This window comes from Bradyrhizobium quebecense (assembly GCF_013373795.3).
Classification (GTDB): Bacteria; Pseudomonadota; Alphaproteobacteria; order Rhizobiales; family Xanthobacteraceae; genus Bradyrhizobium; species Bradyrhizobium quebecense.
This window is the reverse complement of sequence record NZ_CP088022.1, coordinates 2,500,195-2,609,408: the sequence shown is the minus strand read 5'-3', so window position 1 is coordinate 2,609,408 and position 109,214 is coordinate 2,500,195. Positions and strand designations below refer to the sequence as shown.

The 109,214-nt window shown below is 63.7% G+C and carries 123 protein-coding genes, 3 tRNA genes and 1 pseudogene (2 of these 127 only partly in view); 40 read left to right on the top strand and 87 right to left on the bottom strand.

The window, feature by feature from the left end; genetic code table 11:
• The 6 genes in view from HU230_RS12420 to HU230_RS12395 are tightly spaced (at most 49 nt apart) and all read right to left on the bottom strand, a layout consistent with a single transcriptional unit that may run on beyond the window.
• Nucleotides 1-160, bottom strand: partial view of a hypothetical protein gene (locus tag HU230_RS12420; protein ID WP_176531422.1) — the start only. 1,220 nt of this gene lie to the left of the window's left edge; the window shows 160 of its 1,380 coding nt (coding positions 1-160); it begins with the start codon at nucleotides 158-160; its stop codon lies beyond the left edge, outside the window.
• The gene (locus HU230_RS12415) at nucleotides 160-1,149 is read right to left on the bottom strand and encodes a hypothetical protein (protein WP_176531423.1); all 990 of its coding nucleotides are present in this window, start codon (nucleotides 1,147-1,149) and stop codon (nucleotides 160-162) included. The genes HU230_RS12420 and HU230_RS12415 overlap by 1 nt, the downstream gene beginning before the upstream one ends.
• The gene (locus tag HU230_RS12410; RefSeq protein ID WP_176531424.1) at nucleotides 1,088-1,489 is read right to left on the bottom strand and encodes a hypothetical protein; all 402 of its coding nucleotides are present in this window, start codon (nucleotides 1,487-1,489) and stop codon (nucleotides 1,088-1,090) included. Before HU230_RS12410 ends, HU230_RS12415 begins: the two co-directional genes overlap by 62 nt.
• Nucleotides 1,479-1,649, bottom strand: a complete 171-nt coding sequence (locus HU230_RS12405) for a hypothetical protein (protein WP_176531425.1) — start codon at nucleotides 1,647-1,649, stop codon at nucleotides 1,479-1,481. Before HU230_RS12405 ends, HU230_RS12410 begins: the two co-directional genes overlap by 11 nt.
• Nucleotides 1,649-3,268: a hypothetical protein gene (locus tag HU230_RS12400; protein WP_176531426.1), complete on the bottom strand. Its 1,620-nt coding sequence runs from the start codon at nucleotides 3,266-3,268 to the stop codon at nucleotides 1,649-1,651. Before HU230_RS12400 ends, HU230_RS12405 begins: the two co-directional genes overlap by 1 nt.
• A gap of 49 nt (nucleotides 3,269-3,317) precedes the next feature.
• Nucleotides 3,318-4,190 (bottom strand): phage tail protein, encoded by an 873-nt coding sequence (locus HU230_RS12395; protein WP_176531427.1) that lies wholly within the window; start codon nucleotides 4,188-4,190, stop codon nucleotides 3,318-3,320.
• Between the two features lie 1,283 nt (nucleotides 4,191-5,473).
• Between HU230_RS12395 and HU230_RS12390 the strand changes: the two genes are divergently transcribed.
• From HU230_RS12390 to HU230_RS12370, 5 genes are all read left to right on the top strand, one after another.
• Nucleotides 5,474-5,695: a hypothetical protein gene (locus HU230_RS12390; protein ID WP_176531428.1), complete on the top strand. Its 222-nt coding sequence runs from the start codon at nucleotides 5,474-5,476 to the stop codon at nucleotides 5,693-5,695.
• A gap of 50 nt (nucleotides 5,696-5,745) precedes the next feature.
• Nucleotides 5,746-5,949, top strand: coding sequence for a hypothetical protein (locus HU230_RS12385; protein WP_176531429.1), 204 nt, complete (start codon nucleotides 5,746-5,748; stop codon nucleotides 5,947-5,949).
• A gap of 247 nt (nucleotides 5,950-6,196) precedes the next feature.
• The gene (locus HU230_RS12380) at nucleotides 6,197-6,574 is read left to right on the top strand and encodes a hypothetical protein (RefSeq protein WP_176531430.1); all 378 of its coding nucleotides are present in this window, start codon (nucleotides 6,197-6,199) and stop codon (nucleotides 6,572-6,574) included.
• Nucleotides 6,575-7,705: 1,131 nt separating this feature from the next.
• Nucleotides 7,706-8,080: a MarR family winged helix-turn-helix transcriptional regulator gene (locus HU230_RS12375; protein ID WP_176531431.1), complete on the top strand. Its 375-nt coding sequence runs from the start codon at nucleotides 7,706-7,708 to the stop codon at nucleotides 8,078-8,080.
• Between the two features lie 199 nt (nucleotides 8,081-8,279).
• Nucleotides 8,280-8,456, top strand: coding sequence for a hypothetical protein (locus HU230_RS12370; protein WP_176531432.1), 177 nt, complete (start codon nucleotides 8,280-8,282; stop codon nucleotides 8,454-8,456).
• A 319-nt stretch (nucleotides 8,457-8,775) separates the two neighbouring features.
• Here the strand turns inward: HU230_RS12370 and HU230_RS12365 are convergent, their stop codons facing one another.
• Nucleotides 8,776-9,192 carry a hypothetical protein gene (locus HU230_RS12365; RefSeq protein WP_234633867.1) on the bottom strand — a complete coding sequence of 139 codons (417 nt, stop codon included), beginning with the start codon at nucleotides 9,190-9,192 and terminating at the stop codon, nucleotides 8,776-8,778.
• On the opposite strand from HU230_RS12365, the pseudogene HU230_RS44065 reads away from it, so the two are divergent.
• A pseudogene (locus HU230_RS44065) lies at nucleotides 9,082-9,378 on the top strand (tyrosine-type recombinase/integrase); the annotation flags it as partial. The gene HU230_RS12365 and the pseudogene HU230_RS44065 overlap by 111 nt on opposite strands.
• 172 nt (nucleotides 9,379-9,550) lie before the next feature.
• Here HU230_RS44065 and HU230_RS12360 read toward each other — a convergent pair.
• The 6 genes from HU230_RS12360 to HU230_RS12335 form a co-directional block, all read right to left on the bottom strand.
• Nucleotides 9,551-9,624: transfer RNA gene (locus HU230_RS12360), tRNA-Cys, on the bottom strand.
• Nucleotides 9,625-9,679: 55 nt separating this feature from the next.
• Nucleotides 9,680-10,405, bottom strand: coding sequence for a tRNA-uridine aminocarboxypropyltransferase (locus tag HU230_RS12355; protein WP_176531433.1), 726 nt, complete (start codon nucleotides 10,403-10,405; stop codon nucleotides 9,680-9,682).
• 37 nt (nucleotides 10,406-10,442) lie between these two features.
• Nucleotides 10,443-13,547, bottom strand: a complete 3,105-nt coding sequence (locus HU230_RS12350) for an efflux RND transporter permease subunit (RefSeq protein ID WP_176531434.1) — start codon at nucleotides 13,545-13,547, stop codon at nucleotides 10,443-10,445.
• Nucleotides 13,544-16,672 (bottom strand): efflux RND transporter permease subunit, encoded by a 3,129-nt coding sequence (locus HU230_RS12345; protein WP_176531435.1) that lies wholly within the window; start codon nucleotides 16,670-16,672, stop codon nucleotides 13,544-13,546. Before HU230_RS12345 ends, HU230_RS12350 begins: the two co-directional genes overlap by 4 nt.
• Nucleotides 16,673-16,720: 48 nt before the next feature.
• The gene (locus tag HU230_RS12340) at nucleotides 16,721-18,178 is read right to left on the bottom strand and encodes an efflux RND transporter periplasmic adaptor subunit (protein ID WP_176531436.1); all 1,458 of its coding nucleotides are present in this window, start codon (nucleotides 18,176-18,178) and stop codon (nucleotides 16,721-16,723) included.
• A complete protein-coding gene (locus tag HU230_RS12335; RefSeq protein WP_176531437.1) occupies nucleotides 18,168-19,664 on the bottom strand; it encodes an efflux transporter outer membrane subunit in 1,497 nt (498 codons plus the stop codon). The genes HU230_RS12340 and HU230_RS12335 overlap by 11 nt, the downstream gene beginning before the upstream one ends.
• Nucleotides 19,665-20,071: 407 nt before the next feature.
• On the opposite strand from HU230_RS12335, the gene HU230_RS12330 reads away from it, so the two are divergent.
• Complete coding sequence (locus HU230_RS12330) at nucleotides 20,072-20,473, top strand: DUF2177 family protein (RefSeq protein WP_176531438.1); 402 nt, start codon at nucleotides 20,072-20,074, stop codon at nucleotides 20,471-20,473.
• Here HU230_RS12330 and HU230_RS12325 read toward each other — a convergent pair.
• Genes HU230_RS12325 through HU230_RS12315 form a run of 3 tightly spaced genes read right to left on the bottom strand, consistent with a single transcriptional unit; the run spans nucleotide 20,462 to nucleotide 22,643 of the window.
• Nucleotides 20,462-21,277 (bottom strand): DUF1295 domain-containing protein, encoded by an 816-nt coding sequence (locus HU230_RS12325; RefSeq protein WP_176531439.1) that lies wholly within the window; start codon nucleotides 21,275-21,277, stop codon nucleotides 20,462-20,464. The two genes, HU230_RS12330 and HU230_RS12325, sit on opposite strands and share 12 nt — an antisense overlap.
• 23 nt (nucleotides 21,278-21,300) lie before the next feature.
• Nucleotides 21,301-21,951 (bottom strand): ChrR family anti-sigma-E factor, encoded by a 651-nt coding sequence (locus HU230_RS12320; RefSeq protein WP_176531440.1) that lies wholly within the window; start codon nucleotides 21,949-21,951, stop codon nucleotides 21,301-21,303.
• On the bottom strand, nucleotides 21,948-22,643 hold the full coding sequence (locus tag HU230_RS12315; protein WP_224943232.1) for a sigma-70 family RNA polymerase sigma factor: 696 nt from the start codon (nucleotides 22,641-22,643) through the stop codon (nucleotides 21,948-21,950). The genes HU230_RS12320 and HU230_RS12315 overlap by 4 nt, the downstream gene beginning before the upstream one ends.
• 144 nt (nucleotides 22,644-22,787) lie before the next feature.
• On the opposite strand from HU230_RS12315, the gene HU230_RS12310 reads away from it, so the two are divergent.
• From HU230_RS12310 to HU230_RS12295, 4 genes are all read left to right on the top strand, one after another.
• On the top strand, nucleotides 22,788-24,122 hold the full coding sequence (locus HU230_RS12310; RefSeq protein ID WP_176531441.1) for an NAD(P)/FAD-dependent oxidoreductase: 1,335 nt from the start codon (nucleotides 22,788-22,790) through the stop codon (nucleotides 24,120-24,122).
• Complete coding sequence (locus HU230_RS12305; protein ID WP_176531442.1) at nucleotides 24,119-24,922, top strand: DUF1365 domain-containing protein; 804 nt, start codon at nucleotides 24,119-24,121, stop codon at nucleotides 24,920-24,922. Before HU230_RS12310 ends, HU230_RS12305 begins: the two co-directional genes overlap by 4 nt.
• Before the next feature lie 82 nt (nucleotides 24,923-25,004).
• Nucleotides 25,005-26,150 (top strand): SAM-dependent methyltransferase, encoded by a 1,146-nt coding sequence (locus HU230_RS12300; protein ID WP_224943228.1) that lies wholly within the window; start codon nucleotides 25,005-25,007, stop codon nucleotides 26,148-26,150.
• 231 nt (nucleotides 26,151-26,381) lie between these two features.
• Complete coding sequence (locus HU230_RS12295; protein ID WP_176531443.1) at nucleotides 26,382-27,416, top strand: cysteine synthase A; 1,035 nt, start codon at nucleotides 26,382-26,384, stop codon at nucleotides 27,414-27,416.
• Nucleotides 27,417-27,526: 110 nt separating this feature from the next.
• Here HU230_RS12295 and HU230_RS12290 read toward each other — a convergent pair whose 3' ends face one another.
• Genes HU230_RS12290 through HU230_RS12275 form a run of 4 tightly spaced genes read right to left on the bottom strand, consistent with a single transcriptional unit; the run spans nucleotide 27,527 to nucleotide 32,042 of the window.
• Nucleotides 27,527-28,267, bottom strand: a complete 741-nt coding sequence (locus HU230_RS12290) for an amino acid ABC transporter ATP-binding protein (RefSeq protein WP_029083902.1) — start codon at nucleotides 28,265-28,267, stop codon at nucleotides 27,527-27,529.
• A gap of 11 nt (nucleotides 28,268-28,278) precedes the next feature.
• Nucleotides 28,279-29,799, bottom strand: coding sequence for an amino acid ABC transporter permease (locus HU230_RS12285; RefSeq protein WP_176531444.1), 1,521 nt, complete (start codon nucleotides 29,797-29,799; stop codon nucleotides 28,279-28,281).
• Entirely contained in the window at nucleotides 29,796-31,001 is a 1,206-nt protein-coding gene (locus tag HU230_RS12280; RefSeq protein ID WP_176531445.1) for an amino acid ABC transporter permease, read from the bottom strand. The genes HU230_RS12285 and HU230_RS12280 overlap by 4 nt, the downstream gene beginning before the upstream one ends.
• A gap of 24 nt (nucleotides 31,002-31,025) precedes the next feature.
• Nucleotides 31,026-32,042, bottom strand: a complete 1,017-nt coding sequence (locus HU230_RS12275; RefSeq protein WP_176531446.1) for an amino acid ABC transporter substrate-binding protein — start codon at nucleotides 32,040-32,042, stop codon at nucleotides 31,026-31,028.
• A 329-nt stretch (nucleotides 32,043-32,371) separates the two neighbouring features.
• Here HU230_RS12275 and metC point away from each other — a divergent pair, with 329 nt between their 5' ends.
• The 5 genes from metC to HU230_RS12250 all read left to right on the top strand — a co-directional run bounded on the left by metC (nucleotide 32,372) and on the right by HU230_RS12250 (nucleotide 38,167).
• A complete protein-coding gene (metC, locus tag HU230_RS12270; RefSeq protein WP_176531447.1) occupies nucleotides 32,372-33,568 on the top strand; it encodes a cystathionine beta-lyase in 1,197 nt (398 codons plus the stop codon).
• Nucleotides 33,569-33,850: 282 nt separating this feature from the next.
• Nucleotides 33,851-34,654, top strand: coding sequence for a Flp pilus assembly protein CpaB (cpaB, locus tag HU230_RS12265; RefSeq protein ID WP_176531448.1), 804 nt, complete (start codon nucleotides 33,851-33,853; stop codon nucleotides 34,652-34,654).
• Between the two features lie 13 nt (nucleotides 34,655-34,667).
• On the top strand, nucleotides 34,668-36,134 hold the full coding sequence (locus tag HU230_RS12260; RefSeq protein WP_176531449.1) for a type II and III secretion system protein family protein: 1,467 nt from the start codon (nucleotides 34,668-34,670) through the stop codon (nucleotides 36,132-36,134).
• 24 nt (nucleotides 36,135-36,158) lie between these two features.
• Entirely contained in the window at nucleotides 36,159-36,902 is a 744-nt protein-coding gene (locus HU230_RS12255) for a CpaD family pilus assembly protein (RefSeq protein WP_420840857.1), read from the top strand.
• Entirely contained in the window at nucleotides 36,899-38,167 is a 1,269-nt protein-coding gene (locus HU230_RS12250) for a CpaE/TadZ family protein (protein WP_176531451.1), read from the top strand. Before HU230_RS12255 ends, HU230_RS12250 begins: the two co-directional genes overlap by 4 nt.
• Before the next feature lie 27 nt (nucleotides 38,168-38,194).
• Here HU230_RS12250 and HU230_RS12245 read toward each other — a convergent pair whose 3' ends face one another.
• Both HU230_RS12245 and HU230_RS12240 read right to left on the bottom strand, forming a co-directional pair.
• A complete protein-coding gene (locus HU230_RS12245) occupies nucleotides 38,195-39,019 on the bottom strand; it encodes a tetratricopeptide repeat protein (RefSeq protein WP_224924433.1) in 825 nt (274 codons plus the stop codon).
• A 139-nt stretch (nucleotides 39,020-39,158) separates the two neighbouring features.
• Nucleotides 39,159-39,404 carry a PilZ domain-containing protein gene (locus HU230_RS12240; RefSeq protein WP_021079298.1) on the bottom strand — a complete coding sequence of 82 codons (246 nt, stop codon included), beginning with the start codon at nucleotides 39,402-39,404 and terminating at the stop codon, nucleotides 39,159-39,161.
• Nucleotides 39,405-39,694: 290 nt separating this feature from the next.
• Between HU230_RS12240 and HU230_RS12235 the strand changes: the two genes are divergently transcribed.
• Nucleotides 39,695-41,380, top strand: a complete 1,686-nt coding sequence (locus HU230_RS12235) for a Na/Pi cotransporter family protein (RefSeq protein WP_176531452.1) — start codon at nucleotides 39,695-39,697, stop codon at nucleotides 41,378-41,380.
• Here HU230_RS12235 and HU230_RS12230 read toward each other — a convergent pair whose 3' ends face one another.
• The 6 genes from HU230_RS12230 to HU230_RS12205 form a co-directional block, all read right to left on the bottom strand.
• Complete coding sequence (locus HU230_RS12230; protein ID WP_092114520.1) at nucleotides 41,381-41,719, bottom strand: lipid-A-disaccharide synthase N-terminal domain-containing protein; 339 nt, start codon at nucleotides 41,717-41,719, stop codon at nucleotides 41,381-41,383.
• The gene (locus tag HU230_RS12225; RefSeq protein ID WP_420840856.1) at nucleotides 41,719-42,495 is read right to left on the bottom strand and encodes a glycosyltransferase family 2 protein; all 777 of its coding nucleotides are present in this window, start codon (nucleotides 42,493-42,495) and stop codon (nucleotides 41,719-41,721) included. The genes HU230_RS12230 and HU230_RS12225 overlap by 1 nt, the downstream gene beginning before the upstream one ends.
• Before the next feature lie 67 nt (nucleotides 42,496-42,562).
• Complete coding sequence (locus tag HU230_RS12220; protein ID WP_176531453.1) at nucleotides 42,563-43,408, bottom strand: phosphatase PAP2 family protein; 846 nt, start codon at nucleotides 43,406-43,408, stop codon at nucleotides 42,563-42,565.
• A gap of 1 nt (nucleotide 43,409) precedes the next feature.
• A complete protein-coding gene (locus HU230_RS12215; RefSeq protein WP_176531454.1) occupies nucleotides 43,410-45,155 on the bottom strand; it encodes an ArnT family glycosyltransferase in 1,746 nt (581 codons plus the stop codon).
• A 61-nt stretch (nucleotides 45,156-45,216) separates the two neighbouring features.
• A complete protein-coding gene (gene pbpC, locus HU230_RS12210; protein WP_420840884.1) occupies nucleotides 45,217-47,325 on the bottom strand; it encodes a penicillin-binding protein 1C in 2,109 nt (702 codons plus the stop codon).
• A gap of 98 nt (nucleotides 47,326-47,423) precedes the next feature.
• Entirely contained in the window at nucleotides 47,424-52,631 is a 5,208-nt protein-coding gene (locus HU230_RS12205) for an alpha-2-macroglobulin family protein (RefSeq protein ID WP_176531456.1), read from the bottom strand.
• 289 nt (nucleotides 52,632-52,920) lie between these two features.
• On the opposite strand from HU230_RS12205, the gene HU230_RS12200 reads away from it, so the two are divergent.
• The 3 genes from HU230_RS12200 (at nucleotide 52,921) to HU230_RS12190 (ending at nucleotide 54,061) form a co-directional block, all read left to right on the top strand.
• Nucleotides 52,921-52,997, top strand: a tRNA-Arg gene (locus HU230_RS12200).
• 276 nt (nucleotides 52,998-53,273) lie between these two features.
• Nucleotides 53,274-53,570 (top strand): hypothetical protein, encoded by a 297-nt coding sequence (locus HU230_RS12195; RefSeq protein WP_176531457.1) that lies wholly within the window; start codon nucleotides 53,274-53,276, stop codon nucleotides 53,568-53,570.
• Between the two features lie 65 nt (nucleotides 53,571-53,635).
• Entirely contained in the window at nucleotides 53,636-54,061 is a 426-nt protein-coding gene (locus HU230_RS12190; protein WP_176531458.1) for a helix-turn-helix domain-containing protein, read from the top strand.
• A 1-nt stretch (nucleotide 54,062) separates the two neighbouring features.
• Here the strand turns inward: HU230_RS12190 and HU230_RS12185 are convergent, their stop codons facing one another.
• Nucleotides 54,063-55,139 carry a Gfo/Idh/MocA family protein gene (locus HU230_RS12185; protein ID WP_176531459.1) on the bottom strand — a complete coding sequence of 359 codons (1,077 nt, stop codon included), beginning with the start codon at nucleotides 55,137-55,139 and terminating at the stop codon, nucleotides 54,063-54,065.
• A 575-nt stretch (nucleotides 55,140-55,714) separates the two neighbouring features.
• Here HU230_RS12185 and HU230_RS12180 point away from each other — a divergent pair.
• From HU230_RS12180 to HU230_RS12170, 3 genes are all read left to right on the top strand, one after another.
• Nucleotides 55,715-56,101: a hypothetical protein gene (locus tag HU230_RS12180; RefSeq protein WP_224943224.1), complete on the top strand. Its 387-nt coding sequence runs from the start codon at nucleotides 55,715-55,717 to the stop codon at nucleotides 56,099-56,101.
• A gap of 156 nt (nucleotides 56,102-56,257) precedes the next feature.
• On the top strand, nucleotides 56,258-56,419 hold the full coding sequence (locus HU230_RS12175; protein WP_176531460.1) for a hypothetical protein: 162 nt from the start codon (nucleotides 56,258-56,260) through the stop codon (nucleotides 56,417-56,419).
• A gap of 148 nt (nucleotides 56,420-56,567) precedes the next feature.
• Complete coding sequence (locus tag HU230_RS12170) at nucleotides 56,568-56,786, top strand: hypothetical protein (protein ID WP_176531461.1); 219 nt, start codon at nucleotides 56,568-56,570, stop codon at nucleotides 56,784-56,786.
• A gap of 11 nt (nucleotides 56,787-56,797) precedes the next feature.
• Here the strand turns inward: HU230_RS12170 and HU230_RS12165 are convergent, their stop codons facing one another.
• From HU230_RS12165 to HU230_RS12030, 28 genes are all read right to left on the bottom strand, one after another.
• Nucleotides 56,798-57,175, bottom strand: a complete 378-nt coding sequence (locus HU230_RS12165) for a DUF1515 family protein (protein ID WP_176531462.1) — start codon at nucleotides 57,173-57,175, stop codon at nucleotides 56,798-56,800.
• Nucleotides 57,172-57,498 (bottom strand): hypothetical protein, encoded by a 327-nt coding sequence (locus HU230_RS12160; protein WP_176531463.1) that lies wholly within the window; start codon nucleotides 57,496-57,498, stop codon nucleotides 57,172-57,174. Before HU230_RS12160 ends, HU230_RS12165 begins: the two co-directional genes overlap by 4 nt.
• A complete protein-coding gene (locus HU230_RS12155) occupies nucleotides 57,485-57,886 on the bottom strand; it encodes a hypothetical protein (RefSeq protein ID WP_176531464.1) in 402 nt (133 codons plus the stop codon). The genes HU230_RS12160 and HU230_RS12155 overlap by 14 nt, the downstream gene beginning before the upstream one ends.
• A complete protein-coding gene (locus HU230_RS12150; RefSeq protein WP_176531465.1) occupies nucleotides 57,883-59,133 on the bottom strand; it encodes a peptidoglycan-binding protein in 1,251 nt (416 codons plus the stop codon). Before HU230_RS12150 ends, HU230_RS12155 begins: the two co-directional genes overlap by 4 nt.
• Before the next feature lie 42 nt (nucleotides 59,134-59,175).
• The gene (locus HU230_RS12145; RefSeq protein ID WP_176531466.1) at nucleotides 59,176-59,535 is read right to left on the bottom strand and encodes a hypothetical protein; all 360 of its coding nucleotides are present in this window, start codon (nucleotides 59,533-59,535) and stop codon (nucleotides 59,176-59,178) included.
• Nucleotides 59,536-59,540: 5 nt separating this feature from the next.
• Entirely contained in the window at nucleotides 59,541-61,145 is a 1,605-nt protein-coding gene (locus tag HU230_RS12140; protein WP_176531467.1) for a hypothetical protein, read from the bottom strand.
• Between the two features lie 261 nt (nucleotides 61,146-61,406).
• Nucleotides 61,407-61,778 carry a hypothetical protein gene (locus HU230_RS12135; protein ID WP_176531468.1) on the bottom strand — a complete coding sequence of 124 codons (372 nt, stop codon included), beginning with the start codon at nucleotides 61,776-61,778 and terminating at the stop codon, nucleotides 61,407-61,409.
• The gene (locus HU230_RS12130; RefSeq protein WP_176531469.1) at nucleotides 61,775-62,329 is read right to left on the bottom strand and encodes a hypothetical protein; all 555 of its coding nucleotides are present in this window, start codon (nucleotides 62,327-62,329) and stop codon (nucleotides 61,775-61,777) included. The genes HU230_RS12135 and HU230_RS12130 overlap by 4 nt, the downstream gene beginning before the upstream one ends.
• Complete coding sequence (locus HU230_RS12125; RefSeq protein ID WP_176531470.1) at nucleotides 62,326-62,688, bottom strand: hypothetical protein; 363 nt, start codon at nucleotides 62,686-62,688, stop codon at nucleotides 62,326-62,328. Before HU230_RS12125 ends, HU230_RS12130 begins: the two co-directional genes overlap by 4 nt.
• Before the next feature lie 41 nt (nucleotides 62,689-62,729).
• Nucleotides 62,730-63,167 carry a hypothetical protein gene (locus tag HU230_RS12120; protein ID WP_176531471.1) on the bottom strand — a complete coding sequence of 146 codons (438 nt, stop codon included), beginning with the start codon at nucleotides 63,165-63,167 and terminating at the stop codon, nucleotides 62,730-62,732.
• 1 nt (nucleotide 63,168) lies between these two features.
• Nucleotides 63,169-63,600 carry a hypothetical protein gene (locus HU230_RS12115; protein WP_173642720.1) on the bottom strand — a complete coding sequence of 144 codons (432 nt, stop codon included), beginning with the start codon at nucleotides 63,598-63,600 and terminating at the stop codon, nucleotides 63,169-63,171.
• Complete coding sequence (locus HU230_RS12110; RefSeq protein WP_176531472.1) at nucleotides 63,597-67,106, bottom strand: host specificity factor TipJ family phage tail protein; 3,510 nt, start codon at nucleotides 67,104-67,106, stop codon at nucleotides 63,597-63,599. The genes HU230_RS12115 and HU230_RS12110 overlap by 4 nt, the downstream gene beginning before the upstream one ends.
• A complete protein-coding gene (locus HU230_RS12105) occupies nucleotides 67,091-67,516 on the bottom strand; it encodes a hypothetical protein (protein ID WP_176531473.1) in 426 nt (141 codons plus the stop codon). Before HU230_RS12105 ends, HU230_RS12110 begins: the two co-directional genes overlap by 16 nt.
• Nucleotides 67,513-68,037: a DUF1833 family protein gene (locus tag HU230_RS12100; protein WP_176531474.1), complete on the bottom strand. Its 525-nt coding sequence runs from the start codon at nucleotides 68,035-68,037 to the stop codon at nucleotides 67,513-67,515. Before HU230_RS12100 ends, HU230_RS12105 begins: the two co-directional genes overlap by 4 nt.
• Before the next feature lie 2 nt (nucleotides 68,038-68,039).
• On the bottom strand, nucleotides 68,040-68,411 hold the full coding sequence (locus HU230_RS12095; RefSeq protein WP_176531149.1) for a hypothetical protein: 372 nt from the start codon (nucleotides 68,409-68,411) through the stop codon (nucleotides 68,040-68,042).
• Between the two features lie 4 nt (nucleotides 68,412-68,415).
• Nucleotides 68,416-70,611: a hypothetical protein gene (locus HU230_RS12090; protein ID WP_176531475.1), complete on the bottom strand. Its 2,196-nt coding sequence runs from the start codon at nucleotides 70,609-70,611 to the stop codon at nucleotides 68,416-68,418.
• Complete coding sequence (locus HU230_RS12085; RefSeq protein ID WP_224943221.1) at nucleotides 70,611-70,976, bottom strand: phage tail assembly chaperone; 366 nt, start codon at nucleotides 70,974-70,976, stop codon at nucleotides 70,611-70,613. The genes HU230_RS12090 and HU230_RS12085 overlap by 1 nt, the downstream gene beginning before the upstream one ends.
• Entirely contained in the window at nucleotides 70,973-71,434 is a 462-nt protein-coding gene (locus tag HU230_RS12080) for a hypothetical protein (RefSeq protein ID WP_176531476.1), read from the bottom strand. The genes HU230_RS12085 and HU230_RS12080 overlap by 4 nt, the downstream gene beginning before the upstream one ends.
• Before the next feature lie 108 nt (nucleotides 71,435-71,542).
• On the bottom strand, nucleotides 71,543-72,766 hold the full coding sequence (locus HU230_RS12075; RefSeq protein WP_176531477.1) for a phage tail tube protein: 1,224 nt from the start codon (nucleotides 72,764-72,766) through the stop codon (nucleotides 71,543-71,545).
• Nucleotides 72,767-72,787: 21 nt separating this feature from the next.
• Nucleotides 72,788-73,243 (bottom strand): hypothetical protein, encoded by a 456-nt coding sequence (locus tag HU230_RS12070; RefSeq protein ID WP_176531478.1) that lies wholly within the window; start codon nucleotides 73,241-73,243, stop codon nucleotides 72,788-72,790.
• 11 nt (nucleotides 73,244-73,254) lie between these two features.
• Nucleotides 73,255-73,722 carry a hypothetical protein gene (locus tag HU230_RS12065; RefSeq protein WP_176531479.1) on the bottom strand — a complete coding sequence of 156 codons (468 nt, stop codon included), beginning with the start codon at nucleotides 73,720-73,722 and terminating at the stop codon, nucleotides 73,255-73,257.
• Entirely contained in the window at nucleotides 73,722-74,012 is a 291-nt protein-coding gene (locus tag HU230_RS12060; protein ID WP_176531480.1) for a hypothetical protein, read from the bottom strand. The genes HU230_RS12065 and HU230_RS12060 overlap by 1 nt, the downstream gene beginning before the upstream one ends.
• Nucleotides 74,012-74,389 carry a hypothetical protein gene (locus HU230_RS12055; RefSeq protein WP_176531481.1) on the bottom strand — a complete coding sequence of 126 codons (378 nt, stop codon included), beginning with the start codon at nucleotides 74,387-74,389 and terminating at the stop codon, nucleotides 74,012-74,014. The genes HU230_RS12060 and HU230_RS12055 overlap by 1 nt, the downstream gene beginning before the upstream one ends.
• Nucleotides 74,386-74,781, bottom strand: a complete 396-nt coding sequence (locus HU230_RS12050) for a hypothetical protein (RefSeq protein ID WP_173642952.1) — start codon at nucleotides 74,779-74,781, stop codon at nucleotides 74,386-74,388. The genes HU230_RS12055 and HU230_RS12050 overlap by 4 nt, the downstream gene beginning before the upstream one ends.
• A gap of 7 nt (nucleotides 74,782-74,788) precedes the next feature.
• Nucleotides 74,789-75,133 carry a phage fiber-tail adaptor protein gene (locus HU230_RS12045; protein ID WP_173642951.1) on the bottom strand — a complete coding sequence of 115 codons (345 nt, stop codon included), beginning with the start codon at nucleotides 75,131-75,133 and terminating at the stop codon, nucleotides 74,789-74,791.
• Nucleotides 75,133-75,753, bottom strand: a complete 621-nt coding sequence (locus HU230_RS12040; protein WP_176531482.1) for a head-tail connector protein — start codon at nucleotides 75,751-75,753, stop codon at nucleotides 75,133-75,135. The genes HU230_RS12045 and HU230_RS12040 overlap by 1 nt, the downstream gene beginning before the upstream one ends.
• A 66-nt stretch (nucleotides 75,754-75,819) precedes the next feature.
• Entirely contained in the window at nucleotides 75,820-76,269 is a 450-nt protein-coding gene (locus HU230_RS12035) for a hypothetical protein (protein ID WP_176531483.1), read from the bottom strand.
• A 99-nt stretch (nucleotides 76,270-76,368) separates the two neighbouring features.
• Entirely contained in the window at nucleotides 76,369-77,682 is a 1,314-nt protein-coding gene (locus HU230_RS12030) for a phage major capsid protein (RefSeq protein WP_176531484.1), read from the bottom strand.
• Between the two features lie 911 nt (nucleotides 77,683-78,593).
• Here HU230_RS12030 and HU230_RS12025 point away from each other — a divergent pair.
• A complete protein-coding gene (locus HU230_RS12025; protein ID WP_176531485.1) occupies nucleotides 78,594-79,319 on the top strand; it encodes a Crp/Fnr family transcriptional regulator in 726 nt (241 codons plus the stop codon).
• Between the two features lie 152 nt (nucleotides 79,320-79,471).
• Here the strand turns inward: HU230_RS12025 and HU230_RS12020 are convergent, their stop codons facing one another.
• The 20 genes from HU230_RS12020 to HU230_RS11925 all read right to left on the bottom strand — a co-directional run bounded on the left by HU230_RS12020 (nucleotide 79,472) and on the right by HU230_RS11925 (nucleotide 92,429).
• Nucleotides 79,472-80,341: a S49 family peptidase gene (locus HU230_RS12020; protein ID WP_210284236.1), complete on the bottom strand. Its 870-nt coding sequence runs from the start codon at nucleotides 80,339-80,341 to the stop codon at nucleotides 79,472-79,474.
• Nucleotides 80,334-81,680, bottom strand: a complete 1,347-nt coding sequence (locus tag HU230_RS12015; protein WP_176531486.1) for a phage portal protein — start codon at nucleotides 81,678-81,680, stop codon at nucleotides 80,334-80,336. The genes HU230_RS12020 and HU230_RS12015 overlap by 8 nt, the downstream gene beginning before the upstream one ends.
• Nucleotides 81,680-83,440, bottom strand: a complete 1,761-nt coding sequence (locus HU230_RS12010) for a terminase TerL endonuclease subunit (RefSeq protein ID WP_224943219.1) — start codon at nucleotides 83,438-83,440, stop codon at nucleotides 81,680-81,682. Before HU230_RS12010 ends, HU230_RS12015 begins: the two co-directional genes overlap by 1 nt.
• Nucleotides 83,440-83,937, bottom strand: a complete 498-nt coding sequence (locus HU230_RS12005; RefSeq protein ID WP_176531487.1) for a hypothetical protein — start codon at nucleotides 83,935-83,937, stop codon at nucleotides 83,440-83,442. The genes HU230_RS12010 and HU230_RS12005 overlap by 1 nt, the downstream gene beginning before the upstream one ends.
• A 79-nt stretch (nucleotides 83,938-84,016) precedes the next feature.
• Nucleotides 84,017-84,298 carry an HNH endonuclease gene (locus HU230_RS12000; protein WP_176531488.1) on the bottom strand — a complete coding sequence of 94 codons (282 nt, stop codon included), beginning with the start codon at nucleotides 84,296-84,298 and terminating at the stop codon, nucleotides 84,017-84,019.
• Nucleotides 84,299-84,425: 127 nt separating this feature from the next.
• Nucleotides 84,426-85,247 carry a hypothetical protein gene (locus HU230_RS11995; protein ID WP_176531489.1) on the bottom strand — a complete coding sequence of 274 codons (822 nt, stop codon included), beginning with the start codon at nucleotides 85,245-85,247 and terminating at the stop codon, nucleotides 84,426-84,428.
• 143 nt (nucleotides 85,248-85,390) lie between these two features.
• A complete protein-coding gene (nusG, locus tag HU230_RS11990) occupies nucleotides 85,391-86,050 on the bottom strand; it encodes a transcription termination/antitermination protein NusG (protein WP_176531490.1) in 660 nt (219 codons plus the stop codon).
• Between the two features lie 2 nt (nucleotides 86,051-86,052).
• Nucleotides 86,053-86,679: a hypothetical protein gene (locus tag HU230_RS11985; RefSeq protein ID WP_176531491.1), complete on the bottom strand. Its 627-nt coding sequence runs from the start codon at nucleotides 86,677-86,679 to the stop codon at nucleotides 86,053-86,055.
• A 124-nt stretch (nucleotides 86,680-86,803) separates the two neighbouring features.
• Nucleotides 86,804-87,295, bottom strand: coding sequence for a helix-turn-helix domain-containing protein (locus HU230_RS11980; RefSeq protein WP_176531492.1), 492 nt, complete (start codon nucleotides 87,293-87,295; stop codon nucleotides 86,804-86,806).
• Between the two features lie 58 nt (nucleotides 87,296-87,353).
• Nucleotides 87,354-87,596 (bottom strand): hypothetical protein, encoded by a 243-nt coding sequence (locus tag HU230_RS11975; RefSeq protein ID WP_176531493.1) that lies wholly within the window; start codon nucleotides 87,594-87,596, stop codon nucleotides 87,354-87,356.
• A 40-nt stretch (nucleotides 87,597-87,636) separates the two neighbouring features.
• On the bottom strand, nucleotides 87,637-87,852 hold the full coding sequence (locus HU230_RS11970; protein ID WP_176531494.1) for a hypothetical protein: 216 nt from the start codon (nucleotides 87,850-87,852) through the stop codon (nucleotides 87,637-87,639).
• Nucleotides 87,852-88,034, bottom strand: coding sequence for a hypothetical protein (locus tag HU230_RS11965; RefSeq protein WP_176531495.1), 183 nt, complete (start codon nucleotides 88,032-88,034; stop codon nucleotides 87,852-87,854). Before HU230_RS11965 ends, HU230_RS11970 begins: the two co-directional genes overlap by 1 nt.
• The gene (locus HU230_RS11960) at nucleotides 88,031-88,582 is read right to left on the bottom strand and encodes a DUF7220 family protein (protein WP_176531496.1); all 552 of its coding nucleotides are present in this window, start codon (nucleotides 88,580-88,582) and stop codon (nucleotides 88,031-88,033) included. Before HU230_RS11960 ends, HU230_RS11965 begins: the two co-directional genes overlap by 4 nt.
• Nucleotides 88,579-88,965, bottom strand: coding sequence for a hypothetical protein (locus tag HU230_RS11955; RefSeq protein ID WP_176531497.1), 387 nt, complete (start codon nucleotides 88,963-88,965; stop codon nucleotides 88,579-88,581). The genes HU230_RS11960 and HU230_RS11955 overlap by 4 nt, the downstream gene beginning before the upstream one ends.
• The gene (locus HU230_RS11950; protein ID WP_176531498.1) at nucleotides 88,962-90,869 is read right to left on the bottom strand and encodes a methyltransferase-A70 family protein; all 1,908 of its coding nucleotides are present in this window, start codon (nucleotides 90,867-90,869) and stop codon (nucleotides 88,962-88,964) included. The genes HU230_RS11955 and HU230_RS11950 overlap by 4 nt, the downstream gene beginning before the upstream one ends.
• Nucleotides 90,866-91,306, bottom strand: coding sequence for a LexA family transcriptional regulator (locus HU230_RS11945; RefSeq protein WP_224943216.1), 441 nt, complete (start codon nucleotides 91,304-91,306; stop codon nucleotides 90,866-90,868). The genes HU230_RS11950 and HU230_RS11945 overlap by 4 nt, the downstream gene beginning before the upstream one ends.
• Nucleotides 91,303-91,785 (bottom strand): HNH endonuclease, encoded by a 483-nt coding sequence (locus HU230_RS11940; protein ID WP_176531499.1) that lies wholly within the window; start codon nucleotides 91,783-91,785, stop codon nucleotides 91,303-91,305. Before HU230_RS11940 ends, HU230_RS11945 begins: the two co-directional genes overlap by 4 nt.
• Nucleotides 91,785-92,051 (bottom strand): DUF2312 domain-containing protein, encoded by a 267-nt coding sequence (locus tag HU230_RS11935; protein ID WP_176531500.1) that lies wholly within the window; start codon nucleotides 92,049-92,051, stop codon nucleotides 91,785-91,787. The genes HU230_RS11940 and HU230_RS11935 overlap by 1 nt, the downstream gene beginning before the upstream one ends.
• Nucleotides 92,048-92,203, bottom strand: a complete 156-nt coding sequence (locus tag HU230_RS11930) for a hypothetical protein (RefSeq protein WP_176531501.1) — start codon at nucleotides 92,201-92,203, stop codon at nucleotides 92,048-92,050. The genes HU230_RS11935 and HU230_RS11930 overlap by 4 nt, the downstream gene beginning before the upstream one ends.
• Before the next feature lie 19 nt (nucleotides 92,204-92,222).
• Entirely contained in the window at nucleotides 92,223-92,429 is a 207-nt protein-coding gene (locus tag HU230_RS11925) for a hypothetical protein (RefSeq protein ID WP_176531502.1), read from the bottom strand.
• 137 nt (nucleotides 92,430-92,566) lie between these two features.
• Between HU230_RS11925 and HU230_RS11920 the strand changes: the two genes are divergently transcribed.
• The 6 genes from HU230_RS11920 (at nucleotide 92,567) to HU230_RS11895 (ending at nucleotide 95,232) form a co-directional block, all read left to right on the top strand.
• The gene (locus tag HU230_RS11920) at nucleotides 92,567-93,142 is read left to right on the top strand and encodes a LexA family protein (RefSeq protein WP_176531503.1); all 576 of its coding nucleotides are present in this window, start codon (nucleotides 92,567-92,569) and stop codon (nucleotides 93,140-93,142) included.
• Nucleotides 93,143-93,349, top strand: a complete 207-nt coding sequence (locus tag HU230_RS11915; protein ID WP_176531504.1) for a hypothetical protein — start codon at nucleotides 93,143-93,145, stop codon at nucleotides 93,347-93,349. It abuts the gene before it with no gap.
• A gap of 64 nt (nucleotides 93,350-93,413) precedes the next feature.
• Nucleotides 93,414-93,563 carry a hypothetical protein gene (locus HU230_RS11910; protein WP_176531505.1) on the top strand — a complete coding sequence of 50 codons (150 nt, stop codon included), beginning with the start codon at nucleotides 93,414-93,416 and terminating at the stop codon, nucleotides 93,561-93,563.
• A 222-nt stretch (nucleotides 93,564-93,785) separates the two neighbouring features.
• Nucleotides 93,786-93,944, top strand: a complete 159-nt coding sequence (locus HU230_RS11905) for a hypothetical protein (protein ID WP_176531506.1) — start codon at nucleotides 93,786-93,788, stop codon at nucleotides 93,942-93,944.
• Nucleotides 93,941-94,156: a hypothetical protein gene (locus HU230_RS11900; protein WP_176531507.1), complete on the top strand. Its 216-nt coding sequence runs from the start codon at nucleotides 93,941-93,943 to the stop codon at nucleotides 94,154-94,156. The genes HU230_RS11905 and HU230_RS11900 overlap by 4 nt, the downstream gene beginning before the upstream one ends.
• A 314-nt stretch (nucleotides 94,157-94,470) precedes the next feature.
• Nucleotides 94,471-95,232, top strand: a complete 762-nt coding sequence (locus tag HU230_RS11895; RefSeq protein WP_176531508.1) for an outer membrane protein — start codon at nucleotides 94,471-94,473, stop codon at nucleotides 95,230-95,232.
• Nucleotides 95,233-95,626: 394 nt separating this feature from the next.
• Here the strand turns inward: HU230_RS11895 and HU230_RS11890 are convergent.
• The 4 genes from HU230_RS11890 to HU230_RS11875 form a co-directional block, all read right to left on the bottom strand.
• A tRNA-Glu gene (locus tag HU230_RS11890) sits at nucleotides 95,627-95,701 on the bottom strand.
• A gap of 157 nt (nucleotides 95,702-95,858) precedes the next feature.
• Nucleotides 95,859-96,008 carry a hypothetical protein gene (locus HU230_RS11885; RefSeq protein WP_234633866.1) on the bottom strand — a complete coding sequence of 50 codons (150 nt, stop codon included), beginning with the start codon at nucleotides 96,006-96,008 and terminating at the stop codon, nucleotides 95,859-95,861.
• A gap of 72 nt (nucleotides 96,009-96,080) precedes the next feature.
• A complete protein-coding gene (locus tag HU230_RS11880) occupies nucleotides 96,081-97,199 on the bottom strand; it encodes an IS630 family transposase (protein WP_176534927.1) in 1,119 nt (372 codons plus the stop codon).
• Nucleotides 97,200-97,290: 91 nt separating this feature from the next.
• On the bottom strand, nucleotides 97,291-97,641 hold the full coding sequence (locus HU230_RS11875; protein ID WP_176531509.1) for a hypothetical protein: 351 nt from the start codon (nucleotides 97,639-97,641) through the stop codon (nucleotides 97,291-97,293).
• 192 nt (nucleotides 97,642-97,833) lie between these two features.
• Here HU230_RS11875 and HU230_RS11870 point away from each other — a divergent pair, with 192 nt between their 5' ends.
• The 3 genes from HU230_RS11870 (at nucleotide 97,834) to HU230_RS11860 (ending at nucleotide 100,007) form a co-directional block, all read left to right on the top strand.
• Nucleotides 97,834-99,066 carry a Zn-dependent hydrolase gene (locus HU230_RS11870; RefSeq protein WP_176531510.1) on the top strand — a complete coding sequence of 411 codons (1,233 nt, stop codon included), beginning with the start codon at nucleotides 97,834-97,836 and terminating at the stop codon, nucleotides 99,064-99,066.
• Nucleotides 99,067-99,165: 99 nt separating this feature from the next.
• Nucleotides 99,166-99,654, top strand: coding sequence for a YciE/YciF ferroxidase family protein (locus HU230_RS11865; RefSeq protein WP_173643407.1), 489 nt, complete (start codon nucleotides 99,166-99,168; stop codon nucleotides 99,652-99,654).
• Between the two features lie 62 nt (nucleotides 99,655-99,716).
• Nucleotides 99,717-100,007: a hypothetical protein gene (locus tag HU230_RS11860; protein WP_338077405.1), complete on the top strand. Its 291-nt coding sequence runs from the start codon at nucleotides 99,717-99,719 to the stop codon at nucleotides 100,005-100,007.
• Nucleotides 100,008-100,245: 238 nt separating this feature from the next.
• Here the strand turns inward: HU230_RS11860 and HU230_RS11855 are convergent, their stop codons facing one another.
• Nucleotides 100,246-100,464, bottom strand: a complete 219-nt coding sequence (locus tag HU230_RS11855; RefSeq protein WP_176531511.1) for a DUF2061 domain-containing protein — start codon at nucleotides 100,462-100,464, stop codon at nucleotides 100,246-100,248.
• 209 nt (nucleotides 100,465-100,673) lie between these two features.
• On the opposite strand from HU230_RS11855, the gene HU230_RS11850 reads away from it, so the two are divergent.
• The 3 genes from HU230_RS11850 to HU230_RS11840 all read left to right on the top strand — a co-directional run bounded on the left by HU230_RS11850 (nucleotide 100,674) and on the right by HU230_RS11840 (nucleotide 103,686).
• The gene (locus tag HU230_RS11850; protein WP_176531512.1) at nucleotides 100,674-101,711 is read left to right on the top strand and encodes a PrsW family glutamic-type intramembrane protease; all 1,038 of its coding nucleotides are present in this window, start codon (nucleotides 100,674-100,676) and stop codon (nucleotides 101,709-101,711) included.
• Nucleotides 101,712-101,791: 80 nt separating this feature from the next.
• Nucleotides 101,792-102,364 carry an HdeD family acid-resistance protein gene (locus HU230_RS11845; RefSeq protein WP_173643404.1) on the top strand — a complete coding sequence of 191 codons (573 nt, stop codon included), beginning with the start codon at nucleotides 101,792-101,794 and terminating at the stop codon, nucleotides 102,362-102,364.
• 236 nt (nucleotides 102,365-102,600) lie between these two features.
• Complete coding sequence (locus HU230_RS11840) at nucleotides 102,601-103,686, top strand: 3-deoxy-7-phosphoheptulonate synthase (RefSeq protein ID WP_173643403.1); 1,086 nt, start codon at nucleotides 102,601-102,603, stop codon at nucleotides 103,684-103,686.
• Nucleotides 103,687-103,752: 66 nt separating this feature from the next.
• On the opposite strand, the gene HU230_RS11835 is transcribed toward HU230_RS11840, so the two are convergent.
• The 3 genes from HU230_RS11835 to epmA all read right to left on the bottom strand — a co-directional run bounded on the left by HU230_RS11835 (nucleotide 103,753) and on the right by epmA (nucleotide 106,397).
• Nucleotides 103,753-104,013, bottom strand: a complete 261-nt coding sequence (locus HU230_RS11835) for a hypothetical protein (RefSeq protein WP_176531513.1) — start codon at nucleotides 104,011-104,013, stop codon at nucleotides 103,753-103,755.
• 243 nt (nucleotides 104,014-104,256) lie between these two features.
• Entirely contained in the window at nucleotides 104,257-105,348 is a 1,092-nt protein-coding gene (locus tag HU230_RS11830) for a lysine-2,3-aminomutase-like protein (protein ID WP_176531514.1), read from the bottom strand.
• The gene (gene epmA, locus HU230_RS11825) at nucleotides 105,345-106,397 is read right to left on the bottom strand and encodes an EF-P lysine aminoacylase EpmA (protein WP_176531515.1); all 1,053 of its coding nucleotides are present in this window, start codon (nucleotides 106,395-106,397) and stop codon (nucleotides 105,345-105,347) included. Before epmA ends, HU230_RS11830 begins: the two co-directional genes overlap by 4 nt.
• A 93-nt stretch (nucleotides 106,398-106,490) precedes the next feature.
• On the opposite strand from epmA, the gene HU230_RS11820 reads away from it, so the two are divergent.
• Both HU230_RS11820 and HU230_RS11815 read left to right on the top strand, forming a co-directional pair.
• The gene (locus tag HU230_RS11820; protein ID WP_176531516.1) at nucleotides 106,491-106,865 is read left to right on the top strand and encodes a hypothetical protein; all 375 of its coding nucleotides are present in this window, start codon (nucleotides 106,491-106,493) and stop codon (nucleotides 106,863-106,865) included.
• Between the two features lie 418 nt (nucleotides 106,866-107,283).
• Entirely contained in the window at nucleotides 107,284-107,628 is a 345-nt protein-coding gene (locus HU230_RS11815) for a hypothetical protein (RefSeq protein WP_176531517.1), read from the top strand.
• Nucleotides 107,629-107,872: 244 nt separating this feature from the next.
• Here HU230_RS11815 and HU230_RS11810 read toward each other — a convergent pair whose 3' ends face one another.
• Nucleotides 107,873-108,484, bottom strand: a complete 612-nt coding sequence (locus HU230_RS11810) for a DUF6338 family protein (RefSeq protein ID WP_176531518.1) — start codon at nucleotides 108,482-108,484, stop codon at nucleotides 107,873-107,875.
• A 213-nt stretch (nucleotides 108,485-108,697) separates the two neighbouring features.
• Between HU230_RS11810 and HU230_RS11805 the strand changes: the two genes are divergently transcribed.
• Nucleotides 108,698-108,919, top strand: coding sequence for a hypothetical protein (locus tag HU230_RS11805; protein WP_234633865.1), 222 nt, complete (start codon nucleotides 108,698-108,700; stop codon nucleotides 108,917-108,919).
• On the top strand, nucleotides 108,916-109,065 hold the full coding sequence (locus HU230_RS11800) for a hypothetical protein (RefSeq protein ID WP_176531520.1): 150 nt from the start codon (nucleotides 108,916-108,918) through the stop codon (nucleotides 109,063-109,065). Before HU230_RS11805 ends, HU230_RS11800 begins: the two co-directional genes overlap by 4 nt.
• A 66-nt stretch (nucleotides 109,066-109,131) precedes the next feature.
• On the opposite strand, the gene HU230_RS11795 is transcribed toward HU230_RS11800, so the two are convergent.
• Nucleotides 109,132-109,214, bottom strand: partial view of a hypothetical protein gene (locus HU230_RS11795; RefSeq protein WP_224943211.1) — the end only. It continues 163 nt past the right edge of the window; only the last 83 of its 246 coding nucleotides appear in the window; the start codon falls outside the window, past its right edge — the gene reads right to left on this strand; it ends in the stop codon at nucleotides 109,132-109,134.

Here is a 109,214-nt window from a genome sequence, read left to right as displayed (position 1 = left end):
TCCACTCGGGAAGGTTCTCTTCCATCACCTGATACTTGCCGAGCGCGCGCCGTCCATTCGGATTGGGCGTTATTGCGCCGTACGGGCTGCTCTCGCCTCCACTCTCGATGGAAGCGATAGCGTTGCCCCAGCGCGGATCGTATTCGGGGAAGCCCTGCATTAGAAGAACGACGACAGTGCGCCGCCCACCTTGCCAATGTCATCCACAAGCGAAGGGTTGCTGGTCGTGGTGCTCTGGCCGGTCGTGGTGCCCGAGGTCTGTGAGCCCCAATTCTGGCCGCCGATAATCTGCATGAGCTGCTGCAGGCTCGCGTACGGCGAAGACACCTGAGACTGATACTGCTGGAGCTGGTTCGTCAGGTCCGCCTGATTGGCCGCCTGCTGTCCTGCGCCACCCGCGACTGCCGTGTTGTTCAGGGCCGTCTGGTTTGCGATGGACGAGTTGTTCGCGTTCACTCCCGAGTTCACCGAGCTGTTGCCGATGGTGCCCGCGCTGTTGAGTGCGCCGAGGGTTGATGCGTTGTTGTTCGCGGCCTGCGTCTGCGCGAGCGTGAGCCCGTTCTGGAAGGCCTGCGAGCGAAGCGATGCGCCGAGGTTCGCGGACTGCTCTGCGAGGCCACGCTGGACTAGACCGTCCGCAATGCCCGTGCGCGAGGAGTTGGTGTTGCCGCCCAGCGCTGCGTTCTGCTCGATGCCCGGCATGGTGACGTCACGCGCAGTCTGCGTTGCATTTAGCATCGCGTTGTTGACTTGCGAGTTGATGTCCTGCCCGTTCACGTAGGAGTTCGCGGCGTCTACGATCCCCGAGGCGCTGTTGAGCTTCGTGGGATCGAACGCGGCGAGGCCCGAGAGAGCGCCCGTTGCGCCAGCGGTGCCAGCGGTGTTGAGCGCTGCGCCTGCGGCGGCGTTGGAATTGGGGACCGCCATGTTGCCGCCCTGCTGCACCATCGAGTTGAAGGTCGCGAGCTGATCGGGCGTGTAACCGGCAGTGAAATTGGTGGGAGCCTGCGCTTGGCTCGACTGGTTGTAGGCGGTCTGCGCGTTACCGAATGCGTCCGTGAGCGCGCCGGCCTGAGGAGCCCACGGATTAACGGTGGAATTGTTCGTCCCGGACGAGCTGGTGTCCTTGGACGAGCTGAACATTGACATTGGAGGTTGGTGCTTCCGTTAGAACGTGAATGAAGAGACGGCGGGTTTCACCGTTTTCGCATTTGACTGTCTGGAGAAACCTGAAGCCAAAGCGTGTGACGAAGCGTTCCCACTTGTCGTCGTCCACTTCGCCGAGCGCGAATAGCGGAGCTGTCACGCACTGCCGCAGCAGCGTCCAATGCGCGATGAACCTCTTGAACACCGAAGGCGTCCAGCGGGTGAAGCGTAGATGCAGGAGCAGGAACGTGTCCTGCCCCCGCCGAAAGTCTTCGATGTGTATCGCGTACTCGTCGGTGCCCAACACTTCGTGCGCAGCGGCACGAGCGAAATCACCAGCCATGCGAGACTTGCTTGGCGTCCATCTGCTTGATCACAGCAATCGCCGCCGCGAGTGATGCGGAGACGCGCTGGAGTTCTGCAGTCATGTAGCGCTGCTCAGAGCCCGGTAGCTGCGGAAACTCTTGCGGCTTGTACGGGGTGAGTGTGTCACTGATTGCCATTAGCGTTCGCCTGTTGCGTCGAGTTCGTAGTCGATGCCTGTGAGGGTGAAGGCCGCGTAGTCGGCGTAGGAAATCTTCATGCCGAGCGCCCTGCCCGCGCTGCGATAGTCGAGCTTGTAGAGAGCCTGTCCATCGTAGGTCTGCGTGGTGTCGTAGATGATCGGGCCGCCGAAGTAGTCACAGGAGCCCATAGTGAAGACCAAGGGCTGCGCGGTGAGTTCGAGGCGCGCCTGAGGATAGAGCGCGATCACCGACTTGTAGCCACGGAGGTCAACTCCGATGCCGTCGAGGTCGATGCCGTCCTTCTCCAGCTGGAGCGGCCGAGTGGCGTTGGTGTCCACGGGAAACACGACGCTGGAGCCCGGGCCGTAGAGGTCGAACGCGTAGAGGCTTGCCGTGAGATTGTTGGGAGCCCAAGTGCTGCCCACGTAGCAGAGCGTGCGCTTGAAGCCGTCGTCCTGATCCGCGTAGGTGCTGCCGATAGAGGCGTACGTCTCGGTCACGGTCGCGTAAGTCAGCGTGGTGTCGAGGTTCGCGTTGTCGGCGGCGTACACCATCGGGAGGTCATCGAACGTCCACGTAGGCGATGCGTTGCCGTAGTTGTAGACGGCCTGCCTGTTGCAGCCCTGGTTCTGATCGGTGAACGATACGCCGCGATCAGCGGACACGTAACAGAAGTGCACTTCCTTCAGCTTCACATTGTGAGCAACGAAGCAGCGGTTCGCCTTCGACAGGTTGAGGTTCTGGAAGATAAAGTCGCGCACCGTGCCGTTGCACAGTGACGTCTCCGAATAGCCGTCGTGCGTCCAGATGTCGTCGGGGCCGAACACGAGATGCTTGCCGTCGATCTGGACGGAGCAGTTAGCGTTCAGCGCACCTTTCTTGAATGGCAGCTGTCGGTAGTTGTAGATTTGCGTCGAGCCGTCTGGCGTCATCAGCCACGTTTCGTTCAAGCCGTAGATGGCGAGAGCGTTGCCGAAGTTGTTGGCGTCGATGATCTGCCCCTGCATGTCAGCAAGGATGTTCTCGGTAGCGAGCGTGTTGGGGAGGGTTTGGTCCCACGACACCGGAACAGTGCCAGAGAGTGGGATGCTTGACGTCTTCACCATCGTGGGGAAAGTGACGCCAGCTTTCGTGACATTGAGCGCTACGAGAGCTCCGCCACACGTGCGCAGCAGTTGTGCGCGCCACGTTGAAGACCAGTTCGCCAGCGCTTGGAAGCGGCTGTCGGTGGGTCCGAAAGACCACGGCACACGATCAGCGCGATTGCTGTAGACCACGCCTCCGAGGGAGCAGGACGTGTGTGTGACTTCCGTCGCAGCGGGCGTGAAGCCTGTGATCGAGTAGTCGGTCTCAGCACCATTCTGCCAGCGCTTGAGTTCGCCGGTCAGGTAGTTGATGAAGATGAAGTCGAGGCCGCTCGCCGGGTTCGAGGAGAACACGTAGCGCGGCGAGCCGCTGAGGTTGCCCACGTTTCGGAAGACCGGAGCGCGGGAAACCTTGCCGTTGCGGAAGCGTACGTTGACGCCGAAGGACCACGCCTCTTTCGGGAGGTCGTAAGGGTCCATGTCCGTGATGATGCCGTACTTGGCAAGCTCACGGACGGGGATAATAGCCATGGGGTTCCTAGGACTACCTAGGTGACCCTAACGGTAGCGGTGTGAGTGATTAGGTCTTGATGCACGTTAGTACGGTCGCCGAGTACGGGCGGGCCTCAACGTCATCCACGCTGCCTACGCTCGTGGTGAAGCTGAAGGCGTGGGCGTGGAAGGCGCTCTCGGTACCTGTGGTGCCACTGACAGCGTGCGTGTGGTCCGTGTTTGTCGAGGTGAGTTCGACGGAGCCGTCCGTGCCGTTGTTCAGCTGAATGCCGCCGACCGCGCCACCAGACGTGTAGCTCTGGAAGTTGCCGTACAGCCGATGCGTCTGCGTCCACCCGTGCGTATGCGTGGCGTTCGCGGACATCGCGCCTGAGGTGGCCGAGAAGAAGTGCGAGTGCACGGCGTTCTCGGTGCCCGTGGTGCCTGAGCCCGTATGTGTGTGCGAGAGGTTCGCCGGGTTCTTCTTCGTGCCCACCGCGCCAGCGAGCGATGCGTTGTCGCGGTGACGCCTGAAGTAGGCAACCAGGTTTGGCACGTTGAATGTGGTGCTGCCGTCGCCAGCGCCCCACGTTGTGCCGATAGCGTTGAAGAGGTCCACGTAGGTAGTGCGCGAAATTGCCTGCCCGTCGCACGCCAGCCAGCCCGTGGGAGCCGCGGCACCACCGAAGTCCGCCATCATGCCCGCAGGCACGGTGCCGTTACCCCGGAGCGCCCCATTGCCTAGCGTTACACCTACGGAGAGCAGAGCTGCCACGTACGAGGACGCCACGTCGATTTGCGCTTGGGTGCTGTACAACACCGCAGATGTGAAGTTAGGCAGGGTGTTCTTGAGAGCGGCCTTAATGAGCCTCAGGTGATCATCGGACTGCCCGAGACCGTCAGATGGCACCGGGTTTGTGGGCACGAGGTCGTTGATGTACGTGCCCGTTTCGAGGGACATCTTAGGATTCCTAGGTTCTTAGGTCCTCTAAGGAGATGACCTTCATGATTATTGTTGAAGCGACCTAGGTTGCTCTTGAGAGGCTCTTAGGAACCCCCAAAGCCCCCTAGGTGCCCGAGATGAAGTGACGCTGAGCGTCCGTACGGCGCATCAAGGCGCGTCTTATCCATTAGTGAGTGGAAATAACGGTCATGTGCTTGAGAATACTTAGGAAAAGTACCATTTGCTCCGATTGGCCCGGGCCATCTTAGGATTCCTAGGTTCTTAGGTTCTTAGGTCCTCTAAGGAGATGACCTTCATGATTATTGTTGAAGCGACCTAGGTTGCTCTTGAGAGGCTCTTAGGAACCCCCAAAGCCCCCTAGGTGCCCGAGATGAAGTGACGCCGAGCGTCCGTACGGCGCATCAAGGCGCGTCTTATCCATTAGTGAGTGGAAATAACGGTCATGTGCTTGAGAATACTTAGGAAAAGTACCATTTGCTCCGATTGGCCCGGGTCAATAGAACACCTAGGGAACCTTGGTTGCCCATGGTCAACCTGTGGGACCCAAGTACCGGTACCGGAAGCGGCGAATGGGACCCGTATTCTCCGCAATGGGACCGAAACGGCCCTAATGGGACCCAAGAAATCCCGGGTGGTCCCAAGACGCGGCGTCAGCCGAGCAGCAAACGGCCTAAAGCCGTCGAAATTTGAAATCGCGTGGGAAATCGCGCCCAAATAGGGGTCCCGCGCCAAAGGGGACCCATTATTCCCCGCATCTGTCCCCGCACGTGCACCTAAGACCCTGAGACTGCTAGGCCTTCATCGGTTCAAATAACCGTGACACAAGGACCAGGTCCTATTTGTAAGAAATTTGATGCGTGTCTCTTACAGGACCGGCCTCAGTATATAGGGCCGATCCGGACCTATTCGCGTGTAAGACAATGGGAGGCCACGAGACCTTGAGGGCTGCTAGGCCCCTAGGACCTCTTGGGAACGCTCAGGACGCATTGGCTGTCCCTGCCCGCTACCACGGCAGCCCGCGCTCGCATGGGCACTCCTAGGGCTTCCTAGGCAATCCTCCAGCGGCACGCAGTGTCGCACCCAAACCTGGCCCCGCGCACCTGAATCGGCCCTATTCCCGGGTCGGCCTAGGCTGTCTTAGGCGCACGCTCGCGCCCCCTGCGACAATCTGTCGCACCTAAATATGTCCATTGTCATCAATTACCCATTGCCAAACGGTCACACTGGGCCTCATATGGGGACAGGCGCTGACGCCAACCAGGACACTCTTAGGAGCACCAATGACCTTCCGCCTTCATGCAACCGTCAAGTCCCTCGGCTCTTCCTTCATTCCCATGATCACCGTGCGCGGTGTGATGGGCCGCATGGTCGGCAGCTATTGCCCGAAGGGCGCGCGCCTCGAAACGTCAACGTTCACCAGCAAGCTCTGTGCGCAAATCTGCGCCGATCAAATGGCGCACAAGGTCGCGACGCTTCGCCCGGACATGTTCGCTGTTGCCTAAGCCCGTCACTCGTTTGTCTCAACCGATTACAATTGCAAGGGAATACCACAATGCAGGACATCACTACAGCGCTTGAAGAGATGATTGACCGCCACGGGCTCACTCACGTGGTCGCGGGCCTCTCGCTGATCTGCTCAGAGAAGGCCGATTACATCCGGGCGAACTTTCAGGACCGTGTCACGGCCAAGGCTTGGGACGCTGACGCGCGCGGCCTTCTCCAGTGTGCGCGCCTGATCTGCACGGATAGCAAGTAGCCCGAAACGCCTTCGGGCGTCACCGCGTGATGCGCGGTCTGATGATGGGCGATCATATCAGCACAATCCGACTAGGAGGCTTTGCAGTCATGAGCACCGATAAGACATTCACCAGCAAGCTCTGTGCGCAAATCTGCGCCGATCAAATGGCCTTCAAGGTCGCACGGCTTCGCCCGGACATGTTCGCGGTTGCCTAAGCCCGTCACTCGTTTGTCTCCACCGATTACAATTGCAAGGGAATACGACCATGACAAAGATTTACGATCAGCACCGCGCAGCCTTCGCCAACGTGTCCGCATACGTGATCCTGAACAAGCAAGGGGCGCGCGTTGCCTCGGTTGCCTTCAAGTATCCCCGCGACGGCGCAGGCAGGCTCTATGCCTACGTGCACATCTTTGGCTCTGAGATGGTGCGCGGCTTTGCCGCTGGCGGTGGTTACGACAAGCACACGGCCGCAGTGTCGTCCGCTGTGTCTCGCATCAAGGATGGTCTTGACGTCAACCGCTGGCTCGCAAGCGAGGTGGCGGAATACGACGCCCTGCGCGGGGCGCTGGCGAAGGACGGCGGTCACCGTTGGGACGGTGCTGCGCAGGCCGCTGGCTTCACTGTTCTGCAAGCCGTCTGAGCCCGAAACGCCTTCGGGCGTCGTCGCGTATCGCGCGGCCTGATGATGGGCATCAGTGACACTAGGAGCCTGTAATGATCTTCTGGAACAACTTCTGGACCACGATGTGGGACGAAATCATCACGGACGCGATGTATCACTACGCCGCGCTCGATGCACAATCCGTTCTAGACACCATCAAGCTTTGAGGAGCGTAAGATGCGAGATACACGATTGGCACACCTTGCGTGCGCGAGCTTCGGAAGCGGCCTAGCGTTCGCCCTGCTCTTCTACATCGTGCTGGTGCACTAATGGGCTTCCGAGACCCCAAGACCCCAGAGCAATCCCAATCCTGGTTTTACGAGCACGAGCTGTTGCGCTTGCGGGCCAGTGAACGCGCGGGCTTCAAGGTCGATAAGGAGCGCCTCGCTATTGAAGCGAAATTGAGGGAACTGAGGCCTTAGTGTCACAGTGTCCGTATTGCTCCGGGAAGACGCGTTTGTCTCTTGCCCAGGTATAGAAGCTTGCGGCATAGGTTAGTAGTTGTAATTGTTTAGACATGAAAGCAGTGGGCTAGATGACACGACGGGCTCTTCAGTTGACGTTGGTTGGTGGGCTGACCAGCGTTCTAATTCCCAGCCATGAGACATCTAACGTACGCGTGGGCGAACGCTTCCGCACCACCCGCGCGATTGACCTAATGCCTTTATCTATAGTGCCTGCGGGCCTCACGGCATCCGTGGTGCACGTGTGCAACATCAGTGGCGAGGTGGAGATACGACTAGACGTGGTCCTCCCGGGCTTGCGCCTTTGGGACAACGGGTTCTCGCTAGTACCATTCGAGACCGAGGAGGCTACGGCATCCTTGGAACATTTACCCAATGTGAAACTTATTTCAGGACACCAAGGCTCAGTTCCCGTTCCGTACTCTTCACAGGAGGTAAGACTATGCTCATAGTTGTCTCACTCGTGTTCCTGAGTGCGGGAATTACCGCAGTAGCTCTGGAATGCGGGTGTGCTGGGGCGGTGCTTATTACAGCTTCGCTGTTGATAGTGAGATTTGTCGCATAGGCCTTTAAAGGGAGTTTGAGTATGACACTACACACGCACACCCCGTCTATCAGCCGCCCTAACCTTGGAGTGTCATCTCGTATGGTCACGCGCTCGACACTCAACGAAGAGGTCCGCGAGGCTCAGCGAATTCTCCTCACGGCCCTAGAGCCCTTCAAGGCTGTCTACTCGATCATGCCGCTGCAGCAGGCCTCCACCTTCCTCATGGTCGCGGAAGAGGAAGGCCTCGGCGTGGGCGAGTACGCGCGCAAGGCAGGCGCTAACCCAGCTGTCATGACGCGCCACATGCTCGACCTCGGCGAGCTGAACAGACGTCACGAGCCCGGCCTCGGGCTTGTGTACACGAAGCCTAACCCCATGAACCGCAGGCAGCATCAGGTGTTCTTGACGCCTAAGGGCGTTGCGCTCGCCACTGCGGTCTATCGCGCCCTCGCGGGCAGGAAGTCCAAGTCATGATCCGCACGTGCCTGTTGCTGGCTGCACTGATGCTCAGTGGGTGCCAAACTGATGACCTAGGGGCTCGCATGTCGCGCGCGAGCCAGAGCTTGCGGGATGCGCCCAAGACACCCACGGTCATCATCGTTCACGAGTAGACGCTGGAGCCCTACGGGGCTCTTTCGCACGTCCAGACTGATTACAATCGGAGACTGATGACATGTCGGCCAAAACCCTACAGGAGCGCATCACAGAGGCGCACGAGCGCTGCAGCCGTCACCTCGCTGACGCCAACGAGGCTGAGGAGCGCGGTGACATGGACAAGGCTCAGAAGCTCTATGAAAAGAGCGGGTACTGGCGCGACCGCTACAACAAACTCGTCGGCGATGGAGCCTGAGAACATGGCGTATCCTGAGAAGCGCAAGGGCAAGCTGACCGGCCAGTGGTATGCAGACTTCGTCTTCAAGGGCCAGCGCTACAAGCAGCCCTTCCCGACCATGCAAGAGGCGGATGGTTACGAGGCCTACGTGCGCGCCACTGGCACCGAGCCGCCGCACCACGCCAAGGTGAAGGGCACGGGCACGACGTTCCGAGAGGTTGCCGAGCTGTGCTGGGACGCTGGCGGGCCGCGCAAGGGCAAGTGGAAGCGGGGCCGCGACAGCTCCAGACGCCAGCGCCTAGACCTCGTGATCGACCGCCTAGGAGACCTCGACATCTCAATGGTCGGCACCCAGGAATTGGACAAAGTGGTCGAGTACCTCCAGAAGCGCCCGGGCTATCAGGGCCGCGACACGCTCGCCAATGGCACCATCAATCGGTACCTCACGCTGGCCTCGGCGGTCCTGAGCTTCGCGAGTGCTCGTGGGTTCATCATGGGCAGGCCAGTGGTGCCGCTGCAGGACGAGGACGGTGAGCGCACTGAGATAGTCGCGCCCGAGCTGGAGGATGCGGTCCTCAGCGCCATGGCGAGCGCTGGGTGGTCCTCGGAGGCCCTGTGCGTGCGCGTCCTGATCGAGACAGGGATGCGCCTCGGTGAGCTGTACGTGCTCGCCCCTGAGCAGATCGGCGACGAGTGGATCAGGCTGCACGCGCGCCAGACCAAGACGGGCAAGGCTCGAGAGGTCTATCTGCACCCTGAGCTGGCCCGGGAGCTGCGCGTCCTGATCGCGGGAACAGGCCTGCCGAATGATTACCTATTGCGAAGGCATTTCAAGACGGCGGTGGAAAAGTGCGGGGGCTCAGCCGAGCTGGTGCTGCACTCGCTGCGCCATACACGCGCCACGCGACTTCTGCAGGAAGGCGTTTTGCCCGCTATCGTCATGCAAATGCTGGGCTGGACGAGCCCCACGACCATGCTGCGCTACACCCACGTCAACAGCACCATGCACGCAGAGGCTGCTAAGAAAACCTCCCGCATGTGCGGGGACGAGGGGCCAAAGGGCACTGTGGTGCGCTTCCGAGTCCGCAGTGGTGTGAATGAAATCAATGCGTTGGAGGCCACGTCGGGGCTCGAACCCGAGTGCACGGTTTTGCAGACCGTTGCGTAACCACTCCGCCACGTGGCCCCTTGCGGCGCACTTCATATACGCCCTCACTGCGATAGGCAACCAAGCCGGACAGCTAACGTCGGCGCTTCCGGAAGTCCCGCTTCTTCGGTTTTGGCGCCAATTCCGGCATTTCGGCCTGCACTTCGCGGAATCTCGCCAGCATCCGCTCGAAACTATCAGTTAACGTTGCCGCGATATCCGGCCGCTTTTCCAGCCCGGCCAGCAGGATCGCGGCCGCCTCGATGGTGGACAGGCCGTCGCGCCGCGGTTCCCGGCGCAGCTTGCCGTACAGCGAGGGCCGTTTCGGCCCGAGAATCACCCGCTGGCACTTCAGCATCCAGGCGTTGCGCCACCACAGCGCCTTTGCCTGGCTCCAGGTGCCGTCGAGCAGCACGATGCCCTCGATGTCGGAGAGGATCGCGCGCTGGTGCGGCTCCAACTGACCCTTGCGGTTGATCGCAACGATCTCGGCGTCGGTATCGAGATCCTCGACCTTGGCCGAGCCGAGATAGAGCACCGCCCAGCGCGACGGATCGGCTACCGGCCGGCCGAGCGCCTTGGCAAGGCTCGGCCAGGACAGTCCGATCCGCACCACCGCATTCTCAAAGTGCCGTGCGGTGAGCCGCGCCGTACCGAGCGCCCTGTCCTGCTCCTGCGGGTGCTGCAGGATCAGGAGCTGAATCCGGCTTTTGATCGGCGTGACGCTGTCGCAGATGCACAGCGGCATCGGCTTGCCGCAATGCGGACACGCCGGGATCTCGGTGGCAAGTTCGGTCTTTGCTTCGGTCGGTTCGGACATCGCTTCGCTATACGCGTGCGAAGCCGTTCAATCCAACCTATTCCGCAGGAGCGTGCACGCCTGACGGCGACGGGCGCCGGCGCAACCGGTCGATCAGGAGATAGATCACCGGCGTGGTGTAGAGCGTCAGGATCTGCGACACGAACAGGCCGCCGATGATGGTGATGCCGAGCGGCCGCCGCAGCTCGGTGCCCGGGCCGGTCGCGATCACCAGCGGAATGCCGGCGAACAGCGCGGCCATCGTCGTCATCAGGATCGGGCGGAAGCGCGCCCGGCAGGCCTCGAAGATCGCATCCCGGGACGACAGGCCCTGATGCCGCTCGGCCTCGAGCGCGAAGTCGACCATCATGATGCCGTTCTTCTTGACGATGCCGATCAACAGGATGATGCCGACGAAGGCGATCACGGTCAGCGGCGTGTTGGTGACCTGCAACGCCAGCAACGCGCCGAGCCCGGCCGACGGCAAGGTCGAGATGATCGTGATCGGATGCGCCAGGCTCTCGTAGAGCACGCCGAGCACGATATACATCGCGACCAGCGCGCCGAGGATCAGCAGCGGCTGCCGCCCGCTGGTCTTGTTGAAGTCGCCGGCATTGCCGTCGAAGCTGCCGCGAATGCCCTCGGGCATATGCAGTTCGTCGACCGCCTGCTGGATGTTCGTGGTCGCGACCTCCAGCGGCACGTCCGGCAGCAGGTTGAACGACACCGTGGTCGAGGGGAAGCCGCCGGAGTGATAGACCGCGAGCGCCGACAGTCCGCGCTGGTAGTGCACGAGCGCCGAGAGCGGCACCTGCACGTCATTGGCGCCGGCGACATAGATGCGCTCGAGGTTCGACGGGTCGCTCTGGAATTTCGGATCGATCTCCAGCACCACCACGTACTGGTTGCGCTGGGTGTAAATGTACGAAATTTGCCGCTGCGAGAACGCGTTGTTGAGCGCGTTGTCGATGTCCTGCACCCGGACGCCGAGGCTGGAGGCGATCTTGCGGTCGATCACGAGGTTGAGCTGCAAGCCGCCGGGATCGCGGTCGGCGGAGACATCGGTGATGCCCTCCACCGTCTCCATGCGCTTGGCGACGAGCGGCGCCCATTTCTGCAACAGATCGAGATCGGTCGAGGCGAGCGTGTACTGGTAGTCGGAATCGCTCTGCCGGCCGCCGGTGCGGATATCCTGGGCGGCGAACATGAACAGGCGGATGCCCGGCACCATGAACAGATTGCGGCGCAGCCGATCGATCACCTGCGCGGTCGACAGGCCTCCCCGCTCCTCCGGCGGCTTCAGGCTGATGAACATGGTGCCGCGGTTGGAGGTGGCGCCGCCCGGGCCGCCGCCGGAGCCGACCGACGAGCCGATGCCAGCGACCGCGGGGTCCGCCATCACGATGTCGGCGAGCCGCTGCTGCAGACCGAGCATCGATTGGAACGAGATGTCGGCGGAAGCGCGGGTCGCCCCGATCACGAAGCCGCTGTCGTCGGTCGGGAAATAGGCCTTGGGCGTCTTGACGTACAGCACCACCGTCAGCGCGACGGTGGCGAAGAACACCACCAAGGTCAGGAAGGGATAGCCGAGCACGATGCGCAGGGTCGACGCATAGAACGCCACGACGCGCGACAGCGTGCCCTCGATGACGCGATCGTACCAGGTGGCACGATCCGAGGTCGCCTCCTTGATGTAGTGCGCGCAGATCATCGGCGTGATCGTCACCGACACCAGGGTCGACACGATGATGGCAAACGTCAGGGTCAGCGAGAATTCGCGCAGCAGGCGGCCGACGATCCCGTCCATGAAGATCAGCGGCGTGAAGGCCGCGATCAGCGACAGCGAGATCGACAGCACCGTGAAGCCGATCTGCTTGGCGCCTTCGACCGCGGCAGGATATGGCGCCATGCCCTGCTCGAGATTGCGGTACATGTTCTCGATCATCACGATAGCGTCGTCGACCACGAAGCCGACGGAGATCGCGAGCGCCATCAGCGACAGATTGTCGATCGAGAAGCCGGCGAGCCACATCCCGGCGCAGGTGCCGGCCAGCGCCAGCGGCACCGAAACGCCGGCTGCGATCGTCGGTACGATCCTGCGCAGGAACACGAACACCACGACCATCACCAGCATGGCGGTCGCCAGCAGCGTGAACTGCATGTCCTGGACGCTGGCGCGGATCGTTCCGGTACGATCGACCAGGGTCGAGATCTCGACGCCGGCCGGGATCCACTGCTTCAGTTCCGGCAGCATCCTGCGAACGCCGTCGACGGTGTCGATGACGTTGGCGTCGCCCTGCTTGGTGATCTGGATCAGCACCGCGGGCTGCTTGTTGAACCAGGCGATCGAGCGCGAGTTGCGGACGGAATCCTCGACCTCGGCAACATCCGAGAGGCGGACGAAATTGCCGTTCGAGCTCTTGATGACGATGTCGCGGAACTCGGCCGCGGTGCGCATCTGCTTGTTGATCGAAAGCGTCTCGCTCAGCCGGTCGCCATTGAAGATGCCGACCGGGCCCAGCGGATTGGCATTGATGATCGCAAGCCGGACGTCGTCGGTCGCGATCCCGGCATTCGCCAGCGACACCGGATTGAGCGCAATGCGCACCGCCGGCTGGTCGGCGCCGCTGACCGTCACCTCGCCGACACCCGGCACCTGCGAGATGCGCTGCGCCAGCACGGTGTCGGCGACGTCGTACATCGCGCTGGTCGAGATCGTCTTCGAGGTCAGCGCCAGCACGAACACGGGTGCCGCGGCCGGATTGGCCTTGCGGAACTTGGGTAGCGACGGCAGGTCGCTCGGCAGATCGGCGAGCGAGGCATTGATCGCGGCCTGCACATCGCGCGCGGCGCGGTCGATATTGCGGCCGATCGAGAACTGCACCTGGATGCTGGTGGTGCCGAGCGAACTCGTCGAGGTGATCTGGTCGACGCCCGAAATGGTGCCAAGCTTGCGCTCCAGCGGCGCGGCGACGGTCGCGGCCATCACCGACGGATCGGCACCGGGCCGCGACGCCGACACCCTGATGGTCGGGAAGTCGACATTCGGGACCGACGACACCGGCAGGAATTCGTAGGCGACGATCCCGACCAGGAACAGCCCGATCGCCAGCAAGGTGGTGCCCACCGGCCGGCGAATGAAGGGCTCCGAGATCGAGATCACTGCATGCCCTCGGTGGCGCCTGCGATCGGCGGACCGCTGGGGCCGGGCTCAGGCACGGCCCGCTCGATCCGACGGTTGAGCCGGTCGAGCGCAAGATAGATCACCGGCGTGGTGTAGAGCGTCAGCAGCTGGCTCAGCAGCAGGCCGCCGATGATCGAAATACCGAGCGGGAAGCGCAGCTCGGCGCCGGTGCCGCTTTCGATCGCGAGCGGCAGCGCACCGAACAGCGCCGCCAGCGTCGTCATCATGATCGGCCGGAACCGCAACAGGCAGGCCTGCACGATCGCATCATAGGACGACATGCCCTGATGCCGCTCGGCCTCCAGCGCGAAGTCGATCATCATGATCGCGTTCTTCTTGACGATGCCCATCAGCAGGATGATGCCGATCAGGCCGATCACCGAGAGGTCCTGCCCGCACAGCATCAACGCCAGGATGGCGCCGACGCCGGCCGAGGGCAGCGTCGACAGGATCGTGATCGGGTGGATGTAGCTCTCGTAGAGCACGCCGAGCACGATGTAGATCGTGATGATCGCCGCCAGGATCAACCAGGGCTGTCCGGCCAGCGAGCGCGCGAATTCGGCGGCGTCGCCGGAATAGATCCCGACGATGCTGCTGGGCATCCCGATCCGGGTCTCGATCGCCTTCACCGCCTCGACCGCGTCGCCAAGCGCCTCGCCCGGCGCCAGGTTGAAGCTCAGCGAAACCGACGGGAATTGCGCCTGGTGCGAGATCGCGAGCGGTGCCGTGGTGCGGACCAGCGTCGCTACCGCCGACAGCGGCACCTGCGCGCCGCTTGCGCCCGGCAGGTAGAGCTTGTCGAGGATCGATGGGTCGCGCTGATACATCGGCAGCGCCTCGAGCACCACACGGTACTGGTTGGCCTGGCCGTAAATGGTCGAGATCTGCCGCTGCGCGAAGGCGTCGTTCAGCGTGTCGGTGACGCCCTGCAGACTGACGCCGAGCTGGCCGGCGCGCTGGCGGTTGACGTCGAGCGCCGCGCGCAGGCCGCCATCCTGCGCTTCCGAGGAGACATCGCGGAAGATCGGGTCGCGCCGCATCTCGGCGACCAGCTTCTGCGACCATTGCGAGACCTCGGCGGCATCGGTCGCGGTCAGCGTGTACTGGTATTGCGAGCGGCTCGACTGGGTCGAAATCTGCACGTCCTGCACCGGCTGGAAGTAGACGGTCATGCCGGGGACCGTTGCGATCTTCTGCTTGAGTCGCTCGATCACCTTGACGACGCCGTCACGCCGCTGGTCGAGCGGCTTCAGCGTCATCACCAGGCGGCCGACATTGGTGGTCGGATTGACCGAGCCGGCGCCGATCACCGAGACCACGCCGACCACGTCGCGGTCGGCCTTGATGAGGTCGGAGACCTCGCTCTGGCGTCGCTGCATCTCGGCGAACGAAACGTCGGGGCCGGCCTCGGTCACCGCCGTGATCGAGGACGTGTCCTGGAGCGGCAGGAAGCCCTTCGGTGCCAGCACATACATGATCAGCGTCAGCGCGATGGTCGCGAACGTCACCAGCAGCGTCGCGCGCTGGCGCTGCAGCACCCAGAGCAGCGTGCGATGATAGAATTCCACCATGCGGTCGATGAAGCGGCTGACCGCGGCAAGGCCCGGGACCGCCATCTCTTCGTGGATGTTCTTGAGCAGCCGCGAGCACATCATCGGCGTCAAGGTCAGCGAGACGATCGCCGAGGTCACGACCGCGATCGTCAGGGTCAGCGCGAATTCGCGGAACATGCGGCCGACCAGGCCGGACATGAACAACAGCGGGATGAACACCGCGATCAGCGACACCGTCAGCGAGATCACGGTGAAGCCGATTTCGCTGGCGCCCTTCAGCGAGGCCTCCATCACCGTCTCGCCACCTTCCATGTGGCGGACGATGTTCTCGATCATCACGATGGCGTCGTCGACCACGAAACCGGTTCCGATGGTCAGCGCCATCAGCGACAGATTGTCGAGGCTGAAGCCGGCGAAATACATGACGCCGAAGCTCGTGATCAGCGACAGCGGCAGCGCGACGCCGGCGATCAGGGTCGCGCGCAGCGACCGCAGGAACAACAGCACCACCAGCGTCACCAGCACGACGCTCAGGATCAGCGTGAACTGCACGTCGTGGACCGAAGCGCGGATCGTCACGGTGCGGTCGGAGACCACGGTCAGCTTGACGCCGGCCGGCACGGCCCGTTGCAGCCGCGGGATTTCGCCGCGGATCTGCTTGACGACGTCGATGACGTTGGCGCCGGGCTGGCGCTGGATATCGATGATGACGGCCGGCGTGCCCTGGTACCAGCCGCCGGTGCGATCGTTCTCGAGCCCGTCGACGATCTGCGCGACATCGCCGATCGTCACCGGCGAGCCGTTGCGATAGGCGATGATGATCGGCCGGTAGGCGTCGGCGGCGGCGATCTGGTCGTTGGCGGCGATGGTGTAGGACTGCTGGGCGCCGTCGAGCGAGCCCTTCGGTCCCGACACGTTGGCGCCGGCGATCGCGTTGCGCAGATCCTCCATTGCGATGCCATAGGCCGCAAGCCGCGCCAGGTCGGCCTGCACGCGCACCGCGGGCTTCAATCCGCCAAGGATCGAGACGCGGCCGACGCCGGAGATCTGGCTCAGCCGCTGGCCGAGAATGGTATCGGCAAGATCGCTCATCGCCCGCAGCGAGATCGTGTCCGAGGTCAGCGCCAAGGTCATGACCGGCGCGTCCGCTGGATTCACCTTGGCGTAGACCGGCGGGTACGGCAGCGTCTTCGGCAGAATGCCGGCGGCGGCATTGATCGCGGCCTGGACGTCCTGGGTGGCGCCGTCGATATCGCGGTTGAGGTCGAACTGCAGCGATATCTGGCTGACGCCGAACGAGCTGGTCGAGTTCATCGACGACAGCGACGGAATCTGCCCGAGCTGCCGCTCCAGCGGCGCCGTGATCAGCGAGGCCACCACGTCGGGGCTCGCGCCCGGCAGTTGCGTCGTCACCTGCACGGTCGGGAAGTCGACCTGCGGCAGCGCCGAGACCGGCAATGCCCAATAGCCCAGCGCGCCGCCGATCATCAGCGCGATGCCGAGCAGCGAGGTGGCGATCGGTCGGCGGATGAACGGTTCGGAGACGCTCATGGTTGCGTGCTCGCTGTTAGGTCGGCCATTACGAGGTCAGGATGCCGGTCATGGCTGCGCCTTCGGCGCGCCGCCCGACTGTTCGCCCCCTGTCGCCGGCGCGGGTGCCGGTCCGGTCTGCTCCTTCGGATCGCCCTCGCTGTGGTCGCGTCGGCCGCGATGCTCGCCGTTCTTGCCCTGCCCGTCCTGCTTGGCGTCTTTGCTCTGGTCCTTGCTTGGGCCCTCGCCTTGCGCCCCGCGCTTGCCGTCGGGCGTGCGGCTGCGCTTGCGCGGCGCGAGATCGGCTGCCGGCGGCCCGTCGTCCTTGCCGACCACGACCTTGGAGCCATCGGCGAGATTGGCAAAGCCCGTCGTCACGACGCGGTCCGACGTGGTCAGGCCGCTGGCGATGACGGCTTCATGCTCGTTCTGCTGCGTGACCGTGACCGGCTTGGCGGTGACAGTGCTGTCCTCGCCGATGACGTAACTGAACGTGCCGGCGGGACCGCGCTGCACCGCCGAGGTCGGCACCACGATCGCCTGCGGCAAGGTCTCGACCTTGAGCCGCACATTGACGAACTGGCCGGGCCAGAGCTGGTAGCTGGCATTCGGCAGTTCGGCCTTCAGCTTCAGCGTGCCGGTGGTCGGATCGACCTGGTTATCGATACCGGTCAGCTTGCCGGTATCGATAACGGTGACGCCGTCATTACCGAACACATCGACCGCAAGCTGGCCCTTCGCCGCCGCGGCGTTGACTCGCATGATCTGCTGCTGCGGCAGGCTAAACCACACCGCGATCGGTTGCAGCTGGGTCAGGATCACAAGCCCGGTGGTGTCGGAGGCGTGGATGATGTTGCCCTGGTCGACCTGGCGCAGGCCGGCGCGGCCGGAGATCGGCGCGACGATCTTGGTGTAGCTCAGGGTCGCGCCCGTATTGTCGATCGCGGCCTGATCGGCCTTGATCAGCGCCTCCTGCTGCGCCACCAGCGCACGCTGCGTGTCGGCCTGCTGCTTAGAGCCGGCATTGCTGGCGGCCAGCTGCTCATAGCGGGTAAGGTCGAGCTTCTGGTTGGTGAGCAGCGCGACGTCCTGCGCCTTCTTGGCGACGGCCTGGTCGTACTGCGCCTGATAGATCGCAGGATCGATCTCGCCCAGCACGTCGTCCTTCTTGACGTCCTGGCCCTCGACAAAGTTCACCTTGAGCAACTTGCCGTCGACCTGCGAGCGCACCGTGACGGTGTTGAGCGCCTTTACCGAGCCGACGCCGTCGAGATAGACCGGCACGTCCCGCACCTGCGGCGTGGCCGCGAGCACCGGCACCGGCAGATCGGGCCGCGCGCCCGCGCCGCGCCCGCTGCCTCCATTTTGCTTGGGCTGGAAAGCAAGCCAGCCGAGATAGCCGAGCCCGCCGAGGATCACGAGCGTGATGAGCAGCGATACCATGCGCCCAAGCAGGCGCGAAACCAGGCTGCGCTTGCGTGGGGCTGAGCTTTTCTCGTCGTCCCTCGAGTCGGGCTTAAAGAGCATCGACCGGTCTTTCCATCTTCGGTTCCCAGCCGCCCCCCAAGGCCTGATACAGGCTCACGATCGCCAATAGCCGGGCCAGCTGGGCCTGGGAATAAGCGTCTTCCGCCTGGAACAGGGTCAGCTGCGTGTTTAGCACAGTTACGATGTCGGCGGTGCCGGCCTTGAGCTGCTGCTCGGCGAGATCGAAGGCGCGCCGCGACGACGACAGCACGTCGCGCTGCAGCTGCAGCCGCCGCGTCGTCTCGCGGATCGCGACCAGCGCGTTGTCGACATCGGTGAACGATTGCACGACCGTCTTGCGATAGGTCTGCAGTAGCTCATCCTGCCGCGCCTTTGCGTTCTCGAAATTGCCGAGGATCCGGCCGCCGTCGAAGATCGGCTGGGTCATGCCGCCGACCAGATTGAAGAAGGCCGCATGCGGCTGGAACAGCGAGACCAGCGCCTGGCTCTGGTAGCCACCTGTCCCGGTCAGCTGGATGCTCGGGAAGAACTGCGCCCGCGCACTGCCGACATTGGCGGTGGCGGATGCGAGCTGCGCCTCCTGCCTGCGGATATCGGGACGCTGGGTGAGCAATTCGGACGGCAGGCCCGGCGTGACGCGCGGAATCGCGACCGAATTGAGCGAGCCGCCAGCGACGCGTACGCTCTCCGGCGGCCGCGACACCAGGACCGCGAGCGCGTTGATGTTCTGGTCGAGCGTCTGCCGCAGCGGCGGCACCAGCGCGCGCTGGTTGGCGAGCACGCTTTCCTGCTGCGCGACATCGAGATCGGAGCCGGTGCCGGCCTTGAAGCGGTCCCTGATCGCGTTAAGGATACGCTCGGCGCTGGCGATGTTGCGCTGCGCGGTGCGTAGCCGGTCCTGGGTGGCAAGCACCGTGAAATAGCCGTTGGCGACGCTGGCGAGCGTGGTCAACGCCACCACCTCGCGGTCGAACCGATTGGCGACGGAGGTCTCCTCCGCCGCCTGCGCGGCATCGCGATTCTGGCCCCAGAAGTCGAGCTGGTAGCTCGCGCTCAGCGAGGCGCTGTAGTTCACCACTTCGCGCCCGCCATTGGTCAGGCCGCTGGCGCTGGAGCCGGAGGTGCGTGAGTAGGTTTCAGACCCGTTGAGATTGAGGGTCGGGAGCAGCGCCGCGCCGGCCTGCCGCGCCAGCGCGTCGGCCTGGCGGAAGCGCGCCACAGCCGCGGCGATGTCGAGGTTGACGGTCTGCGCCTCCTCCATCAACTGCGTCAGCTCCTTGGAGCGGAAGCCCCGCCACCAGTCGAGCGTCGGAAGCGCGTCGCCCGATCGGCCAAGCCGCGCGGCCTTGTAGCCCTGCGGCACGTCGAGCGCGGGATCGGGGATGTCCTGGGTCAGAATGCAGCCGGCTGAACCCGCGACCAGGCCGAGCGCGACAAGCGATCGTCCCGCGAGCCGTCGCATGCGGACGGCGAGGCCGAACCGGCCTCCAGGCGCCATCACGGACGCGGGCTGGGTCACACCCATTCTCCGCCAAAGCCAGACTTCGCGCGTGGCGCACGAATGACGCAGTCAGCAATGGTCTGGGTGACGTGCACGGGGTAATGCTTCCAATGGAACCTGGCTGTCCCATCCTACCCTTGGGACGATAGGGCGGACAGCCCTGTCACGATTGTGCGACGTCGCATCCACTGTGATTCGCCACCACCCGGACAGACGAGTTTTCCCCATTTTTGCAGCGTTTCCTCGCACCGGAAGCAGTATCCGGGCGTTCTAATTCTAACAAAGATTTCATGGGGATTTCTCGGCCCTGTTGCTTCGAATCCGCAGCTTGCCGTCCCCAACGCGCCGGAATGATCCAGCCGCCGCGATCTGTCGTTACCCCATTGAGAGCTGCGCCCCGCGACAGTGGCGTTCAACCTTCGGGCCCCGACATGACCTACCTCTATGCCTACCTGTCGACACTCATCGTCTTTTTGCTCTGCGACATGGCCTGGCTTGGAACGATGGCGAGCCGATTGTACCGCCCGACGCTCGGCGACATCTTGTCGACGGAGGTCAACCTGCCTCCGGCAATCGCCTTCTATCTGATCTACCCGATCGGGCTCGTGGTGTTCGCGGTGCTCCCGGCGATAAGGTCCGAAAGTCTGGCTCAGGCGGCGCTCAGCGGCGCGCTGTTCGGCTTTTTCAGTTACATGACGTACGATTTGACCAACCAGGCGACTGTGCGGAACTGGACCTTCCAGCTCACTCTGCTCGATCTGACCTGGGGAACACTACTCGGCACCATGTCCGCCACGGCTGCTTGCCTCATTACGGCAAGGCTAGCTGCCTGAAGTCAGCTTCGGAAATGGAAAGAACGGCCGGGTCCGCGCCTGCACGTCGCGAAATCGCTGGCCGCGCGAGCGCAGCATGTGCTGTTCGAGCGGTGGCACGCCGGACACATAGACCAGAACCCAATACATGCAGGCCGGTGCAAGCAACGTGATCCAGCCGACGGGATACGAGGCATCGATCGCGATCAGCGGATAGGCCAGCCAACACAGCCACTCGAAGAAATAGTTCGGATGGCGCGACCACTTCCATAATCCGGCCTCGCAAATCCGATGTCGATTGGCGGGATCGGAGCGGAATTTGCTGAGCTGCGCGTCGGATAATGCCTCCCCGATCAAGCCAGTCAGCAGCAGCACCGCGCCGAACAAATCCGCAAACCCAAGAACGGCTCGCGGGTTATGCGCCGCGATTGCAACGGAGATCGTGAGGATGAGCCCAACTGCCGCCTGGGCCTGGACCTGCAGGAACATCCGCCTGTCGGCCGAGTCGCCCCATTGATCGATCAGGTCGCGATAGCGCGGATCATCGCCGACTTTCCAGGTCCGCGACAGAAGATGACTTCCGAGCCGCAGCGACCAGATCGCGACCAGCAGCACGACCATGATCTGCCGCGCGGTCGGCACGCCACCTTCCGGGACCGGAACGAGGCTGGCTATGCAAGCAACCAAGCCGGTGCCGAACGTCCAGCAGACATCGATCCATCCGGTGGCTCCGGTCCGTCGCTGGATCTGCCAGGCGGCCGCCATGACCGCAGACAGCGCAAGCGCCATGATTGCGAGTCGAAATATCAGCTGGAGCAGGCTCACGGAGCATCTCCCACGAGCGACCGTCACATGCGGATCAACGGCTGCAACAAACGGCCGATCATTCCGTTGAGCTTCAAATCTCCCTGCATTGCGACGAGGCAGATGCAGTCTTCGGTCGAGTTGATCCTGACGTCATGATCCACCGACCCGTCGCCAAAGTCGAAGTCTCCGGGCCCGAAATGGCCGCCGGCGTGGACGAAGCTTCCTGACAGCACGCAGGTCATTTCAAACCCGGTGTGCGTATGTTCGATCATCCTCGTTCCCGGGCTGGATTTCAGGAGAAAGACGCGTGTCGCGCTCGGCTCGGGCAACCGGATCGGCCGCAAATGCACCTTCGGTGCGATCCATCTCCACGGACTATCGGGATAGCTGTCCAGAAAGTCCGGCAAACCCGGTACGTCGCGGAATGCCTGCCCCCGGCGCCGCTCCGGGATGGAGGTCAGCGAGGTCTCGTCCAGCCTGCGCTCCATCGCCTCGAGCGCTCCGTCCGACATCGCGGTCGGCGACAATCCAGCCAGCATCGCGCCGCCAACATGCTCCATCGTGCGCACCACTGCACGGCACTTCGCACAGCCGACCAGATGGGTCGCAATGCCAATTTGCTGGCCAAGGTCGGCCGTGCCGGCTGCGAACATCGCCAACAGCTGGTCCGGGGGATGATGATGGACGGTCATGAGAAGTCATCCAGCAAGCTGCGCAGCCGGGCCATCGCCAGCCGCAAGCGCGATTTGACGGTGCCGAGCGGGATATCGAGCGCCCTTGCGATCTCCGCATGGGCTGTTTCGTGAAAGAAAGATAACTCGATCACCCGCATCTGCTCTTCCGGCAGCACAGACAGCGCATCGCGCACCCGCGCCTCGATTTCAGATGCCGCCACCCCGGCGTCGGGCAGTGGTCCCTCATCTTGCTGAAACTCGAGTTCCGTCTGGGACGTATCGATCGTCGGGGTTCGTTTCTGACGACGGAGCGCGTCGATGCGGAGATTTCGCGCGATCGTAAATATCCAGGCTGCGGCACCAGCGCTGCCGGGATCGAACAGGCTGGCCTTCGACCACACTGCGAACAAGGCCTCCTGCGCCAGTTCGTCGGCAAGCTGCTCGCTCGCACCGGAGCGCTTCATGAACGTCTTGATGCGCGGCGCAAAATGCCGAAACAACGCCGCGAAGGCCTCGCGATCCCTGCGGACAGCAACGGCTTCGATCAGCCGGGCCCATCTGGCGGCATCCGACGTCTCATTGTCGGGAGTTTCACTCAGCATGCCGCGCGGGCACTCCCCATCACTGACGGCTCTGCGACCGCAGTACCGGATCGCGCCGGGCCTGACCAGACCGATGACCCCGGAAACATGTCGAGCGGCGGCTTGCATGCAACAGGAACGCCACCCGGCCACGGTTGGATCACTGCCGGTGATCCAACCCGCAACATCCGTCGTTTCCGTCCATGACGCCGACCGCGCAATCGGCCGGCGCATCGTGCCGCTGAGGGATTGTAATTGAGCAGCGACGGCAGATTGAACATAGCCGTAGTCGGAACCGGCATTTCCGGCCTCTCGGCCGCCTGGCTGCTCAGCCAGCGACACGACGTGACGGTCTACGAGAAGTCCGATCGGATCGGCGGGCATTCCAACACCGTGATAGCGTCCATCGGGCGCGAACGCGTTGCCGTGGATACCGGCTTCATCGTGTTCAACCGGAACACCTACCCTAATCTCGCTGCGCTGTTCCGGCATCTCGACGTCCCTACACAAGCATCGGAGATGTCGCTGTCGGTCTCGCTCGACCGCGGCAATCTCGAATATTCCGGGACCGGCCTCTCGGGTCTGCTGGCGCAGCCCGGCAACCTCCTGCGCCCGCGCTTCTGGTCGATGCTGCGCGACCTCGTCCGGTTCTATAATCGCGCGACATGCGACGCGGCACGGCTGAGCGACGAGACGATCAGCCTCGGCGACTATCTCGTGCAAGGTGGTTATGGCTCAGCGTTCCGCGACGACCACCTGCTACCGATGGCAAGCGCCATCTGGTCGGCGCCTCCGGATGAAATTCTCGCCTTTCCCGCGGCGACATTCATTCGCTTCCATCACAATCACGGGCTGCTCCAATTGACGAGGCGGCCTCCATGGGAAACCGTGATCGGCGGCAGCCAGGTCTATGCGCAGCGGCTGGTCCAGCCTTTCGCGGACCGGATCAGGCTCGACTGCGGCGTGGTCGGGATACGCCGATCGCCCGGCCGCGTCCTGGTCATGGATGTTCATGGCGAAACGCAGCCGTACGATCACGTCGTGCTGGCAACACACGCAAATCAGGCATTGTCGACGATCGATGACCCGACGCCCGATGAGGCCGAACTGCTCGGCGCGTTCCGCTATACCCGCAACCTAACCGTACTCCACTCCGATCCCAGATTCATGCCCCGACGCAGACCGGCCTGGTCGAGCTGGAATTATGTCGGATCGCGCGACAACGTCGCCGCGCCGGTCGGCGTCACCTATTGGATGAACCGGCTCCAGACTATTCCCCAGCATTTGCCGCTCTTCGTCACGCTCAATCCGGCGCATCCGCCACACAGCGACACGCTGCATCACACGGAGGTCTACGAGCACCCGATCTTCGATGCCGCCGCAATCGCCGCACAGCGCCGGCTCTGGTCGCTGCAAGGTCAGAAAAACACCTGGTTCTGCGGCGCGCATTTTGGTGCCGGCTTCCACGAAGACGGGCTGCAATCAGGGCTTGCGGTCGCCGAACAGCTAGGAGGCGTGCGGCGGCCGTGGACCGTATCCGACGAATCCGGACGCATAGCGCTCACCGCGGGCGCCAGGTCGTTGCCCGAACCGGAGCTGCAACCATGATGCTCCGCTCCTGCCTCTATCGCGGCAGCGTGATGCATCGGCGGCTGCGGCCTACCACGCATCGCTTCCGCTATCGTACGTTCTGGTTGCTGCTCGATCTCGACGAGATACCCCTGCTCGCCTCCCGTTTGCGGCTGTTCTCCCGCAACAGATTCAACCTGTTTGCACTTCACGATGCCGATCACGGCGACGGTAGCGCGACGCCACTGCGCCTGCAGGCCGAACGTTGCCTGATGCAGGCAGGGATCGATATCGCCGGAGGGCCGATCCGGCTCTTCTGCATGCCTCGAACCCTCGGCTACAGCTTCAATCCGCTCAGCATCTATTTCTGCCACCGACATGACGGCCAGCTCGCCGCGATCATCTATCAGGTTCACAACACGTTCGGCGAACGCCACGCCTATGTGGCGTCGGTCGCGGCCGGTGCCGGCACCATTCGGCATGACTGCGGCAAGGCCTTCTATGTGTCTCCCTTCATGGACATGGACGTGTCCTATCACTTCCGGCTGAATCAGCCGGGCGAGCATTTTGCGCTCGGTATCAGCGCAAGCGAGAGCGGAGAAACAGTGCTCGGCGCGTGCCTGACGGCGTCACGCCACGAACTCGGCGATCTAGCGCTGTTGCACAACTTCATTGCGGTTCCCCTGGTTACGGTCAAGGTGATCCTGGCGATTCATTGGGAAGCGTTGCGGCTTTGGTCGAAGGGCTTGCGGTTGCGCAGGCGCCCGCAACGCTCCCCGCACGGGATCACGTCCGTGCCCACTTCACCCCAGCAGCGGATTGACTCGCATGCACTCTGACCACCCGCAGACCGTCCCCGGCCCGCAGCCCGTCGAATGGCCGCCAATGCTGCGCGCGACTGTCGGGAGTTTGCTGCGGCGAATGTTGCGCCGTATCGATTGCGGCGAAATCCTGCTCCAGACGCCAAGTGGGCGCGGCATTGTGATCTCCGGCATGCGGTGCGAGCAGCAGGCACATGTCAGGATTCATGATTGGAAATGCCTGCTGCGGCTGCTCATCGGCGGTGATCTGGGTTTTGCCGAAGGCTTCCTTGCCGGTGAATGGTCGACGCCCGACGTCTACTCGTTCCTGAGCGCGGCTGCGCCGCGTTCGGCCCGCGCCCCCTCGTTCGAGCGTCTGAGGCCGCCGCAGCCTCTCAACTGGCTTCGTCATGCCCTGCTCAATCGCAATACCAGGCGTGGCAGCCGGCGCAACATTCGCGCCCATTACGATCTCGGCAATGATTTCTACCGCCTCTGGCTCGACCCGAGCATGACCTATTCATCGGCGATCTACACCTCGCCACACCAGACGCTCGCGCAGGCCCAACAGAGCAAGCTCGATCGGGTCACCGAACTGCTCGATCTCAACGGCGGTGAGAGGGTTCTCGAGATCGGTTGCGGCTGGGGCGCGTTGGCACGGCATCTTGTCGAACGGGGCGCCCATCACGTCACCGGCCTGACACTGTCGACTGAACAGCTTGGCTACGCTTGTGAGCAACTCGCCGAGCGGGGCCTCGCCGACAGGGCAAATCTGCGGTTGGAGGACTATCGCGATACCAAGGGTACGTATGATCGTGTCGTCTCGATCGAGATGCTGGAGGCGGTCGGCGAGGCGTACTGGCCGCTGTTTTTCGACAATCTGCGGCAACGGCTCGATATCGGCGGCATCGCGTTGTTGCAGGTGATCACGATCGACGAACGTCGCTTCGAGAGCTATCGCAGGCGGCCGGAATTCATCCAGCGATACGTTTTTCCGGGTGGAATGTTGCCGACCGTCGAGATCATCGAACGACTTGTCGACAATTCCGGACTTCGGCTGGTTTCGACTGAGTTCTTCGCTGCCAGCTATGCGCGCACCCTGGCCGATTGGCGCGATCGGTTCCGTGACGCCTGGCCATCGATCGAAGCCCTCGGCTTCGATGTCCGCTTCAAGCGGATGTGGGAGTATTATCTGGCCTATTGCAGGCTCGGCTTTGAAATCGGCGCACTCAATGTGGGGCTGTACAAGATCGAACGACGATCTTGAACTCACCGTGTCGTCCGAATCTGACGCGGTGCGCCGATTGGCAGCAAGATTTGGCCAAATCGCAGCGGATTCTCAAAACGATCTTTCCAGCGTGTCATCCCCCGAACGGCCGACTGGTTAACGCAGACCGCCGCGCGAAATTCGCCGCACTGCAAAAGCCTTCCCCTTTTGCCATCTGCGCACTAGTTTCCGGCCAGAGCAAAACACCGACCGGCAAAAGATTACCCCGACATGGCATTCAACAAAGACGTCATTGAAGCGATCGGCAACACCCCCCTCATCAAGCTGAAACGCTCATCCGAACTGACCGGCTGCACCATTCTCGGCAAGGCCGAATTCATGAATCCCGGCCAATCGGTGAAGGATCGCGCCGGCAAGGGGATGATCCTGGAGGCCGAAAAGCGCGGCGATCTGAAGCCCGGCGGGCTCGTGGTCGAATCGACCGCGGGCAATACCGGCATCGGACTTGCGGTCGTAGCCAGTGCGCGGGGCTACCGCACCCTGATCGTCATTCCGGAGACGCAGAGCCAGGAAAAGAAGGACATGCTCCGCCTGTGCGGGGCCGAGCTCGTCGAGGCGCCGGCGCTGCCCTACTCCAATCCGAACAACTATCAGCATCTCGGCAGGCGTCTCGCCGAGCAGCTGCGCAAGACCGAGCCGAACGGCGTGCTGTTCGCCGACCAGTGGAACAACCTCGACAATCCCAAGGCGCACTACGACTCGACCGGACCGGAGATCTGGCAGCAGACCAACGGCAAGGTCGATGGCTTCATCTGCTCGGTCGGCACCGGCGGCACGCTCGCCGGCATCAGCCGCTATTTGAAGGAAAAGAACAAGGACATCGTCACCGCCTGTGCCGATCCGCACGGCTTCGCGATGTACGAGCTGTTCAAGAACGGCCAGGTCAAATCGACGCCGGGTGACTCGATCACCGAAGGCATCGGCCTCGGACGCAAGACGCCGGTGATCGAGACAGCGAACGTCGACGATGCGTTCCTGGTCTCCGACGAGGAAGCCGTGACCATCATCTACGAGCTGCTGGAGCACGAAGGCCTGTGCCTCGGCGGGTCGACTGGCGTCAACATCGCGGGCGCGATCCAGCTCGCCAAGCAGCTCGGCCCCGGCAAGACCATCGTCACCATTCTCTGCGACTCCGGCAACCGCTATCAGTCCAAGCTGTTCAACCCGGCCTTCATGCGTTCGAAGAATCTGCCGGTCCCGGAATGGCTGGAAAAGCGCAGCAAGATCGAGCTGCCGTTCGTCTGACGAACGACGTCCCCGCAGACGTCATTGCGAGGAGCTATTGCGACGAAGCAATCCATGCTTCCGATGCGGATGATTGGATTGCTTCGCTTCGCTCGCAATGACAGCGGAAATCACCGCAATATCTGGCTCAGGAACAGCTTCGACCGCGCATGCTGCGGATTGGCGAAGAATTCCTGCGGCGTGTTCGACTCGATGATCTGACCGGCGTCCATGAACACGACGCGGTTGGCGACTTCGCGGGCAAAGCCCATTTCGTGGGTTACGACCAGCATGGTCATGCCCTCCCTGGCGAGATCGACCATGGTGTCGAGCACCTCCTTGACCATTTCCGGATCGAGCGCCGAAGTCGGCTCGTCGAACAGCATCACCTTCGGGTTCATGGTCAGCGCGCGGGCGATCGCGACGCGCTGCTGCTGACCGCCCGACATCTGGCCGGGAAACTTGTTGGCCTGATGCGGGATCTTGACCCGCTCGAGGAACTTCATCGCGGCCGCCTCGGCATCCTTCTTCGGGATATTGCGCACCCAGATCGGCGCCAGCGTGCAATTGTCGAGCACGGTGAGATGCGGGAACAGGTTGAAGCTCTGAAACACCATGCCGACCTCGCGCCGCACCTCGTCGACCCGGCGCAGGTTCGGGCCGAGCTCGATGCCGTCGACCACGATCTCGCCTTCCTGGAATTCCTCCAGCGCGTTGATGCAGCGGATCAGGGTCGACTTGCCCGAGCCGGACGGGCCGCAGATCACGATACGCTCGCCCTTGCCGACCTCAAGGTTGATGTCGCGCAACACGTGGAAGTCGCCGTACCATTTGTTGAGCGTGGAGATGTTGACGATCGGGGTTGTGGACATGGTGACCTTGTTCAGTGGCGGCGGTGAGCGTTGAGCCGATGTTCGACGAACAGCGAGTAGCGCGACATTCCAAAGCAGAACACGAAATAGATCATTCCCGCAAAGGCGAAGCCGGTAAAGGCCGTCGTCGGCGTCGACCAGTTCGGGTCGGAGAACGATGCCCGCAGGGAACCCAATAGATCGAACAGCGCCACGATCGACACCAGCGAGGTATCCTTGAACAGCGAGATGAAGCTGTTGACGATGCCGGGAATGACGTAGCGCAGCGCCTGCGGCAGCACAATCAGCGACGTCGTCTTCCACCAGGACAGGCCGAGCGCCGATGCGGCCTCCGCCTGCCCGCGCGCCACCGCGGCTAACCCGCCCCTGATCACCTCGGCCATATAGGCGCCGGTAAAGATCGCCACGCCGATCAGGGCACGCAACAGGCCGTCGACGGCGAAATTGCCCGGCACGAACAGCGGCAGCATGTAGGTCGCGAAGAACAGCACCGTGATCAGCGGCACGCCGCGCCAGAATTCGATGAAGGCGATCGAGAATATCCGGATCAGCGGGATGCTGGAGCGACGGCCGAGCGCAAGCGCAATCCCGATCGGCATCGAGGCAACGATGCCGGTGATCGCGATCACCAGCGTCACCAGGAGCCCGCCCCACAGTCGCGTGTCGACGATGGGAAAGCCGCCGCGATCGAGCCCCATCAGCTTGATGCCAACGGCTATCCCGGCAAACGTCAGCAGGCTGCCGATCAGCGCTCTGCGGCCGGTCCGCATGCCGCCTCCGAGCACAAACAGCACGGCGGAGACGATCACGGCAGTGACCAGGAAGTCGCCCCAGACCGGCAGCGACGAGAGCTGCAACTGGTCGCGCAGCCAGGTCAGCGGAAAGATCAGCCAATGGATCAGAAAGCCGACCAGGACAAGCACCTTGCCCAGTGCCCAAGGCAGCGGGGCGATCGCCGAGCTCTTGCTGAGATTGACCAGCAGATCGCCGGCGCCGCCAACGCTCTGCTCGAACAGCTGCAACACGCCGGCGGTCCAGCTCACGCCGAAGCCCGCGATGCCGCCGCCATGCAGCAGGAAGAACGCCACCACCGGAAATGCGAAGAAAAACAGGCCGGAGTTGATGCCCTTGGCCGGCAGGCGCGGCATTAGCAGCGGCAGCAACAACGCGGCGCCGAGCCCATAGGTCAGATTGACCCGCCAGCGCTGCGCTTCCGGATAGAAGCCATAGATCAGCTGCGTCAGCTTGGCCTCAATATAGGGCCAGCAGGCACCGACCTCGTGCCCCGCCTTTTCGGCGAGGCAAGCGGTGCGATCCTTGCCGGCCCAGACCGCGTCGACCAGCAGGAACTTGATCGTCGGGACAACGATGTACCAGGCCAGCAGGAGCCCGAGGATCGTGAGCAGGATGTTGCCCGGCGAATTCAGCAGCCGCGTTCGTACTAAGCCGATGAAGCCGGTGGTGTTGGCCGGCGCCGCACGCTCGGCGACCAGATCCTGCCGGACAAAGGACGGGGCGGACAGATCGGTCATGCCGCCATGCTCCGGTTGATGCGCCAGCCATAGACGCTCATCAGCGCGCTCGTCGCGAGCGAGAGCAGCAGGTAGACGCCCATCGTCATGGCGATGATCTCGATCGCCTGCCCGGTCTGGCTCACCGCGGTGCCGGCAAACACCGAGACAAGGTCCGGATAGCCGATCGCCACCGCCAGCGACGAATTCTTGGTGAGATTGAGGTACTGGCTGGTCAGCGGCGGCACGATGACCCGCATCGCCTGCGGCACCACGATCAGGCGCAGCGTCGCGGCGCGGCTGAGGCCGAGCGACGAGCCTGCCTCCATCTGTCCCTTGTGGACCGACATGACGCCGGCGCGGACGATCTCGGCGATGAAGGCCGCCGTGTAGGTCGACAACGCGACCGTCAGCGCGACGAATTCGGGGATGACCCGCGCGCCGCCGGCGAAGTTGAAGCCTTTCAGCTGCGGCAGCTCGAACTTCAACGGCCAGCCGAAGATCAGCATGGAGACCAGCGGCAGACCTATCAGGCAACCCAGCACATAGGGCCAGATCCGGATCATCTGCCCGCGCTGGAACAGGGCGCGCCGCGCGTGGTGCCGCAAGCCCAGCGCCACGACGATGCCGACCGCGAGCGCGGCCAGGAACGGATAGAGGCCGGGCTCACTGACCGGCAGCGGCACGATCAGGCCGCGATTGTTGAGGAAGAACGTACCGAGGATCGAGACGCTCTGCCGCGGGGCCGGCAGCGCCGCGAGCACAGCGAGGTACCAGAACAGGATCTGGAACAGGACCGGCAAGTTCCTGACGATCTCGACGTAGATGCCGCCGATCCGCGACAGCAGCCAGTTCGGCGACAACCGGCAGAGCGCCACGACGAAGCCGATCACGGTGGCAAAGACAATGCCGATCACCGAGACCAGGATCGTGTTCAACAAGCCGACGAAGAACACCCGCCAGTAGGTGTCAGAGTTGTTGTAGGCGATCAGGCTCTGATTGACGTCAAAGCCCGCATTGTAATTGAGGAAGCCGAAGCCCGACGCAATGTGCTGGGTCTCCAGGTTCGTCCGCGCATTCGCCACGATCTCATAGGCGATCCAGGCCAGGATCGCGGCGAAGGCAATCTGGGCGGCCAATCCGTTCCAGCCGGTCTTGCCGCCAAGCGCACGCTTCAGCCTGAGGGCAAATTGCAGCGGTGGTTTGCGGGGCGCGATGCTCATCGCGGCAGCCGTTGGCCGGACCGATCAGCGGATCGGCGGCGCGTACTGGATCCCGCCCTTGTTCCAGAGATTGTTGACGCCACGGGCGATGCCGAGCGGCGAGCCGGTGCCGACATTGCGCTCGAAGGTCTCGCCGTAATTGCCGACCGCCTTGACGATGCGCACGACCCAATCCTTGGTCAGGCCGAGCTGCTCACCCAGATTGCCGTCGGTGCCGAGCACCCGCTTCATCTCCGGCTTGTCCGATTTGAGCATCGTGTCGACATTCTTCTGGGTGATGCCAAGCTCCTCGGCATTGATCATCGCAAACAGCGTCCACTTCACGATGTCGAACCACTGGTCGTCGCCGTGGCGCACCATCGGTCCCAGCGGCTCCTTGGAAATGATTTCCGGGAGCACGATGTGATCGGCGGGGTTCGCGAGCTTCAGACGGCTGGCATAGAGCCCGGAGGCGTCGTCGGTGAAGACGTCGCAGCGTCCGGACTCATAGGCTTTGACGGCTTCGTCGATGCTGCCGAATGCGATCACCTCGTACTTCATGTTGTTGCCTTTGAAGAAGTCGGCGAGGTTCTGCTCCGTCGTGGTGCCGGTCTGCACGCAGACCGACGCGCTGTTCAGTTCGAGCGCCGAATTGACCTTGAGCGACTTCTTCACCATGAAGCCCTGCCCGTCATAATAGGTCACGCCGGTGAAATTGGCGCCGAGCGAGGTGTCGCGCGACACCGTCCAGGTGGTGTTGCGCGACAGCACGTCGATCTCGCCGGATTGCAGCGCGGTAAAGCGATCCTTGGCCGACAGCGGCACGAACTTGACCTTGGTCGGGTCGTCGAGCACCACGGCGGCAATGGCCCGGCACACGTCGACGTCGATCCCGGTCCAGTTCCCCTTGTCGTCCGGTGATGAAAAGCCAGGCAGGCCCTGGCTGACGCCGCAGGACAGCTGGCCCCGGTCCTTGACCGTCTTGAGGGTTTGCGCCGAGGCGGACTGGACCGACAAAGCAGCGGCAGCGGCAAGGAGGACAGCCAGGGATACGCGTTTCATGGGTAGGCCTTTCAGGGTCGTCCGTTGGACGTTTTGCTTTGTGATCGCCTCGCGTTCACGGGCCATCCCAATGATCCCCTGCAGCAAAAGATGCTGATCTGACAGTCAGTTTGACGTGCAAACCGGCCAGGCAACGGATCGTAGGTCGCGGCAGGCCCCTCAACGTGCGGCGACTGGTAGTTGCGGCGCATCACATAGCGACTGACGAGCCGGGTCAAGGGGTTGACGCACGTCTTCTACCTCTTGTTAGTAACACCTCCCGGCGTGGCCCTGTCTTCCCGACGCGGTCTGGCTGCGGCAAAAAGTCTAAAATCCAACGGCAGCACACCATGACCTCCTCCGACGGCTCCATGCCCTCCCGCCCGCACGACGCCGCGACCCGCCTGGTCACGGCCGGCCGCGACACCAAGGCCCAGAAGGGCTTCGTCAATCCGCCGGTGTTTCACGGCTCGACCGTGCTCTATCCGACCGCGGAGGACCTCCACGCCCATCGCGCCGAATTTACCTATGGCCGCCACGGCAGCCCGACCACGCGGGCGCTGCAGGACGTGCTGATGGCGCTGGAGGGCCCGCAATGCGCCGGCGTCGGCCTCGCCCCGTCGGGCCTCGCCGCGATCAGCACCACGCTGCTCGCCGTGCTGAAGGCCGGCGATCACCTGCTGGTGTGCGACAACGCCTATCGGCCGACCCGCAATTTCTGTGACAACATGCTGAAGCGCTACGGCATCGAGACCAGCTACTTCGATCCGCTGATCGGCGCCGGCATCGAGACGTTGTTCAAGCCGAACACCCGCGCGGTGCTGGTCGAGGCGCCCGGTTCGCAATCCTTCGAGATGCCCGACGTCCGCGCGATCTCGGCCGTGGCGCATGCCCGCGGCGCGATCATGATCGACGACAACACCTGGGCGACAGCGCTCTATCACCGCTCGCTCGAACAGGGCGTCGACATCAGCATGCAGGCCGGCACGAAGTATATCGGTGGCCACTCCGACATCATGTTCGGCACCATCTCGGCCAATGCAAAGGCCTGGCCGCTGGTGCAGGAGGCGATCCGCCTGCTCGGCGTCTGCGCCGGCCCGGACGACGTCTATCTCGCGCTGCGCGGGGTCCGAACGCTGTCGGTGCGGCTGGCGCAGCACCACCGCTCCGGGCTCGAGATCGCGCGGTGGCTTGGCGCGCGGCCCGAAGTCGCTCGTGTGCTGCACCCCGGCCTTGAGACCGATCCCGGGCATGCGATCTGGAAGCGCGACTTCACCGGCGCCTCCGGCCTGTTCAGCATCGTGCTGAAGCCTGTGCCGCAGACCGCGGTCGACGCGATGCTCAACGCGCTCACGCTGTTCGGCATGGGCTTTTCCTGGGGCGGCTTCGAAAGCCTCGCCATCCCGTTCGACTGCAGCGGCTATCGCAGCGCGACCGAATGGTCGCCGGGTGGCCCGACGCTGCGGCTGCATATCGGGCTCGAAAATCTCGACGACCTCAAGGCCGATCTCGATCGCGGTTTTGCCGCGTTGAAGGCCGCGCTCTGATCTTTCCACGCCGGCTAGCGCGTTAGGCGACATTAACCACGACCGGCCAAGACGCCGCGTTGCGACCAACGTCGCACGCGTTGCGCACGCACGATCTCCGGGATTCTGCGGAGATGCGACGGCGCCGATAACTCGCCGTTCACCATCCCCACCAATCCCTTAATTGTCCGGACCTTCCATCAAGTTCCCTTATACTTTTGCGGCCGTAATGATGCTCCCGGGAAGGGCTGTCAGTGCCGCAAGGACGTGACTGCCCTGCGTTAAGGGCATTCAGACAATCGCATGAAGACGGCACGCATCGTGGTCCTCGGCATCGCCGGCGTCGCAGGCCTCGCGGCCATGTATCTCGCGAGCGTTGGCGATCGCAAACCGGCGCCGGTCGCGCCGCCAGTGGTACAGCTGCCTACCGTCGAGGTGCTGGTGGCGAAGTCCGACATCGGGCTCGGTCAGTCGGTCAAGCCTGAAGACGTGCAATGGCAGCGCTGGCCGGCCGAAACCGCGAGCAGCGCGTTCATCCGCCACGACACCAATGCCGACGCCATGAACGACGTCATCGGCTCGATCGCACGCGCTCCCTTCATCGTCGGCGAGCCGATCCGCGAGCAGAAACTGGTCAAGGCCAATGGCAGCGGCTTCATGGCCGCGATCCTGCCCACCGGCATGCGCGCGATCTCCACGGAAATCTCGCCGGAGACCGGCGCCGGCGGCTTCATCCTGCCCAACGACCGCGTCGACGTGATCCTGTCGCGACGCGACAAGAATCCCGATCAGCAACAGGGCAGCCGCGACATCGTCACCACCGAAATCTTGCTGTCCAACGTCCGCGTGCTGGCGATCGACCAGGCGCCGAAAGAGAAGGACGGCAACAACTCCCTCATAGGCAAGACCGTGACCCTCGAGCTCAAGCCCGAACAGGCCGAGACGCTCGCGCGGGCACGGCAGAGCGGCACGCTGGCGCTGGCGCTGCGCAGCATCGCCGACGTCAACGAGAAGACCGACGAGACCACAGACCATGCCCCGAAGCGGGGCGAGAGCATCCGGGTGGTGCGTTTCGGCATCCCGAGCTCTCAGACGACACAGAAGTGATGGGGGCTTCGATATGACAATTGGTGCAAAACAACTGGCAACGCGGGCCACACTGGTCCGCTCGCTGTCATTCTCGGCGGTCACCGCCCTGATGCTGATCCCTGCCCTCGCCAGCGCGACCGATCCCGACAAGAACGCGGACGTCGCGGTGACGAGCAGCATCGCCGCCAAGACGCGCTTCGTCTCGCTCGGCGTCGGCAAGTCGGTGGTGGTCGACCTGCCGCGCGAAGCCAAGGACGTCCTGGTCGCCGATCCCAAGATCGCCAACGCCGTGATCCGCTCGGCGCAGCGCGCCTATATCATCGGCGCGGCGGTCGGCCAGACCAACGTGGTGTTCTTCGACGCCGACGGCAACCAGGTCGCCTCCTACGACATCGCGATCAAGCGTGATCTCAACGGCATGCGTGCCGCGCTGAAGCAGATGCTGCCGGGCGTCCAGATCGAGGGCGTCGGTGAGAGCGTGGTGCTGACCGGCACGGTGGCAAGCCCGGTCGAGGCCCAGCAGGCCGGCGACATCGCAGCCAAGCTGGTCGGCGGCGCCGACGAGGTCGTCAACTCCATCGTGGTGCGCGGCCGCGACCAGGTGATGCTGAAGGTCACCGTCGCCGAAGTGCGCCGGGACGTCGTCAAGCAGCTCGGCGTCGATCTCAGTGCCAACATGAACTATGGTACCGCTGCGGTCGTCTTCAACAACACCAACGCCTTCACCGCCAACAACGGACCGCTCGCCAACAACGTGCTGACCGGCGCGGCCCTGAACAAGCTCGGCGTGCCGACTGTCACCGCGACGCTGCGCGCGATGGAGAGCGCGGGCGTGGTGAAGACGCTGGCCGAGCCCAACCTTACGGCGATCTCCGGCGAGTCCGCGACCTTCGTGTCAGGCGGCGAGTTTCCCATTCCGACCGGCGTCACCTGTCAGACCTCGTCGACAGGCACGATCGGGAATTGCGTCCAGACCGTCAGCTTCAAGAAGTTCGGCATCTCGCTCAACTTCACCCCGGTGGTGCTGTCCGAGGGGCGCATCAGCCTGAAGGTGATGACCGAGGTTTCCGAAGTCTCGATGGACAACGCGTTGACCGGCGGCCAGGGCGGCACGACCATTCCCTCGATCAAGACCCGCCGCGCCGACACCACGCTGGAAGTGCCCTCCGGCGGCTCGATCGCGATGGCGGGATTGATCCAGGAACAGACCAAGCAGGCCATCAACGGAATGCCCGGTGTCGATCAGATCCCGGTGCTCGGACAGCTGTTCAGGAGCCAGGACTTCGTCAACAACGAGACCGAGCTCATGGTCATCGTGACGCCCTATGTTGTGCGCGCCGTTGCGCAGAAGGAATTGTCGCGTCCCGATGACGGGTTCGCCCCGGCCTCCGACGCGCAGTCGGCGCTGCTGGCGCGCGTCAATCGCATCTACGGCGTTGCCGCCCGTGCCGAGCCGATCGGCGCCACGCCGGTCAATTTCGGCTTCATCATCGACTGACGCGCTGAAGGGATGGGGGATGCCATGATGACACGCAAAACACGAGCCGGTCATGCGAGGATGCTGTCGCTGTCCGGCGCCCTTCTCGCCACCGCGATCGCGCTTGGCGGCTGCAATCTGACCGGCGATAATATTACGACCGGCACGGTGCCCGACGACTACCGGCAGCGGCATCCGATCGCCGTCACCGAGGGCGAGCAGTCAATCGTCGTGTTCGTGGGCCGCGCCCGCGGCAATCTCACCGAAACGCAACGCGACGACGTCATGGGACTGGCTCGCACCTGGCGCCGCGAAGGCACCGGCGCAATCGCAATCGACGTCCCGGCCGGTACCACGAATGCGCGCTCGGCGCAGGCGGTGTACCAGGAGATCCGCGGCATGCTGGCGTCGATGGGCGTGCCCGCCCACGCGATCACGCGGCGTTCCTATCGCGTCGACGATCCGCGCGCGCTACCGACCATTCGCATCAGCTATCCGAAGATGGCCGCGGTCGCCGGGCCCTGCGGCGTGTGGCCGGCCGACCTTGGTCCGTCGATCTACAATCCCAGTTACAACGAGAACAAGCAGTGGGACAATTTCGGCTGCGCCACGCAGAGCAATTTGGCTGCGATGGTCGCCAATCCGTCCGACCTCGTGCAGCCGCGGACCGAAACCGCAGCCTACACGCCGCGCCGGTCGGTCGCGTTCCAGAAGTACGGCAAGGGTGAGTCGACCGCGACCACCTACCCTGAAGCCGATAGAGCCAAGCTGAGCGACGCCGGGAAATGACCGAACAACAAGACGAGCCACAGCACGTCAACGACCACATCGCGCCGGCGCCACGGATTTCCGTGCAGGCGTTCTGCGCCAGCGTCGCGACCGCCACGACGGCGCGCGCCGCCGCCGAAGACCGCCGGCTCGCCAAGGCCCACCTCTCCGTCCATATGGGCGGCATCGCTGCCGCCATCGACGCCTATCACAAGGCGCCGACGCCCAACGTCATCATGCTGGAGACCGAGCCGGACATTGATTTGCTTGCCGGTCTCGACGAACTCGCCACGGTCTGCGATCCCGGCACCCGCGTCGTCGTGCTCGGCACGCCCGGCGAGACTGCACCATATCGCGAATTGGTCCGGCGCGGCGTCAACGACTACGTCATCGGGCCGGTCAAGGTGCTCGACGTCGTGCGCTCGATCTGCGGCCTGTTCTCCTCCTCGGAGGCAGTCTCTGTGGGCCGTCTGATCGCGGTCGCGGGCGCCAAGGGCGGGGTCGGCGCCTCGACCATTGCTCACAATATCGCCTGGACCATCGCGCGCGACCTCGGGCTGGATTCGGTCGTGGTCGATCTCGACCTCGCCTTCGGTACCGCGGGCCTCGATTACAACCAGGATCCGACACAGGGTATCGCCAACGCCGTGTTCTCGCCCGAGCGCCCGGATAGTGCTTTCATGGAGCGCCTGCTGGCAAAATGCGGCGATCACCTGAGCCTGCTGGCGGCACCGGCCACGCTCGACCAGGTCTACGATTTCGGCGCCGAAGCATTCGATGCCATCTTCGATACGATGCGCATGACCACGTCCTGCATCGTGCTCGACGTTCCCCATCAATGGACCGCCTGGACCAAACGCGTGCTGGTCGGCGCCGACGATATCCTGATCGTCGCCGAGCCAGACCTCGCCAACATGCGCAACACCAAGAACATGATGAACCTGTTGCGGACCGCACGTCCGAACGACCGCCCGCCGCTCTATTGCCTGAACCAGGTCGGCATGTCGAAGCGCCCCGAGATCGAGGTCAAGGACTTCGCCAAGACGATCGAGAGCCAGCCGATCGCGACCATCCCGTTCGATTGCAGGTTGTTCGGTGAAGCCGCCAACAACGGTCAGATGATCGCGGAAGTCTCCGCGCGTCACCGCACCACAAAAACCTTCCTGCAGATCGCGCAACGCCTGACCGGCCGCCCCGATCTCGCCGAGACGCGCGAGTCGTTCCTGTCGCCGATCCTCAGGAAGCTGCAATCGCGTCGAAGCGATGGACGCCGCGCCGCCGGCTAGCCTTCCGGACTTTCGCGTGAAAACGCTCTAGTCTCGGCGGCTGGCCGCGACCGGGATCTTGTCCGCATCGCTGCGGCTCGCATCCCTGCGCGTCAACAGCCGCTTCAGCGCGGTGACATTGGCTGATCCCTGATCGGGCGGCAGATCGGCCTTCATGATGGTCTCAGCCTCGGCCTGGCGGCCCTGCAGGCCGACCACGACGGCGAGATTGGTGCGCACCCGCATGTCGTCGGGCGCGCGATCCCGGGCCCGGCGCAGCGTTTCCTCGGCCTTCGGCAGATCTTTCGACAGCAGATAGGACAGGCCGAGATTGGAGAGCACCGATGGATCGTCAGGCACGATCTTCAGGGCGCTCGCGTAATATTGGCGGGCCTCGTCGTGGCGCTCGAGCTGATCGAGCACGGCACCCTGCGCCGACAGGATGCGCCAGTCCGGGTCTTCCGGGGTGTGGGCGCGCCCGAGCACGTCGAATGCCTGCTGGAAATTGCCGTTGTCGGCGAGCGCCCGTCCGTAGCCGGCGAGCAGCGCCTTGTTGCTGGGCTGCGCCAGCACCGCCTGCTCCATGACCGCGACCGCCTGCGCCCGCTGGCCGGTGGCACGCAGCGCCCGGGCGTATTTCAGCGCGGAGTCGGTGTCCTTGGGGTTCGCGCGGACGCGCTCGTGATAGGTCGCGATGTCGCGCCGCGGGTCGGCTGGGGCCGGCGTGGATTCCGCCGTATCGCCCAATGACCCAGTGATGTCGGACGGACCTGAGGTCTGACAGGCGGACAGCCCGATCAGCAGGAGCGCGGCAGATGCCGAGCCGGCGAGACGGTGCATGCGGCCTGAAGGTCGGGGCAGTTTGTCAGACATCAAGGAGACTCGGAACAGCGAAGGTTCCGGGATGCTCACAGCTTAACCCTAAGTTCCGGTTAAGGATGCCATCATCTCGCCGTCATCCGGCCCAGAAGCGGTGCCGGACACGACGCGAACCGCCAGCCTGGCGGCTGGATCAGTCGACGAACTGGGCGCCGAATTCGTGCCCGATCCGCCAGGCCAGGCGGCACTGACGCGGACTGCCGCTCGACAGGATGATGGTGAATTCCGGCGGAATCTCCAGATATTCAGCGATCACCTTGACGCCGCCGGCCGAGATATCGGTGATCATGCAGTCGCGTGGCAACGACCCTGTGCCCAACTGAATTTTGGCGACGCTCCGGCACTCACGGCGTTCGCTCTTGCGGCGATTGACAAACATCCTGATCCCCAAGCCCTTTTCTGGATAGCTTCTCGGCTGGACAGCTTCTCGTTCCCACCGTCATAACGGGGAAAGATTGGAAACTGCCTAGCGGAACCAATCGCAATTGAGCGGTCATGTTCGAGATTCGTTTACCGGCTCCAGTGGCCTCAGTGCCTCATTTGGCGGCCGCGCTCGTTACCGGCTCTTCCGACAAGCCGGTTCCAACGGGAACAAAAAGGGGGTGATCCCAGGTCATTTGGCGATAGCGTGACCCCTTCGACTCGAATTTGCCGGGATATCCAGGAAGTATGGGAAGTCTTGTTCTGCTTGATCTGATGGGGGGCGTCGCGCTCCTGCTGTGGGGCCTGCATATGGTCCACAGCGGGATTCTGCGGGCCTTCGGGCCCGATTTGCGGCTGTTGCTGGCCCGGGCGCTGAAAAACCGCTTCACCGCGCTTGGCGCCGGCCTTGGCCTGACTGCCCTGCTCCAGAGCTCGACCGCAACCGCCCTGATCACCAGTTCCTTCGCCGCCGAGGAGATCGTCAGCCTGGTGCCGGCGCTTGCGATCATGCTCGGCGCCAATATCGGCACCACGCTGATCGTGCAGGTGCTGTCGTTCAACGTCGCCGCCGTGGCGCCGGTGCTGTTCATTGTCGGCCTCGTCGCATTCCGCAGCGGGCCGCGCTCCCGGATCAAGGATCTCGGCCGCGTCTCGATCGGCCTCGGCTTGATGCTGCTCGCGCTGCATATCCTGCTCGATACGATGGCGCCGGCCGAGAATGCCCCGGGCGTGCGCGTATTCCTGAACGCGATCACCGGCGATCCCGTGCTCTGCATCCTGATCGGCGCGGTCGTGACCTGGCTGGTCCATTCCAGCGTCGCCAGCGTGCTGCTGGTGATGTCGCTGGCCTACTCCCAGTTCATCTCGCCCTATGCCGCGTTCGCGCTTGTGCTCGGCGCCAACCTCGGCAGCGCCGTCAATCCGTTGATGGAGGGGGCGCGGCGCGACAATCCGGCGAGCTACCGGCTGCCGGTCGGCAACCTCGTCAACCGTATCGTCGGCATCCTGCTGGTGGCGCCGTTCCTGCGCCCGATCACCGAGCATATTTACGCCTGGCAGCCCGATCTCGCCAAGGCGACCGCGCTGTTCCACATTGCCTTCAACATTGCAACCGCGCTGCTGTTCATCGGCGTGCTCGACCAGATGGCGCGTCTGCTCGAGCGCCTGTTGCCCAAGCGGGCGCAGGAGACCGATCCGTCACGGCCACGCTATCTCGACGAGAGCGCGCTGGAGACGCCGTCACTCGCGCTGGCCGATGCCGCGCGCGAGGTGCTGCATATGGGCGACCACACCGAGGCCATGTTGCGCAAGGTGATGACGGCGATGCTGACCAACGATCGCGCAATGGTCGACCAGGTGTCGAAGATGGACAACACCGTCGACCGGCTGAACGAGGCGATCAAGCTTTACGTCACGAAGCTTACCCGCGGCAGCCTGGACGAGCGCGAAGGTCAGCGCGCTATGGAGATCGTCGCATTCGCGATCAATCTCGAGCATATCGGCGACATCATCGACAAGAATCTGAGCGAGCTCGCGACCAAGAAGATCAAGCATCGCCTCCAATTCTCGGCCGAAGGCGCCGAGGAATTGTCGGCGTTCCACAAGCGCACGATCGACTCGCTGCGGCTCGCGTTCGGCGTGTTCATGTCGGGCGATGCCGCCGAGGCGCGCAAGCTGCTCACCGAGAAGGCGGCGCTGCGCGCGGCCGAGCTTGCCGCCGTCGAGCGCCATCTGGAGCGCCTGCGCGAAGGCCGGCCCGAGACCATCGAGACCACCTCGCTGCATCTCGACGTGTTGCGCGACCTTCGCCGCATCCATTCGCACATCTGCTCGGTCGCCTATCCCGTGCTCGACGCCGCCGGCGAGACCGCGGCCGATCGCGAGAGCACCGCGGAGACGACCGACGTTGCTGCGCCGGTGGCCGGCCGCTGATCAGCTGTCGAGCGTCTTCGACGCCTTGCCGCGGTTCTTCACGATCAGCATGATGTTACGGATGTAGATCAGCGTCGCGAGGCCCTGCCCGATGATGATGACAGGCTCGCGTTTGGCGAACCCGTAGATCAGCGTCATCAAACCGCCGCCCATCGAGAAGAACCAGAACGCCATCGGCACCACGCTCTGGCCAGCGCGCTCGCTGGAAATCCACTGCACCAGGAAGCGCGCAGTGAAGAACAATTGCGCGATCAGGCCGAACGCCAGCCAGAAGTCGAACTTGGCGATGAACACTTCGTAGAAATAGGCGCTGAGCGCCTGGCCGAACTGAATCAGCATCACTTCACCTCGGTCACATCAGGCACTTCAGTGCGTGTCACTTCAGTGACGACCGGCGTCGGCTTCTTGCGGCGGATCAGCCACCACACGCCACCGAGATCCATGATCCCGATCCAGAGCCGGTCGAAGAATCCATAATTCGACACGCCGGAATGGCGCGGGCGGTCGACGACGTCGACATAGGCGATCGCGAGCCCCTCGCGGCGGACCAGCGCCGGAAGGAAACGATGCAGCCCGTCGAAATAGGGCATCGCCAGAAACACCTCGCGCGGAAACGCCTTCAGGCCGCATCCGGTGTCGCGGGTGCCGTCGCGCAGGATGATGCCACGCACGGCGTTGGCGATCCGCGATTGCAGCTTCTTGAAGCCGGTGTCCTTGCGCCCGACGCGCTGGCCCGCAGCGAGGCCAACCCGGCCATTGCCGCTCTCGACCGCCGCGATCAGGTTGGGCAGGAAGGCCGGATCGTTCTGGCCGTCGCCGTCAAGCGTTGCCACGATCGCCCCGCGCGCGGCGCGCACGCCGCTGCGCACGGCTGCCGACTGGCCCGAGGAGACTGCGTGGCGAAGCTGCCGGAGATTGGGCCGCTGCGCCATGATCGCGCTCAGCCGTTCGCCGGTGGCGTCGGTCGAGCCGTCATTGACGTAGACGATCTCGTAGGCCCAGTGGCCGTCGAGCGCCGCCGCGATCTCGGCGATCAGCGGCGCGATATTGTCCGCCTCGTTGCGCACAGGCACTACGATGGAAACGGCGACCGGCGTCTGGTCGGAAGCAGGCAAATCGGCACTCGTGGTTGGTGTTGGCAGCGGCTGGAACCCGCCCGATCCGGCCATCGGGCGACCGCTTTTATGGGGCGAAGGCGTTCCTCGCAACCCTTTTAAGGCGCCCTTCCGACGGTCCTGACAGCGCCAACACGGTGCCATCGCGATCAATGGCGAAACCAAGGCGGCGGGCGGCGAACCAGTAGCGCACGGCCATTGCGCCGATCACGCCGACCAGCGCGCCGGCCACCACGTCGCTCGGATGATGGGCCAGCAGCACTAGCCGCGTCGCGACGATGATCAGCGCATAGACCAGCATCGCGACCCGTGCGCGTGGCCATACCGCCGACACGGCGAAAGCCAGCGCAAGCGCGGTGATCGAATGTCCCGACGGAAAGCTCGAATAGGCCTCGGTGCCGGCGAAATGCTGGAAGTTGAACGCGTTGGCCTTGCCGCCGACAAAAGGCCGCCCGCGGCCGACGATCCATTTGATCAGCTCACCGACCGCCACCGACAACATGACCGACAGGAACAGGTATTGCAGCCTCGTTCCGAGGCCGAGCAGTGTCGCGCGCGGCACACCGCGCAGCGCAGGTGCCGCCAAGGCGACCGCAATCAGCAGCAGGCCAAGCGCGCACAGCACATACTCGTCCTTGCCGAAATCGGTGAGTATCTTCACCCACCAGAGACCCGGCGTGCCGCGTGGCGGCATCAGGCTGATCTCGGCGACATCGACCGCATACATCAGCGTGATGATGACGGCGCCAACGACGACGACGAGCAGGAGTGCGTGGCGCGCGGAGCGTCGCGCCGCCTCGGCCCGGCGCGAATGCGACGGTGCACGCACGAGCTGGGCGAAGGATAGCCAGACCAGCGTCAGCAATCGTCCGAAATAGTTGGCGGATTCCGCGGTGGCTGGCGGCGCCGCCATGTCACTCCGTCCCTTCGGAACGGAAGATCGCGATCGAAACGGCCTTGCCCTGCGAGATGTTGTAGCCGTCGATCCGCACCCGCGCGTTGTAGCGCAGGCCGATCGCCTCGGCGCGTTGCACGAAGGCGCGCTCGGAGCGCTGTTCGACCAGCGCGAAGCGGCAGGAGCCCTGCCCCAGGAAATCCGCGGCGCCCGATCCGTCGGTGAGCAGCGTCGACGTATCGGTCATGAACACGAGGCTCGGCTCGTGGAAGCCGGCAGCCGCCGCCTTCGGGCCGACGCAGGTCACGTTGCGCAGCGCGCGCGCGACCTCCTGGCTCGGAAACACGGTGGTGAGCCGCGGCAGCACCACGCCATAGGTGGCGCCGGCCATCAGCGCCGCGGCGATCACCGCATTGAGCAGCGAGCGCTCGGCGCGGCTATCCTCGAACATCCACCAGGCGATCAGGCCGAACACCATCGCCACCGCGAACAATGGCCAGGCCGGAAACACCGGCTGATGGATCGCCTTGATGGCGCCGACGATCACGAGCACGGCGCCGAATGCAGGGATAGCGAACCACCACGCAGCGCCGCGCAACAACCAGGGGGAGCGCGACAGCACACGCCGCTCCAGCGCGCCGACGGTCAGGATTGCGATCGCCGGGTAGAGCGGGAGCACGTAGTGCGGCAGCTTGGTCAGCACAGCCTCGAACACGATCCAGGACGGGATCAACCAGGCCAGCAGAAACTGGGCACCCGGCTCGCGCCGCGCGCGCCAGACAGCCGGCGCCGCCAGGCCGGCGAGCGGCGCGCCGGGCCAGAACGTGATCCAGAACAGCAGCAGATAGAGCCCGGGCGGCGCGCCATGGGATTCTTGTGCGCCGAGCTTGCTCAGCATGTCGCCGCCGACGGAGTCGGCAAAGAAGGTTTCGCCGGCGCGCAGGAAGATCAGCACGAACCACGGCAGCACCAGCACCAGGGTCCACATCAGGCCCCAGACCGGGCGCATGCGCCAGAACCAGGCCGCCGATCGATCGAGGATCGCAAGCCCGGCCATGGCAAGGCCGACGAACATCAGGATCAGCGGGCCCTTGAGCAGGATGCCGACCGCCAGCGCCGTCCAGAAGATCGCAGGCGGCGCCCATGATGGATGCGCCGGATCCTCGCCGCGTTGCCAGGATAGATACACCCGCGCCATCGCGCCCATCGCCGCGGTGACCGTCAGCAGCAGCATGGCGTCGGTCTTGGCGAGCCGCGCTTCGACCCCGAGTAGCACGCAACTTGCCATCATCAAGGCAGCCAGCACCGCGCTCTGTCGCGTCACGAACGCAAGCGCTGTCCAATAGGTCAGCAAAACGGCGCCGATGGCGCCGATCAGGGACGGCAGGCGGTACACCCAGATGCGGACCTGGGCGCGCGGCACCCCGAGCGCGGAGATCGTCTTCAGCGCCGCCGCCTGCATCCAGTAGATGCCGACCGGTTTCTTGTAGCGTACGTCGTCCTGGAAGCGGATATCGACGAAGTCGCCGCTCTCGACCATCTGCTTGGTCGCCTGGGCAAAGCGAACCTCATCACGGTCGATCGGCGGGATGGTGAAGAAGCCCGGCAGGAACAGCACCAGGCAGGTCAGCGTCAGGAACAGGATCGAACGCCATTGGCTGGCCGTCGCGAACTCGAACGCCATGAACAGCCTGCGGCTCGAATGCGCAGGTTTTACAGACTGTTGCCCTGCTCCGAAGCGCCGGGGTTGGAGGCTATCCACCATGGGTTTCGCATACGATGAAACCGCAGCGCAAACAACCGTGCTGTTCCGCTTTCCCGCGCGATCATTGCACGCGGATCACAACGGTATCCGCTGCCCCCGTGGCGTCGATGACGGTGAGCCGCGCGAAGCCCGGTCCGGGCGGGTCGATCAGGCGCTGCCGCCGGCTGTCGATGTCCCCGGCTGAGACACCGTTCACGAGTACCGTCAGCGGCAGCACCCCGCCGGCGACCTTGACCGGCATCGCCGCATGACCGCCCTCGGATTGATCGACGTCGATGCGTGAGCCATTCAGCGGAAACTGGATGTGTGGCGCCTGGTCGTTGCCGCTGCGGACCAGTTCGCCGAGCGGCCGGAACCGGCGCAGCGGCGGCGGCAATTTTGCGTTGGAGGCGACCAGCACGCCGCGCGGCGGCTTCGGCAACGCCGCCGGGATCTTCCCGGTGCGTGCAAAGGCATCGAACAGGATTGGCGCCGCCGCCGTGCGCCCAACCAGCCCCGGCACCGGCGCGCCATCCGGGCGACCGACCCAGACGCCGATGGTGATGCGACCGTCGAAGCCGACCGACCAGGCGTCGCGATAGCCGTAGCTGGTGCCGGTCTTGAACGCGATCCGGTTATGCACGCCGTTCTCCGGCGGCGGTGTGCCGAGCAGGACATTGCCCACCTGCCACGCCGCGGCCTGATCCATCAGCCGCATCGTTTCACGGCCGTCATTCGGCTGCACGATCTCGCGCAGCGGCTTGGTCGCACCGAGCCGCGCCAAACCGGAATAGAGCTGGGCGAGATCCTGCAGCGTGATGCCGACGCCGCCGAGGCCCATCGCAAGCCCTGGTGCCTCGTCCTTCGGCAGCACTAGGTTGGTGCCGGCCTGCTTCAGCCGTGACGATAGCCGGCTGGCGCCAACCCGGTCGAGCAGCGCGATCGCCGGCACGTTCAACGACAATTGCAGCGCCTTGCGGATCGGCACCGTGCCCTGGAACGTCATGTCGAAATTTTCCGGAGCATAGGTGCCGAAGCGGATCGGCCGATCCTCGATCAGGCTGTCGGGATGAACAAAGCCGTCTTCGAAGGCGAGGCCATAGATGAACGGCTTCAGCGTCGAGCCCGGCGAGCGCACCGCGCGCGTCATGTCGACCTGCCCGGCACGCCGCTCGTCGAAATAATCCGCCGAGCCGACGCGCGCGAGCACGTCGCCCGTCTCGTTGTCGACCACGACGATCGCGACCGAAACGTCCGGCCCCTGCGCGATGGCGCGGTCGCGCGCCAGCGCCTCCAGGTTCCGTTGCAGGGTGGCATCCAGCGTGAGCTTGATGACCGGCGCATCCTTCATCGTCGCGATCGCCTGATCGGACGAATGCGGCGCCAGGATCGGGATCTGCTTGCGCAGCTTCGGCACTGGCGTTGCCCTGGCCTGCGCGGCTTCGTCCTTCGACACCACGCCGTCCTCGACCATGCGGTCGAGCACGCGGTCCCGCGCGGCGTGGGCAGCGTCCGGATAACGATCGAGCCGCCGCCGCTCCGGAGATTGCGGCAGCGCAACCAGCAATGCGGCCTCCGCGAGCGAGAGCCGCTTCGGCTCCTTGCCGAAATAGGCGATCGAGGCGGCGCGCACGCCCTCGAGGTTGCCGCCGAATGGCGCCAGCGCAAGGTAGAGGTCGAGGATCTGGTCTTTCGAAAGCTGCCGCTCCAATTCAACCGCGCGCACCATCTGCCGCAGCTTTGCATAGACCGAGCGCTGGTGCCGCGGCTCGATCAACCGCGCCAGCTGCATCGTGATCGTCGAACCGCCTGAGACGATATGGCCGCGTGTGAGCAACTGGAAGCCGGCGCGCGACAGCGCCAGCGGATCGACGCCGTGATGCGCATAGAAGCGCTTGTCCTCATAGGCGAACAACAGCTTCAGATAACCGGGATCGACCGATGCCTTGGCGTCGACCGGCAGCCGCCAGCGTCCGTCCGCCATTGCATAGGCGCGCAACAGTTTTCCATTGCGGTCGATGACTGTGGTCGAGACCTGCTGCGCCTGCGCAAGCGGCAGCGGCCCGAGCGAAACCACCCAAGCGGCGAAGGCCGCAGCAACCATGACGAGCACGATCGCAACAGCGCCGGCGATGCGAAGCACCAACCGCCCGCTACGCTTATCATGCCCGGGCTTGACCCGGGCATCCACGTCTTTCTTGCCAGCGGACGTGTCCCTGGAAGGCCGGGTCAAGCCCGGCCATGACGAGAAGAGTTTTGGACGCGCGTCCTTGCTCATTCCACGATCACTCATTTCGCCGGCTTCACCTCGACCGCACCGGTGCCGCTGCGGCCGTAGCGCGAGGGGTTGTACATGTCCTCGACATAGGCCTGCGGCAGCACGTATTTGCCCGGCGACACCGCGCGCACGACATAGGCGACCGTGAAGACCGACTTGTCATTGGCACCCCGGTCGATCGCCGCAGTGAAGCGGTCATCGCGGAACTCGGTGTTCTTCGGCTCGACACCGTCCTCGATCCACTCGAGCGTGCCGGAATCGCCTGACGACACCAGGTTCGGATTGTCGATCTCGAGCCCCGCCGGCAGATAGTCGGCCACCATGATGTGACCGAATTCCGGTTTGGCTTCCGTCACCTTCAGCACAACCGCGAAGCGGTCATTCTGTTTCGCCTTGCTGACGTCGGCCGGCTTGCCGTCGAGCGTGAAATAGCTGCGCTCGATCTTGAAACCGTTGGAGGCGGCGGGCTCCGGCGTCACCGGCGAGCCCGACACCGAGATCACCGCCTGTACCGGCGCGTCACCGGTGTTGGTGATCTTGAGCGGCTGGCCCGTCATCTCCTCGGCCTTGTAGCTGCGATAGACCGCGGTCTTGACCGGCTGGCCGTTGATGTCGAGCGCCATCGTCTCCTTGGCGAGGGCGCGTGCCGCCAGCACCATCCACGCATTCTCCTGCGTCGAGGTGTAGGGCGACAGCCCCCGCGCCGCTTCGACCCGCAGCACGGCCTGCGTCAGCGTGGTGCGCGGCGCATTGCCCTCGCCTGCGAGCGAAACCAGCGCCGCCGCATCGCGCAGCGCCGAACCGTAATCGACGCGGCCGAACTCGATCACCGGTTTGGGGTTCAGCGCATCGAGCGCGGCACCATAGACCCGCTCCGCCCTCGCCTTGTCGCCGACCAGCGCCAGCGCCGCGGCCAGCTGCGCCTTGGAGATCGGCGTCGCCAGATTGTTCAGCTTGGTGTCGGCGAGATAGCGCAGGTCGCCGATCGGCGCAGCGCCGTTACGGGCGAGCACGTAGAGGCCGTAGGCCAGATCGCGGCCGCCGTCCTTCTCCGGCTCGTTGGCATTGACCACCGAGTTTCTGACGCGGTCGAGTGCGTTCTTGAACAGCACGTCGGGCACCGCAAAGCCCTTTTCACGGGCTCGGGTCAGGAAGTCGGTGACGTAGGCGTCGAGCCAGGCGTCGTCGCCGCCTGCCGACCACAGGCCGAACGAGCCATTCGATCCTTGCCGCGCCAGGAGCCGCTCGATCGCATCGCGGATGCGTTGGTCGACCGCGGTGTCCATCGCAAGATGGGCGCCGGCGGCGAGATCGTTGACATAGAGCAGCGGCAACGCGCGGCTGGTGATCTGCTCGGAGCAGCCATAAGGGTAGCGGTCGAGCGCCTTCAGAATGCTCGCCGCATCGAGCGCGGTCGACAGGCTCGCCGAGACCGAGACGCTGCCGGTGCCCGGCACCAGATCGGAGAACATGTCGGAGGTCAGCGTCAGGCTCTCGCCCTTCGCCAGCGTGCGGATCGAGCGGCGCGCCAGCACCTGGGTCGCCGGCTTGACGTCGAGCGCATAGTGCCGCGCCAACGTCATCCCGTTCGGCCCGGAAATGTCGACGTCGAAATCGGCGCGCCCCGCGCCGCCGGCCTCGAGGCCGAGCGACAGCGAGGTGCGCTGCTTTGCGGCGAGCTTCACGGTCGTGGTCGGATTACCCGAAGCCTTGATCGGGCCGCTCGCCTTGACGCTGACGGCGTAATCGCCGGCAGCGCCCTCGACGTTGTCGATATCCATGCTGATGGTGCCCTTGTCACCGGTCAGCAGGAAACGCGGCAATGTCGCGGTCACCACCACGGGATCGCGCACGATGACATCAACATTGGCGCGGCCGAGCTTGGTGGCACTCCACGCCACCGCCATCACCCTCGCCGTGCCGGCGAATTCGGGGATGTCGAAGCTCACCTCGGCAGTGCCGTCGGGACCGACCGTGACGATGCCGGAATAGAGCGCGAGCGGCTTCTGCGTCGGCGGCGAGCCCTGCAGCTCGGCGCCGGCTGCGTCACCGCCGCTGCGGATCTGCCCCTGGGTGCCCTGCATGCCGTCGATCAGCTGGCCGTAGAGGTCACGGATCTCGGCGGTCAGGCGGCGCTGGCCGAGATAGTAGTCGTCCGGCGCCGGGGGCTTGTAGTTGGTCAGGTTGAGGATGCCGACATCGACCGCGGCGAGCACTACCTTGGCGTCCTCGCCGGGATTGAGCCCGCCGAGCTTGACCGGAATCTTCAGCGTCGTGCCCGGCCGCACCAATGCGGGCGGCGAAAGCTCGACGGCCAGCGTGCGTGTCTTCTTGTCGATGCCGAACCATTTCAGCCCGATCGCGCGGCCCGGCATGCGCCCGGCGGCGGCATCGAGCAGTCGGCGCAGCGTCGTCATGACATAGGCGCCGGTGCCCCAGTCCTTGCCGACCGGTAGCTTGACCTGCTGGGTGCCCTCCTTGACGTCGACACTTTGGGTCGTCAGCAGGCGGTCGCCCAGCACATAGACCGTGAGCTTGCCGGCCGTACGCGCGTTGACCGACACCGTCATGGTGTCGCCGGACTGGTATTCCGGCTTGTCGATCGAGGTTTCGAGCAGGTCGGGCGTGTCGGCACTGCCGTCGGAATACCAGCCGACATCGAACTGCACCGAGGTCACCGGACCATCGGCGTCGGTCGATTTCACATCAAGCCGGTAGCGGCCGGGCTGCGGCTGGAAGGTCAGGCGCATCGGCTTGTCGGCGGCGAGATTGACGTCGCCGTCGGCGACGCGGCGGGTCGACTTGACCGGCTCATACTGCCAGGACGAATTCTGCCGGTACCATTGGTAACGCGACTCCAGCTTCAACAGCTCGTAGCGCAGCCCGTTGCGCGACAGCTGCCTGCCGTCGGGCGCGACGAACGCGACGTCGAACTCGGCCTTGTCGCCCTCGGCCACACTCTTGTCGCCGAACAGCGGCTTGACGCCGATCAGCGAGGCCGCAGGCGCCACCGGCAGCACGATCTTGCGCTCGACCGAACGGCCGCCGGTCTCCGCCATGCGGATGAAGATCTGGGCCTCCTGCGGCCGGGTCGAGGCCGGGACCTTGTCGAGCTTGACCGGGAAGCTGGCCGCGCCGTTGGCATCGGCCTCCGGCAGGTCCTCGATCGGGGTCCGCTCGTTGCTCGCGGTCTGCTCGTCATCAACGCCGAACTGGTAGCCGGCATAGCCGGGCCGGCCGGTTGCGCTAGGTGCGACCAGCATGTCGCCTTCGAGCTGCAGCCCCGAGGCCGGCGCGCCATAGAGGAAGTGGCCGGAAACCTGAAGTTCCACTGGAACTTCAGCTTTGATCACCTTCTCCTTGCTGGTCAGGTCGAATTCGATCCGCTCGGGGATGTAATCCTCGACCATGAAGGTGGTCTCGCCGACCGACGAGCCCTTGGGATCGGTAAAGACACGCGCCCGCCAGGTCCCCGTCGGCACCGCGGAGTTCAGCGCCACCGCCAGCATGCGGCCGCCAGCGCCCTGGTCGGGCAGCACGGTGCGGCGGAATTCGACGCCGTCGGGCCGCTCGATCACCATGGTCAGCGGCGTCCCGGTCAAGGCATTGCCCTGTCCGTCGCGCAGCAGCGCGGTCAAATAGACGGTCTCGTTGGAGCGATAGACGCCGCGCTCGGCGTAGACGAAGGCGTCCGCACCGGCCGGGATCGCCCGCCCTGCGACGCCGCGGTCGGTGAGGTCGAAAGCGTTGGTCTTCAGGCTCAGGAAGGCGTAGTCGGCCTTCTCGCCCGTCACCGTCAGCAGTGCTGGCGACAATCCACCCTCGCCGCGTGCCAGCCCCTGCTCGAACAGCACATGGCCTGCTGCATCGGTCTTGCGGGTGGCCAGGATCTCGTTGTTGCGGGCGACCAGCTTCACGTCGGCATTGGCGACCGGTTCGGTCGAGGCCAGCGAATTGACGAAGACGTGGATACCGTCGTTGCCGGAGAAGGCCGACAGGCCCATGTCGGAGACGATGAACCATTGCGTCGCCAGCGTGCCGTCATCGTCGCTGCCCGGCCCCTTGGCCGCGGCGGTCATGACGTAGACGCCCGGCTGCAGGTCGCCGAGCGCCTGGTCGACCGGAAATGCGGTGACGACGTCCTGGTTCAACGTGGTGGCGGTGGCGAGCTCGCCGGACCACACCTTGACGCCACGCTGGTCGCCGAGATCGGAGAGCTGATAGCGGCTCAGCGTGCTCTGGAAGTCGCTGTCGATCACGGTGTTGATCAGGTTGCGGTCGCCGATCCGGAACACGTTGACCGTGACCGCCGGCGTGTTGACGCTGACCACCGGGATACCGCGCTGGCCGGTCCGCGGCAGCACGTAGGCCCGCCCGGTGAACCGCACGAACGGCTTGCGGTCGCGGACATAGATGTTGAACTCAGCGGATTTCGGCAGGGTCTCCTTGACGGTCGAAGGCAGGCCGGCGCGCAGATTGATGTTGTAGCGCTCGCCGTGCTTCAGCCCGTCGACGCAGAGCTGCTGGCCTTCCGCCGACAAAGCCGGCTTGTCGGTGCCGGCCAGTGCGAGATACGGCGCGAAGTCGACGCGCTTGGCGAGTTCCTCGGAGAACTGGAAGCAGGCCCGCGGCGAGGCCGCATCGGAATCGACGGTATAATCGAGCAGCCGGAAGCCATGCTCGTCGCGCATCTTCTCATACTGGCCCCGGACATCGGCGACCTCGCGCAGGTCGAGCGACAGCCGCAGCGCGTCGAGCGCCGGACGCCACAGCTTGCGCTCCGCGAGCGCCTTGCCGAGCACGGCCAACGCATCGGCCTCCTCGCCCGCATTGCCGGCGCGCTGATAGGCGAGGTAGGCGGCAGTGGAGGCGCGCTCCATCAGGAAGGTCTGTTCGCTGGAGCTGGCGGAGCGGATCTGGAACACGGTCCTGGCAAGCCGCAGCCAGTTGGCGCCGTCCTCGGGCGCGGTTGCCGCGATCTGGCCGAGGATCGTGAGCCCGCCGCGGAAATCATTGCGCTTGAAGGCTGCGTCCGCGTCGGTGCGCAAGGTCGCCGCCGACTTGTTGACCGCGCCCGCCTCGCTCTTGATCTGGGCTTCCAGCCTGATCGCGGAATCCGCGAGGTCGTCGCGCCTGAAGGCCTTGTCCGCGGCCTGGGCGCTCACCAAGCCGAGCGCCAGCGTGGCGCAAATTGCGGCCGCACGAACCAATCCGATCATGATGGAGCTCCTGAACGCCCCGCGGTCGACCGCCGCGTTGGGGCTAAAAAATGCGCGAAAAGGTGACGGAGTGAAGGCGCTGACATGAACGGACGAAAACGTCGCAGATTGCATTGCCGACATTCCTTCGACCTGCCCCGGCGGCAGCGTCATGCCGGCTCGGCGGGCGAGTCTGGCCAACACAGGACGGGACCCCTGCTCGCCTTTGTCGTCTGACCACAAAAATCGGTTCGGACGGACTTGGCGGAAAGGCGGATTTTTCATATTGCGGGTGCTACAAGGCGGCCACGGTCCCGTAGCTCAACTGGATAGAGTAGCGGATTTCTACTCCGCGGGTTGCAGGTTCGAATCCTGCCGGGATCGCCAAACAAAACGGGCGAAAATTCCTTTTAAATCAAAAGCATTTACCTCCTTTATCCACAGGCGACACATTCACGTTTTGTGTAGAACAGATGCGGATCAATGCAGCTGTTTGAGGCCGGATGTTGCATCGAATCCCCGGAAAAATCCCCGAACTGATTTCGCACAGCGGAACTAAATCGCATCTGGTGTGCCACAAACTACTTGCGCCTGTACACCATTCGTGTACAAACAATCCAGCGTTGGGATTGGCCCGACGCGAAAGGAAAATGGAGTCCTACAATGGGTTTGTTCAACCGCGATCCCCTCGCTCAGATGCAGTCCCTGCGCGATCAGGCCGAGCGCCTCGGCGTGCAGTTTCTTGAAGGTCACGCCGTCAAGGGCACGATCACCAAGCAGATGGTGCTGACCGTCGCCAAGACGCTGAACTTCCATCCCGACCAGCTGATCGAGATGATCCCGGATCGCCGTCGCGCTGGCCGTCACGCCAAGGCGATGGAAGGCCTGCGCAAGGCCAACCTGATCGGAGGTCGCGGACCGACCTTCTCCGATTTCGAGCAATACGATCGGGAACACTAAGACGACAGCGGCTCCGGGAAACCGGAGCCGCAATTCCTTTCCGCCCCGACAGGAGCATTTGCGCCATGAGCGTTTACGATCTGATGCGGCAGCGCTGCGGCCTCTCGCAGACCGAGGCTGCCGAATTCCAAGGCGTGCGCCTCGATACTGTGAAATCCTGGTGTAGCGGCCGGCGGCCGGCGCCGGCGCGCGCCGTCGACGAGCTGCGAGATCTCTATCGTCGTATCCTCGAGGCCGGCGCCAGCTACGCCGCGCAGCTCGAGCGCCGCGGCCCGCATGTCGGCGAGGACGGCTCGGCGCGTTACCTGGTCGGCGAGCCGCGCGACGACCAGGATGCGATCGCCCAGGGCTGGCCGAACAAGGCCGCATGCCTAGCCGCGCTCGGCGTTGCGATCGCCGCCCTGCCCGTCGACGCTGCGCCCGAGCTGGTCCCGCATGACAAAAACACGGGAATTCCCCGCGCCGGCAAGGCCAAGGTCCAATCGCGATAATTCAAAGATTGTGAGCGGACGATATGACACCCAGCCGGCTCCGGCGCGGCGTGAAGCGCAGGGCAACTTCCGCTCCGGTCTCGATCGACTCATAGAGGGCCGAGATCAGCTCCAGGCTCTTGCGGCCCTCGAGCCCGTCGACCAGGGCCGCGCGCTGGTTCTCCAGGCAATCGACCACATGATGATAGTAGGCCTGATGGCCGAAGCCGTAGACGTTGGGCGGGTTGACCGAGAACTTCTCCACGACGTCCTTGTCCGACGGCAGCTCGTTGACAAAGCGCCAGTGCCGGATCTGGTTGACCGCGAAACCGGAGATCTCGACCGTGCCCTTTTCGCCCAGGATCGACAGCGAACCTTCGAGATCGGTCGGGCGCGCCGCGGTGGTCGCCTCGATGATCCCGAGCGCGCCGTTGCGGAACTTCAGCGTCGCGACGGCGGTGTCCTCGGTTTCGATGTTGGCGAGCGCCGTCGTCGCCCGCGCATGCACGCTCACCACGTCGCCGAAGAACCACTCCAGCATATCGACGTGGTGGCTCGCCTGATTGGTCAGCACGCCGCCGTCAAAGGCCCAGGTGCCGCGCCAATCGTCCTGGTCGTAATAGGCCTGGTCGCGGCACCAGCGCACCCGGACCGTCCCCAGGATGAGCTTGCCGAAGCGGCCGGCATCGAGCGCCTCGCGCGCCTTGACCACCGGCACGTTGAAGCGGTTCTGCTTGACGATGAACATCTTGATGCCGGCCTCGTCGCAGGCCCGGATCATGTCGTCGGCGTCCTGCAACCGCAGCGCCATCGGTTTCTCGACCACGACGTGCTTGCCGGCCCTTGCGCAGGCGATCACATGCGCGGGATGCAAGCCGCTCGGTGTCAGCACGGCGACGGCGTCGATATCCTTGCGCGCCAGGAACTCGTCCATGTCGTAATGGGCGGGAACGGCGAACTTCCCGGCAATCGCATCGGCACGCGCACGAAGCGGATCGCAGACTGCAACCAGGCTCGCTCCCGCGATGTGATTGCCACCCAGGAGATCGGAATGGCGCTTGGCGATACGCCCGCACCCGAGCAGGCCAAATCTGATCATCGCAACTAAACCCTATTTATCGGTGGATGGGCGCGCAGATAAGCGGCCTCGCGAGCCGCACGGCAATGTCGCCGTCATTCGGCGGCGAACTCTTCTGTCAACCTGCTACCATTTGAAAACTAGCAGCACTCCCGCGGCTAACCAAAGCGGCGAAAGGCTGAGCAACATCGAGCCCCAAAACAAAAGCTCTTTTCGAGCAGTCGCACGCCCACTCATACGCTAACTCCCTATAAAAAATAAAATTGCACACTTAGGGCGTGCCGAACAACATTGAATTTGGCCCCCGTAAAAATACGGCAAAACTACCGTCTAAAACGCGTAGCCTCCCGCCTGCGCTCTATTCAACGACATTTTTCTGCTATATGAGTTGTTGGCCCCTATCGCTACAATTGGCCCTTGCATGATGACCTTGCTCATCGCTGTAGGCTCGATTTTGATCCCGCTGTCCATCTGGAGAGCGTATCGGATAGGCTTCCGCGACGGCCGAGAGCAAGGCTACTCCGAGTCGTTTCAGCTCTTCGGCGGTATGCGGGGCACACCCGAAAAATCGCGGTCTAATAAGCAAGAGCCGGAAGGTGCCATTCTTTAAGTTCTCTAGCATGTCATCCAGCATGCGAGTGACGATTGGCTCAACGCTGTTCGCGTTTGCTTCAAGTGGGTTTCTCTATCTGATCCCGCCCCAGCCTGCGACCCCATGGATCCGCAGCGCTTTTCGTCTCTGGCAAGGCCATGCATACGTCGTCGTCGTCAAATATCCGCTCGCAGAGATTGAGGCTGCCCGCCTTTACGAAGATGGCAAGCCACTCGGGCCGGCAAATAGTGACCCGCAGGAGATCACTCTTCAAGGCAAAGGTCTCTACAGGTTCTACCGCGAGACAGATGAAACAGTGCCAGTACTGATGTTCTCGTCGAGCGACAATACAGATCCAAATACGAACGGCAGGAAGTATACGATCAAATGAGGTTTCAATTTTGCGCAGCTCAGCAAAATTGTCGGGGGACTGATGACAATTTCAACGCGAACCATTTTGATAGCGGCTGTAATTCTCAATGTGATCTCGATCGGATTGTCCGAGGTACAGCGTAGGCAATTGGGCTATCATAGCATCGAGATCACAATGGAGTTGCGCAAGATTGAGCAGCAGCGGCTCGCCCAGCAAGAGGTTGAACTGGACCGTACCTACAAACTAATCAACGAGATCAACAACCGAGTGAGCAGTCTGGAAGGTCAAATGCAGGCCCTCAACGCGAAGGCGCAATTTTTGAATTTTTCCAAGTAACGGTATCCTCGGCCGTGATGATTGGCGATCTGCCCCCACGATTGGGCCATACGTGGCCGGCCTCAACGGTTGCCGTGGCCGCCCAGTTCGACTCAAAAGAACTGGCGATTGTCGCTGACGCAGCCTCCGGTACGGGCGAGAATCCCTGATGGCCTATGATTGGACGCAGGTGATTTCGGTTTTCATGATGGCCGCTGGCTTCGTGCTCGTGCTTGTTGGCTTGCTCGCCTGGAAGCGGCACAGGCGTCATGCCGAGAGCGAGGAAATGGAAAAAGTGGCCGAGCAACCCCGGCCCCGCATGCCGCCCCTACCACGGTTGCTATCTGCCGAACGCTCGGACCAGGCCGATCATGGTGGGAACATCTAGGTTATGGACCATCAGCGCTTGAGATGAATGTCGATGAAGTTCGTGATGATCCAGCCGACCCCGCCGCTTAAACCGACAGCGGCCCAATAGAGCCAACGGCTGGCATTGCGCACGCCGGTCGCCTGCACCTGAACATTCTGCACGGCCTGGACGGTCGGTTTCATGTCCGAGATGTCTTTAGTCGCCGTCGTCACCTGCGCGCCCATAGCCGTCATCTCGGCGCGAAGATCGTCGACCTTTCGGTGCAGATCCTTGCGGCCCTCAGAGGCTTTCTCTTCCATCCGCTGCCAGGTCTGCAGCAGCGTCGAGACGGTCGACTCCAGCCCGCCGATCTTGGCGGCCATCTGAAGCAAGGCAGCATTTACGCTGGCCGTTTCGTCGCCGCTCATTGCACCTTCTTTCGCTTGAACAGGCTGAAACCGTGCGCCGGCTTTTCCGCCGGCAGCGCGCTCTCGCAGGCAACGCCCTGGACGCGGCCGATGCCCTCGCGAACGTCCTGGTATTGGCAGACGGCGCGATGCAGGCAGGCGTTGACCTTCGCCAGCGCCGCGCGATCGGTTTTCCAGAGCCGCTCGATCTCGCCGGCGTCGAGCTCGCGGTCCGGCGTATCGACCGGCGCGCGCTCGCAGGCCGCAACGTCCGCCGGCAGCGCCGGAATGTTCGGCGCGTCCGGAGGCGGAGGCTGCAGTCTGTCGACGCTACCGGACCCCACGCACCCGGCGAGACATGTCGCGAGTAAAACACTTGTTAGGATTAGCCGGCGTTGCATCGATTGCCCCCTGGTTAGACTGGATCTGCGCCTCGGCCGCCGCGGCGCGCTTGGCGTCGCGTTGCTGCAGGGCGTTGGCGAAAATGAGCTGACGATCCTTCTCGGCGAGGCGCGCCTGCAATTGCGCATTCTGCGCGGCGACCTGTGCCGCCTCGCACTTGGCATCCGCCGAGCTAAAGCCGGCGTTGTAGAGATGCACACCGCCGGCGATCGCGGCGCCGCCCGCGACGACGGCCAGGCCGCCGGCGAACAGCGCGCCGGCGGCAAAGGGCGACAGGCTGACGCCCGCGAGGCCGGCCAGGCGCACGAGGATTGCGATGATCCAGCTCATGCGTGCTTCCCCGCGCGATAGTCAGCCAGGCGGCGCCGCTCGAGCTGGTCGGCCACGAACCAGACCAGGACGCCGACGCCGGCGACGACGACCAGGGCGGCGATGCTGATCGCGATCGCCTGGATCGCGCCAGGCGTCAGGCCGAGCGCGCCGACCGCGTCCTTTGCGGCCGAGACCTGTGTCGCGCGGTCCGTAAGCCAGGCGAGCACGCCGGCGCCCCCGAGGCCGGTCGAGCTGCCGAAGATCTTGCCGGCCCATCCCTTGGCGCGATCGGTCAGCGCGATGGTCTGCGAGCCCTCGTCGCGGAGATCCGCGACGGTCGCGCTCGCTCGCGTCTCGGCGACCGGCCGCGGCGCCTGCGGCTTGCCGAGCTCGGCGATCAGCTGGCCGTCGATCACCGGCGTCAGCGGCAGGCCGCGCGCGTTGCGGTAGGCCAGGATCATTCCCTCGGTCCGACCCTGCGGCGAGGGCTCGCCGTCGACCTGGCCGACGTCGTAATAGCCGAGCTCGCGCAGCCGTCCCTGCACATAGGCGACGGCGTCCGGATCGACCGGCGCCGGCGTCGTCGCGAGCTTCGCATGCTCATGCGGATGCCACGTTGCGAGGCCGCGCTCGAACAGCGCCGCCTCGTCGTCGCGGCGGATGCGCAAGCCCTTGCTGTCGGGCCAGAGCCGTTTCATCGAGCGGATGAGGCCAGGGATCTTGGCGAGCTCGCCGCTGCCGATCGCGGCCTTGATCTGCCGCATCTCCGACCAGCGCGGTCCCGGCTTGTTGAAGCCGCCGGCGTCGCGGTTGAAGGCGATCGAGAGGATGACGCCTTTGCAATCCGGCGAGAGCTCGTCGAAGCCAGGCAGCAGCCGCCGACAGATCGCCAGATAGCGCGGAATGTCGTGGCTCGAGAAAACCTCGAGCGCGACGTCCCAAGGGATATCGACGACGCCGCGCAGCCTGCGCGCCAGCTTCTCCGCCGCCGGCCCGGTGACGCCGCAGCACTTCGCCAGCGCCCTCAACATCGCGTCCGGAATCTTGCCCGACCAATCGGCCTGGAACTGCTGCCGCGTCGTCTGGCCGACGTCATAGCCGCAACCGATCGTCACGCCGGACTGTTCGCCGGGCCAGGTCGCGCCGCTCAGATGCCTTGAATACCAGGCCGGGCTGGTGACCTCGGCGCTGACGATCAGGTCAAAGGTCGCGTGGGAGATTCCATGCAAATCGATAGCGCTCGCAGAAATGACTGCGCTGGTCATCGTGTTAGTCCTTTTGTGATGGAGCGGAGGCGCGCGGCCCGGTCAGACCAGGGCGTTTGCGCGAATGAGAAGCTGGTCGACCTGCGCGTCAGACAGACCGAGGGCCGTAATCATGCGTTGCACCAAGGGATCTGTACGCCGGAGCTCCGTCGCGAGATCCCATTCCTCCTGGACAGAGGCATCCGCCGCGATCGCGGCTCGGACCACGGCCCAATTGCCGAGCTCGTCATAGGCTCGCTTCAAGCCGAGCTTGGTGCAGGCGCTCGGCGCCAGCGCCGGCGGTTGCAGAAATGCAACGACCGCCGGATCATCGTCGGCGACCTGCTCGAGGACGCGGTCAGGCTGCTCGCAGCCAAACCATCCGACGATTTCACCAGCGCTGTTTCGCTCTACAAATCCCATATCGATCAGACCTCCAATGGATCAAACCAGCCGCGCGTCGCGATGCGGAGTACCGTTGATGCAGCGCTCGCCCTGGCGGCGACATTCGCATTCGTGTCAGTCCACACTCGAATTTCAGAGAAGTTGCCCATTGCGGCGTTTGTCACTTCTGTCGCTGTCGCACCGTTTGAGAAGTTTGGCGCGGTGTCGACCATCGCGACGTCATGGACCCACCACTGCACGTTTTGCGTCGCGCTCCAGCCGATGACGGTCAGAATGGCTTGCACCTGGATTCCGGTCGGAATACTTGCGAGGGAGTAAGTCGTCAGCGCTGTTCCGAGGTTGGTCACGTTCACGTCGATCGAGACGCCCGGCCAGATGAACTCGTTTCCGCGTACCAACAGCTGAGAGAATACGGTGCCGTTCCAATAAACGACGCCGCGCCGGCGAAACAGCGCATAGCCGCCCGGCAGAGTTGGAGCGGTTGCGCTTCGAGATATGACAGCATCGACCGAGCCCGAGCCGGTCGGATTTCTAATCACGAAGACATGGTAAAAGCCGACCGTCATCGCGCCGGTATCCAGGCAGCCAAGGCCATTACCGGCAGCCCATGCGCCGCTCGTCTTATTTAGCGCAGCTGCAAGCGTAATCATGTCGGTCGCGTTGCGATCAGCTACAACGCCGGCGGTTAAAGTGAAGTTGGCGACCCCGCCTGGAGCGCTGATCTTCAAGCCCGACTGATAGCCCCTCAGTAGTCCGGGAATGCCGAGATTGACCACCGCAGCCGGCTTGTTCGTCAGCTCGGCAAGATTGAGGCTCGACGTCAGATCGCCCGCGCCGAGCTGACCGACGCGGTTGAAATTCCAGTCTCCGAACGTGCCGACACCATTCGCCTTGTCGACCGTCATCGTAATGATCTGCGCAACAGAATCGTAGAGACAAACGCCCTCCATCCAATTGGTCGGCGAGGCATTCGACGATGCGCGCAGCCGGACGCCGTTCTGATACGCAAACCCTGTGACCGCTGAGAACACTTTCGTTCCCGGGCTACCGATCGCCAGCGCGGTCGCGCTCGTCGCCTCGGTTGCGCTCTGAGCGAGTAGCAGCCATTTTCCGGCCGCCAGATCGGTTGCGAAATTCCCCGACAGATGCGGGACGATGCACTGATAAAGGTTTTTGTTGATCGGATGCACCACGATCGAGGCCGGCGGCGCGGCTACGTAATTCGTGCCCGTTGCCCAAGCCGTCGCGCTGCTCCACGGCACGGCGCCGGTATCGCCCTTGTCACCCTTGGAAGCCAGGACCTGCCAGTATGTCGCGTCCGGCGCCGGATGCCCCGATCCCGGCGCAGGGTTGATCCAGACATAGGACGTTCCTGCAGTCGTCTGCACATCGCCGACCGAATAGGTCGCGGCGTTGTCGTAAACCCCGCGAAAGCTGAAACCCCTGTAGATGCCGAGATAGGACCAGGCGCCCGCGCTATGAAACCACATTTTCCCGGTCGTCGGCTGCAGCGCATACTGACCGTCCGAGCCGAGCGAAGGATCGGGCGCGGCGAGTGACGCGTCGACGAACCAAAAGAAACCCGACGTGTTCAGCGCCGCGATCAGATTTGAAACGTCACCGATCACCTGCGCGCCGGCGATGCGCTGAGACGAGGCTTTCCAGATGACATAGGCGACGCCGGCCTGTGCGCCGCCGCCCCATGGCGGAATCACGAGATGCGTCGGGTCGGTGACGTCAGCGATGATCGTCTGAAAATTGCCGATCTGCAGGATGTCGCCAGGCCGAACATTGGTGCCGGACCAGATTGTCCCGACACCCGTGACGGCCGTCCCGTTTGCCGCGACAGAGATCGTACCGGTCGAATAGCTCGAGAGCGCGGTCATTGACTACGGTCCTTCCTGCAAAAAGATGCGAGACGTCGGCGCCGGCGCCGCCGCCGCGTCGGCCTCGGCCTGGATCGCCTGGAGCTCGGCGACCGTCTTGGCCGCGCGCGTCCGAACGACCATCGATCGCCGCTTGTTCTCTTTGGTCATCAGCTCGTCCGGCTTGGCGAGGATCGTCTGCGCCAGCGCCTGCGGCGTGACGCCCTCGACGGCCGCCGCCGCCGTGAACTCGGCCGATGGCTCGCCGCCGGCAGCAACAGCGGCAGCCAGCGCCCGCTTGCGATCGTGCGCGATATCGTGACCGTCGACCATGTAGCGCTCGTTGACGATTGCCTCGACGCGCTTCCGCTTGACCTCGATGACACTCACCCTCATGGCGCAACCGCCTCGACGTCTAGACGCTTGAGCCGATACGGATGCGCCGGCGCGATGAAAATCGCATAGATGCCCGGATGATCGACCGCGAACGAGAGCATTCCATCGGTCACATGCTCGAAATGCACCATGACGCCGTCGAGCGCGACGGTCGCATCGAACTCTGCCGGCGAAACCGTCAGCTGGAGCAGATCCTCGCCGTCCGCCTTGACCGTGCGGAGCTCGCCGGAGATCTCGACGTCGAGTTTCGGCACAACCTCGCCGTTCTTCACCCAGGCGTTGGCGATATCGACCTCGCCGTCATAGAGAATGTGCGGGATGCCCATCTCTGCATACTTCTCGGACAGCGTTTCCATCCCCATCTCGACCTGCAGCGTGACGGCCGTAATCACGCCGTTGCCGTCGTGCCGGACAATCACCTTGGGCCTGCTGGCGGCTGCCGGCTCCTCGAGCGCGGCCGTCTCCGCGCCTCCTGCGGCAGCCTGCGCGCTGCCACCAGGCGGCAGATAGCCGGCAACAGCCCATGCCCCGTCGAGCGTTACCCCCGTCATCCTGCGATCCTCCTGAAAAGTGCGAAGTAAAGGCGGCCGACCTGGTTGCCGAATTTGAACCGGAACTGCAGCGACGAGGTCGTGACCTGCGCGTAAACCCAATAGTCGGAGTTGTTGCCCCGAAAATTTGTAAAGCCCAGATACTGGCTCCCAGGCGCGAGCGTGATGTTCGTGTCCGTGTAGGCCGCCAGGAACGGAACGGCGTCGAGCGTCGATGGAAAGAAAAACGTCGCGACCGAGTCCTGCGAGCTGTCGAGTATGCCCGAGGCGTAGAACTGATGACCCGACCAGCGCGAATCGAAAACCATCTGGTCGATGTTCGCCGTGGTCACGTCGACGCCCGGCAGGCTCACGCTCATTGCGGCGCCGGCGCCGGACTGGATCAAAACCCGCTTGACCATCAGAGACCAAGGCTGCGGTGGAAGATCATGTAATCCACGTAGAAATTATAATCGGAGCTGCTGTTGTTCAGCGTGATCTTGTTGTTCCAGAACGTCAGGCCCATGCCGACCTCATAGGTCAGCACGCCGCTGACCGTGATGTCGCGCGCCGCCATGCCGAGATTGTAGGGATACGCGACCACGCCGCTGTCGATGTATGCCTCGAACCACACATAGGGCGTTCTCGTGAACGTCGCCGGATAAGGGATGTTCTGGTCGCCGCTGCCGATCGGCAGATAGATCGACCCCGACATGACGATCTGGTCATTCTTGGTTTCCGACCGCAGCAGAAAGTCGGAGTTGCTAGCGGTCGCCAGCACGTCGACGCCTGGCCGCGATAGCCACACGCCGTAGGCACCAAGGAACGAATTGTAGCCCGCGTGAAAGCGCCGGGGCATCTCACCAGACCTGCCAGGCGATATAGTAGAGGTTGACGCCCGTCCCCATGATGCGCGAGCGCCGATATCGCCAGTCGTCAGAAATCAGAAACCCGTCCGTGTATAGGATCGGCACCCAGCTCGAGCGCTGATAAGCAATGCTCGAATTCGCATCCCGGCAAACCATCGCCTTTGAGTACAACGCAACGCCAGCGGACGGGATGCTATAGGCGACGATGTCGACGGCCGGCGGATGCGGATAGGTCGTCGAGTAAAAGACCTTGCCGCTGCCAAACACATTGCTCGGAAACAGGCCGACCTCGAGCGGCCGCCCCTGGTTCAAACGCGAATCCAGCGACAAATATTTGTAGTCGACGGCCGGCGGGTTTTCGGCGTCATAGCCCGGCTTGGAAACCGTGACGCGATCCGCAGCGATATAGATGCGCTTGGTCACGAGTCGGAGATCGTGATGGTGCCGCCGGTCAGGTTTATGACCATCAGACCCGATGTGCTTTGGATGACGCCCGCCGTCAGCGTGCCGACGTTGGCCGTGATCGCGCTCAATACGCCGACATTCATCATACGGGCGGTCAGGACGCCGTCGAGATACATATTCGCCGTGATGCCGATCGAGGCGACGCCGCCGATGGTGCCAACCGTAAAGACCGCCTTCGGCAAATCGCCGTTGTAGCCCGGTAGCTGGATCTGGAATTTGTTAGCGAGGACGGTGAACGCGGAGATCCCGGACCCGCCATTCACCAGCTGGATGCCGGCAATGTAGCCGTTGACGTTGGTCGTCAGCGACCAGGCCGCGGCGGCATATCCGTCGAGCTGCGCGATCGCCGTCGACTGCTCGTTAATTGACGCATTGACGTCACCGAATTGCGCCGTAACCGACGTGCTGAGATCCGCGACGGCCTGCTGCGCATTGACCGCAACGGTCTGGACCGTGGCGATCTGCGCAAACGCCGCGCCGACGCGGGCTGACATTTCCGACTTGATGGACTTTTTGTCGAGCCAGTTGCGCGCGTCCTGGTTGGCTGCGCTCGCAGCGATCGCTGCCAGCGCGGTATTGATCTCGTCGTTGTTCTGGTCCTCGACTTCCGTGACCTGCTTTTTCAGCGCCGCGTTGAACGACTCGAGCGTGACCAATCCGGGCGACAGCTTGACGGTCGGCGCCTCGAGGTCGACGGTCGAATAGGCGCCGCGCATGGTCGCGTTGACCGCCTGGACGCGCAGACGCACCGCGGCCAGGCTGACGACCGTATCGAACTGGTTTTCGGCCGCCTCATAGACCTGCGTCCAATTCTTGCCCTCGTCATAGGAGACGCCGGCGACGTAGTAGATCGCGCCAGCGGTCGGGAACCAGCTCGCGAACAGCCGCGGCTCGGCCGTGCCCTGGCTGATGTAGGCATTGAGCCCAAAGACCAGCGGAACCTTGTCGTTTGACGGATACTGCGCGCTCGGCAGCACCGGCGGGTTGCCGAGATCCGTCGCATGAACCCGCTGGTCATCAACCACCATGTTGAGCGTGAACTGGTCGCCGTTCGGCGAGCCGTCCAGGACCACGCAAAGGCGCGATTGGCTTACGCCCGTGCCAAGGTCAAACGACGGGTATTCGGCGCCGTCCTCGCGGGCCAGGACGGCCGCCAGCGTCGTCGCCTGCGCCACCTCGGCCGCAGCCAGGCCGGCGGCATCAAGAACGGCGTGCCGATCGTCGACGCCGCGGCTGCACAGTACCGGGCCAAAGAATTTCCCGTTCGGCTTCCGCAGGCGCATATAGAACGGCCCGCTGTCCCAGACCGGCGCCGGGTTGAGCGTCAGCGTCGCGCCGGCGACGCCGACGACGGCGCCGCCGTAGCCATAGGTCTCCGGCAGATCGGATTGAACCCTGACGACAGATCCGCGCGTGATCGCCCTGCCCTCGTATTCAGAGCCGAGCGCGACGTTTTCCCGCCGATAGATCGATTGCAGGTAATAGAACGCGCATTCCCGAAACGCCTGGTCGCGGTTGACGATGCCGTCGACGCGTTTGGTCTCCGCATTGACCGACGTGAATGTGTCGCTGTCGGGCGGATATTGGACCTGCGCCGGCCGCCAGGTGCCCTCGTCGACATACTCGACCACGACGGCGTCAGGATCTTCCTCGCCGAGCATGGTGAAACTGACCTGCATCGAATCCCGAACGATCTCACGATCGGTCAGCAGCATGGTCGGAACGTCGCGCCATTCGTCGCGGACGATCGAGACGGTATCGCCAAGCCAGAAATGCTGCGCTCGAGACGGCGCCAGGATCTTGTTCAGCGCGTCCGGCACGGCGACAGCCGTCGTAAACCGATAATCGAACGTGTCGCCGCGCGCAGCGCAGCCAGCGGCGTGATTCACGACGGCGTTAAAGTCGACCTTGGCGATCGACAACCCAGATCCGTATTGCCCGCTCGTCACCGCATCGAGGAATGCCCATGCCGGGTTGCGCGTCGCCTGCGTGACGAAGGCCGCACCATTCCAGACCGGCAGCTTGCGGGTGCCCAGCACGCCGAACTTATAGGCGCCCTGCGTCGACTGCGACGCCTTCAACCGGATCGCGATCGTCGAGACGTCGGGAAATGAATTGTTTCCTTTCAGGAACGAGCGCAGGCCTGCCCAGAGCACGGAGTTACTGCCGCCGGTCCCGGACAGCTCGGCGTCCTCGCGGCGAAAGCGGACCAGATACCGGCCAGGCGCAACGTCGACCTTGACGCTGTCGCGGACCGGCGCCTGCGAGCCATACTGCCGCACGATCGAAAACAGCGGGTTGAACGGTCCGGTCTGCGCGCCGGCGTTGTCGCAGGTCGCATATTCCGCGGTCAGGCCGACGTTTGAATAGCCGATAGAGCCATCCTTGCCGTTGACCGTGTAGCAGCCAGCCGCAAAGACGAAATCGACGGCCAGCGATTGCGCCAGCGTGCCCGCAGGATTTGCCGCGAACGGCCCGATCCAGGCGCCGGGAGACCGCGCCGAGGCGCCGAACGGGTTGCCGTTCGCATCATACTGGCCGCCTGACGTCCCGGTCCCCGATGGCAGCTGCTGGCCGCTGACCTCGGCGGACTGATCGACGTTGGTCGGGAACAGCGTGACCGGGCTGCCGGGCTCATAAAAGGCGATCTGCGCGTCGGTGAACGCCGCAGCGATCCCATTAGTCGCGTCCCAGAACACGGTATCGTCAACATAGACCGCCTCGTATTGCATGCTGCCCATGGTCGGTGACAGCAGGACGTTGAGGTATTGATCGTTGGCCACGAACTCGCCCCAGGGCGTCGCGGCGAAATCCGGATAGTCCTTCACGCGGCCATACCAGACCGGCAAGGGCTGGCCGAGCTTGGCGACGTTGCCCTGCGCTGCGACCGAATAGATCTGATCCTGTGTTGCGGTCGGCGTATTGGTCGCGCCGGCCTTTGGCGCGACCAGGGCGTTAACCAGCAGCGAGCCGCCGATACCGATCCCAGCGGTCGTCGCGAGTGCGCCAAACGTGCCGGCCCCAAACAGCGCCGGACCTGCCCAGATTGCGAAGGCCGAGACAGCAACCAGCGCGACCAGCCCGATGACCTGCTTGACCGCGTTGCCGCCGCCCTGGCCGCCGCCGAGCGGATAGGACATGAAGCGAACCGCGTCGGCCGGTCCGATGCGGCGCGACCGCCAATCCCTGCGCAGCACGGCCTCGCCGTTGATCTCGAGGACGGTCGGCAGGCCTTTCTTGAACTGCCAGCCGAATTCCCGATCGCGCACGGCCCAGCCTGTACGCCGCAGGAAAGCCGTGACGGTCTCCCGCGGGCGCGGCTCGGCGCGGCCGACCTCGAGGCCGGGCATCACCAGATGCAGCACCGGCTGGCGCGCGGCGTCGCTCCGCCGCTCGCGACGAGCTCGCGGACGCGCCGGCGAGCTCGCCGGCGGCTTGGGCAATCGCTTCACAGATCCGTGCATGTCACCGGCTCGAAGAACATGAGGCTTTTCCAACCCACCTGGCGCAGCGCCAGGACGGTTTCGCAGGCCACGCCCGCCTTGCCGTCGCAATGGATCACCCGGCCCTCCTGGCGCAGCCAGACGCCGATATGCGCGGGAAATCGCGCATGGGCCATCAGCACCAGCGCGCCGTCAGCGGCCATCACCAGGCCGCCGGGACCGTCCGCCACCTGGCGCCAGCGAGCGCGCTCCGGATGGCCGGCGAACTCCTCGAGCACCCAACGCCTGCTGAAATCCGCCGGCACCGCGATTTGTGGCAGCTCGCGGCCGAACAGCTCGCGCTGCACATGGCAGGCGAAATCCCAGCAGTTGCGGGACTGCCAGGCCCACGGCTCGCCGATCAAGGGCGCGAGGAAATCGGCGCGTGTCACGGCAGCAGGCTCGGAAACTGGATATAGTCGTAATTCCTGGTCAGCCGCGGAAACCGCTTGTTCTGCAGGTTTTTGACCATGACCGTCCCGGTCAGCGACGCCCCGACCATCTGCACGCTGCGCAGCTCGAACTCGATCGGCCCATAGGCCGGCTCGGTCAGGTCGCTGCCGAGGTACTCGCGATAAAGCACCTGGATATATTCCCGCGTTCCCTGCGCCGCGCGGATCTTCGGCACCAGCTCGCGGTTGACGTTGTCGATCTTGATCGTGGTCGACGGCGGCTGGCCTTCCTTCTGCTCGGGATAGCCGGCCTGGAACGGACACGCGATGAATGTCACGGTCTCGCCGGCGTTGCGCGGCGCGCCCGCCTCGAGCCCAAAGGCCATATCGTCGCCGACATTGGCGACAACCCGCGCCGGCTGGTCAAACGACGACTGCCAGAGCTCGAGCGTGTAATAGATCCGCGCGCTTGGCGGACAGGAGGCATAGGCCTCGAGGAGCGCTTCATTGTGCGTCGGCATGGCTAGACGTCGTAAACCCGGAGCGTCATGCGGACGTCGACCTGCCCCGGATTCGGCCAGCTGGCGATCAGGGACGTGCCAGGCTTGATGAACTGGCAGACCTTGTTCGCCAGCGACGTTCCGAGCCAGACGTCGATGGTAAAGCGCGCCGTTCCGAGGTTGAGCGTCGTCTTAACCCACTCGACGAACGTGTCATAGTCGGCCGCATAGAACCGAACCGTCTGCGTCACTGTGCCGACATTGTCGCCAGGTCGCGGACGCTGGCGTGTGTTGCCCTGCTCCATATCGGTCGCGATCGGATCGCGCATGCGCTGCAGACCGAAACCCTCTTTGAGGATGACGGCGTTTGCGATCGGGAAAGCCGGCAATGCCATTGGATTATTGCCCCGTGAACGGTTTGACGCCGTACTGGTCGCCGAGCACGCGCCGGCCAGTGCCGGTCGACAGCGAGTCCCCGACCGCGCCGTCGACCATCTTGCGCAGCGTAACTGTGATGTCGCCGTTCGGCGCCTGCTCGACGCTCGGCGTCGCATCCGTGTAATTGTTGATGGTGACCTGCGGCGGCGTGCCTCCGCTCCCACCGGCACCGAGCGCGGCCATTTGACCCGGCGTAAAGACGCCCTCGCCGCGCTTGGCGATGATCGGGACCTCGTCGCCGGCGATGCCGCCAGTGTGGAAGCGCGGCGCATCATCGAAATAGGTCGAATGGATATAACGCATCGACGTCGGCTCGGAGCCAATGATGCCGCCCGTGTGGTAGAGGCCGCCGCTAAAGCCGGTCGACGACGTCGCGCCGCCGGCAGACGCGCCGCCAAGCGAGAACAGGCCGAGGCCGCCGGCCGCCGACTGCAGCGACCGCATCAGCGGCTCGACGATCGTGATCTTGATAATCATCTGCTCGATCGCCTTGACGATCGCATTCGACATATCGGTAAAGCCCTGGCCGGCCGACTTGGCGCCCGTCGTGATATCGGTCAGGCCGTTCACCAGGTCGCCCTCGATCGAGGACGCGATCCCCTTAAGGGCATTGTTGGTGCGGATCGCCGCCGCATACGTGCTGTCCAGCGCGGCCGGCACGTCGTTTCCATAGATCCCCTTGAGCTGCGAGGCGATCGCGACGTCGTCGGGCGACAGGAACGCCGTCTTGCCGCTGAAATCGATCTGCGAGCCCACCTTGGCCCGTGCCAGGGCGTCGGCGGCAGCAGCCGCGCGATCGCGCAGCGCGGCGAACTGCGCGGCCTGCGCCGCCGTTTCCTTGCCGCCATTCGCCTGCACTGCCGACGTCTCGGCGGCCGTTGCGCGGAACGACGCGAGCGCGGCATCGCCGAGCCCGACCGCCTTGGTATCGGCCTCCTGCGTCTCGGTATGCTTCCGCAGCGAGTTGATGGCGCGATCGACGGGATCTGCGGCCACATCGCCCCGCGCCGCCACATTGGACGGCCGGCCGAACTGCAGGCCGGTCAGGCCCGCCTGCATCGACTTGAGCGACGCGGCCTGACCCTGCCAGGCGAACTCGTTTTGCGCGTTACTGGTGTCGGTGATCGAGGCGCCCGTCCCGGCGTACCACTTGATATCCTCCGGCCTGATGCGCTCAACCGACGAGCTCAAGATGCGGCCGGCCGATTCCCAGAAGTCGAGCGAGAAAACCGACGCATTCTTGAAATCCGACAGCGCGCGCTCGGTTTCCGGCGTGATCCCGATCCGGATGCCGACCGTCTGGTTTGTACCAGGCCCGCCGACAGCGCCGGACAGGGCGTCGAGCTGCTCGTTTGCCGCCTTCTCGATCGCGTCCCGGTCGATCGACTTGATGAATTTGGCCGCCCGCTCGATCAGGTCATCCAGGAACGGCAGCAGATCCGCGAACGCTGCTTTCATGTAGAGCGACCATTGGACCGAGCTCTTGCGCCATTCCGCATCGAAATCGGAGGCGCGCTTGACCGTCTCGTCGTCAATGACGGCGCCGGCGGCCTGCGCCTGGTTGCCGAGATCCGCCATCGCGCCGGCGCCCTGCTGCAACAGCGGCACCCATTCCTTGGTAAAGCCGAGCATCTGCGCGATCGCGGTCGCATCCTGCGGACTGCGCGCGCGGCTGACCAGGTCGGCCGCGATTTGCAGCAGCTGGTTCTGGCTAATCAGCTGCCCGTTTGCGTTGCGCAGGCTGATGCCGTTGGCGTCGAACTCTTTCGACAGCGAGTTAGCGTTGCGCTGCGCGTCGTTGAGCAGCTGCGCCGACTTTTCCAGGCCCGCATTGATCTGGCTTTCGGTCAGCCCGGCGATCTGGCCGCCGAACTGGATACCCTGCAGATCCTTGAGCGAAAGCCCGACGCGATCGGCGAGCGAGGACAGGTCGGCCAGCGACTTGTTGAAGCTGACGATATAGTCCAGCGCCTTGTTGACCGTGGCCGCCGCCGCGATGGCGCCGGCGCCGAGCGCGACCAGGCCGACGTTAAAGCCGGTTGCCGCGTCCGTGCCGCGCTGCGCGGCGCCGGCGGCACTGTCCATCGCCCGCTCGTAATCGGATGCGCCCTGCGTGTTCGCATCGATGACGAGCTCGGTCACGACCTGGTCGGCCATCACTCCTCCGTCTGCAGTTTCGAGTAATCGACCAGATAGAGATCATCGAGCATTTCGAGGATCTCGAGCTCCCACGGAGCCAGGTCGGTTTGTGTCCGACGCAGGAAAGCGTCGATGTCCTGCCATTCGATCGGCGACAGCGCGAAGCCGTTGCCGCCCTTGCGCCGGCGCAGCCGGTCATAGATGCGCCAGAGATAGCTCAGCGCCCGCGGGATCGGCGGGACGGTCAGGATCGCTTCCCGCTCGGCCCTGCGCTCTGGATCTCGCGTCCGCAGGACGAGGCCCTCGAGGACCTGCCGATAGGTCTCGCCGGCGTCGCCGGCCCTCGAGGACAGCAGGAAGCTGCGCTCGGCGAAAGCCCTCAAGTCTGACTTGAGGGCCTCGTAAAAGCCCGCTCGCTCGTCAGGTAGTCGGTCACCTGGACGAAGAAGCTGCCGAGCTCAGGCCGCAGAAACAGGTCGACGGCGCTCTCGATCGAGAACGCGATCGGATCCGGCGAAACCGTCTTGAAGGTCGGATTTGGCGACCATCCGACGATGCGCCGGCAGACCTTTGTCACGTTCTGCCGGCGCCGATCGGCGACCGTCTCATCCTCGGTTTTCCACTTGCGGCCGTTGACCTGCGCGAACTCGATCGCCTTTTCCTTTTCGATGGCCTCGCGGGTCGATTCATTGTTGAGCGCGATCGTCTGCGGATGCGCCGGACCGGCGAGCTCGATCACCCAGCCGAGCGGCGTATCCGTGCCGGGCTTGCGGATCTGCAGCTTGAACGTGTCGACGGGCAAATGCGCGGAGAGATCGAGGATTGCAGTTGACTCAGTCATGTCGGGTTGCCTTTTGTCAGAACGGTTGACCGCAGGGTCGGACAACCCTGCGGCCGGTTCTCGCGAGAACATTCCATCGGCCAATGGTCGGCGCCGATCACTCACACGCTACGCTGCGGTAGTCTGGAACGAGATCATGCTGTTATTGCCGGTCGGCGAGGTATCGATGCCGACCAGCGCCGGCGGGACCGTGATCGTCTGCGTGCGACCGCCGCCCTGCTTTGAGAACGCCGACGGATCGACGCCGCCGATCGTGAAATTCGGCACCGTGATCGACATGAAGTCTTTCGGCTCGGCCGTATTGTCGACCGCCAGGATGTTGAGCGAATACGGCGTCTCAGCGACGAAATCGGCGAGCAGCTGCAGATCCTTGCGCAGCATGGTCAGATTCATCGAAACCTTGAGCGGGCCCGTGAATACGTCAGGCGCATACTTGATGTTGCCCGAGCCGAACGCGTCCGGCGCGGCCGGCTGGATGTCGAGCGACAGATCGAACGAGGTCAACTCGACAAGGTCAACGCCGTTGAGCCGGATTGTCGCGTCGACGACCGCAAACGGCGTCCCGGTCGTCGCGTCGGGGTTGGTGAAATATGGCACGCCGGCGTCCAGCGGCCGGATCTTGCCGGTCCCGATGCCGCCCGGATCGAACGTGATGATCCCGTTCGGCGCCATCGACAGCTTGCCCGTCCCCCAGACGAAATCGTCGAGCACGGTCGCCTTGCCGATGTCGCTCTCGAATTCCTCGAGCCCGAAATAGCGCCGGACCAGCACGGTCGGATTGGTCAGCCGCTTTCCCGGCCGCGTGATCGTGCAATTCGTATCCGGCGCAGCGTTGACGATCAGCGTCTCCGGCACCGTGATCTTGTTCGCGGAGAGCGACGAGATCCGCAGGTTCCGGCCGTTATTGCCGGCATCCGGAAGGCCTGCGCCGCGGATGATATCGCCAACCTTGAAACCCATGTCGATCGGCGAGCCATTGGCGAACACGATGCCGTCTGCGACCGTCGTCAATGACGTGAAATCGGCCTGCGTCTTGCTAAACGCCGTCGCATCCCAAGTGCCGCGCATGATCGCCTCGAGGATCGCGTCATGCGAACCGAGCCACATTTCCGCGTTGTAGCTCGACGAGGTTTTCTGCGTTCCGTGACGGCCGCGGATCGACATGCCGTCGTTACGGATCGTCTGCGATTCCGTGGCGGCTTTTGAGAGCTTGGCACCCGGACCGCCGGAGATTGGCAGGACCGTAGCGCCGGCGCCGCCGGCGGCGACCTGGCCGAGACCGGGCTGCGCCTTATAGGCGATGCGGCCGGCGGAATTGCTTTGATAGACCATGCGATCAGTCTCCTGTTTGGATCAGCCGATGAAAAAGAACTGGAAGGGAATCACGACGACGACGCCGAACCAGTTGCCGTCGTCGGAGGCGCTGTCGCCGCCCTGGACGGTCGGCCCCTCGCCGTTCTCGCCCCAGCAGCGCACGCAGGCGCCAGGCTCGGCGTTGTAGAACGTGGCATCCTTGAACAGGTCACCGGCCTGGCCGGCGAGCGCGAGATGCGCGGCGAACCCGTAGCCCTTCGGCACGAAAACATGCACGAAGATGTTGCCGGTAATCAGCCAGGTCTGATTGCCAGGCGTGCCGACGCCGCGCTTGCGCCGCAAGGTCTCGATTACCTCGAAATAGCACCAGGGCTGCGCCTGCGGCGGCCATGGCAGCTGCGGCGGATCTTCATTCTGGAACGAGGTCGGCGCCACATTGAAACCAGCTGTAAAGCGCTCGCGCATCGCTGCGACGGCGCCGGCGTAGTCAGCCATGGGATTGACCTCTAGCGTGCGCGGATCTCGAGGGCCGGCTGACGAACCAGCCAGGCCTGCCGCGCCTTGTCCGACATGCGGCGCCGGCCGGCCTTGATCTGCTTGGAAAATGCGGCATAGGCCGCGATGTCGCCGAACCGGACTGGCATGAACGTGAATTTCACAGAGGCGCGATTGCCGAACCGTGCCGCGACGATCAGCGCGGTCTCCTGGTAGATCTTCGGCGCGACCGTCATTTTCATCCGGCCGATCTCGATCTTGCGCGCGTAAGGGACCGGGTTGGAAATGTTGATCTGGTCGCCGCGACGGAACGCCGAAACGTCGCTGACGACGCGACCATTTAGAAAAACCGTGTGATTGTCCCGATAGAGACCGGGATGCGGATCGCCGACCGAGCCGACCGGCGAACGCTGCCGCAGCGTCTCGAGCGCGAAGTCGACGACGTCCTGCATCGCCAGATAGCGAAAGATGATCCGCATCAGCCGTCGACCGAGACGATCTCATCATGCGAGCCGTTGACGACCTCCTCGACCTCGGCCGGAATGAGATCGTTCAAGGCGTGGTCCGCCTCTTCCTGCCTGATGCGGTCGAGCATCTTTTTCCGGGCCTTGCGCAGGGCGAGCTCTTTCGCTTCCTGGAATGCCTTTCGCGCGTTCAAGCCGACCAGGTCGCCAGTGATGACGAATTTGGCTTCCTCGCCGACAGAGATGCTATTGCGAGCGGCGTCGACGCGCCGCTCATAGTCCGCCCCGTCAAACACCTTGCCCATCAGCCGCGGACCTGCAGCTCGAAGGCGACGACCTGCCCCTGAATCCGCCTGATCGCGTCGTCGACCCCCTTGATACTGACCTCGGCGCCGGCGATCACCAGAAAATCGCGATCGGTCAGCGGCAGCATGGTAGACAAGGCAACCTTGCCGGCCGGGACGGCCGCCGAGGGATCATTCAACAGGATGACGTGTCGATCGCCCTGGCGGATCTCGCCGACGAGCTCGGCCGGCTGATAGCCCTTGACCTTCGCCAGGACGGCAGCCTCTTTCGCGACCGCGCGCGCCGGCCCGACGCCGGCGTAGCGCCGGACCAGGACGGTCTCGCCGCTCTCCTCGAGCGCGCGGATATGCTGGTCGAGGGACTCGTCCGGCGTCACTGGCCGTCAACCTTGCTGGTGATGACCTGGCCGACCTCGGAGCCGCTCGAGCCGGCGTCGCCATCGTTTGGGCCGCCATTGTCCCCCGCGACCATCCTGCCGAGGATCTGGTCGAGCTGCGCTTTGTTGTCCTCGAGCGAGCCGACATGACTTTTCAGCGCCGCATGCTGCTCGTCGATCGCGTCCTGTACCGCGTCATAGCGCTGGCCTGTGACAGCGAGGTCGGCCTCCTGCCGTTGCGCCCGCGCCAGGCGCGCCCGCATGCCGGCGAGCTCGATCGGCCGTTTGATAGCGATCATGTCGATTCCCTCCAGGATCTGCGGATGCCGCTCGAGGAGCTCGAGCCGTAATTTCAGATGCGCGATCGCGACCAGCGCCGTGACGCGGTCCATCGCGCGCTCATTTCGCGCGAATGCGCAGCTTGACGACGCGCTCGAGCTGCTGCCCCTTCGCGGTCTCGATCCGGTTTGCAATGCTGTAGACGCGGCCGAGCTCGCCGCCGGTCAGCGTCACCATCGCGACGGTCGCCGTATTGCTCGAGGCGCTGGCGACAATGCCCTGCGGCAGCACGAAGCTCGAGGTCTTGATCCCGTCTGCAGGCGTCACACCCTCGGCGCTGGGCCAAGGCCAGACCAAGACGTCGGCCCAATCCAAACCGCGCTCGACGACCTCCTCCGGCGCCTTGGCCGGCCAGAACAGCAGCGTCCGCGCGTTGCGCGGCGCCTTGAGCACGCGATCGGTCATCACCAGACCTCCGACAGCATGAGCAGCGTGACCGCATCGGGGATCAGCGTTTTGACGTCTGGCGACAGCTGCCAGGCCTTGTCGCTGACGCCGATGACGAGATCGCGCACCAGCGCGGGATTTGTCTCGCCGATGCTGTAGAGATGCCGGATCTGCAGCATGATGCAGGTTTTGACGACCGCCGGCAGATCCTCGAGATCCTCGTAACCAGCGTCGAACTCGATGACGATCGGCTCCGGCGCATGCGAGTACGCGAGCGGCCAGGACAGGCCGAATTTCGGGAAGATGCGGACGCTATCGCCCGCAGTTTGCACGACATAGCTCGCGGGATCGAGTGTCTGCTGCGTCTCGGTCGCCCAATCGACATACTTGATCGAATGGATCGCATCATGGACGACCGGCGCGATCGGGATCTCGATCACAGGCCGCCAGCACGGCAGCACCCATTGAAACGTCCGCGGCACGAATGCGCGCTGGACCAGGGCCTCACAATGCGCCGTTGCCGCGCCGATCAGGCCGGAAATCAAAGCGTCGCCTTTCGCGCTCGAGACGCGCAGCTGCGCCTTGGCCTCGTCGAGTGTGACGGGATAGCCCGCCGGACGCTGAGAGATGCTGAGCATGTTGGGAAGCCCTGCCGGAAAGGGAAAGAGGCGCCTCGGCCTGGTGCGGCCGAGGCGCCAGCTGGATCAGCCGACGACCTCGGCGACGGCCGCCGCATCGTTGTCGGTTGCGAACCCGTACCGCGGATCGAAGCCGAGCACGGAGCAGCCGACCAGGCTCGCGGCGACCGCAGGGGTCACTGATACCTGGAAGAATCCGAAGCCGTTATTGATGTCGAGATCTTCCTGCTTGAGGTTAATCAGGACCTGCTTGTTATCGTCGGCACCGGCTTTCGTGCGCTGCGTGATTGCCTTGCCGGCGATGTCCTTCGCACCGGCGCCGGCGGCCGAGGTCGCCTGCTGGATCTTGGCGTCGACGGTCGCAGCGGCGCCGAGCGCGCCGAGCGAGATGACGGCCATATAGTTGTGGAACTTGCCGGCATCGATCCAGCCCGTGGTCAGCGCAGCAGCGGACGATTGCGGGTTGATCGAGTCGACGACGCTGACGCGCTGCGACGGTTTGAGATTGGTGTGCATCTGCACTCCTCATGGTTGGGAAACGAAACGCGGCTGTTACTCGCGCCGGCCCGATCAGGCCGGCGCGCCGACATTGCCTGACGAGCTCGCGGAGCTCGATCAGCGCGCCTCGAGCGCGACGAAATGCGACTTGGTGTTATTGCCCTTGGCAGGCTGGACCGGCGCCGACAGGTAAGGCTGACCACCCATCCGGAAGATCCAGCGGAAGGCCGCCAGGTTGTAGTCAAAAAACAGATGGATCGAGGCGGCGAAATCGATGCCGCCGCCGGCCTTGGTCGCGAGCGCATAGCCCGAGAGGTCAACGCAGGTCAGATCGCCGAGGTCGCCGAGTGTCGCACTGTGCTCGTTGAAGATCAGCGGGCGGCCGAGGAAAACGCCGCCGTCCGGCGCGCCGGCGAGAGGCTGGTTCAACGGCAACCAGGCCGGCACGTTGCCGATCGTCAGCTGGCCGAGCTGCGGCAGAATGTCGGAATTGCCGAGCCACATCGGCCGGCCACCCATCCGCAGCAGCCGCGAGTACATCTTGAGGACGTTCGCGACGTTGATTGTGTCGGCCGCCTGACCCGCCTCCTTCGAGACCGTCACCAGCGACGGCGCGTTCATGAAGCCGAGTGGCTTGCCTTTGCCGTCGCCGGTCATGACCGCCTCAAACGCCTTCCAGCGGATCGCGTTTGCGGCCTGGTTGAAGATGCGGTTCTGCAGCCGCGGCGCATCGTCGAGGACCTCCTGCGAGGCCAGCACGAAGGCGTAGAGCTCATGCAGCTGGATGATCTCGCCGGTCATCGCCGCCTTGGTCGCGATCAGCTGCGTGCCCTCGGAGCGCCAGGCCGCCTGGACGCCGGACGCGCCCCATGGCGTGGTCTCGTCCTTTGCGATCGCGATCGAGTTGCCCTGCGTCGGCTCCGGATTGCAGAAACCGAGCAGGTTCTGGTCGTCGAAAACGAGCGCCCAGATCTGTTCGCGATACTCGGTCGGCACCAGGAAGCCCTCGCCGTTGCCGCCCTGGTTCTGCTGGAAATTGGTCGGCGCCGCGCCGAGACGCGGATCGAGACCGCCGCCCGTCATGGCGTTGCGGACCGAAACCGCGAATTCCGCGACGCTGCGGAAACCGCCGGTCCGCTCCGGATTGATATCATTGACGACGGTCGCCAGCGCCGGGCCGCCGAGCGCGGTCGAGGAGCCGAACAACGCCGTCCGGCGCAGCTTCTTTTCCTCGGCCGAGATCTGTTTGTCGAGCTCGGCGACCTCGGCCTCGAGCGCGTCGACCTTGGTCTCGAGCTCGCCGACCTGCGTGGTCTCGGCCTCGGTCAGAGTAGCCTTGCCCTGCAGCGCATTGAGCTGCTCGAGCGCGGTTTTGCCGTCCTTTGCCTTGTTGGCGCGGGCCTGGCGCAGCTGCTTGATGTCCACTCGCATGGATCAGTGACTCCTGGTTGGTTGGGTGGTTTGCCTGGACGGAGAAAGAGCCCGCGTTCCCGCTGTCCAGGCGACGGCGCGGGTCGAGCAACTCAGGAACTGAAACGGGAGGGGGCCGGATTGTTGGCCGGCAATGGGTGAACAGCCGCCTTAGGGCGGGCTGACCGGACATGGGCGTCCGCTGTTCACCAATGAACTGACGTTGCGAACTTTAGATCAAATCGTCTGCTTTGGGCCAGAAGCCGCCATTTACGGCTTTCGTTTGAATATTGCGATCTTACGATCCCGTTGCCACAGCTCAACGTCGTGCCCGTCAACTAAAAGCTTCGGCACGCTCGACGGCATCTTCTTCCTTCTCAATGGCGAGATCGATGCGGTTTTTGATGCGTCCGTCATGATCGATGATGTAAGCGTAAAAGCCGTCCATTTCTGCCCCGCAATCTATTCAGGCGACCTCAAGCCGGGAGATCGCAGCCAGTCAGTCATGTGGCTGGCAGTGTCGAGTTGCCTCATCTTCTTAATTAAGGCATCCCGTTCCGGACCATGTGGCGCAGCGGCTAATCGTTCGGCGCAGCGGGCTTTTTCTGCTGCAATCTGATCATCAAACGAATGGGGCTTGGAACGGGAGCGCCGTTGCATTTGCGGATTACTCGGGTTTACGGGGCCACACGGGGACGAACCCAGCAAGCTTAAAAATGAAAATTCCGCTTGTCGATCCGGTATCCGACATAAGAGAAGAATCCAGGCATGACTGTCAATCGCGGAGGCACTAGTTGGCGGAAATTGAACAATAAGAGTCGTTTTTGGGATAGCGATTTTCGGAAACGGGCTTTTTGTGACGGTCAGTTGATTCAGATCAACCAAGAAAGTAGGAGGTGTGGTTTTGACGTTGTTTGGACCTAGGGCTTTCCATGCACACGAAAGTCATAGAAGACACGCCCTCCACGCCCGGTCATTTTGACAATGAGCTGCTGGCGGCTTTGCCGAAAGCGGCTTTTGAGCAATTGGCTCCAAAATTGACGATTAGGTCACTTTCCCAACGTGACGTTTGGCTTGAAGTAGACGACGAGATCGCCGATGTGGCATTCCCCCACTCTGGCATTTTCTCTCTGCAAACGGTAACGCAGGATGGTAAGGCCATTGAGACCGCAACGGTAGGTCGAGAAGGAGTCGTCGGTGCGATGGCGGCCCTGAGACAGACCAGAACCGGGGTACGCGTTGTTGTCCAGGCTGCAATGACAGCAAGCACGATTCCCATAAAGCATTTCAGAAAAGCGGTTCAGCAAAGCGACGCGATCCGCGACCTTTGTATCGATTACAACGAAGTCCTGCTAACGCAGGCACGGGTAACGGCGGCGTGTAACGCGCTCCATTCCATCGTCAAGAGAGTATCTCGTCGGGTTCTGCAATCTGCCGACCGATCGGTCGATAACCGCGCGAATCTGACGCAGGAGTTGCTTGCAGAAATGCTAGGGGTCCGTCGCACCTCTATATCCGAGACAGCGAACGAACTGCAACGTCGCGGCCTGATCTCCTATTCACGTGGAGCGATAACGATTTTAGATCGCTCTGGTCTCGAAGAGCATTCCTGCGACTGTTATCAAACTCTGCGCGATCATGCTCGAAGTCTTAGATAGCCATAACTGGCCCCGCGATTGAAGGGAGCGCCCGCGTTCTCGAATGTGAATGGTGATGTATCGAATCCGCGCGGTCCGCATTGGGTCATTTGCAGACGTTTCTTGGTCGGACGAGCGATGTCTGCTCTATACGCCTATAGCGGACTACCCGGCTAATCGAATACCAGCGCCGATCGCCGGCGCGAGCTCGACCGCAGCGCGCGCTGTTGCAGCATGCCGCTGATGACCTGGTCGAGCGTTGCAATCCGGTCGGCCATGCCACGCACAACCGCCTCGCGCGCACCTACCATGCGGCCCTGACCGAACTCCTCGCGAACCTTGGTCTGCGTCACGCGCCGGCCACTCGCGACCGCCTTGATGAAATCAGCGCCAGCCTCGTTGGCGCGGCCCTGCAGATAGGCCCTCGCCTCGTCCGACAACGGCGCAAACGGATGTGCCTCGTTCTTATTCGGCGATTGCTCCGATCGGACGATCGTCATCTTGATCCCGACCTGGTCGAGCCAGCCGGAAATATCCTGGTGCATAATCATCGCGCCAATCGAGCCGACGTCGGCGGACGGCGTCATCACCAGCTCGCCGGCCTGCGAAGCGATCCAATAGGCGGCCGAAGCCGCGAGCGTATTCGCGACCGCTACGACGGGTTTCTTTGCCGCTGCAGCGGCGACAGCATTTGCGGCCTCGACGGTCGCAGAGACCGTTCCGCCGGGACTGTCGACGTCGAGGACGATGCCGGCGACGTCCTGGTCATCGGCCGCGCGCGTGACCTGCGCGGCGATGCCGGACAGGCTCGAGCCGAACCAGCTGCCGCGCGGCGTCAGTCCGCCGGCGACCGAGACCAGCGCAATCTTGCTCGCCGAGCTCGAGGCCTGCGCGGACGCAACCGCGACCAACGCCTGGCGCTGTTCGGCGCGCGCCAGGCAATCGGCGAGCGCCGACACCTCGAGCGCGACCAGGGCGTCGATTGACGAGATCTGCGTCAGGACCTGGCGCAGATCCGGCGTCGCGGTTTCGATCTTAATCATTGTTGCCGTCCTCGTTTGGAGAGCTCGAGCCACCGCCGGCGCCGGCCTTGTCGTCGACGCCCTGCCCGCCGCCGGCAGAGTCCTTTGTCAGCGGGTTTTTGTAGTCGTTGCCGCCGGCATCAGTCCGCGGCGACATGTTCTCAAACCGCAGGATGTCATTCGCGGACAGCCATTCGCCCTGGCGGCCGATCAGATAGGCCCGATAACGATTCAGCAGGTCGCCGCGCAGCAGCCCGAAAAAGTTGAACTCGAAAAACAGATCGCCGTTTTCGTTGTCCAGCAGCAGATCCCGCTCGACGCCCTGCTCGAGCTCGATCGCGAGCGGCGCGACGCAGCCGACGACAAAATCGAGCGACTGCTGCTCGACGTTATTGTTTGTCGCGCGCTTGAGGCGCGATGCGCGATGCAGCGGATAGCTCCACAGGCCGAAAACCGCAGTGTCGGCGGCGTCCTCGGTCTCGAGCAGCTGCGCCTCCGAATTGGTCACCTTGATCGGGTTATATTTGACGCCATGCGTCAGCAGCCGATCCTTGTGCCGGTTCATCCCGGTGCCGGCAGCGCGCCAGTTTTCGAGAAACTGGTTTCGATCTTCCTTGTCCTTGAACACGCCGGGATGCTCGAGCGTGCCGCCGGACTGGCCGTTGTTCTTGAACCAGAGGTCACCGTAGTCATGGACGGCGATCGCACGCGCAAAGACGTGCCTCGCGCTATGAAAAATGGGCTCGCCGAGCAAGCCATCCTCGCGCAACGGATTCGACCGGATATGCCAGAGCTCGTCGTCACGATAGGTCGTCTGCTTGAGCTGCGCGCCCTGGACGATCGTCGGCGGCGGATTGAACGTGTAATACAAGCGCCCGTCGATGCCACGCTCGACCATCGCCAAGCGCCGCGGATGCAGCCATTCGAGGCCGCCGACAGCGTAATATTCCGATGCGCGAGGATCGCCCGGCGGCAGGATCGCGCAATAGGAATTCCGATAGTAGGACACGTTCCAGGCGAGCTCGCCGACGAGCTCCGCCGGCGTCTGGCGAGCGTTCGGGTTGGCCGCAAATAACCTGGTGACAGGATGATCCGGCAGCGCCTCGCGCGCGCCGTTTGCGCCGCGCCGGTAGACCGACGCCGGCAGCGATTTCATGGCCGACGAAAGGCCGTGACGCACGGCCTGGACAGCGTCGAGCTGGCTGACGTTGCTGTCCGTGACGTCGACGCCGGCGAGCGACATGCGACCGCCAAAATCCGCCCAATATTGGGGATCGGCCATGTCGCGCGGCGCGCCAGGATCGAACGCATTGGCGACCGCGCGGAACGCCGAGCCCAGCCCGCTCCTCAACATTCCCATCAGATCACCGTCAGGATATCAGCGCCGGTCACGAGCCTGCCGGCCGAGGGATTCCAACTCATGAGGATCGCGGCCTGAAACAACGCGACCAGCGGATCGATTTTTGCGCGGCCGGAGACGGCTTTCGTCACCATCACGGAGTTGCCGCGCTGCTCGACCTTTGCGTTTCCCAGAACGAAGGCCATCAGCAGCATGCCGCCGTGCCAGAACGTGCCGTCAGACAATTTGCGCTCGAGTCCGTACATGGCCGGCGCAAGCGCCGGTCCCTGCAGCAGCCGGCGGATCATGTCGTCGGTCACCCCGACCCCGACCAGCGCCTCGATAATCGCCGCGGCGTTGTTCGGATCGATGCCGATCGCGTTTTTCTCCGGCAACAGGCCCGACGCGATGATCTGCGCGACAATCATCGCGAGCTCGAGGACGTCTTGCGGGACCGGGCAAATCGAGATCTCGCCCGCGTCGGAAAAATCCTGCAGCTGCGCCGCGATGTCTTTGCGGATCTCGAGCACTTTCGGGTTGGCCCATGCCCGATACCAGGACAACCATTCGCGCGTCTTGCGATCGCGGCCGATGACGGCCAGGCCGAGCAGGTCGTCCAGGCCGCCGCCGTCGATTCCGATCGTCACGACCTCGGAGCGCTCGAGCAGGGTCTCGAGCGTCAGGGTCTCGTCGACGGCGCCCTCCCAATAGTCGGCGCCGCGCCATCCCTCGTTATTGATGCCGACGCCGATCTCGATATTGAGGTGCTGCGAGGCCCAGACCTTGATCGCGTCCTCGCCCTTTTCGCGCTCGCTTTCCCAATCGGCGCGCAGCGACGGCAGATGGATCGAGCGGCCGAGGTTCGGCATCACCATCGGCCAGTTCGCCGGATCTTTCCATCGCTCCTCGACGCCGGCGGACCGCTCCTCGCGCGTCAGCGACGCGATATCCGGCGGAAATTCGTACAGGATGGGCAACATCGGCCGGATGATCCGGCCGCGATACTTGCCGTCCCGCACGTTGCGCGCAAATTTCAGCTCGGATTTGAACACGCCGGCCGGAATGTCGTCGCTTTGCGTGGTCGTCATCACCAAAACGCCCTCCGGCGTCTTGTCGAGGCCGCCGCGGATCTGGCGCAGCACCTTTGCCGCCGATGCGCTTCTGCCGAGGACATGCAGCTCGTCGAGCAGTACGAAAAACAGGCCCATCGCGCCGGTCAGGATCTTGAGATCGAAGGTTTTGACCTGCGCCTCGGACTTGGTGACCAGGTCCTCGATCGTTTTGATATGGTCGCGAGGCCGAAACCGCCGGCGCAGATCCGGCGACTCCTCGATCATGCCGACCGCCTGCTCATAAGCGCGATCCGAGATCGCCTGAGTCGGACCGACAAACAGCGCGGTTCCGCGCGGCCGAAAATTCATCAACATCGCGACGATCAGCAGCGCTGCGGCGTTGGTCGTTTTCGAGGAGCCTTTCGGAACCAATGCCAGGATATCGCGGATGTAGCGAACCTGATTTTGCGGGTCCCAGCTGCCGAACGTCGCGCGGACGATATCGCGAAACCATTGCCCCGACGCGGTCCGCATTTTCGGCGCGCCTGGCACGTCCGGCAGCTGCAGCTCGTCATAGAACGCCTGCGCGATGTCGGCCTCGGCGGCAAACAGCGGCAGATCCGGCACAAGCGACCGGCCCTCGCGCATGCGATCGGCCCAATCGACGCAGGACAAATCCCACATCTCCGGCGAGGTCGGCGGCGCGGCGTTTTCGCTCGAGAGGATCATCAGTGCGAGGTGACGGCCTGTTGACGCCGCGCCATGAGTTCGCCGAGCGGCGTCCCGGCGTCAGGCTGCTGCGCGGCGGCGATCGCGGCGGCTTTCTTGCCGACCTTTTCGGCCGGCGCCGGCTTTTCAACCGCCGATGCTTTCGCCGGCTGCTGCGTCTGGCCATACATCATCAGGTCGTTGCGCTCGAGATACTTCTGGAATTCCCGGATCGCCGAGACGTTTCCCGCGTTGACGCCGTCCATCAGTTTGACGCCGACCTGCGCGACCAGCCGGTCGCGTGCAACGTCCCGAAACTTGAGCTCTGAAAAATAATGCTTCCGCAGCGTCGGTTGCGTGATGAAAAGCGCCGACGCAATCCGCGCGTTGCTCCAACCGAGCGCGACTAACAGGCTGACGCGATTCCGGTTTTGCTGATTGGCGACATGCTCCGGCCGACCACGGCCGCCCCAGTTGGCCGGCACAGGATCGCCGAACAGGTCGAAAACTTCGGCCATGATGAAAAAAACCCGTCAATGTGAGATGGGCCGGTCCGTGGAGAGGCATCCGCGAAGGAATTGCCCACCCCCTACCCCTTCAATCCCAAACGCCGCGCGCGTGCAGGCTCGCCTGCTCCTCGGCCTGCTTGACGCTGTCGTGGCACGACTTGCAGAGCGTCTGCAGGTTGGTCTCATCCCAGAACAGGCGTTCATCGCCACGATGCGGGATGACGTGATCGCAGACCAGCAGCGACGTATTCGGCTCGACCCTGCCGCAACCTTTGCGCTGACATGTGTAGAGATCGCGCAGGAAGATGCGCAGGCGCAGCGCTCGCCAGCGGGCTAGCTTGTACCAGGTTTTCCAGGGAAGCTGCGACATTTACAAAACGGGATAAGCCGACCATCTTGCGATGATCGGCTTTGCTCTCCGAACAGTCATCAATAGCTTTGACTTCGTCGCACTTACCGATAGTCGAGACCGGCGCTTGAGTATGCCCTAGACCTGTCTAGTTGAAAGTCGAAGAGCGGTATTCTTCATACAATTCGATCAGACGCCGGCCTAGCCTCGTTGGTCTCTTCATCGAATATGCAACGCCAGCCAACAGGACGGACAGACCACCGAAGGTCACCAGCATCAGCCTAACTATCGCACGGCTCTGGATCGGCGTTGCGAGCAATGCCTCATCGGTGATCCAGCCCACTCCTAACAAACTAAACAATCCAATCACCGCAATGAGCAGCGGGACTCCGGGCGAGTATGCTCTTCGCACGAGCCCCGAACGAATTAGTCTTTCAATGGCGACTCCCATTTCCGCATCGTCCAGAGTCTTTGCCGGCACAAGAAAATCACCTCGCGACAGACCGAAAATCGATCTCCCCTTCCTCCTAAAATTCCAAAGGAACAAGCGAATGTCGGAACGAGGCGCACCCCGTACCACATCAATCAGTTCTTTAGCGTCGTCGCTGTCGTTCAAGATCTCATCGAGAACACCTCGCCAGACCGCGGACATCTCGGGATCAGTTGGATCAACTTTACCAGCGTTGGCAATCCAGTTGTCGATTCTCTCGAGCCTTTCGATGGTGGGATTGTCAACCTTTGAAGCTTGCCCCTTTCGCTTCCTGACTTGCTCGACAGCATCGATGTGCGCGTCGACATTTGCCCCGAACTTGCCCTCCACATAGCCTGCGAGTCCCTCAAAAGGGACCGACACGATACGATCCAATGCTCTAGCCGTTCGAGGAAGGGAAACTTGAATGCCAGGAATGCTCAGGCGCAAGTTTGCGGCAGCAGGCACTACCGCACCCTTTGACTTAGCTTCGTCCGCCATACGTGCCCCCACAACCTAAAGGGGCAACGTTAACACTCGTGGTCGAGGCGAGTCAAAGGCAACGACGAGGCGCGCTGCGCGCGGCCACCTGAATCAGGCTCCGCACTTTTAGCCGAGCTGCCGCGCATGCACCGCACCGCGAATTAGTCGATCAGCTCGATCTGCGCCTCGGTCAAACCGCTTACCTTGACGCCGTGCTTTCCGTCACCGACGTAGGCACTGAGTCGCCCATTTGAGTCAATTCGCTCGATCAGTCCGCGTAAGCCAGAGAACACGCCATCGGCGACACGTATCTGCCGACCAACCCGCAGTTTGGTTTCGTCCTCGGCCTGCGCAACGCTAATGAACCCGTATTTCAGGAACAGCTGCGCAAGCGCCCAACGGCGCCGCGACGGCAGCAGGTTCTCGATCTTGACGATATCGCGCAGCAGCTGCATCTCGGTTGCGTTGAGCCAGGACCGCAGCTCTCCGAAGTTGAGGAGATTGTCGACGTCGGGAATGCTGCGGATCTCGCCGAGCCAGCCCAGCTCGAAATCAGGCAAAAAGATCAGGCCCGGTAGAAACGCCTTTTCGATCCGGCGCCCAAGATGCGGACGGCGCGCCTGCTGCCCGTTGCCGCGCTGGACGAAATGAACAACGATCGGCGACCATCCGCTGATGCAGCGCTCGGCGAAAGCCTTGATGACCTTCGCGTCACGACCAGGCATGACCTGCAGAACGTGCCAGCTGTCGGGCACCGCCGGCACCGCCAGCCGATCGCTGGCCTCGACATATCCGACGATCTGCCCCTTGCGGTATTGCATGTTCATTCGCTCTCCCCTGCGACTTGCCACGTCCCATCGCGCCGCGGCGGCCACGGCGCCGGCACGCGAAAGCCCTGCTTTGACTTCCTCAAACGGAAATTCGGATTCGACGACGAGATGCCGTGAACGTTCGGATCAAACGGCTCGAGGAAGATCCGCTCGGCCTGCGGCTCGGCGCCGGTCCAGAGCGCCAGGCGATCGCGCCAGGCGGCAAACTGCGGCGTCCCAAGGTCGACGACCTGCCAGGCCTCGCGATCGGCGCCGGCAAACGCGGCCATCGCCGATAGGTCAGCCTGCGGCCCGAGCTGCGTCCAGACGCCCTCGCCGAGATCCTGATCGCGGATGATGCGCAGCTCGCGCCGCTCGGCGATCTGCATCGCCACTGCCAAGCCCTTGAGCTCGTCGCCTTGCACGAACCGCCGTTGCGGAGGCGCCGCCTTCGCCGGCGCAGCGCCGGGCGCCGGGAATTCCCGAAACCCGCGCGTCCGCACCCAAAGATGAAAATTCATCGGCCGGCGCTGCTTGAGCTCGCGCAGTTTCGCCATGTAGAGCGGCACGGCGTACCCGCACCAGACGCGATCCTCCTGCGTCAGGAGGCGGAACTCCTCGAGCGCCAGGTCGCGCCGCATGACCTCATGGCCGACATAGCCCTCGAATGCCGCTGCAAACTCGACAGGCTCGCTTTCCTCGATCGTCTCGCGATCATCCGGAAATCCCCCGGAGGGGGACTTAGGGGGATCTTCAGGTTCAGGTTCAAAAGAGTCTAGGCCCTGGCTGCACTGCGAGGGCTGGCCGAGGGCTAGCGTCGTCGGCGCCGGAATTTAGCCCTTGCTGCCAGCTAGGGCTAATCGACCTTGAATTTACTTGATTTTCGTCGACGTTGCGCCCGGCGGCCCGCGCCTCGATCGCGTCGATATCCGCGTCGACCAGCAGCCGGATCAGATCCGTGGTCCGCTTGCCACGACCATCCCCATTGCGGCGGCCGTTCTCATCGAGCCATTGCGGCGTCCGGCCGATCGCGCCGATCTCCTCGAGCCAGGCGAGCCGCCGTCGAACCGTGTCCTGCGATAGATCGCAATCGCCCGCCAGCGACGGAATGCCGACCCAGCAGAGGCCATCGCCGTCGACATACTCGCCGAGCGCGCGCAGCACGCTTTTTGCGTAAGGATTGCCCAGCTCGAGATTGCGCGCCCATGCCGTCGCCTCGTCCGAGGCAATGCGTCGCGCCCGCCTTTTCGCGGTCATCTTAACTTCCTAACCAAGAGAATTCGGGAAAACGCTGACGCAACAGAACACTGAAAATTCACGGTCGCGGCTGCAGCAGACGGAAAACGATGTCCTGCGCCGAGAGCCGTGAGATCGCGTCGCGCTCGATCGCGACGCTGAGCCGCTCGAGCCACTCGCGACGGAAACCGCGGCGCTTGAGCCGCGGCGGATTGACTGCGCCGGCGACGGTCGCGTCGCGATCCGGGATCTCGTATTCCTCGAGCTCGCCGAGCTCCGCGCCCTTGACGACCAGCTGGCAGATGACCTCGGCCAGAGTCATCGCCTCCGGCCCTTCGCCAGCCAGGCAGCACACGATCGCGTTAGGCCGCCGCAACTGCGACCGCCTCACGCCGCGCATCGCAGGGCGGCGTCGCCGTGCAATGGATACGTTCCTCGTCGCGCCAGAACTCGTCCCAATAGCCCGCAGGACCGCCCTCGCGGCGGCCGACCTTGACCACGTCGCAGCGGATACATTGCTGTTCGGTCTTGAGCGGAAATCGGACCTTCTCGCCCCACTTGTGCCGCGTCGAGCCCATCAAGCGGCCCTCCGGACGCGGGCCTCGAGATCCTCGCAGACAGAGCCGCCAGCATCGAAACGTGGTTCGAGCGCAACCGCGCGCCGAGCGAGCCGGTCACGCTGTATCCAGCCGAGGGAATAGCCGAACATGAACAGTGCGAAAGCGCCGACGGCGATCGCGGCGATCTCGAGCTGCGTCATCGCTGCAGCTCCTGCGCAGCAAGCGGTCGCCTCAATCGAGATGGGACGCCGGTCGGATTCCGGTTGCGATCGAACCGCTCGCCCTCGGCGATCGCCAAGGCGACACCGCGGACCAGGTCACGCCGATAGCCCGCTGGCTTCCACCATTCGCGCGTCCAGGGCCATTCGTGCGGCACCGCCCGCGATTCCGTGCCGGCATGCAAAATGAACGCGGCACCAGCTCGGCCCAGCGTGCCGCGATCGTATCCGTCGTCGTGCTCGGTCGACCAACCCTCCCGCTCGATCTGGCGAAAGCGCTCCGCGATAACAGCCTGCATGAACGACGACAGCGGCCGGCGAATATGCAGCGCCTCGAATAACCGGCGCAGCAGGTACGACCTGCAGATCGAGATTGCGGTCATGATTAGCGCAAACGTGACGTTCTGCGCGATCGAGACCGTGACGCCGAGCAGCGGCAGGAAATAGACCTGCGCCGCAAGGCTGATGACGAAACCAACTAAGACGTTGATCGCGCTCTCCGCGAGTGATGCCAGTTTCGTTTGCTTCATTGCCGCAATGCCCCTTTGATGCTCGCCTCGTTTTGCTGTAGCCAGCGCAGCGTGTTTGCAGCGGCCTGGAGGCCGTCGCGTTGGTAGATCGCAGCGGACGAGCTCAGCTTGGCCCGCGCGCCGCTGCGGCGATCCTTGAGCTCGGTCTCGACGGCAGTGACTTGCCTGGTCATCGAAATTGTGCAGGCCGGAAGCGGAGACGCCGCAGCGATGCGCGCCGCGTTCTGCGATAGCCAGAGCAGCGTTTTCGCGCCGGCCTCGAGGCCGTCGCACTGGCGCTGCGACGCCGACCGATCGAGCCTCGAGCGCGCGCCGGCGCTGCGATCCTTGATCTCGGCCTCGATCGCAGCGATCTGCCGGAACAGTGCGACTTTGTCGGTCACGCGCGCGCCTCGAGATCGAGCTGCGCCGGCGTCGCTACCAGCTGCGCGAGGAAATCGCGGCCGGCACCGGTCACCATGACCCCGGTCGACGTGCAATGCGCGAAACCTGCGCCGACCAGATGCCGGACCATGTCGCCGTCGATCTGCTCGCCGGCGTCGATCGCGAGCAGCGCGGCCTGCATATCGAGCTCGTCCTCGGTCAGCGGCAGCCGCGTTTGCAGACGATCGTCGACGACCTCGGCCGGCGCGCGGTCGATACGCGCGAGATCCATTTCGGTTTGCGAGACGACGAGATCCGGCGCCGGTTTCGGCGTCCGGCGCAGAAATTCCGGGATATCGAGCCCGTCATCGAGAATGTCGCGTCCAGGTCGGTTCGCCGGCGGCTCGGCTGTATCGGCGCAGCCGGCAACGGCGACGCTCGAAACGACTTTCCCGATCGGCACCGAGGCAACGTCGGCCGAAAGGGCTGGACGATCGCCGGCGTGAGCTCCGGCGTCCGCTAACTGTGAGGCCGCAGCGCTATGGCTACCCGTTGCGGCCTCGTCCGATGACCGACCATCGGCAGTCCGATCGCGCGGCGGTTCTATACCCGCCGACGCCCCGTCAGGCGCCGAGCTCTCGCCCGCGATCGCTTGGGAATTGAATTGCTCAAACGCGGCACGGTCGGCCGCGATGACCTCGTCGCGCGTCACCCAGACGGGACCATCGGCGCAGAAGGCCGCGACGCGCGCCGCAGTCCCGTCGAGCGCAGCTGTCGCCGCCTGGTTGCCCCATGCATCCCAGCCAGGCGGCAGCGGATGCTCAGCGTCGACGCGCGCAAACAGCTCGAGCGCCGGCACTCCGCCGCTCATGGCCGCGATCATGCGCCGGTAATGCTCCGGCTTGCGCGAATGCCCGAGCGGCCTCGAGCGCTCGCGATGGTTGGAGCCGAACTTTTCGCCGCTCCCCGGTTTCGGCAGGCCCTTCCCCCGCTTGAACAGCAGCAGCAGCTCGTCCTGGTCGCGGACCAGGACGGCGCCGCCGGCCTCGGTCGGGTGCTCGTCGTCGTTTTTCGTCCAGACGAACGCGGTCGAGTAGGAGTCAAAGCCCCACGACAGCGCCACCGCCGAGGCGAGCGGCATCTGCGCGCGGACCTTGATGACCTCGCCGGTCCGCAGATCCGTCGCCTCGATCTCGGCCTCATGCCAGGCCAGCAGATGCGCCCGCGGAATCCAGAGAAACAGCCAGGCGTCCGGCAGGACCATGTCCTTAACCGGCAGATCGCAGATCTCCGACCACGGCATGGTCGGATAATGATTCTCATAGGAGCGGCTGGTGACGCCCTGGTTTCGATGCCACGGCGGATCGGCATAAATGATCGGATACTTGCGGCCCGTCGGCTGCAGCGCCGAGGCGTCAGAGAGCGCCAGCGCCACGTTGCGGCGATGCTCCCTCCCCTTTTCCTCGGCGCCGACCTTTGCCAGGTCCATCGCGACACGGGCAACCCCGGCGCGCATTTCTTCCTGGTGACGGTCGAGCGCCGCCTCGAATTCGGCCGCCGGCATTGCAGCCAGGCGCTGCGCCTTGGATGACAGTTTGCGGTCGATCCCCGCCTCGGCAAGGGTCGGCCGGTCATCTTCTGGCTGTTCCGAAACCGAACCGCCAGAAACGTTCCGCCCGCGCAGCTGGCCACGTGATCCGGTATTGAGTCCGACCGTTTCCTTTTGCGCGACGATCATCTCGCCGAGGCGCCGCTCGGCACGGAAACGCAGCTGCGCCGCCTGGATCTCGAGGTCGCGATCCTTCGCCTGGCGCGCATAGTGGCGCATCGCCTCGGCCTGGCTGCGGATCTCCTGGACCTCGTCGACCGCGACGGCCTCGGCCAGCGCCTTGCGCGCCGCTTCATATCGAACGAGCTCGGTCACGACGCGGTACCCTCCTCGTCGTCGACGACAATGGCGACGCCGTCGCCGCACGGCACGACAGTAGCGACGTCGCCCTCGAGCTGGTCGAGATGCAGCTGGATCGCGTCATCGGCGACGGCCGTCACCTTCTCGCCGTTCGCCGCGCAATAGGCCGCGAGCCGCGCCGCGATATGCGGCCGGACCGAGATCAGGACGCCATCGCGGCCGAAACCAGCGACCGCGACCCAGCCGCGCCGCGTCACGGCCGACAGCTCGCCCCGCTCGACCAGGCTATCCATCAGGCGGTTGGCGTTGTTCGGATTACAGCCCATCACGTCGGCCAACGCGCGGCGCGTCGGCATCGCACCATGGCGACCGACAAATTCAGTGATCGCTTTCAACGCGTCGACCATACGGGCGGTTAGCCCCATGCCATCGGATGCGGGAACGTCGGTCAAAACGGAACCTCCTGCGGAAACGGGATGTCATGAACGCGCATCAGCTCGAGGACGATCTGCTCGAGCGAAGGGATCGCCGCGCGCGGCCGGCGGTTCTTCATGTTCTGCTTGTGAGTGCACCAGGAGAGATTGTCGTCGCGGTTATCGAGCGTTTGCCCGTTGCCGTGGTCGACGTGATGCGTCCGCATGAACCGCTCGGAGCGCGGATCGCGGACGATCTTGATCTCGCGATGTTGACGCAGGGTCGCTCGATCCGGACCGACGTTGCGCTTTGCGTAGAGCTGCCAGGGCGTGCGCGAACCCCAAGACACATTCCAAGCATTTCTCGACAGCCAGTCGTAATCGCAGGCGTCGACCAGCGACCAGACGTTATCGCGCGCCGAGAGCATGATCCGCCGCCAGGGCGTCAGCCCTGAGTCGAGCAGCCACTCGATCGAGATGGATTCACTCGGCCGGACGCTGGCGAAAGAGCCGTGCATCACAGCATCCCCAGCGCCTGCATGTAGGTATCGAGGATCGTCTCATGCGCCTCGCGCTTGATAGGGTCCTGTTGGCGCATCTTGATGATCGCGCGCAGCGCCTTGACGTCGAAGCCGTTGCCCTTCGCCTCGGCGTAGACGTCGCTGATGTCGTCGGCGATCGTCTTTTTTTCCTCGATCAAGCGCTCGACGCGCTCGATGATCGATTTCAGCTGGTCTTTAGCGATCGTCGTCGCGCGGGTTTCTGCGGCGGGTTTCTTAGTCATCGGCGCATCCAACGGAAGCCGGCGCCGGCGTCGCGGCGACGCTCGAGGAAAGGCTGCATCGCGGCGCCGACCGCGGCGAACAACCCAACCAGCAGAATGCAGGCCATGAACACCAGGAAACGCAGGTCCTCTACATTGATATCGCCGGTCACGGCTCGATCCCCCTGTCGGTCACGCGCTCTGCTGCCCAGCGTTTTCGGTCCGAGGACCGACGCCGACCCAGTCGTTCGGCGTCACATCGCCACCCGTCAGTTCGAAGATCGTCGCCATCGCCTTCTTGTCGGGCTCGCGTTCGCCGGATCGGTAGCGGCGTACGGTTTCGCCGCTCCAGCCAGCCCGCTTTCCGAAGCCGGCGTTGCTCTCTCTGTTGGCGATCATCCATGGGTCAAAGCGCATGACGCCACTACGTCACCAATATGGTGATGATTCGCAAGTGCAATTCACCAAATTGGTGCTATGAAGTAACACCAATTTGGTGCCCATTGCCGGCCATGAAGGAGAAATACCCAAACGGATTGGCTGACGCCCTCACAAAGCGGCCGGATGTAACGCAGGCAGAGCTTGCCAAGGCCGCCGGTACGAGCCCCCAGCAGATCAATCGGCTCATTCACGGGGAGCGGGAGATGACAGCACTCTGGGCCGAGCGATTGGCTCCGGCCCTGCGCACGTCACCCGAGCGGCTGGTATTCCCCGGCTTGAAGACGTTCCGAGCACCACTTCTATCGTGGGTCAGCGCTGGACGCCTCGCAAGCCAGGAGGGTGTTCGAAAGTCGGACGTGCGTAAGTACGTTTATCTCGCGGATTTGCCGAAGGGCGATTGGATCGTCCTTGAAGTGCAGGGCGACTCGATGGATCGAATCGCCCCCGATGGATCGTACATCTGCGTCAATTTGTCCGACCACCGCCTGCTCACCGACAAATTTTACGTTTTCGGTACGCCGGAGGGTGACGCCACCTTCAAGAGATACCGTCACGGCAATCCGCCGCGGCTACAGCCGTTCTCTACGAATCCCGATCATGAGACTATTCAGATGTCGAGCGAGACGCTGATCATCGGCCGCGTTGGCCGCGTCATCAACGATTTGGGGTAATTGATCACCGACGAATGCAGCGACAAAGAAGATCATAACACCATTTCAGATATCATCACCGTTTTGGTGATTGCGCAATTGACGCGACACCAATTTGGTGAGATTTTGTTTCCCGTGAAACAAACGGGGAACCCCTATGCGACGTCCTTCCTGCAATCGCCTTCCCGCCATCAGCCGCCCGGCTGCAGCTCAAGCAAAAGTCCCTGAATACATTGATACCGCGCTGGTAAAGCCGCGCTCACCGCTTTCGCCGAGTGAGACGGTCAAGCGCATGGCCGACGACATGCGCGCTGCTTCCTACCGTGAGGGCGGCATCACCGAAGACGATCTCGAGCGTCTCGGCTTCACCCGCTCGCAGATCAAGGAACATGCTGCTGATGCACGCGCGCTGGCGCACCAGCTCGCCGGGCCGAGCCTGTGAGAGCGGCCCTTCCCTGATGAAGCGCCTTCAACGCAATCATTACATCGCGCTTGCGCTGCTCGAATACAGTCCATTCGAGCGGCATCCGCGCGGCGGCTGGCGGTTCGGCGCCAGGAGAATAGGCAGCGAGATGGCCGCCCCCTTGATCTCCGGCGGTCGGGCGCAGATTGTTGATGACACGCTGGGTCCAGTATTCCGCGTCGCATCCGCGAGGCGATGTCGATGAAGCTCGCGATCTTCATCGCAGCCAGCTTTGTGGTCGGCCTTCTGGCCGGCCTTCGCGTCGGTTATCGTCGCGGCTTTGAAGGTGGCGTAAGGGCGACAGAACGCCTCTATCCACCGATAAGGGTCGACGCTCAACGTACCCTGCGACGCGCATGACCGCGCCGATCACCGAGGAACAACTGCTCGACGCGATCGCGCTCGTTTCCGAAGTGATCATCCTGCACGGCGTCAAATATGCGCCCCTGCTCGATCGACTTGAGCAGGAGCTTGAGGCCCTTAGGAGCTATGACGATCCCATCAGCCGTGCTCGGCGTCATCTGGCACGCCGGACAACAGAGCAGCAGGACGCTCGGTCGACCGTGCTCTAGAAGCTCGGCCGGGGCGTCGGTCTCTGCGCTGGCGGGCCCAAGTCGTCATCGTACGGGGTTCTCGCTCTTGGTGCGAATTGTCGCCCCCAATCTCGAGCGAGGTGTGGCAGTCCCCTTCGGCGCTATACGGAAAGCGGAGCCCGATTCTTAATCTGCGTTAACACCTTACCCTCGAAATTAAGGCGGGTGTGGCCTATCCGTTACACGATACCGGCAGCATCCATCTTACAATTGGTGGTGGAATCGTGAAGTGGGCGCTCCTGCCTGGCCGAAAACGCTTCGGGGACTACGGAAGCGGACTGGAGGAAATTCACATGAAAAAGCTGTTGGTTGTTACGATTGGTGCGATGGCGCTGAGCGCGTCGGCGCCGGCAAGCGCCGCGGATCTGGCGGCCCGTCCCTACACCAAGGCGCCGCCCCCGATGGTGGCGCCGATTTATGACTGGACCGGTTTCTACATCGGCGCCAACGGCGGCTGGGGCCAAAGCAACAATTGCGTGGATTTCATCACTGCTGCAGGGACAGTGGCAAGCGGTTGCCGTGATCGTTCGGGAGGCGTTTTCGGCGGGCAAATCGGGTATCGCTGGCAAGCCAATCAGTTTGTGTTCGGATTGGAAGCACAAGGCGATTGGGCTGACCTCAGCAACACGCGCGTCAGCCTGTTCGATCCGACGCTCTCAACCCGCGTGAAGACTGACGGCATCGGCCTCTTCACAGGCCAACTCGGTTGGGCGTGGAATGCGACCCTGCTCTACGTGAAGGGCGGCGCGGCCGTGACCAGCAATCGCCTTGATATATTCGACACTTTCACCGGGCTCGGTCTGGTCTCGGCGAGTAACACGCGCTGGGGCGGCACAGTGGGTGTCGGCCTTGAGTATGGCTTCACACCAAACTGGTCCGTCGGTGTTGAATACGACCATCTGTTCATGGGGCATTCGAATAACTCCTTCTCCGTCGCCGATCCGCGCCTTGCAGCCGTGCTCAACGACCGGATCAGCCAAGACGTCGATATGGTCACTGTGCGGTTTAATTACCGCTTCGGCGGCTACGGCGCCCCGGTCGCGGCGCGATACTGACCTCGTCTGTGCGGTTTTTCCCGTAAATTAGGCCGGCAGAGATGCCGGCCCTTTTTTTGGAGAAGAATCTTTCAGACCATGAATTTGGCCGCCTATGGTGCGTTTTTACAGCGCGGCCATGAATAATGTTGCGGCGACAATCGAACTAGCTTCGCGCCAGGAACTCGTTAGAGAAACCGGCGCGCCCCGATCCTGAGCTCAGCGCGTCGAGTTAATGATCCTTCGGGCTCCCAAAATGCGCAGCTTAATCAGCGCACTTTCCGGACGCTTAGACGCCGCGAACAAGTTAGGAACAGATCGCATTTCGTCGCCGTCCAACAAAGCGTCCAACAGAAAAGACGCCGCCGGCTTAAGGGTTTGAAATTATTGCAACTTTTATGATAGGTTTGCGCGATGGCGCTCCCTAGCGGAATCGAACCGCTCTCTCCACCGTGAAAGGGTGGCGTCCTAACCGATAGACGAAGGGAGCAAAACTCCCGGCAAATCAATACGTTAGACGTGAGACATGCCAGACTGGCCGCTACCGGCGAACGGCTGCGACGGGCGAACGTATAGTGGCGATTGGCCGGACGGGCAAGCGTTCAGAACGCTTTTCCCGGACTGCCGCCCAGGCCACCGGCGGGAGATTACCTGCACGACAATCCGGCCTCGATCGAGGTCCAGAAGCCGCAATGCGACGGCACATGCGCATGGGCCCGCGAACCGCCCCCATGAATCAGGATGGCGGCCGCAAGCGCGACGACGACGACGGGAACAATGAGTCTACGGAACGACATGGGCCTGCGCATCGAACGACATCGTGGCCTAACTAAGGCCTGCAGGCCGGATCGATGTCTGGCGACAGCGCGCTAGTGTGGTGGACCAGAAGTTCGCGATATCGAATCTGGATTTGGCGGAGCGTTGTACCGGCAGAAGCGTTCGATGGATGCCAGGATGTCATCGGCGGACTTAGTCCAGCGGAACGGCTTGGGATCGGCGTTGTGCCGGTCGATGAAGGAAGCGATGTCTGCCCGGAGGGCGGCAACGCTCCGATAGATGCCGCGTCTGATCTTCTTGTCGGTCAGGAGTGCGAAGAAGCGCTCGACCTGGTTGAGCCATGACGAACTGGTCGGGGTCAGGTGCACGTGCCACCGGGGCCGCTTGGCGAGCCATCTTCGGATCAATGGCGTCTTGTGCGTGGCGTAATTGTCCATGATCAAATGGACGTCGAGGTCGCGCGGCACGGCAGCCTCGATCTCGTCGAGGAACTTGCGGAACTCGACAGCACGGTGGCGTCCGTAGCACTTGCCGATCACCCGTCCACTGGCAATGTCGAGGGCGGCGAACAGCGATGTGGTGCCGTGCCTTGTGTAGTCATGGCTTCTTCGGGCCGGTTGGCCGGGACGCATCGGCAGCATCGGCTGACTGCGGTCCAGTGCCTGGATTTGGGATTTCTCATCCACACAGAGAACGATGGCGTGCTCCGGCGGGGAGACGTAAAGGCCCACGACGTCGCGCACTTTGGCCACGAAGTTTGGATCGGTCGAGAGCTTGAACGTCTCTAGCCGGTGCGGCTGGAGCCCGAAGGCCCGCCAGATGCGTTGCACCGTCGACACCGACAGGCCGCTGGCCTTCGCCATGCCGCGGGAACTCCAATGGGTGGCGTTCTCGGGGCAACTTTCCAACGTCCTCACGATCATGGCTTCGATGCGGGCATCGTCAACCGTACGTGGCGCCCCGGAGCGGGGCTCGTCATGCAGCCCGTCCACGCGCCGCTCCACAAAGCGCCGCCGCCACTTGCCTACCGTTGACCGGCCCAAGCCCAGCTTGGCCGCCACTTCCTTGTTTTGACCGCCTTCCGCGCAGGTCAGCACGATCCGGGCTCTCAGAGCCAGCGCTTGCGCCGTCTTCCGCCGCGTCGTCAGCGCCTTCAGTTCGGCGCGCTCTTCATCACTCAATGTCAGGGAGGCAAGTTGCCGGACCGCCATCAGATCCTCCGTCACTGCTGCTGCCTCCAGCCTTGGCACAGCGACGCGAACCTACTGCGAATCTACGATTGCGAACTTGTGACTCGGGACACTAGTGATTGGTCACGCTCGCGACGTCCTGACGATTGGTCGGCTGCGCCGCGGCCGCCGCCACCGGCGTCTGCTTGATGCAGGTGCTGCAGATCACGAGCTTGCGCGCCAGCCGGTCGTCCGCATCCGCTTCCGACAGTTGCGTCTCCGCCACCGCCGGCGAGGCATTCCGCGCATGGCGTCGCGGCTGCGGCTGATTGGGATCCTGCCCGGCGCCGTCCCAGGCCAGCGGACCGGTTCCCGGCGGCGGGGTCGTCATGCTGTATTGCTGCGAGACCTGCGCGCAGGCGCCGAGCGCGATCGGGAGAAACAGCACAGCGGCCTTGCGAGCCCAGTTCCGGAATGCAGACATGATCACACTCACACGCTATTCGTACCGCGACATCAGACCCGCGACCTAAAAGCAGAACCGCTAAGAAATCGTTTGCCCTGATTGTTCCGTCGCATCCAACCGCGACGGCATCAAGACGGGATTGCGGCGCCAAGACGCAAATGAAGTCGTAGATCAAGACTCAAACCAAAGACGCTCATTCGGAGTCCAATCATGCCAGGCATCAACGGTCGCTTTGACGGCAAGCGCGTGCTCGCCGATCTCAATGCGCTGCGCGCGATCGGCGCCTACAAGACCGGCGTGCACAAGCCGACATTCTCGGAGCCGCATCTGCGCTCGCTGGACTGGCTTGCGGCACACCTGCCCGATGCCGACCTCACCGCGACGATCGACGGCATCGGCAATGTGTTCGGCAAAAGTGCGAAAGCAGGACCGAAGCTGCTCGCGGGCTCGCATCTCGAAAGCCAGAACCATGCAGGCTGGCTCGATGGACCGCTCGGCGTGATCTATGCGCTCGAAGCCGCGCGCGTCATCAATGGCGATCCCGGCATCAACGGCGCGGTCGAGGTCGCCGCATGGTGCGACGAGGAGGGACATTTCGGCAGTTTCCTCGGCAGCCGGTCGTTTGCCGGCGCCGTGACCGAGGCCGACATCGATGCAGCGCGCGACCGCTCCAGCGATCGCACCATGCGACAGGCCTTGCACGATGCGGGCTTCGCCGGCCGCCCGCGCCTCACCGCCGAGCATGGCCGCCATATCGGCTATCTCGAAGCCCATATCGAGCAAGGCGACACGCTGGAAGCTAGCCGGCTCAAGATCGGCGTCGTCACCTCCATCGTCGGCATCTGGCAATATCGCGTCACCTTCACCGGCGAGCAGAACCATGCCGGCACCATGCGAATGGCGGTGCGCAAGGATGCCGGCCTGGCGCTGGCCCGGTTCTGCGTCGCGATCGACGACAGCTTCCCTGCGCTATGCGGACCGCGCACGGTCTGGACCACCGGCCGCATCACGCTGGACCCGGGCGCGCCGAGCATCATCCCAGGCCACGCCGAGATGCTGTTCCAGATCCGCGACGACAATCCCGAGGTGATCGCGCGGCTCGAGGCGCACCTGCATCGTCTGGCGGAAGAAGCCACCGCGCAGGGCCGCTGTGGCGTGAAGGTCGAGCGGATCCGCACCGGCGTGCCCGCGATGATGACGCCTGCGTTCCAGGATGCGATCGAGGCCGCGAGCGCCGCCTGCGCCGGCGGCAAATCAATCCGCATGCCGAGCGGCGCCGGCCATGACGCCCAGGTCCTCGCCACCATCATGCCGGCGGCGATGCTGTTCGTGCCGTCGATCGGCGGCATCAGCCATCACTGGAGCGAGAACACCGACGACGCCGATATCGTCACCGGCGCCGAGGTGTTCGTCGAAACCTGCCGGCGCCTGCTGACGCAATGATCGGTTCAGCTGGCTCAAGCTCCAGCCACCACAAATAGGAACATCGCATCTGCGCTCGTGTTGGGATCGCGAAATCAACCCTTGCGATGGAGAAAGTCGATGCCGGAGAAAGACCTCAGCGCCCTGTTCCTCGACACCTTGAAGGACATCTACTACGCCGAGAAGCAGATCTATAAGGCGCTGCCAAAGATGGCCAAGGCAGCGTCATCGGATAAATTGCGCGCAGCCTTCGAGAAGCATCACGAGGAGACCGAAGGCCAGATCGACCGGCTCGAGAAGATCTTCGAGCTGTTGGGAAAGCCGGCGCGCGGCAAAAAATGCGACGCGATCGAGGGGATCATCGACGAGGGCAAGGAGATCATGGACGAATACGCCGACACGCCGGCGCTCGATCCTGGCCTGCTTGCCGCCGCACAGGCGGTCGAGCACTACGAAATCTCCCGCTATGGCACGCTCAAGGCATGGGCCAGCAGGCTGAGCATGAACGACGCGGTCAAGCTTCTCGATCAGACCCTGGCTGAGGAAAAGAAAACCGACGACGCGCTGACCAAACTGGCCGTCGCGGCCATCAACGCTGAAGCAGCCTGAGATGTGCCTCGGCCCGCCCGGGGGATTGTTCCCATTGCAGGAACATATTGCCGTGCGGGCCGTTGGTCATCGTCATCGCCCCGCACGCGGCATCTATCGGTGACGAGAACGCCATCACGCGCTCCCGCCCTCCCAACAAGATGGAGCAGCGTTCCATGCAGCGTCGCCGGTTCAAGCAGACCGATTCTCTCGAAATTCGCCTTGGTGATCAGGCTGAGCGTCTTCGGAAGGAAGCACAAGGCACCTATCCGGGCGTTGAGCGCGAGCGGTTGATCCAACGAGCTCGCCAGGCGGAAACCGCGGCACAGATGGCGGATTGGTTACGGCCTTCCGGGACGCCGGCTCAGAAGTAGCTGTTCGCAGAGACGGCGGAGGCCCCGACCTTCAGCCCCGGCAATGAGCCGACGAACCAATTCGTCAACGTCCTGCGACGCTCCCGCCGTTCCGAATTGCCCAACAGCGTGAACACTGTTTTCAATCCAGAAGTGGATATTGTTCTCGCGCACCTGCACGGCCCCGCAAATCCAGCGGGGTTCATCATTGCCCGGTCCGTTCCCAGAAAATCCTGCTTCGCCGCACCGGTCGCGCGGGTCAGGCGCGCCGTCCGAACGGAACAACTGCCCAGACCCGCTCGTGTACATAGTACCAGGCGATCTTGGTGACGATCTCGAGCCCGGCGATCGAGCCGGCGAGCGAGACCTTGCCGGTCATGAACCAGCTGATGGCGAAAGTATCGAGCGTCCCCAATGTCCGCCAGCTGATGGCCTTGAGGATCGATCGCGTGTGACTCTCTGCTGCGCGTAAATGCACCCGGTAACGTCTCCAGTCTGATCGAGCACTTCTACCATGTCGTTCACCGGCGCGCTCGCGCCCGCCGCGCAATCATCCAGGATCCGACTGTGCCAGCCGCCGGATACAGCCAAACGTGAATTCCCAAGCGCGTGTCCGCGACCGCCGGCCACCTTGCAAAGTGCTGGGTTTGCGGCCATTTTCGCCTTTCACGAGAACAGATTGATCCCATGTTGTTGCTTGAGTCGCTTCCGACTGTGATTGGCGCCGCCGCCATCGCACCCGCGTTGCTGGTGCTGTGGCTGGTGATTGCCGCCGACGAGCGCCCCGGACCGCCGGTGCAGGTGTGGCTCGCCTTCGTGCTCGGCGCGGCCAGCATCTCGCTGCTCGGCCTGGCGCGAATTCCCTTCAATGCGCTGCTTGCCATTCCCGACAATCCTTGGGCGACCCAGGCGGTCCGCGCGGCGTTCGGCGTCGCGGCGCCGGAGGAGATCGTCAAGGTTCTCGTCATCGTCGCCATCTCGACCCGCCGCCGTGCCTTCGCCGATCCGATGGATACGGTGGTCTATGGCGCGGCCGCGGGCCTCGGATTTGCGGCCTACGAGAACCTCGCCTATCTCGTCCAGCACAAGGACATGTGGCGGGCGCTCGCGGCGTTGCGCAGCGTGCTCACGGTGCCGTTTCACGGCGCGCTCGGCATCATTGCCGGCGCCTACCTTGCGATCGCGCGCTCCGGCGGCGCGCTCGGCGCCTACCGCGGCCACCGCGACTGGGCGCGCATCACCAACTGGGCGCTGGTGCTGGTCGCGCCGGTCGCGCTGCACACGGCGTTCGATTTTCCGCTGCTCGCGCTCCAACGCATTCCCGATCTCAGCTCGACCACGCGCCTGCTGCTTGGTTCGGCGAGCGTGCTGATCGGCTTCTCCTCGATCGGCTTTGCGATCCGCCTGGTGCGCCGCCTCGGCAGGCATCATGCGCCGCGCACTGATGTCGCGCGCGAGCGGCTGAGCCAGCTGCGGCGAATGTGGGCACTGCTGTTGGTCGGCGGCGGCACCGGCTTTGCCGGGGTCTCGTTCCTGCTCACGTCGCTGCATCACTGGTACGTCAATCCCGAGCGCAATGCGTCGTTCATCCTGGTCCCGATCGGCCTCACCTCGATCCTGATCGGACTGGCGCTGCTGATCGCGACCACCGCGGTCTATTTCCTTGGCCGCAACCGGATGCGGACCGCCGCGGAGGGCTTTCCGTCGGCGCCGGGCCAGAGCTAGGATACGCCGCACGCTCGCAGACCCCGTGCTCGAAGACTTGAAGCTCGCAGACTTTACGGTTGCAGATTTGGAGAGCCGCGATGACCCTGTCCAACGATCTCGACAAACTGCGATCGGAGATGAAGGCCGCGGTCAAGCAACACTGGAAGGCGTTCCTGTTCGAAGGCATCCTGCTCGTGATCCTCGGCATCGCGGCGATGATCGTGCCGACATTCGCTGGCCTCGCCGTCACCATCTTCCTCGGCTGGATGTTCCTGATCTCAGGCATCGGCGGACTGATCGTGACCTTCTGGGCGCGCAACATGCCGGGCTTCTGGTGGTCGCTGATCTCGGCCGCGCTCGCCGTGCTGGCCGGCATGGTGCTGCTGGCCCGTCCGGTGCAGGGCGTGCTGACGCTGACCATCGTCGTCGGCGCCTATTTCGTCGCCGAGGGCGTCGCCACCATCATGTATGCGCTGGAGCACCGTCGCGAATTGTCGGGACGCTGGTCCTGGCTGCTGATCGCCGGCCTGATGGATATCGTGATCGCCTTCTTCATCATCGCCGGCCTGCCGGAGTCGGCCGGCTGGGCGATCGGCCTCCTGGTCGGCCTCAACCTGATGTTCGGCGGGGCGACCCTGATAGGTATGGCGTTGGCGGCGCGCAACACCTGACGACGAACCGGCTCACCCGCGGTTTTGGGGGGTGACAGGCCGATATCCGTCGGGTATAGAGCCCGCCATGATCACCGTCGCCACCAGCTATTTTTGGTACTTTAGCTACGACAGCTCGCTGGCGGCAGGAGGATCGCGCTCAATCTGAAGAATTGCAGCAAACGTCCAAAACAAGCCGCCAGGGCCTGGCGGCTTTTTTGTGTGCCGGCAGGTCCCGAAATCCAAAGGAGCCAGCCGTGTTGAGTACGACAGACGACCTTCGCATCAAGGAACTGAAAGAGCTCAGTACGCCCGAAGAGGTGATGCGGGAGGTCCCGCGCACCCTGACGGCGACCCGCGTCGTGATGGGCGCCCGCAACGCCATCCACGCGATCCTCAACGGCACCGATGACCGCCTGCTGGTCGTCGTCGGCCCCTGCTCCATCCACGATCCCGCGGCGGCCGTTGACTACGCCGAGCGTCTCGCCAGCCTGCGCGAACAGCTCGCCGACCGCCTCGAGATCGTGATGCGGGTCTATTTCGAGAAGCCGCGCACCACCGTCGGCTGGAAGGGCCTGATCAACGATCCCGATCTCGACGGCAGCTTCGACATCAACAAGGGCCTGCGCCTTGCACGCAACGTGCTGTCGGCCGTGAACAATCTCGGCCTGCCGGCCGGCACCGAATTCCTCGACATGACGACGCCGCAATACATCGCCGATCTGGTCTCCTGGGCCGCGATCGGCGCACGCACCACCGAGAGCCAGATCCATCGCGAGCTGGCGTCCGGCCTGTCGTGCCCGGTCGGCTTCAAGAACAGCACCGACGGTGGCGTGCGGATCGCGGCGGACGCGGTGAAATCGGCGTCGCACCCGCACCATTTCATGGCGGTCACCAAAGGCGGCCGTTCGGCGATCGCCGCGACCAGCGGCAACGAGGACTGCCACGTCATCCTGCGCGGCGGCCGGGTGCCGAACTACGATGCAGCAAGCGTCGATGCTGCCGCGGCCGAGCTCGGCCACGCCGGCGTCGCGCCACGGCTGATGATCGACACCAGCCACGCGAACAGCAGCAAGAAGCCGGAGAACCAGCCGCTGGTTGCCGCCGACATCGCACAGCAGGTCGCAAGCGGCGACCAGCGCATCATCGGCGTGATGATCGAGAGCAACCTTGTCGCGGGACGCCAGGACGTCGTGCCGGGCAAGCCGCTGACCTACGGCCAGAGCATCACGGACGGCTGCATCGATCTCGCGACGACGGCTGACGTGCTGAAGCAGTTGGCCGATGCCGTCGACGCCAGGCGCAGCGTGCGGCGTGACGGCCTGCAGGAGCGTTCGGCCTGAGACGGTCGAACGGATTGAGCGTTGCCGGCGGGGCGGATATCGCGCTCCGCCGGTCTCTTCCGTGGCCTAACAGCCGCGGCAGATGCTCTTGATCTTCTTGTCGAGCGCAGCGTCTTCCTTGTTCGCGGTGTTGTTCGGATCGCTGATATTCTTTTCATTGGGAACGTCGCCGCGGCGTGGCTGACGATGTCCGACCGGCGCCTCCGGCAGCGGCGCGTTCTTCTGCATGGAGGACGATCCGCCCTGTTGCTGCGCCCATGCCTGGGACGTTCCAACCTGGGGCGCTCCAACCATCATCAGAGCCATCAACAAAACAGTCTTCCGCATCTCGCGTCTCCGCTTCTCAACCCTATTGCGCCCGTTTCGGCACCTCGACGGTAGCACAATTGCGTCGCCCCTGCGCTGCGCAATCCTGAACCTTCCGTATATCGGCCATCGTGCCAAGGAGCCAGATTCCCGCGGCGACCAGCACCACAAAGAAGCCGAACATCACAGCATTTTCGACGCCGCGGCTGCCCTCGTCCTCGGGCGGCTCCTGCCGTCCGTCCCCCCGCGGCGCTCATCGCAGGCTCACGGCTGCGGCGGGTAAAGATGAACGTCACCGCAATAATCGACGATACGGTACCGCCGCTCCACCGAATCCTCCCCTTCGCGGGAAGCCGGCTGCGACAAATAGGTCGGGCCGATCGGCGCCTTGCCGTAGCCCCCGGGGATGTCGAGCACATAATCAGGCTGGCACAGTCCGGAGACGCGCCCGCGCAACGCCCGCATCAATTCCTGCCCGGCTTCGATCGTGGTGCGCAAATGCGCGGTGCCGGGTGCAAGGTCGCCGTGGTGCAGATAATAGGGCTTGATCCGGCACTCGACGAAGGCGCGCATCAGCGCCGCGAGCGTCGCGGCATCGTCATTGACGCCGCGCAGCAGGACGGACTGGCTGACCAATGGGATGCCGGCGTCGGCAAGGCGCGCGCACGCGGCGCGGGCATTGGCGCCCAGCTCGCGCGGATGGTTGGCGTGGATTGCGATCCAGGTCGTCGCCCCGTCGACCCGCAGCGCCGCGACCATGTCGGAATTGATCCGTTCGGGATCGGCGATGGGAACGCGGCTGTGAAGGCGGACGATCTTCACATGATCGATGCCAGCGAGATCGGCCATGATCTCGGACAGCCTGCGCGACGACAGCATCAAGGGATCGCCGCCGGTCAGGATGACTTCCCAGACTTCTTGATGGGTACGGATGTACTCCAGTGCCCCGCGGTAGGCATCGTCGGACACGGCCGAGGCCTTGCCCGGCCCGACCATTTCGCGCCGGAAACAGAACCGGCAATAGACCGCGCAGACATGGACGAGCTTGAACAACACCCGGTCCGGATAGCGATGCACGATGCCGGCGACCGGCGAATGCGCATCGTCGCCGATCGGATCGGCGCTCTCGCCCGGCTGCTCGACGAGCTCGTCGGCGCTCGGGATGAACTGCCGCGCGATCGGGTCGTTAGCGTCGGCCGGATCAATGAGCGCCGTGAGCTCCGGCGTCACCGCTACCGCGTAGCGCGCAGCCACCTGTTCGAGCTCGGCAAGGGCTGCGACCGGCACGAGGCCGGCATCGGCCAGCTCGCGCGGCTGGCGCAGCGTTGCCGCCAGTTTCGGATCGATCCTGTTCATGGCTCTCCTGCAGGCGGCGTCCAGACCACCTGGTCAATTCGTGGCGCGCCGCTCGCCAGCATCACCAGCCGATCGAAGCCGAGCGCGACGCCGCTCGCCTCGGGCATCTGGCCGACGGCGGCAAGGAAATCGTCGTCGAGCGGATAGCGCTCGCCGTAACGGCGGGCCTTCTCGTCCATGGCTGCGTTGAAACGATGGCGCTGCTCGGCTGCGTCGGTCAACTCGCCAAAGCCGTTGGCGAGCTCGACCCCGCAGGCATAGACCTCGAAGCGCTCGGCGACACGAGGCTCGCCTGCTTTGGTGCGTGCCAGCGCGGCCTCCGGCGACGGGTACTCGAACAGCACCGTCAGGCGGCCCTGTCCGAGATTGGGCTCGACATGTTCGACCAGCACCTTGCTGAGAATGTCCGACCAGGTGTCGTCGTCGGCGATCCGCACCCGCTCGCGCGCGGCTAACGCCAGCGCCTCGCGATTGCCCTCGCCGCCCGAAATCGTCGCCAGCAGGTCGATGCCGGCGAAGCGCTCGAAACCTGCGGCAACCGTCAGCAGCTCCGGCTCGGCCGAGGGATCGGCGATCCTGCCGCGGAAGGAAAACCGCCCGATCCCGGTCGCCTGCGCGGCATGGGCGATGACGACGATCGTGTCTGCCATGATGGCGTCGTATCCGGCATTGGCGCGGTACCATTCCAGCATGGTGAATTCGGGCAGATGGAGGTCGCCGCGCTCGCGATCGCGGAACACCCGCGCGAACTCATAGATCCTGGGCTCGCCGGCCGCGAGCAGCTTCTTGCAGGCGAACTCGGGCGAGGTGCGCAGATAGCGTGGCGCAGCTGAGCCATCGGCTTGCCTGAGTTCGGTACGGGGGGCGTGCAGATGCGTCTCGTTGCCAGGCGAGATCTGCAGGATGGCGGTCTCGACCTCGGCAAAGCCCTGCTCCTCGAACCACGCCCGGAGCGCCCGCGTGATCGCGGTCCGCGCCTGCAGGAATGGCCTGCGATCAGCGTAGCGTGACGGCGTCCACCAGGGCGACGGCTGGTCATGGCCTGTCATCGGCCGGCCGATCCAACGGTTACGGATTCAACATCAACAAGCCACCGCCCTGATTTAAGAGCCGGGCGCAAATCCTTGATTCCATACAAATACATGGTCGACACGACCTTGATCGCAGCGGAACGCGGCGAAGCGAATCCCTTCTTGTCGAAAGATGCCGGCATTGTCCATGCGTTGCCACGGCTGAACCTGACGCCGGCTCACGCGTCCGATCGTCAATTCCGCGGAAGCGGGATGTGGCCACGGTCGGCTGGTTGCTGCCTCTACGACCTGAAGACGGGCACATTCTCGGTTCCCGCAAGCCTCGCCGAATATAACGAGAAGGCCCGAAAAATCCCCGGCAAGGACCCTCATCAGCGGCGCCCCGAAGGCTGTTGCCGGCGGTTGGCAAACTGCCGAATTCGGCCGCAAAAGACTGGCATCTCAGGGACAAATCAGTATTTTCCGCCGACCGCCCTAAACCATTGATGTATTTCGATTTTGTTCAAAGAACAGATGTGAACGAACGTGAACAAATGCGGAAAAATGACCGATAGGCTTACCGTAGACTTACCCACCGTAAACGAGCGCCATTGTGACCAGGACACGCGCGCGTTAATTGACAATCGCGGTGCTAAGCATACCGTGACTGCGCGCAACCGCCGCTCAAGGTCCGAAGACCAAGAGCGACGGCGCGGGGAGCCACCCAGCGTAGTTAAAGCCGTCCTCGTCCAACCGGGGGCGGCTTTTCGCTGGGAACACTGATTCGGCGAACTCGCAGCCGAACAGTGGTGCAAGGGTGTGGCTGTCCTGCCTTAAGCGCAAGCAAAAAACTCGTAACCGACGTATTGGAAATACGCTTAACACGAAGCCGTGACTGCGTTTCGCGGCGGCTTACATTCGCAAGATGACCGACCAGCTACTTTTGCGCAAAACCGTTATCGGCGGCGAGACCGCGCCGGACGACTACGTGGTGATTTGGGACGGCATCCGCATAGGCCGCATCCATAGGCAGATCGGCTTGCCAGCCGGGCGCCAGGCCGTGGCGTGGGGCGTCTCCTTCCCGGGCAAACCGCAACACCCATCGCACCGCGGCCTTTGCCGCGACGTCGAAGAATGCAAGCAAATGGTGAAGCTCGTTTGGGGCGCGATCCGCCCCACCCTCACCGAGGGCGATATACGAGAGGCCCGCGAATGGCAGGAGCGCGGCGAGAACCGCCCTTGGAACCGCCCGACGCACTGGCAGGATTGACGGCAGCAATCCTGTCATTTGAATGCGATTTAGGTCGGCTATTTCTTAGGTGGGACGGGCGGCTTCACACTTGAACCACCACTGGGCGGATTGCTCGGCGCCGACTGAGTCGGAGCTACATGGCCATTTTGAACGACCTTCACCGGGTAGCCCTTTGAGAGAACCTGCGGAGCCGATGACGAATTTCCGGTTGCGGGCTTATACCCATCCATCGCAAAGGTCTTGGTTACTTTAGGGGGCTCGCTCACTCGCTTGTCTCCTCTTGGATGAACTCAATGGACCGGATCTCGCCTGCGGCTATAAATATGCTTCTTTGTGTCGGACGCCATGGTCCTTCGTCCGGGATTTCGAATATTTGCGATATGTACAGATCGCGTTCCTTGGGATCGGATGAGGCAAAAGACTGAGTACCGGTGGCGCTCACGCCCCAATAGCCCGCGCATTGACTTCCATCTTTAAGCGTCACCAGGACGAAACATGGACGCACGCGATGAAATATCCAATCCCACGATCGAGCAGTCGGGTGCACCAAACTTAGGCCGAGGGAGGTGTAGAGGTACTCTCCAAGCTCCTTTTGAGTCCATATGCCGCTAACAAATCCCAGGATTGCCGGTCCGACGAGCAGAACAACGGCCCAAACTAGAACTCGAATCCAGCCCGATGCGGTTTGTGGGACCGTGAAGATTATCCAACCGAAGATCGCAAGATTCAGAGCGCTAAACGTTATGAAAGCCAAGATCTGCTCTGTCCCGAGACGGTCTTGGCCTGCGACGAACTGATTGCGGAACGTCAAAAAAATATAGCCGGGAACGAGGAAAAATATCGCAACGTATACGGCTTCCAGGCTCGCCACCACGTCGTCACCTCCAGCGAATCAACGCGGAATAGTGACACACCTTGGAAACTTGCCGCCCTTACGGCGGAGGATCTCGGCGTTAATGCACAACTAGACAACTCAATCAGCCACGGACGCCTCACCCGATCCGGTACCTAGCTGAAATTCGGCCTCATCCTGCCACGTCTGTGGTATTACTGGGCCGATTGGCAATCCTTGGACCGGTCCCCATTTTTGGCCATGCCGATGAAGCGAACGCCGATCGAGATCCCGCCGAAGGTCGCGCGCCGGTTCGCCGCCCATCTCCAGGCCTACCATGCCGAGCAGGACGCCAACCGCCGCGATGAGATCGCGGCCGAAGCCCGGCACATGCTGCTTGAGCACATACCGGCCGGTTCGAAACTCAGGGTGAGCGAGGTCAAAGAGCTGTTCGAACTCATGCGAGGTGAGCCATGAAGGCGGTTTGGGTCTATGTGAACACAAGCGCCCAGGTCGGCGACGTCGACCACCTCGAGATCTTCGCCAGTGAGGAAGCGGCGAACAATTGGCTCGCCGAGCATGATCCCGAAGGCGTCGCCTTCCGCTACGAGGTCAAGGAATAAGGCGGCCGCAATTCATCCTAAGCGCGATGTTTCTCCTGGCCGCTGGCGCCCTCGTTGGGTGCTGCTTCAATGACCGCCCGGCGCGGAAATCGTTGACGGCGCCGCGGCGCTCGCCTTGAAGCCGGTCCAGAACACCCATACGCCGCCGC

Excerpts from the sequence above, each read along its gene's own strand:
- HU230_RS12415 (WP_176531423.1), bottom strand. The coding sequence starts at position 1,149 with ATGTCAATGTTCAGCTCGTCCAAGGACACCAGCTCGTCCGGGACGAAC.
- HU230_RS12410 (WP_176531424.1), bottom strand. The coding sequence starts at position 1,489 with ATGGCTGGTGATTTCGCTCGTGCCGCTGCGCACGAAGTGTTGGGCACC.
- HU230_RS12405 (WP_176531425.1), bottom strand. The coding sequence starts at position 1,649 with ATGGCAATCAGTGACACACTCACCCCGTACAAGCCGCAAGAGTTTCCG.
- HU230_RS12400 (WP_176531426.1), bottom strand. The coding sequence starts at position 3,268 with ATGGCTATTATCCCCGTCCGTGAGCTTGCCAAGTACGGCATCATCACG.
- HU230_RS12395 (WP_176531427.1), bottom strand. The coding sequence starts at position 4,190 with ATGTCCCTCGAAACGGGCACGTACATCAACGACCTCGTGCCCACAAAC.
- HU230_RS12390 (WP_176531428.1), top strand. The coding sequence starts at position 5,474 with ATGACCTTCCGCCTTCATGCAACCGTCAAGTCCCTCGGCTCTTCCTTC.
- HU230_RS12385 (WP_176531429.1), top strand. The coding sequence starts at position 5,746 with ATGCAGGACATCACTACAGCGCTTGAAGAGATGATTGACCGCCACGGG.
- HU230_RS12380 (WP_176531430.1), top strand. The coding sequence starts at position 6,197 with ATGACAAAGATTTACGATCAGCACCGCGCAGCCTTCGCCAACGTGTCC.
- HU230_RS12375 (WP_176531431.1), top strand. The coding sequence starts at position 7,706 with ATGGTCACGCGCTCGACACTCAACGAAGAGGTCCGCGAGGCTCAGCGA.
- HU230_RS12370 (WP_176531432.1), top strand. The coding sequence starts at position 8,280 with ATGTCGGCCAAAACCCTACAGGAGCGCATCACAGAGGCGCACGAGCGC.
- HU230_RS12355 (WP_176531433.1), bottom strand. The coding sequence starts at position 10,405 with ATGTCCGAACCGACCGAAGCAAAGACCGAACTTGCCACCGAGATCCCG.
- HU230_RS12345 (WP_176531435.1), bottom strand. The coding sequence starts at position 16,672 with ATGAGCGTCTCCGAACCGTTCATCCGCCGACCGATCGCCACCTCGCTG.
- HU230_RS12340 (WP_176531436.1), bottom strand. The coding sequence starts at position 18,178 with ATGCTCTTTAAGCCCGACTCGAGGGACGACGAGAAAAGCTCAGCCCCA.
- HU230_RS12335 (WP_176531437.1), bottom strand. The coding sequence starts at position 19,664 with ATGGGTGTGACCCAGCCCGCGTCCGTGATGGCGCCTGGAGGCCGGTTC.
- HU230_RS12330 (WP_176531438.1), top strand. The coding sequence starts at position 20,072 with ATGACCTACCTCTATGCCTACCTGTCGACACTCATCGTCTTTTTGCTC.
- HU230_RS12320 (WP_176531440.1), bottom strand. The coding sequence starts at position 21,951 with ATGACCGTCCATCATCATCCCCCGGACCAGCTGTTGGCGATGTTCGCA.
- HU230_RS12315 (WP_224943232.1), bottom strand. The coding sequence starts at position 22,643 with ATGCAAGCCGCCGCTCGACATGTTTCCGGGGTCATCGGTCTGGTCAGG.
- HU230_RS12305 (WP_176531442.1), top strand. The coding sequence starts at position 24,119 with ATGATGCTCCGCTCCTGCCTCTATCGCGGCAGCGTGATGCATCGGCGG.
- HU230_RS12300 (WP_224943228.1), top strand. The coding sequence starts at position 25,005 with ATGTTGCGCCGTATCGATTGCGGCGAAATCCTGCTCCAGACGCCAAGT.
- HU230_RS12295 (WP_176531443.1), top strand. The coding sequence starts at position 26,382 with ATGGCATTCAACAAAGACGTCATTGAAGCGATCGGCAACACCCCCCTC.
- HU230_RS12290 (WP_029083902.1), bottom strand. The coding sequence starts at position 28,267 with ATGTCCACAACCCCGATCGTCAACATCTCCACGCTCAACAAATGGTAC.
- HU230_RS12285 (WP_176531444.1), bottom strand. The coding sequence starts at position 29,799 with ATGACCGATCTGTCCGCCCCGTCCTTTGTCCGGCAGGATCTGGTCGCC.
- HU230_RS12280 (WP_176531445.1), bottom strand. The coding sequence starts at position 31,001 with ATGAGCATCGCGCCCCGCAAACCACCGCTGCAATTTGCCCTCAGGCTG.
- HU230_RS12275 (WP_176531446.1), bottom strand. The coding sequence starts at position 32,042 with ATGAAACGCGTATCCCTGGCTGTCCTCCTTGCCGCTGCCGCTGCTTTG.
- metC (WP_176531447.1), top strand. The coding sequence starts at position 32,372 with ATGACCTCCTCCGACGGCTCCATGCCCTCCCGCCCGCACGACGCCGCG.
- cpaB (WP_176531448.1), top strand. The coding sequence starts at position 33,851 with ATGAAGACGGCACGCATCGTGGTCCTCGGCATCGCCGGCGTCGCAGGC.
- HU230_RS12260 (WP_176531449.1), top strand. The coding sequence starts at position 34,668 with ATGACAATTGGTGCAAAACAACTGGCAACGCGGGCCACACTGGTCCGC.
- HU230_RS12255 (WP_420840857.1), top strand. The coding sequence starts at position 36,159 with ATGATGACACGCAAAACACGAGCCGGTCATGCGAGGATGCTGTCGCTG.
- HU230_RS12250 (WP_176531451.1), top strand. The coding sequence starts at position 36,899 with ATGACCGAACAACAAGACGAGCCACAGCACGTCAACGACCACATCGCG.
- HU230_RS12245 (WP_224924433.1), bottom strand. The coding sequence starts at position 39,019 with ATGTCTGACAAACTGCCCCGACCTTCAGGCCGCATGCACCGTCTCGCC.
- HU230_RS12240 (WP_021079298.1), bottom strand. The coding sequence starts at position 39,404 with ATGTTTGTCAATCGCCGCAAGAGCGAACGCCGTGAGTGCCGGAGCGTC.
- HU230_RS12235 (WP_176531452.1), top strand. The coding sequence starts at position 39,695 with ATGGGAAGTCTTGTTCTGCTTGATCTGATGGGGGGCGTCGCGCTCCTG.
- HU230_RS12230 (WP_092114520.1), bottom strand. The coding sequence starts at position 41,719 with ATGCTGATTCAGTTCGGCCAGGCGCTCAGCGCCTATTTCTACGAAGTG.
- HU230_RS12220 (WP_176531453.1), bottom strand. The coding sequence starts at position 43,408 with ATGGCGGCGCCGCCAGCCACCGCGGAATCCGCCAACTATTTCGGACGA.
- HU230_RS12215 (WP_176531454.1), bottom strand. The coding sequence starts at position 45,155 with ATGGTGGATAGCCTCCAACCCCGGCGCTTCGGAGCAGGGCAACAGTCT.
- HU230_RS12205 (WP_176531456.1), bottom strand. The coding sequence starts at position 52,631 with ATGATCGGATTGGTTCGTGCGGCCGCAATTTGCGCCACGCTGGCGCTC.
- HU230_RS12195 (WP_176531457.1), top strand. The coding sequence starts at position 53,274 with ATGGGTTTGTTCAACCGCGATCCCCTCGCTCAGATGCAGTCCCTGCGC.
- HU230_RS12190 (WP_176531458.1), top strand. The coding sequence starts at position 53,636 with ATGAGCGTTTACGATCTGATGCGGCAGCGCTGCGGCCTCTCGCAGACC.
- HU230_RS12185 (WP_176531459.1), bottom strand. The coding sequence starts at position 55,139 with ATGATCAGATTTGGCCTGCTCGGGTGCGGGCGTATCGCCAAGCGCCAT.
- HU230_RS12175 (WP_176531460.1), top strand. The coding sequence starts at position 56,258 with ATGGAGTTGCGCAAGATTGAGCAGCAGCGGCTCGCCCAGCAAGAGGTT.
- HU230_RS12170 (WP_176531461.1), top strand. The coding sequence starts at position 56,568 with ATGGCCTATGATTGGACGCAGGTGATTTCGGTTTTCATGATGGCCGCT.
- HU230_RS12165 (WP_176531462.1), bottom strand. The coding sequence starts at position 57,175 with ATGAGCGGCGACGAAACGGCCAGCGTAAATGCTGCCTTGCTTCAGATG.
- HU230_RS12155 (WP_176531464.1), bottom strand. The coding sequence starts at position 57,886 with ATGAGCTGGATCATCGCAATCCTCGTGCGCCTGGCCGGCCTCGCGGGC.
- HU230_RS12150 (WP_176531465.1), bottom strand. The coding sequence starts at position 59,133 with ATGACCAGCGCAGTCATTTCTGCGAGCGCTATCGATTTGCATGGAATC.
- HU230_RS12145 (WP_176531466.1), bottom strand. The coding sequence starts at position 59,535 with ATGGGATTTGTAGAGCGAAACAGCGCTGGTGAAATCGTCGGATGGTTT.
- HU230_RS12135 (WP_176531468.1), bottom strand. The coding sequence starts at position 61,778 with ATGAGGGTGAGTGTCATCGAGGTCAAGCGGAAGCGCGTCGAGGCAATC.
- HU230_RS12130 (WP_176531469.1), bottom strand. The coding sequence starts at position 62,329 with ATGACGGGGGTAACGCTCGACGGGGCATGGGCTGTTGCCGGCTATCTG.
- HU230_RS12125 (WP_176531470.1), bottom strand. The coding sequence starts at position 62,688 with ATGAGCGTGAGCCTGCCGGGCGTCGACGTGACCACGGCGAACATCGAC.
- HU230_RS12120 (WP_176531471.1), bottom strand. The coding sequence starts at position 63,167 with ATGCCCCGGCGCTTTCACGCGGGCTACAATTCGTTCCTTGGTGCCTAC.
- HU230_RS12110 (WP_176531472.1), bottom strand. The coding sequence starts at position 67,106 with ATGCACGGATCTGTGAAGCGATTGCCCAAGCCGCCGGCGAGCTCGCCG.
- HU230_RS12100 (WP_176531474.1), bottom strand. The coding sequence starts at position 68,037 with ATGCCGACGCACAATGAAGCGCTCCTCGAGGCCTATGCCTCCTGTCCG.
- HU230_RS12095 (WP_176531149.1), bottom strand. The coding sequence starts at position 68,411 with ATGGCATTGCCGGCTTTCCCGATCGCAAACGCCGTCATCCTCAAAGAG.
- HU230_RS12090 (WP_176531475.1), bottom strand. The coding sequence starts at position 70,611 with ATGGCCGACCAGGTCGTGACCGAGCTCGTCATCGATGCGAACACGCAG.
- HU230_RS12080 (WP_176531476.1), bottom strand. The coding sequence starts at position 71,434 with ATGACTGAGTCAACTGCAATCCTCGATCTCTCCGCGCATTTGCCCGTC.
- HU230_RS12075 (WP_176531477.1), bottom strand. The coding sequence starts at position 72,766 with ATGGTCTATCAAAGCAATTCCGCCGGCCGCATCGCCTATAAGGCGCAG.
- HU230_RS12070 (WP_176531478.1), bottom strand. The coding sequence starts at position 73,243 with ATGGCTGACTACGCCGGCGCCGTCGCAGCGATGCGCGAGCGCTTTACA.
- HU230_RS12065 (WP_176531479.1), bottom strand. The coding sequence starts at position 73,722 with ATGCGGATCATCTTTCGCTATCTGGCGATGCAGGACGTCGTCGACTTC.
- HU230_RS12060 (WP_176531480.1), bottom strand. The coding sequence starts at position 74,012 with ATGGGCAAGGTGTTTGACGGGGCGGACTATGAGCGGCGCGTCGACGCC.
- HU230_RS12050 (WP_173642952.1), bottom strand. The coding sequence starts at position 74,781 with ATGGACCGCGTCACGGCGCTGGTCGCGATCGCGCATCTGAAATTACGG.
- HU230_RS12045 (WP_173642951.1), bottom strand. The coding sequence starts at position 75,133 with ATGACCGATCGCGTGCTCAAGGCGCCGCGCAACGCGCGGACGCTGCTG.
- HU230_RS12040 (WP_176531482.1), bottom strand. The coding sequence starts at position 75,753 with ATGCTCAGCATCTCTCAGCGTCCGGCGGGCTATCCCGTCACACTCGAC.
- HU230_RS12035 (WP_176531483.1), bottom strand. The coding sequence starts at position 76,269 with ATGCACACCAATCTCAAACCGTCGCAGCGCGTCAGCGTCGTCGACTCG.
- HU230_RS12030 (WP_176531484.1), bottom strand. The coding sequence starts at position 77,682 with ATGCGAGTGGACATCAAGCAGCTGCGCCAGGCCCGCGCCAACAAGGCA.
- HU230_RS12025 (WP_176531485.1), top strand. The coding sequence starts at position 78,594 with ATGCACACGAAAGTCATAGAAGACACGCCCTCCACGCCCGGTCATTTT.
- HU230_RS12020 (WP_210284236.1), bottom strand. The coding sequence starts at position 80,341 with ATGATTAAGATCGAAACCGCGACGCCGGATCTGCGCCAGGTCCTGACG.
- HU230_RS12015 (WP_176531486.1), bottom strand. The coding sequence starts at position 81,680 with ATGGGAATGTTGAGGAGCGGGCTGGGCTCGGCGTTCCGCGCGGTCGCC.
- HU230_RS12010 (WP_224943219.1), bottom strand. The coding sequence starts at position 83,440 with ATGATCCTCTCGAGCGAAAACGCCGCGCCGCCGACCTCGCCGGAGATG.
- HU230_RS12005 (WP_176531487.1), bottom strand. The coding sequence starts at position 83,937 with ATGGCCGAAGTTTTCGACCTGTTCGGCGATCCTGTGCCGGCCAACTGG.
- HU230_RS12000 (WP_176531488.1), bottom strand. The coding sequence starts at position 84,298 with ATGTCGCAGCTTCCCTGGAAAACCTGGTACAAGCTAGCCCGCTGGCGA.
- HU230_RS11995 (WP_176531489.1), bottom strand. The coding sequence starts at position 85,247 with ATGGCGGACGAAGCTAAGTCAAAGGGTGCGGTAGTGCCTGCTGCCGCA.
- nusG (WP_176531490.1), bottom strand. The coding sequence starts at position 86,050 with ATGCAATACCGCAAGGGGCAGATCGTCGGATATGTCGAGGCCAGCGAT.
- HU230_RS11985 (WP_176531491.1), bottom strand. The coding sequence starts at position 86,679 with ATGCGGCGCGACCTGGCGCTCGAGGAGTTCCGCCTCCTGACGCAGGAG.
- HU230_RS11980 (WP_176531492.1), bottom strand. The coding sequence starts at position 87,295 with ATGACCGCGAAAAGGCGGGCGCGACGCATTGCCTCGGACGAGGCGACG.
- HU230_RS11975 (WP_176531493.1), bottom strand. The coding sequence starts at position 87,596 with ATGACTCTGGCCGAGGTCATCTGCCAGCTGGTCGTCAAGGGCGCGGAG.
- HU230_RS11970 (WP_176531494.1), bottom strand. The coding sequence starts at position 87,852 with ATGGGCTCGACGCGGCACAAGTGGGGCGAGAAGGTCCGATTTCCGCTC.
- HU230_RS11965 (WP_176531495.1), bottom strand. The coding sequence starts at position 88,034 with ATGACGCAGCTCGAGATCGCCGCGATCGCCGTCGGCGCTTTCGCACTG.
- HU230_RS11960 (WP_176531496.1), bottom strand. The coding sequence starts at position 88,582 with ATGAAGCAAACGAAACTGGCATCACTCGCGGAGAGCGCGATCAACGTC.
- HU230_RS11940 (WP_176531499.1), bottom strand. The coding sequence starts at position 91,785 with ATGCACGGCTCTTTCGCCAGCGTCCGGCCGAGTGAATCCATCTCGATC.
- HU230_RS11935 (WP_176531500.1), bottom strand. The coding sequence starts at position 92,051 with ATGACTAAGAAACCCGCCGCAGAAACCCGCGCGACGACGATCGCTAAA.
- HU230_RS11925 (WP_176531502.1), bottom strand. The coding sequence starts at position 92,429 with ATGATCGCCAACAGAGAGAGCAACGCCGGCTTCGGAAAGCGGGCTGGC.
- HU230_RS11910 (WP_176531505.1), top strand. The coding sequence starts at position 93,414 with ATGGCCGACGACATGCGCGCTGCTTCCTACCGTGAGGGCGGCATCACC.
- HU230_RS11905 (WP_176531506.1), top strand. The coding sequence starts at position 93,786 with ATGAAGCTCGCGATCTTCATCGCAGCCAGCTTTGTGGTCGGCCTTCTG.
- HU230_RS11900 (WP_176531507.1), top strand. The coding sequence starts at position 93,941 with ATGACCGCGCCGATCACCGAGGAACAACTGCTCGACGCGATCGCGCTC.
- HU230_RS11895 (WP_176531508.1), top strand. The coding sequence starts at position 94,471 with ATGAAAAAGCTGTTGGTTGTTACGATTGGTGCGATGGCGCTGAGCGCG.
- HU230_RS11885 (WP_234633866.1), bottom strand. The coding sequence starts at position 96,008 with ATGTCGTTCCGTAGACTCATTGTTCCCGTCGTCGTCGTCGCGCTTGCG.
- HU230_RS11880 (WP_176534927.1), bottom strand. The coding sequence starts at position 97,199 with ATGGCGGTCCGGCAACTTGCCTCCCTGACATTGAGTGATGAAGAGCGC.
- HU230_RS11875 (WP_176531509.1), bottom strand. The coding sequence starts at position 97,641 with ATGTCTGCATTCCGGAACTGGGCTCGCAAGGCCGCTGTGCTGTTTCTC.
- HU230_RS11870 (WP_176531510.1), top strand. The coding sequence starts at position 97,834 with ATGCCAGGCATCAACGGTCGCTTTGACGGCAAGCGCGTGCTCGCCGAT.
- HU230_RS11865 (WP_173643407.1), top strand. The coding sequence starts at position 99,166 with ATGCCGGAGAAAGACCTCAGCGCCCTGTTCCTCGACACCTTGAAGGAC.
- HU230_RS11850 (WP_176531512.1), top strand. The coding sequence starts at position 100,674 with ATGTTGTTGCTTGAGTCGCTTCCGACTGTGATTGGCGCCGCCGCCATC.
- HU230_RS11845 (WP_173643404.1), top strand. The coding sequence starts at position 101,792 with ATGACCCTGTCCAACGATCTCGACAAACTGCGATCGGAGATGAAGGCC.
- HU230_RS11835 (WP_176531513.1), bottom strand. The coding sequence starts at position 104,013 with ATGCGGAAGACTGTTTTGTTGATGGCTCTGATGATGGTTGGAGCGCCC.
- HU230_RS11830 (WP_176531514.1), bottom strand. The coding sequence starts at position 105,348 with ATGAACAGGATCGATCCGAAACTGGCGGCAACGCTGCGCCAGCCGCGC.
- epmA (WP_176531515.1), bottom strand. The coding sequence starts at position 106,397 with ATGACAGGCCATGACCAGCCGTCGCCCTGGTGGACGCCGTCACGCTAC.
- HU230_RS11820 (WP_176531516.1), top strand. The coding sequence starts at position 106,491 with ATGGTCGACACGACCTTGATCGCAGCGGAACGCGGCGAAGCGAATCCC.
- HU230_RS11815 (WP_176531517.1), top strand. The coding sequence starts at position 107,284 with ATGACCGACCAGCTACTTTTGCGCAAAACCGTTATCGGCGGCGAGACC.
- HU230_RS11800 (WP_176531520.1), top strand. The coding sequence starts at position 108,916 with ATGAAGGCGGTTTGGGTCTATGTGAACACAAGCGCCCAGGTCGGCGAC.